Below are 114649 nucleotides of genomic sequence, written 5' to 3'. Positions count from 1 at the left end.
CATGACTTCGCCACGCTGTCGCTGTCGAACCTGCTGTGCCCGTGGTCATGGATCGAGCAGCGCGCCAGCCACATCGCCCAGGCCGACCTGGCCTGCGTGCTCTACAACGTGCAGAGCGCCGGACGGCAGGAGGGCGTCTATCGCATCCTGCAACTGATGCTGCAGCACAAGGCCCCGCACACCCTGTGCGGCGTGGTGCGCAACGCCTATCGTCCGGGCCAGCAGGTCTCCATTCATCGCCTGGATGAATTGCCGGGCCTGCAGTTCGACATGCTGACCTCAATCGTCATCGGCAACCGCTTTACCCAGCGCAAGCGTGACTGGATCGTTACGCCGCGCGGCTACAACGACTGGGGCGAAGAATCACAGGCCGCTGAAGTGGCGCAACTGCCGCCGCAGGCGGTGTGGGTCTTTGCCGGTACCAGCGATGGCAACCTGGTGGCACGCGAGCTGGCCGGGCAGGGCGAGCGGGTGGTGATCTCCACGGCGACCGCTTATGGCGGCGAACTGGCCAGCCAGGATTGTCCGGGGGCTCACGTCTGGTCCGGCCGCCAGGGCGTGGAAGCGCGCCGCCAGGCCTTGCGCGAGAGCCAGGCGCGCGTGCTGGTGGATGCCACGCATCCGTTTGCGGTGCAGATGTCGCAGCAACTCATGACGCTGGCCAAGGAGTTGGCCATTCCGTATCTGCGCTACGAACGCCCGAGCGAGCTGGCCGCCGACGATCCGCAGGCCTGCGCCGACATGGAAGAAGCCGCCACTCGCGCCATCGCCATGGGCGGCCGCATCTTCCTGGCCACCGGCTCCAAGGACCTGGGCAGCTTCCTGCAGGCGCCCGGTGCGGCCGCCAAGCAATGGTTCGCGCGCGTGACCGCCGATCCGGACTTCATCAAGCGCGCGCTGGAGCTGGGCTTGCCGCGCGCCCACCTGTGCGCCATGCAGGGACCGTTCTCGCAGGCCTTCAATGAAGCGCTGTGGCGGGACTGGGGCATCGACTGCGTGGTCACCAAGGATTCGGGCGAGGCCGGTGGCTATCGGGCCAAGGTCGAGGCGGCGCGCGCGCTGGGCATCCCGCTGCTGACGGTGCGCCGGCCAGCACTGGCCTATCCGCAGGTGGCCCATGATGTGCCGGCCCTGCAGGCGCAACTGGCGGCACTGGCCGGGGGCTGAAGATGGCCAGCGTCGTACCTTCCTTGCCGCCACCATTGCCGCCGATACCGGTAACGGTGGTGACCGGTTTCCTCGGTGCCGGCAAGACCACTTTGCTGCGCGGCCTGGTCCAGCGCCGCCAGTCGCGCCGCCTGGCCTTGCTCATCAATGAATTCGGCGAGGTCGCCATTGATGGCGACCTGCTGCGTGCCGAAGGCGATGCGCAGGGTCATGTACAGATCCAGGATTTCGCCCATGGCCTCATCGCCTATGGCGACGATGAACATTTCGTGCCCGCCATGCTGGCCCTGGCCGCACGGCGGGCGCAGATCGATCACGTGCTCATCGAGACGTCCGGCCTGGCCCTGCCCAGTGCCGTCATGGAAGTGCTGCAGTCGCCGGAACTGGCCCCGCACTTCGTCCTCGATGCCACGCTGGCCGTGGTCGATACGCCGCTGCTGCTGGAGGAAGCCTTCGCCAGCGGCGACGCCGTGCGCGATGCGACGGCGCAGCTGTTCCGCCAGCAGCTGGAATGCGCTGACGTGGTGGTGTTGAACAAGATCGATGGCATGGAAGAAGCGCCGCTGCTGCAGGCCGAGGAGACCGTGCGCGCATTGGCGCCGAACGTGCGTTTCCTGGAGCTGGCCTATGGAGCGAGGCTGGATATCCGTCTTGCACTGGGCCTGCGCCTGCACCAGGCGGGCAGCACCGTGCATCACCATTACACGCCGGTGGGCATGCCGGGCGAACGCGCCAGCGTGGCAGCGGACCAGTGGCGCTTCAATGGGCATGCGCACTCCGGGCTGGGCGCGCACAGCCATGGCTTGTCCACCCACAAGCATTTCCACGAGCAGGACCCCGGCTGGCAATCCTTCACGCTGCGCAGCCAGGCAGCGCAGGAGCCGGAGTCCCTGCGCCGTGCCGTGGTGGCCGTGGCGCTGGACCAGCCCATCCTGCGCACCAAGGGTTTCATCGCCACTGCCGAGGGCAGCACGCAATTGCTGCAAGCCGTGCGCGCGCGGGCCGTCGTGGCTGGCGCGCAGGGCGGCAAGAGCGCGGGACGTTCAGAACTGGTCTTCATTGGCTACCACCCCAGTCGCACGCGCGTGGCCCAGTTGCTGTCGTCCTTGACCGGCACCGAATGGATTTGATTTTGTTGCAGCATCAGGAAAATACCTCACCATGAAAACCGATCCCGAATCGCACAAGCGCATGACCCAGCGTCACAAGGAGGGCTTCGAGAAAAAGAAGGCCGCTGCCCAGAAGGAAAAGGGCCTCCTGATCGTTAACACCGGCACCGGCAAGGGCAAGTCCAGCGCCGCCTTCGGCATGGGCATGCGCATCCTCGGCCATGGCATGAAGCTGGGCGTGGTGCAGTTCATCAAGGGCGCGCTCTACAGCGCTGAGCGTGACTTTCTCGGCGGGCACGCCAACTGCGACTTCCACGTCGTCGGCGAAGGCTACACCTGGGATACCCAGGACCGCGCGGCCGACATGCGTACCGCCGCACGCGGCTGGGCCGAGGCGGTGCGCATGATTGAGGATCCGAGTTACGACATGGTGATCCTGGACGAACTCAACATCGTCCTGAAATACCAGTACCTCGATCTGGAGGAGGTGCTGCGCGTCTTCGCGGCACGCCGCGAGATGCTGCATATCGTCGTCACCGGCCGCCATGCGCCGGAGGCCTTGATCGAACAGGCCGACCTGGTCAGCGAGATGCGGCCCCTGAAACATCCCTACAAGGAACAGGGCGTGAAGGCGCAGAAGGGCGTGGAGTTCTGATGTCATCCCAGGCTCACCAGTGTCCGGCCCTGTTCATCTCGGCCCCGGCTTCCGGCCACGGCAAGACCACCATCACTGCGGCCCTGGCGCGCCTGTGCCGGCGCCAGGGCAAGCGGGTGCGCGTATTCAAGGCCGGCCCCGATTTCCTTGACCCGATGGTGCTGGAGCAGGCCAGCGGCCAGCCGGTGGTCAACCTCGACCTGTGGCTGGGCGGCGAGGATCACTGCCGCCGCCAAGTGGCGCTGGCGGCCGCCGAATCGGATGTGCTGCTGGTCGAAGGCGTGATGGGCCTCTTCGATGGGGAACCCAGCAGCGCCGATCTGGCGCAGTTGCTGGGCATTCCCATCGTGGCCGTCATCAATGCGCGCGGCATGGGGCAGACCATCGGCGCGCTGGCGCAAGGCCTGCTGGCCTATCGCCCCGAACTGCAGTTTGCCGGGGTGCTGGCCAATGGCGTGGCCAGTCCGCGCCACGCGCAGATGCTGCGCCAGGGCTTGCAGAATGCGCGGCCCTCGGTGCCGCTGTTGACCGGCCTGCAGCGCGACATGCAATTCGCCTTGCCGGAGCGCCATCTCGGCCTGGTGGCCGCGCCCGAGATTGCCGACCTGGATGCACGCCTGGATGCTGTGGCCGACAGAATGTCAGCCACTTCACTGGCCAATCTGCCTGCCGCAGTGGACTTCGGCACACCCCCGCCGGAACGCGCGTTCCCGCGCCTGCTGCAGGGCAAGACCATCGCCGTGGCGCGCGACCTGGCGTTTTCCTTCATCTACACCGCCAACCTCGACCTGCTGGCGCAGATGGGGGCTACCGTGGCCTTCTTCTCGCCGCTGGCCGACGAAGCGCTACCGGAGTGCGATGCGGTCTGGCTGCCCGGTGGCTATCCCGAACTGCACATGCCGACCCTGCAGGCTGCGCAGCGCACCCAGTCCAGCCTGCGCGCCCATGCCGAGGCGGGCAAGCCGCTTTACGCCGAATGCGGCGGCATGCTGTTCCTGCTGGAGACGGTCATTGCCGGTGACGGCAGCAGCGGCCAGCTGTGCGGCATCCTGCCCGGCCAGGCCACGGTGCAGCCGCGCCTGCAGGGACTGGGTTACCAGACCTTGCAGCTGAACCTGCCCGGCGCAGTCGGCGAGCATCTGCGCTGCCACACCTTCCACTATTCGCGGGCGGTGGTCGGGGCGGAGTTCATTGCGCGCGGCGAGCGTCTCTTCGATTCTTCCGAAGGGGAGGTCGTCTATCGCCGTGGCAAGGTCACTGCCAGCTATCTGCACGCCTATTTCCGTTCGGCGCCGCGCACGGTGGCGGCGCTGCTGGGAGGGGAGGCCTCATGAGCGAGGGCGCCTCTCATCGCTATCCGCAGGCGCAGATCGATGCCGTCTACCGCGTCATCCGCGAGCGGCGTGACATGCGCCATTTCCTGCCCGACCCGGTCGCACCCGAGCTCCTGGAACGGTTGCTGCAGGCGGCCCATCACGGCCCCAGCGTCGGCTTCATGCAGCCGTGGCGTTTCATCCGCATTCGCAGCCAGGCGCTGCGCCAGCAGATCCATGCGCTGGTGGAGCAGGAACGCATCGCCACTGCGCGCGCCCTGGCGCAGCGCGAAGACGAATTCATGCGCCTGAAGGTGGAAGGCATCCGCGAGTGTGGCGAAGTGCTGGTCGCAGCCCTGATGGACCAGCGCGAGGGCCACGTCTTCGGCCGCCGCACGCTGCCGCAGATGGACCTGGCTTCGCTGTCCTGCGCGCTGCAGAACATGTGGCTGGCCGCCCGTGCCGAGGGGCTCGGGATGGGCTGGGTGTCGCTCTTCGATCCGGTGGCACTGGCGCAATTGCTGCATCTGCCGGAAGGCGCCGAACCGGTGGCGGTGCTGTGCCTGGGCCATGTGCCCGCTTTCTATGACAAGCCCATGCTGGAGCAGGAGCAATGGGCCACCCGCCAACGTCTGCAAGACCTGGTCTTTGAAGACCGCTGGCCCGCGCAAGGAGCATCACAAACATGACTTCGCCAATCCCGACCCGACATCGCAGCCTCATCTTCGGCGGCGCCCGCAGCGGCAAGAGTGCGCACGCGGAACGCCTGGCCTTGGCGGCGGCGCAGTCCGGTCCCCAGGAGATCGTCTATCTGGCCACCGCCAATCGTGCGGCCAGCCGCGACGATGCCGAGATGCAGGAACGCATCGCCCATCACCAACAGCGCCGCCGCGCGCTGGGCGGCCACTGGAGCACCGTGGAAGAACCGCTGGCACTGGGACAGGCGCTGCGCAGCCTGAGTCGCCCCGGGTCCGTGGTGCTGGTGGACTGCCTCACCGTCTGGCTGGCCAACCTGCTCTTCGCCGAGGGCGTGGACTATCCGGAGGTCGGACCGATCACGCCGCCGCTGGCCTTCACACAGCAACGCGTGGACTTCCTGCGCGCCTTGCAGGAAGTGCAGGGCACCGTGATCCTGGTCTCCAATGAAGTGGGCATGGGCATCGTGCCGCAGGGGGCGATTTCGCGCTGGTTCGTCGATGAGGCAGGGCGCCTGAACCAGGCAGTGGCGGCGCTGTGCGAACGCGTGCAATGGGTGGCGGCCGGCCTGCCGCTGACCTTCAAGGACAATCCATGCTGAGCGGGCTGTCATGGCCCGCGCTGGCCGCACTGATGGCGCTGGGCATCGCACTGGACCTGCTGCTGGGCGAGGCGCGGCGCTGGCATCCGCTGGTCGGCTTCGGCAACCTGGCCAAGCGCATCGAGGGCGCACTCAATCAGGCGCCCGCGCTGCGTCTGCGCGGCGTGCTGGCCTGGTGCCTGGCGGTGTTGCCGCCGGTGCTGGCGTGCGCCTGGCTCATTGCCGTATTGCCGGGATGGCTGGCCGCGTTGGCGCACGCGGCGCTGCTGTATTTCTGCATCGGCCTGCGCAGCCTGCGCGAACATACGCTGCCGATTGCCCAGGCGCTGGCGCAAGGCGATCTGCCGCTGGCACGGCGGCTGACCTCGTATATCGTCAGCCGGGATACGCGTGAGTCCGGGGAGGGCGAGCTGGCCAAGGCGGGCGTGGAATCGCTGCTGGAGAATGGCAACGATGCCGTCTTCGGCACCTTGTTCTGGTTTCTGGTGGCGGGCGGTCCGGGGGCGTTGCTGTTCCGGCTGGCCAATACGCTGGACGCGATGTGGGGCTATCGCAATGCGCGTTTCCTTTATTTCGGCTGGTCTGCCGCCCGCATCGATGATGCCCTCAACTGGCTGCCCGCCCGCCTGACCGCGTTCTCCTATGCGTGGCTGGGCCAGCGCCGCCAGGCGCTGGATTGCTGGAAGGCGCAGGCACCCGCATGGAGCAGCCCTAACGCCGGCCCCGTGATGGCGGCCGGTGCCGGCGCACTGGGCCTGGCCCTGGGCGGGGCTGCCATCTACGACGGTGAAGTCGAAGAGCGCCCGCCGCTGGGACGCGGCCTGCCGCCGCAAGGGCCGGACATCGTGCGTGCCTGGCGTCTGGTGGCGATGAGCACGGCGCTGTGGGTGGCCGTGGTCTGCGCACTGGCGTTGCTGAGTCTGGCGATCGGAACGGGAGTGCAGCATGCTTGAACACGGCGGCAATCTCAACGACGCGGCCCGCTATTACGGCCGTGCGCGCAGCGACTGGCTGGACCTCTCCACCGGCATCAATCCGCGTCCTTACCTGGCCCCGGCCCCTGCGCCCGATGCGTGGCATCGCCTGCCCGAGCCCTCGCACGCGCTGGAGCAGGCCGCCTGCGCGTATTACGGCGCGCCCCGCCTGCTGGCCGTAGCGGGGACGCAGGCGGCGATCCAGGCCTTGCCGCAACTGCGCCTGCAACAGCAAGGCCGCCCGGTACAGGTGGTAGTCGCGGCCCCTATCTACGCTGAACACGCCCACTGCTGGCGGCGTGCCGGGCATATCGTGCGGGAAGTGCCGTATGACGATCTGGATGAGGCGGTGCGTGACTCGGATTGCGAGTTGCTGGTGCTGTGCAATCCCAACAACCCGACCGGTGCGATGGTGGCGCCGGAGGATGTATTACGCTGGTCGGCGCTGCTGGCCGCACGCGGTGGCTGGCTGGTGGTGGATGAGGCCTTTGGCGATACCGTGCAGGGCCACAGCGTGGCCGCCCACAGCGATCAGCCGGGCCTGATCGTGCTGCGGTCGGTCGGCAAGTTCTTTGGCCTGGCCGGTTTGCGGCTGGGTTTCGTGGGTGCTGCGCCCGCCGTGCTGGAGGCGCTGGCCGACTGGCTCGGTCCCTGGTCCATCAGCGGCCCCGCCCAGCAGATCGGCAGCGCCGCGCTGTGTGATCGACCGTGGCAGGCGGCCACGCTGCAGACCTTGCTGGCCGAAGGCGAACGCCTGCATGCGCTGCTGGCACAGCACGGCATTCGCGCCAGGGGCACGGCGCTGTTCCAGTGGTGGCCCGAGCCCAGGGCGCAGGCGTTTCATGAAGCGATGGCGCGTGCAGGCATCTGGGTGCGCCTCTTCACGCGCGGTGCCGGTGGCATCCGTCTCGGCCTGCCACCGGATGAAGCGGGCTGGTCGCGTCTGCAAGACGCCTTGAACACATGGAGCCAACGTGGCTGATTTTCCCTTCCACACCCTGATGATCCAGGGCACCACGTCGGATGCCGGCAAGAGCACCCTGGCCGCTGCGCTGTGCCGCCTGCTGAAAAAGGATGGCATCGGCGTCGCCCCCTTCAAGCCGCAGAACATGGCCTTGAACAGCGCCGTCACCAGCGACGGCGGCGAGATCGGACGGGCGCAGGCCCTGCAGGCCCAGGCCGCCGGCATCGCGCCTCACACCGATATGAACCCGGTACTGCTGAAACCCTCCAGCGATACCGGCGCCCAGGTCATCGTGCATGGCAAGGTGCGCGCCGACATGAACGCCCGCGACTACCACCGCTACAAGACCGAGGCCATGCAGGCTGTGCTGCAATCCTACGAGCGTCTGCGCACGCAATATGCCTGCGTCATCGTGGAAGGGGCGGGCAGTCCGGCCGAGATCAACCTGCGCGCGCGCGACATCGCCAACATGGGCTTTGCGGAGGCGGTCGATTGCCCGGTCATCATCGTGGCCGACATCGACCGGGGCGGCGTCTTCGCCCATCTGACCGGCACCCTCGATTGTCTTTCGGAGAGTGAGCGCGCGCGCGTGATTGGCTTCGTCATCAATCGTTTTCGCGGTGACATCAGTCTCTTGCAGGGCGGTCTTGATTGGCTCGAAGACCGCACCGGCAAGCCCGTGCTGGCGGTGCTGCCTTATCTGCACGGACTGCACCTGGATGCCGAGGATGCGGTGGCGGCCACGCAGGAGAGCAAGGGCGATTTCCGCATCGTGGTGCCGGTCTTCCCGCGCATCAGCAATCACACCGACTTCGACGCGCTGCGCGCCCATCCCGGCGTGGACCTGCGTTTCATCGGACCGGGGCAACCGGTGCCGCCCGCCGATCTCATCATCCTGCCCGGCAGCAAGAACACGCGCGGTGACCTGCGCTGGCTGCGGGAACATGGCTGGGACACGGCCATAGCGCGGCACCTGCGCTATGGCGGCAAGCTCATCGGCATCTGTGGCGGCTTCCAGATGCTGGGCAAGAGCGTGGACGATCCGTATGGCGTGGAAGGTGCGCCCGGCAGCAGTGCCGGCCTCGGCCTGCTGCCCATGCGTACCGAACTGAGGCGTGAGAAGACACTGCTTCAGGTCAGCGGCCAGTGTGCCTTCGGTGTGACGGCTGCAACGGTCAGCGGCTACGAAATCCACATGGGCGTATCTTCCGGCCCGGCGCTGGCGCATCCTGCGTTCGTGATCGAGGGGCGCGGCGAGGGCGCGCAATCGGAGGACGGGCAGATCCTGGGCAGCTACCTGCACGGCATGTTCGATACGCCGCAAGCCTTTGGCGCGCTGCTGGGCTGGGCCGGACTGGCGGGAACGGCGCCGGTGGACCTGGATGCGCTGCGCGAGGCCAGCCTGGAGCGGCTGGCCGAATCCTGCCGGCCCTTGTATGAGGCCTTGCAGCGGGTGCCGACGAGGTTTGCGCGCAAGTAATATTTCGTCAGGCCAAAGAAAATCCCGGCCTTGCGGGCCGGGATGCGGTTGGGGGAGTGGCGGAGGAGAATCAGGCCAGGGCTTCCTTGGCGGCTTCTTCCGGGGTGAGACCATCGTAGTAGAGGTCAGTGAACCATTCGACCTGTTCCTCGATGTGCTCTTGTGCCTGGTCCAGCGTGGCACCGCCCTTGACCAGGAACTGCTCGACTTCGGTACACCATTGGATCAGGGCTTCGGTTTCCGGGTCCAGTTTCTCTTTCTTGGGCATGTTGACTCCTTTGCTTCGGTAATGATGGGCGTGAGTGCCCTGTGCAAGGATAGGCCAAACCGGCCCTGCGTGCGCGCTTTTATTGGATCAGGTTCATTGCAGCAACTGGCTGCCGCTGGTGGCCGCCGCCAGGCTGCTGGCCAGCACCGCCGCCGCCGAGCGAGTCTCCACCCCCAGCTTCACGAAGATATGTTCCAGGTGCTTGTTGACCGTACGCGGGCTCATGCCGAGGATCTCGGCGATGTCGCGGTTGGTCTTGCCCTTGCCGAGCCACAGCAGGACGTCACTTTCGCGCGGCGTCAGGCGCGCGCTTTCGAGCGTGGGCGGCAGGGCCATGAGCTCATCGCCACGCTGTGCCGCGCCGGAGATTTTCTCCTCCAGCACCAGGCTCACGCCATGCCCCTGGCCCGGGCCGGAGAGCGTGATGTGCAGCTCATCCTGCTGCTGGCGCACGATCAATGGTGGCACATGATCCAGGCTCTCGCCCTGGCGCTGCCGTACCAGCTGCTCGTTGAGCCAGACCTGCAAGGGCCCCGGCAGCTTGTGACTGGCCGGGGCCGCCGGGCCATAGTATTTTTCCAGCCATTGTGAGGCCTTGGTGGTCTGCCACATCGGCAGGCCATTGCCCCCCAGCACGATGACCGCATGGGCCGCATGCTCCAGCATCCCGCGCGTCTGCGTCATCATGCGCGCAGTGCGGATATGCGCACCGATGCGCGCCACCACCTCCTGCGGACGGATCGGCTTGGTCACGTAGTCGATCCCGCCGACCTCGAAACCGCGCACCACATGTTCGGTCTCCGACAAGCCCGTCATGAACACCACCGGCACATGCGCCACCCGCTTGACCTGCTTGATGCGGCGACAGGTCTCGAAGCCGTCGATGCCGGGCATCATCGCATCGAGCAGGATCAGGTCGGGCGTGATGTGGTCCAGCCGCTCCAGTGCCGCCAGGCCGTCGGTGGCGACCAGCACGATGTGGCCGCTCTCATCGAGCGCGTCGGACAACATGGCCAGGTTGTCGGGCATGTCATCGACGATCAGCACCACGTGTCTATCGAACGTCGTTGAGATCATGTCGGATCAGCTCCTTGATGCGGGTGACGTATTCATTCAATCGGAATTGCTTGACCAGCTGCCGCAGCTCGGTGGTGAAGGGCAGGTAGGCCGGCTGCTGGCGCTCCATGGCGTCGAGCTGGCGCAGGATTTCCTTGGCGTAGCCGATGCTGCCCAGTTCGAGCAGGGCGGCCAGCTTGTCATGGGGCGGCACCAGCATCAGCGGTTGCGCCGTCGCTTGCGCGCTCGCGGGCGCAAGCGGTGGCTGTACCGCCGGTTTCGCCGGTGCTACCCAGTCCAGTTTCAGGTGCTGCCGGATCTTGGCCAGCAATTCGTTGTACGAGACCGGCTTGACCACGAAGTCATTGACCAGCGGCGGCTCGTTGCGCTCATGCAGGTTCTCGAAGGCATTGGCCGAGACCAGCAGGATCGGCAATTGCGCGAGCCCGCGTGCACGGATGGCGCGCGCCACCGTCCAGCCATCCATCTGCGGCATGGCGATGTCCAGCAGGATCAGGTCCGGCACTTCGCGCCCCAATCGCTCCATGCAGGCCAGGCCGCTGTCGGCTTCGCTCACCACGAATCCCAGGGGCATGAGCATGTCCCTGAGCAGCCGTCGCTGCGAGGCCTGGTCGTCCACCACCAGGATGTGGCGGGAAGGGCCGGCGTAGCCCGACATCTGGTCTTCCAGCTTCAGGCGCGGGCGCGGGACGTGCACTTCAGGCAGGTAGATCTTGAGATGGAAACTGCTGCCCTGGCCGACCCGGCTCTGCACGCTCAGTTCGCCACCCATGATGTGCACCAGCATGCGGCTGATGGCCAGGCCCAGGCCGGTGCCGATGTCTTCGCGCAGATTGGCTGCGCTGCTGCGCTCGAAGGGCAGGAAGATGCGTTCCAGGTCCTCGTCGGCGATGCCGATGCCGCTGTCGATCACATCGAAATACGCGATCTCTCGGGCGTAGCGCAACTTGAGCGTGACGCCGCCGTGATCGGTGAACTTCACCGCATTGCCCAGCAGGTTGATGAGGATCTGGCGCAGCCGTTTCTGGTCCGCGTGCACGATCTGCGGCAGGCGTCCGGATTTCTCGAAGCGGAAGTGCAGCCCCTTCTGTTCGGCCTGCGGCGCGAACATGCCCACGATCTGTTCCAGGAAAGCTTCCAGCGCCAGCTCATCCGAGGCCAGGCGCATCTTGCCGGCTTCGATCTTGGCGATATCGAGCAGGCCATCGATCAGACTCAACAGGTGTTCGCCACTGCGGCGGATGATGGCGATGGCTTCTTTGCGGGCCGGCGGGATGGTGGCGTCCACGTGCAGGATCTGGGCATAGCCGAGGATGCTGTTCAAGGGCGTGCGCAATTCGTGGCTCATGCCGGCCACGAAGCGGCTCTTGGCCAGGTTGGCTGATTCGGCGGCTTCCTTGGCACGCTGCAGTTCGGCATCGGTCTGCTTGTGGGCCTCGATTTCCTGCAGCAGCAGATTGGTCTGGCGTTCCGATTCTTCCTGGGCGACGGCGCGGCTCTCGTTGGTCAGCACCAGCCACCAGGCGCCGACGCCAACCACCACCAGCAGCAGGCAGAACAGCTTGATGAAGACGCCCCGCAATGAATCCGGTGCGGACAAGCTCAGCCCGGAAAGATCGGCCATTTGCTGGAAATACAGCATCCACAGCACGATGGCCAGTCCGCCGGCCAACAGCCCGAAGACACTCAGGTAATGGCCGATGCGCGTATTGAGCTTGAGTGCGAAGCGCGCCGGGATCAGTTGATGCAGCGTATGCAGGATCTGGTTGGGCAGGCGTGCGTGGGGCGTCTTGCAGCGGTCCTTGCAGCGGGCATCGAGTGAACAGCACAGCGAACAGATGGCCCCCTGGTAGGCGGGACAATGGGCCATGTCCGGCGTTTCGAATGCATTGCCACAGATTACGCAATCCAGTACCGAGTGCGCCTGTCCGGGCGTGACGGGCCGATAGTTCTGCTCGGACAGCGTATCGCGCCGAGCGATGTAGTAACGGCTGCCGGTGGCCAGCGCGATCAGGGGCGCCGTCACCATCGCCGACCCCAATGCGATGAAGGGGGCCATCGCGGCGATGGTCTTGCCCATCACGCCCGACATGGCCAGCGTGGAGAGCAGGGTGGCAATGACCATCGAACCGACGCCGACGGGGTTCACGTCATACAGGTGAGCGCGCTTGAATTCGATATGCGCGGGGCTCAGCCGCAACGGCTTGTTGATGACCAGGTCGGCGACCACGGCCCCGATCCAGGAGATGGCCACCAGGCTGTAGAGGGCCAGCACGTGTTCCAGCGCATTGAACACCCCCAGCTCCATGAGCAGCACCGCGATCAGCACATTGAAGACCAGCCACACCACGCGCCCCGGGTGGCTGTGCGTGAGACGTGCGAAGAAATTGGACCAGGCCAGCGAGCCGGCATAGGCATTGGTGACATTGATCTTGATCTGCGACACCACCACGAACAGCACCACCGCTCCCAGCGCAAAGGCCGGATTGCCGAACACGTACTGATAGCCGATCAGGTACATCTGGGTCGGTTCCACGGCACGTGCCATCGGCACTTCATGCTGGATGGCGAGGAATGCCAGCAGCGTGCCGCCCAGCATCTTGGCCCCGCCCAGCAGGATCCATCCGGGCCCGGCCAGCAGCAGGGCGCTCCACCAGCGGCCGCGATTGGCGGCGGTCTTTTGCGGCAGGAAGCGCAGGAAGTCCACCTGTTCCCCCACTTGCGCAATGAGCGAGAAGGCCACCGTGGCGGCCGCGCCGAAGAGCGTGAGGTTGAAGGAGCTGCCTTCTTCGGCGCGGCCGGCGAAGCTCATCAGGTTGGAGAGCGCCTCCGGTTCCTTGTACAGCACGCAGGCATAGGGCAGCACCAGCAGCACCAGCCACAGCGGCTGGGTCCACATCTGCAGCCGGTTGATGAGGGTGATGCCGTAGGCCACCATGGGAATGATGATGAGCGAACAGAGCACATAGCCATACACCAGCGGCAGGCCGAAATAAATCTCGATGGCCTGCGCCATGATGGCCGCTTCCAGCGCGAAGAAGATGAAGGTGAAGCTGGCGTAGATCAGCGAGGTGATGGTCGAGCCGATGTAGCCGAAGCCGGCGCCGCGCGTGAGCAGGTCCATGTCCACCCCGTAGCGCGCCGCGTAATAGCTGATGGGCAGGCCAGTGGCGAAAAACAGCACCATCACGCAGATGATGGCCCAGAAGGCATTGGTGAAGCCATAGCTCAGGGTGATGGCACCGCTGATGGCTTCCAGCGCCAGGAAGGAGGTGGCCCCCAGCGCCGTGTTGGCCAGCCGGAATTCGGACCAGCGGCGAAAGGACAGCGGCGTGTAGCGCAGCGCGTAGTCTTCCAGCGTCTCGTTGGCGACCCAGGTGTTGTAGTCGCGCCGGACCTTGACGATGCGTTGTGTGGCGGGATGGGTCACGTTGGCTCTTGGTCGGGTCGGAGGATGCGGTCGGTCATGTCCGTCAGCGCCTCGTCAGTGTGCTGCAGTGCAGACGGGCGGCCTGGCTCGTGTTTATGTCCAAGCAATTTTCAAACCATTCGAAGCAGGAGGGCATACGTCAAATGACGTAGATGCCTGTCTGCATGACATGAGAATTCGCCAAGAAAAGGCAGGCGGTATGGCCGTCGTCGCCGCATCCTGACGCCCCGCATGAAAAGTGCGCACCAACAGCAGGCAAGCCGTGGGCGAAAGCTGTGCAGGCCGCAAGGGCGCACCAGCAGGGGGCTTACGTCAAACAACGTATTGTTGCGCTGCACCTGCGAACCTATTCTGCGCCTCAGAACGAAGCGCCGGACCCGTGTGTCGGAAGGGGCTTTCCGAGTTGCGCCGCTGCCGGGGCAGTGACTTGTCCGGTCTTCGTTTCACCGCTTGCATGACGCCACGATGGCCCAGACCGAGTCCAACAACAACGCCCGAAAGGAGTACCGCATGTCGCATTCCTCGTCTTCCAATCCTCCCTCGCTCCCGCGCCGCAAGATCCTCATGGGCCTGGCCGCCGGGGCGGCAGCAGCGGCCCTGCCGGGCATGGCCTCGGCCCAGCAGTATCCGACCGCCAAGGTCAACACCACCAAGCTGGCCATCACCGATACCGAAGTCACGGTCGGCCAGCTGCACTCGGCCACCGGCACCATGGCCATCAGCGAGACCGGTTCGATCCAGGCCGAGCGCCTGGCCATCGACCAGATCAATGCCATGGGCGGCATTCTCGGCCGCAAGATCAAGATCATCCAGGAAGACGGTGCCAGCGACTGGCCAACCTTCGCCGAAAAGGCCAAGAAGCTGCTCGAAAATGACCGCGTGGCTGCCGTCTTCGGCTGCTGGACCTCGGCCTCCCGCAAGGCGGTGTTGCCGGTGTTCGAGAAGGACAACGGCCTCTTGTATTACCCGACCTTCTATGAAGGCCTGGAGCAATCCAAGAACGTGTTCTATACCGGGCAGGAGGCGACGCAACAGGTGCTGGCAGGCCTGAACTGGGTGGCCAAGGAAAAGAAGGCCAAGACCTTCTTCCTGGTCGGCTCGGATTACATCTGGCCGCGTACTTCCAACAAGATCGCCCGCAAGCACATCGAGAACGTGCTCAAGGGTTCGGTGGTGGGCGAGGAATACTACCCGCTGGGCAACACGCAATTCGGTTCGCTCATCAACAAGATCAAGTTGAAAAAGCCCGACGTGATCTTCGCCGACGTGGTCGGTGGCTCCAACGTCGCCTTCTACAAGCAGTTGAAGGCCGCGGGCGTCACCGCCAAGACCCAGAACCTGCTGACCATCTCGGTGACCGAGGATGAAATGCTGGGCATCGGCGGCGAGAACGTGGAAGGCTTCTTTGCCTCGATGAAGTATTTCCAGAGTCTCGACAACGCCAACAACAAGAAATTCGTGGCCGAATTCAAGGCCAAGTTCGGTGCCAATTCGGTCATCGGCGACGTCACACAAGCAGCCTATCTCGGCCCCTGGCTGTGGAAGGCCGCCGTGGAAAAGGCCGGCAGCTTTGATGTCGACAAGGTGGTGGCCGCCTCGCCCGGCATCGAACTCAAGACCGCGCCCGAAGGCTACGTCAAGGTCCACGAAAACCATCACCTCTGGAGCAAGACCCGCATCGGCGAGGCGCAGAAGGATGGCCAGTTCAAGGTGGTCTACGAGTCCGAGCTGATCGAACCGAATCCCTTCCCCAAGGGCTACCAGTAAGGCGGCCTGGCCGGTACCGCACCGGCCCTTCGTGCAGCAAAGCGGTGGCGCCTGTAGTGACATGCGGGCGCTGCCGCCCATTTCTCCAATCTGCAACTCTGCCCCGTCGGGAGTCATCATGGTTTCTCTATCCGAATTCGGCGCCATCTTCGCCATGCAGGGCTTCAATGGCCTCTCGGTTTTCTGCGTGCTGCTGCTGATGGCGCTGGGCCTAGCCATCATCTTCGGGCAGATGGGCGTGATCAACATGGCCCACGGTGAATTCCTCACCATCGGCGCCTACATCACCTACCTGCTGTCGCACCTGACCACCACCTATGCGCCGGCCTTGCAGCCGTTCTATTTCTTCGTGGCCATCGTGCTGTCCTTCGCCGTGGCCTATGGCGTGGGTTATCTCACCGAGCTGCTGCTCATCAGCCGCCTCTACAAGCGTCCGCTCGATACCTTGCTGGCGACCTGGGGCCTGTCGCTGGCGATGCAGCAGACCTTCCGTTCCATCTTCGGCGCCAAGGAAGTCAGCGCCACCTTGCCGGACTGGCTCATGGGGTCCTTCAAGCCGACCGATGCCATCGATATCCCCTTGAACGGTCTCTTCATGATGGGCCTGACGGTCTTGCTCACCGGGGCCATCTTCGTGTTGCTGTTCCGCTCCCGCTGGGGCTTGCAGGTGCGGGCCACGATGCAGAACCGCGTCATGAGCGGGGCCGTGGGCATCAATACCCGCAAGGTCGACCGCACCACCTTTGCACTCGGCTGCGGCGTGGCCGGCGTGGCGGGGGCGGCTTTCACCACCATCGGTTCCACCGGCCCGACCAGCGGATCGCTCTACATCGTCGATACCTTCCTGGTGGTGGTCTTCGGTGGCGCGCAAAGCCTGATCGGCACCATCGCCTCGGCCTTCTCGATTGCCCAGACGCAGTCCACGGCGGAATTCTTCCTGACCGGTTCCATGGCCAAGGTGCTGACCTTGTCGGCGGTGATCCTGATCCTGATGCTGCGTCCCCAAGGACTGTTCTCGGCGAAGGTACGCAAATGAACGTGAAAGATGGCCACTCCCGATCCAACTACATGAGCGAGGTCCGATGATGAATGCAGCCTATGAAAAACTGCTGGGCGGGCGCTCCGGTGCGCTTGGCCTGCTGGTGATGGCGGTACTGCTGCTGGTGGTGTTCCCGCTGACGATGGACATGTTCCGTCTCAACCTGGTGGGCAAATACCTGTCCTATGCCTTCGTGGCCGTGGGCCTGGTGCTGTGCTGGGGCTACGGCGGCATCCTCAGCCTGGGGCAGGGCGTGTTCTTCGGCCTGGGCGGCTATTGCATGGCCATGTTCCTCAAGCTCGAAGCCTCGGACCCCATCAGCACCAAGATCCAGTCCACGCCGGGCATCCCCGACTTCATGGACTGGAACCAGATCACCGCCTTGCCGGCCATGTGGGAGCCCTTTCACAGCTTTGCCTTCACCCTCTTTGCGGTACTGGCGGTGCCGACCGTACTGGCCATGCTGATCGGGCTGGCGATGTTCAAGCGGCGCGTGGGGGATGTGTATTTCTCCATCGTCACCCAGGCCATTGCCGCCATCCTGTCCATCCTCATCATCGGCCAGCAGGGGCTGACCGGCGGCGTCAACGGCATCACCGACCTCAAGAGCCTGATGGGCTGGGATATCCGCACCGACCATGCCAAGCTGGTGCTGTATTTCGTCAATGCGGGACTGCTGTTCGGCTGCATCCTGTTCGGCCGCTACGTGCTCGGTTCCAAGCTGGGCCGCCTGCTGGTGGCCATGCGCGACAAGGAAGAACGGGTGCGTTTCTCCGGCTATGACGTGGCCAGCTTCAAGGTCTTCGTCTTCTGTGCGGCGGCCATGTTCTCGGCCATCGGCGGGGCCATGTTCACGCTGCAGGTGGGCTTCATGTCGCCGTCCTTCGTCGGTATCGTGCCCTCCATCGAAATGGTGATCTTTGCTGCAGTGGGTGGCCGCATGTCGCTGCTGGGCGCGGTGTACGGAACGCTGCTGGTGAATTTTGGCAAAACCTACTTCTCCGAAACCTTCCCCGAATTGTGGCTGTTCCTGATGGGCGGTCTCTTCATTGCGGTAGTGATGTATTTCCCTAATGGCCTGGCCGGGCTCTGGCAGACCCAGGGCAAGCGCCTGATGGACAAGCTGCGCGGCCAATCCAAGCTGCCTACGGCACCCGTTGCTGCAGAAGCCGCCAAGCCGGTTTCCCGAGTATCCACCCCTGAACCCAAGCGCGATGGCATCGAGCCGGGCGCGACCCTGGAGGCCAGCAAATGAGCGAGAACGCCATCGGTTTCGAATCGGACGCCCATCCGGTCCTGGCCATCGAAGACCTGACCGTCTCTTTCGATGGGTTCAAGGCAGTCGACAAGCTCAATCTCTACGTGCAGCGCAATGAGGTGCGCGTGGTGATCGGCCCCAACGGTGCGGGCAAGACCACGGTGCTGGACCTGATCTGCGGCAAGACCCGCGCCACCTCCGGCAGCATCAAGTTCAACAACCACGAACTGACCAGGATGAGCGAACACGCCATCGTGCGGGTGGGTGTGGGGCGCAAGTTCCAGACCCCGTCCATCTATGAAAACCTCTCCGTATTCGAGAACCTGGAGATGTCCTTCCCGCGTGGCCGCAAGGTGTTCGGTGCACTGACCTTCAAGCGTTCGCCGGACGTGGTAGCGCGCGTGGAGGCGGTGGCCGCCGAGATCTTCCTGGACGAACAACTGCATACGCAAGCCGACCTGCTCTCGCACGGCCAGAAGCAGTGGCTGGAGATCGGCATGCTGCTGATGCAGGAGCCGGAGCTCTTGATGCTGGATGAACCGGTGGCCGGCATGAGCGTGTCCGAGCGCGAAAAGACGGCCGAGCTGCTGGGCCGTATCAGCCAGGGCCGCTCGGTGGTGGTGATCGAGCACGACATGGATTTCGTCAAGAGCATCGCCCACAAGGTCACCGTGCTGCACCAGGGAAAAATCCTGGCTGAAGGCAGCATGGAGAAGGTGCAGTCCGATCCCAAGGTAATCGACGTCTATCTCGGTCACTGAACTTTCCTCACCCTCGGAGCCTGCCATGTTCAAAGTCTCGCAACTCGCCTCCGGCTACGGCCAGAGCAAGGTCATCCACGATGTCGATCTGTCGGTGGCCAAGGAAGAAATCGTCGCCGTCATGGGCCGCAACGGCATGGGCAAGACCACGCTGTTCAAGACCCTGATGGGCATCCTGCCGCTGCGCGGCGGCAGCATCAGCATCGATGGCGTGGAACTCGGTGCCCTGGAAAGCCACCAGCGCGTCGAGCGCGGCGTGGCCTACGTGCCGCAGGGACGCATGATCTTTTCGCACATGACGGTGCTGGAAAACATCCAGACCGGCCTGCCCGCATCGGCCAAGGGCAAGGTGCCCGATGAACTGTATTCGCTGTTCCCGGTGCTCTATGACATGCGCACCCGCAAGGGCGGCAACCTCTCCGGGGGACAGCAGCAGCAACTGGCCATTGCCCGCGCACTGGCCACCAATCCGCGTGTGCTGCTGCTGGATGAACCGACCGAAGGGATACAGCCTTCCATCATCAAGGACATCGCCAAGAGCCTCAAGGAAATCCGCAAGATCCGTGCGCTGACCATCGTGGTGTCGGAGCAGGTGCTGAGCTTCACGCTGGAGATTGCGGACCGTTTCCTGGTCATCGACAAGGGCCGCTTCGTCTACGAGGACACGCGCGAGAACGTCGATGCGCCCACCATCAGCAAGTATCTGTCGGTCTGAGTCGACCGTCTTTTCAGAGGAGCAAGCCCATGCGACACGGAGACATTTCAGCCAGCCGCGACGCCGTCGGCGTGGCCGTGGTGAACTACAAGATGCCGCGCCTGCATACGCGCGGCGAGGTACTGGAGAATGCCAGGAAGATCGCCGCCATGCTGGTCGGCATGAAGCAGGGACTGCCGGGGCTGGACCTGGTGGTGTTCCCCGAGTATTCCACCCACGGCATCATGTATGACCGTGAAGAAATGTTCGAGACTGCCGCCACCATCCCCGGCGACGAGACTGCCATCTTTTCCGAAGCCTGCCGCATCGCCGGCGTGTGGGGCGTCTTTTCGCTCACCGGCGAGCGCCATGAGGAGCACCCGCGCAAGGTGCCCTACAACACGCTCATCCTCATCAACGACCAGGGCGAGATCGTGCAGAAGTATCGCAAGATCATGCCGTGGACGCCCATCGAGGGCTGGTATCCGGGCGATACCACCTACGTCTGCGACGGCCCCAAGGGCCTCAAGATCAGCCTCATCATCTGTGATGACGGCAACTATCCCGAGATCTGGCGCGACTGCGCCATGAAGGGCGCGGAACTGGTGGTGCGCTGCCAGGGCTACATGTATCCGGCCAAGGAACAGCAGATCATGGTTTCCAAGGCCATGGCCTGGATGAACAACCTGTATGTGGCCGTGGCCAATGCGGCCGGGTTCGATGGCGTCTATTCCTACTTCGGCCATTCGGCCATCGTCGGTTTCGATGGCCGCACGCTGGGCGAGTGCGGCACCGAGGAGATGGGCATCCAGTATGCCGAACTGTCGGTTTCGGCCATCCGCGATGCGCGCCGCAACTGGCAGTCGCAGAACCACCTCTACAAGCTGCTGCATCGCGGCTACACCGGCAAGATCAATTCGGGCGAATCGCCGGCCGGCGTGGCCGAGTGTCCCTTCGACTTTTATCGCACCTGGGTCAACGACCCGGCGGCTGCACGCGCCCAGGTCGAGGCATTGACGCGCAACAGTGCCGGTACGCCCGAATGCCCGATGCCGGGGATCCCCACCGAGCCGGCCGCCTGAGGCCGAAGGCGCAAGGCCTCATCACACACCCACCACCAAGGAGATCGCATGCAACACTTCAAGATCAAGCCCGGCGTCCCGCTGGCAGAGCAGGCTGAACTGGGTCACAACCGCTGGCACCCGGACCTGCCGTTCCTGGCCTCGGTCAAGCCGGGCGAATCCATCCTGATCGAGTCGCTGGACTTCCTCGATGCGCAGATCCAGGACACCGACGATGTCTCCGACGTCAAGAACGTCGACCTCACCCGCGCCCATCCGCTGACCGGTCCCTTCCACGTCGAGGGCGCCGAGCCGGGTGACCTGCTGGTGATCGACCTGCTGGACATCAAGCCGGTCACGCCGGTCGGTTTCTCGGGCGTGTTTGCCAAGGAGAATGGCGGCGGTTTCCTGGCCGACTATTTCCCCGAAGCCGACAAGGCCATCTGGGACCTGAAAGGCTTGTATGCCACCTCGCGCCATATTCCGGGCGTGCGCATCGCAGGCCTGACCCACCCTGGTCTGATGGGTTGCCTGCCTTCGCATGACCTGTTGGCCGAATGGAACCGCCGCGAAGCGCCGCTGGCCGCCAAGGGCTTGGCCCAGCCGCCCAACCCCAGCACCGCCGTGCTGCGCGGCCTGACTGGCGCCAAGTTCGACGAGATGGCCAAGGTCGCCGCCCGCACCGTGCCGCCGCGCGAGCATGGCGGCAACACCGACATCAAGGACCTGTCGGCGGGCACCCGCATCTTCTTCCCGGTGTACGTCAAGGGCGCAGGCTTCTCGATGGGAGATTTGCACTTCTCGCAGGGTGATGGCGAGATCGGCTTCTGCGGCGCCATCGAGATGGATGGCGTGAGCCACGTCGGCTTCGACCTCATCAAGGGCGGCATGGCCAAGTACAACATCACCTCGCCCATCTTCATGCCCAGCATCGTCAAGCCGCATTACGAGCAGTGGCTGACCTTCGAGGGCATCAGCGTGGAAAACGGCGTGAACTACTACCTCGATGCCACCGTCGCCTATCGCCAGGCCTGCCTGAAGGCCATCGACTACCTGACCCACTTCGGCTACACCGGCAGCCAGGCCTACATGCTGTTGACGGCTGCGCCCGTGGAAGGGCGCATCGGCGGCATCGTCGACATTCCCAACTGCGCCTGCACGGTGGCCTTGCCGACCTCCATCTTCGATCAGGACATCACGCCCAAGGGCATGCTCAACGACAAATCCTATTGGGGCCGCAAGGGCTAGCGAAGAACGCAGTGACGTGTGTGTTCCCGGCCGGGCGCAGGCCTGGCCGGGTTTTTTCGTGATAACGGATTGGTGAAGGAGTCCCCATGCCCTTGTATGACATTCGTTGCAGCCATTGCGAAGGCATCTTCGAACGCCTCATTCCCCTTCAGGGATTGCACGGCCAGACTTGCTGTCCCTATTGCAAAGAGGAGACGGCCGCCTCGCCCATGCCCACGGGCGGTCACGTGGGCTTGCAGGTCAAGCATCGCTGGCAGCCGCGCAACGGTGCCGAGCAGCTCGCCGGACAGGGTGCGACCGGGCCGGGGACGCACGCAGGCGCCGGCCGCAGCAGCGTGCTGCACAACTGCAAGGGCCACAGCTGCAGCATCTGCGCCACCTGAGAGATCAACTAGCGGTGGCAGGATCAGGCAAACAGGCGCGCCGCCAACACTAACAGGCCCACGCTGGCGAGGAAGCCGAACAAGGCGACCAGATCGACATCCTGCGCCTGTACGCGCCAGTGGCCTGCGCGCAGCGGCCGCCAGCGCGGATAGCGACCCAGTGTGATGAGCTTGAGCAGGCCGCAGCCGATCAGATAGAACACGATATTGAAGGCCAGGTGGCGCAGCAGGCCCAGCAGCAGGCTGATGAATGTGTCCAAGCGGGGCTCCTTACTCCAGCATGGCATCCAGCCCGGCAGAAAGTTCGCCCAACGAAGGCATGGCGCGCTCGGCCTTGTCCGGATCGTGCTTGACCAGCACCGGCATCCAGGCCGGGTCCACTCCCAGCTTCTTGCCAACGGCTGTCGGGTAGGTGGCCAGTGCGGCATCATCCTCCAGTGACAGCACGGTCACGCGTGCGGCCCACGCCCCCAGATGCACCCAGGCGGCCGCGCGTTCGAGGCGGCCTGCGCCCAGCGGATCGGGCACCGAGCGCAGCGCATTGACCAGCGTATCCGGAAAGTGCCAGATCGTCGCCAGTTCGGCTGATACGTCGGCGTAGTGGAAGCCCCAGGCCGCCTTTTCCTGTTCGGCACGGCCGGCGTCGAGCACGTTGCACTGCTTGTCCAGCGGGGCGACGGCGGACGCGGCCACGGCATGCAATTGCAGCTGGCCGATGCCATGCATCATGCCCACCGTGAAGACGGCGTCGCCATTGTCTTCGCCGTTGATGCCTGCATGCATGGCCAGCCAGCGCGCTGCCACGGCGCTGTAGAGGGTGTGCCGCCAGAACTGCTGCAGGTCCATGCCGCGGCTGTTCTTGAAGGCCGCCACCATGCCATTGCCCAGCACCAGGTTGCGCACCATGATGAAGCCCAGCATGCGCAGCGCATCGTCGACGGTCCCGATGGTGCGCGAGGCATGGAAGAACGCCGAGTTGGCCAGCCGCAGCACCTTGGCGGTGAGCGCCGGGTCGGCGGCGATCTGCTGGGCGATCTCGTGGGCGGAGACTTCCTCGCTGTTGAAGCTGGCCATCAGTTGCTGGACCACCTTGGGAATGGTCGGCAGCTTGCCGGGTTGGTCTACCAGGCTTTTGAGCTCCATGAAAGTTCCTCCGTGCAATGGTTTTAGTGGTTTTTACACCCAATTCCGCGAATTGCGGTTCCATTGTCGCAGAGATCGGACGATTTGCTGACGATCCAGGTCAGTATGATTGAAGTCTTACTTGACCGGAGTGCACCCATGGCAAGCCGCAAGACGTCCGACCTCCATCCCCCTCTTCAGCCTGCCACGCCCGCTGCGGCCTGGGGCGATGTCCCGAATTATGTACAGGATTGCGTACAGCGCAGTTTTCTCTTCCTCGATACCTTGCTCGACCGTGGCAACGACTATCTGGAGCATCTTGAGCAGGGCACGCCGCCGCTGTTGAAATTTGACCATGAGCTGGTGCTGGACGGCCACGACCTGCCCGAGCCCTGCAATTACGCCTTGCTTCGCCTGCAGCCGCCACCGGGGCTGCCGGTCGATCCGCAGGCGCGTCCCGTGGTGGTGGTTGATCCGCGCGCCGGACACGGTCCCGGCATTGGCGGCTTCAAGTTCGATTCGGAAGTGGGCATGGCGATGAAGGGCGGGCACACCGTGTATTTCGTCACCTTCCGCCCCGAGCCCGAGGATGGCCAGACGCTGGTCACGGTCATGGATGCCGAGGCGCGCTTCCTAGAAGAAGTCATGCGCCGTCATCCGCAATGCCCGGCCAAGCCGGTGGTGATCGGCAATTGCCAGGCCGGCTGGGCCATGATGACGCTCGATGCCGTGCGGCCGGAGCTGTTCGGTCCGCTCATGATGGTGGGTGCGCCGGCCTCCTACTGGGCCGGCAGCTCCACGCTGAACCCCATGCGCTACAGCGGCGCCAACCTCGGCGGGACCTGGCTGGCCTCGCTGGCCGCCGACCTGGGGGCCGACCGCTTCGATGGTGCCTACCTGGTCGAGAATTTCGAGAAACTCAATCCGGCCAACACCTTCTGGAGCAAGTATTACAACCTGTGGTCCGGGGTCGACCAGGAGGCGCCGCGCTTCCTGGAGTTCGAACGCTGGTGGGGCGGCTTCTTCCGCATGACCGGGGCCGAGATCGAGGCCATCACCGAGAATCTGTTCGTGGGCAACAAGCTGGCGCGCGGGGAGCTGGAGGTCAAGGGCAGGGCGGTCAATCTGCGCGACATCACGGCACCCATCGTGGTCTTCGCCTCCTGGGGCGACAACATCACGCCGCCGCCGCAGGCCCTGAACTGGATCATCGACGTGTGGGGCGACGAGCGCGCCATCGCGGCGGCCGGTCGTACCATCATCTACGTGCTGCACGAGAGCGTGGGCCACCTGGGCATCTTCGTGGGCGGCTCGGTGGCGCTGAAGGAACATGACCAGCTGGTGAGCTCGCTGGATGTCATCGAGAGCCTGCCACCGGGACTCTACGAGATGAAGCTGGAACGCAAGGACGGCCGCCCCACCCAGCGCTGGGATGCGCTGGAGCCGGGTGACTACACGGTGCACTACGAGCACCGCACCATGGAAGACCTGCGCAAGCTCAATCCCGAAGGCCGCGAGGAAGAGTCGCTCTTCTCGACCATCAGCCAGTGGTCGCAACTCAATGCCCAGTGGTACAAGACCTGGGTGCGCCCCTGGGTACGCATGGGCGCCACCCGCGAGAGTGCCAACGCGCTGATGCGCATGAATCCCTTGCGCATGCAGCGGCAACTATTCTCCGACAAGCATCCGGCTGCTGCCTTCATCCGCCAGCAGGCTGCTGCCGCGCGCGCCCACCGGGTACAGCTCGACCCCGACCATCCGCTGAAGCAGTATGAACGCCGCATGGCGCAGAAGATCACCGACGAACTCAACGCCTGGCGCGACCAGCGTGATGCCCGCACGGTGCGCATGACGCGCCGCCTGTTCGGCCCCAACGGCCTGGGTGCCTGGCTGCCGCCGCGCGAGCCCGATGCCGAGCTGGCCCAGCGCTGGGCCCAGCAGGAACTGGGGCGCTACCGCGATACCGTGATCGGCCAGATTGCCGAGGGCGGCTTTGCCGAGGCGGTATGCCGCATCGTCATTGCCGGCATGGTGTCCATCGGGGCCTTCGAACGGCGCAGCCTGCGCCTGGCGCGGCTGCTTGCACAGCTGCCGAACATGCATGCCAGCGTGTCGCCGCAGACCAACTGGGTGCAGTTGTTGAAGGAGCAGGCCCGCATCACGGCGGTGGCCCCGGTGGAAGCGCTCAATGCGCTGGGACAGATGTTGCCGGACCAGGCCAGCCGCGAGCGTGCCCTGGCCCTGGCGGCGGCCGTGATGATGATCGAACCGACGCTGGCCAATCCGCGCTCGGAAATCATCGAGCTGCTCATGGGCACGCTCGATGCCGACCCCGATCGCGTCATTGCGCTGGCGCGCAAGCTCACCACGGCCATTGGCGAAGACGGCGAGGTGCTGCCGGCGGCGCAGCCCGATGCAGCACCGGCGGCGGCACGCAAGCGTTCGCCCCGCAAAGCGGTTGCAGCCCCGGCGGCCGCCAAGCCAGCAGTCAAGCCAACAGCCAAGCCCAAGAAAGCTGCGGCTGCCGACCAGCCCGTGAAGGCCGCCAAGCCCCGAACTCGCCGCACCTGAGCGCAGGGTCAAGGCGCGCTCAGCGCACCCGCAGGCAGATTCCACAAGCGCTGCTCGCTGGTGGAAAGCGCGATCGCGCCTGCGGCCAATGCCGCGCGCGCATCCTTCTCATTGCAGACAAAGCCGGCCGCCACGATGGGCGGCAGCTGTTCGCGGTCGGCCGCCCCCAGGCGCGGCAGCATCGGTGCCGGCATCAGCTGCACCAGGTTCGGTCCGCTTTGTTCCAGCGCCTTGAGGCTGCGCGGCCAGGTGGTGCGATCGGTCACGAACACCTTCTGCATGGTGATCATTCCGGCACGGCTGGCGCGTAGCAGCGTGGCCACCCGGGTCGATACCAGCCCGGCTACGCCGATGCCGGCCAGGTAATCGATGGCGGCCTTGTCGTGGGCCAGTCCTTCACAGGTGTCCACGTTGAGGAGAATGAATTTGCCTGCGCTGTGCAGGGTAGCCATGACGGCCTGCAATTCCCGCAGCTCCACATGCGCCAGGATGCCGACTTCGGCGGCACTGTCGAGGAAGACAGGCAGATGCGTCACGCCATAGAGCGCGGCCATGACGGGGTGGCGCCTGAGCCTGGATTGCAGGGACAGATCGGGCGCCTGTGCAGAAGAAGCGACGCGGGAGAGGGAGGGTGCACGCATTGGAGTTCCTGGTGGATGAAAAAGGGAATGCAAGTGAGGTAAACGAAGAGTCCGGTGCAGCTATGTCAGGAGCCGTCAGTGTCCGTCCCCCGGCCCGCCGTGTTCCAGTTCGGCGCACAGGCGTGCCTGCCACAGGGCACGGCGGCGGGTGCGTTCTCCGGAGTCGATACGCGGCTTGAAGACGGCCTGCAGGCGGGTGCGGGCGCAGGCCTGGGGCAGGTCGTCCCACAGCAGGCCGTGGCTGCCGGCCAGGTAGGCGATGCCCCGCAGGCTGGCATGGGCGGCCTGCTGAGTGCGGCAGGCCGGCACGCCGGTCAGGTCGGCCTGCATCTGCAGCAGCAGGTCGCTGCTGGCCAGGGTGCCGCCGGTCATGATCTGCGACAGCCGCAGGCCTGCAGCCTCGGCATTGGCGCTCACGCAGGCCGCAACCATTTGGGCGATGCCATCCACCAGGGCGTGGGCCACTTCGGCACGGCCGGTGGCCAGCGACAGACCCTGCAGGGCGGCGCGGGCGGTGCTGCTGCGCTGGGGCGCCTGCAGCCCGGCCAGTGCCGGGACGAAGCTGACTCCGCCGGCCGACTTGACACTGGCGGCCAGGGCCAGCAAGCGCCGCGCATCGGGAAACCAGTGTTGGCGCTGGCAGGCCCAGGCCAGCACGGCGCCGGTGGTGGCACTGTAGCTTTCCAGGGCAAAGTGAGAGACATCGTTCTGGCGCCGCGCCGTCACCACCACACTGCCGCTGCAGGCAGCCTCCAGTGAGGCCGGAGCCGTCCGCGGGCCAACCAGCAGGTCGATGAAGCTGCCGGTGCCGTGCTGGCACAGGGCCTGTCCCGCTTCCAGGCAGCCCTGGCCGATGGCGGCGGCCAGCTGGTCGCCGGCGCAGGCTCGGATGGGCAGGACCGCACCCAGCACCCTGGCGTCGCTGCTGCCATAGTCATCGGCATCCTGGTAGAGCGCGGGCAGCAAAGCCGGCGGGAAGTCCAGCGCATCCAGCCAGTCCAGCGCATAGGCGTGGTGGTCCAATACATAGGCATTGCAGGCGGTGGCATTGGTGGCGCTGGTGGCCAGCAGGCGGCGGCCGCTGAGCTGCCACAGCAGCCAGGTATCGATGCTGCCAAAGCCCAGCCGTCCGCGGTCCCAGGCCTGAGCTACGGCAGGGTGGCTGCGCAGCAGGCGCGCGGCCCACAGGTAGGGGGAGCGGCTGCCGACCGGCCTGCCCAGGCGGGGGCGCAGGCGTGGGTCCCAGTGCGGGGCCAAGGCTGACAGGTCGGCCGCGTGGCGGCTGTCCTGCCAGGCCAGCGCGGGTGCCAGCGGGCGGCCGCTGGCGGTATCCCACAGCACGGCGCTGGCGCGCTGGTTGCACAGGCCGATGGCACGGATGCGCAGGCCTTTCTGGCGCGCCTGGTGCAGGGCGGCGCGGCAGACGGTCAAGGTCTGCTGCCAGATCAGCGCGGCATTCTGTTCCACCACGCCGCTGCACGGCGAGTGCGTGGGCAGCGGGCGCCGGTGCAGGCAGGAGACCAGGCCATTGGCGGTGACCACTGCGGCCCGCGTGCTGGTGGTGCCGGCGTCGATGGCCAGGACGGCCTCACGGGCGTTCATGGCGTCTTCTGTCGGTGGCGATGCCTTGTGCTACGGGCGCCGATACGTGCGGGCCCGTGTCTTCGAGATCCGGATGAAAACTCGTGCGCTGGGGATCCCAGCGCAGCCGCCAGCAGGTGAGGCAGGCCATGAGCGCCACCATGGCCACCAGCAGCAGGCAATAGGCCGTACCCAGCCAGGCTTGCAGCAGCGGGAAGGAGAACAGTCCCAGAGCCGCCCCGCCCGAACCCACCGTCCCGGTCACGCCATTGGCGCGCGCCCGCAGTTCGCTGGGGAACGACAGGGCCGACAGGCTCTTGCCATTGCCTCCTGGTCCGGCCGCATGGCATAGCAGGAACAGGGCGGGCAGCAGCAGCGCTTGCCAATGCGGCACATGTGGCCACGCGTCCGCCAGCGCCAGCAGCACCAGGCAGGTCGCGCCGAAACCCCAGGCGCAGGCCTGCCGCAGGCCGAGCCAGCGTGCCAGTGATGGCGCCAGCAGGCCGCCGCACAGGCCTGCCAGGTTGAACAGGAGCGTGCCCCAGGTGGCCTGGCGCAGGTTGTGGCCAAACAGGTCTGCACTGAGCAGGGGCAGGTACCAGCCGACGGCGAAGTACTGCACGGCCTGCCCGGCTTGCACGGTGGCGGCCAAGGCCATGCGCAGATGGTAGGGCGGGCGCATTACCTGGGCCAGGCCCGGTGCGGGCGCCGCGCGTGCCGATGGGATGGGAGCCACGGGCTGGTGTAGCAGCGCGTCCTGCGGCGTGAACCGGTGGCCGTGATAGAGCTGTCCCATGGCGTCGGCCGCGTCCTGCCAGCGCTGGCGGCGTGCCAGCCAGCAGGGACTCTCAACCAGGAACAGCATCTGCAGGTTCAGCAGCAGCAGGGCTGCCGCAGCCGTGGCGGCGACCGGATAGCGCCAAAGGCTGTCGCCGGGCGCCCATTGATCGGCCACCAGCGTGAGCAGGAGGTTGCCGCAGACGGCCAGGTACCACAGGGCCTGCCACAGGTTCAGGCGGTGCCGCAGGCGCGCCGGGGTGAGCTCGGCCAGCATCGCAATGGCGACTGCGAAGTCGAGCCCGAAGGCCAGGCCGGTCAGGATGCGTCCGGTCACGATGTCCGCAACATCCTGGCCGCAGGCCACCAGCACGGCGCCTGCCAGGGCCAGCACCTTGGCCAGCAGCAAGGGCCGCACCCGGCCCCAGCGATCGGCCAGCCAGCCGCCCAAGGGCTGGGCCAGCAAGGCGGCCAGGGCGGCGACGGCAGCCAGCAGCCCGATCTCGGGCGGACCCAGGCCGAGCTGGCGGCTCATCGGCGCCAGACCTACGCTGATGGCCGAGTGCGACAGAGCTTCCAGGAACAGGCCGCCCAGCAGCAGCCACCACACCAGGCCGGCATGGCCAGAAAGGACGGAACGGGAATCGATGAAGGCGACGACATCGTCGATGTCGCGCAGGGGGACTGCAGTTTGCACATGGCTCTCCTGAAGATGTCTGTAAGAGGCCGTGGCAAAGTGCGCGCGTGGTGAGACCATCCTACAGATGGTCTCTTATCTAAAAATCTGCCGGGCAATTCTATGAGCCCGGCGCCGGGCTTGTCAACGACTGGCAGGCCGCAACCGGCCGCCCTTGCGGGCAGTGCTCAGGGGCGTTCGCCGCTGGCCAGCAGTGCGCGCACGTGGGCGACCACTTGCGGCAGGTCGGCCACCGTATCGATGACGTAATGCGCACCAGCCTCGCGCAGGCGGGCTTCGGCCTGCGCCTTCAGGCGGGTGATGTCTTCTGCCGGAAGTGCGTCCAGTTCTGCGCGGGTCAGTCCGACTTCATTGCCGGACAAGGATATGCCGACGCTCCACATGCCGGCGCGTATGCCTTCCTCGATGCCGGGGACGGTGTCGTCGACCTTGATGCAGCCGGCCACGTCATCGATCTTCAGCGCCAGCATGTTGGCCAGTGCCATGTAAGGACCGGGGCGTCCGCCGGCGGACAGCTCGTCGCCCGCGACCACGTGATCGGGACGGATGCCCTCGTCGGCCGCCATGGGCAGCAGCACGTCCAGCACCTGGCGCGGATAGCCGGAGCAGGAACCGACCTTCAGGCCCTGTCCACGCAGCCAGGCCAGCACCTGTGCGGCGCCCTCGATGGGCTGCGAATACTGGCCGACCTTGGCGATCTGCATCGGCATGAAGCGGGCATAGAGGGCATCGACATCCGCATCGGTAGGCGCTTGGCCGTTCTGCTGCTGCCACTGCGCCGCGATGGCCGTATCGTCCAGCAGCACGCGGATGTGCTGCCACTTGGACAGGCCCATGGGACCGCGGGCCTGTTGCAGGGTGAGGTCGATGCCGAAGCTCTTGAAGGCATCGACGAAGATTTGCGTGGGCGCCAGCGAACCGAAGTCGACCAGTGTGCCGGCCCAGTCGAAGATGACGGCTTGCAGGTTGCGCGGACGGGCGAGAGTTGGGTGCATGGGATTTTCCTTGAAAGTGAGTCAGCAGAAGTCAATGGATGGCGGCGATGAAGTTGCGTCCGCGCGGCCCGCACAGCGCTGCCTGCAGGGCCGCTTCCCAGCGGTCTTGCAGGCCATAGTGGGCCGGGTCGGTGGACACGCCCAGCGATTCGAGCAAACCGGCCAGGCGCGCGACGGCCTGCTCGGTACTGGTGGCATCGAAGATCTGCAGCAACAGGGCATCGACCGCGCTGTCGCGCCCCATCGCCAGGCGCAGGATGTGCGGTAGCGAGAAGGAACAGGCGATGCCGTGCGGGACACCGCGCTGCAGCGTGATGTCATAGGACAAGGAATGCGCCAGCGCAGTCCGGGTATTGGAAAAGGACAGGCCGGCCTGGAGCGCAGCCAATGCCATCTGTTCGCGCAGGGCCAGGTCGTGAGGCTGGCGGACGAGCGCCGGCAGCGTGGCCACGATGGCGCGGGCGGCGCTGCTGGCCAGGGTCGAGGAGACCGGGTTGCGATGCACGTTCCAGATTGCCTCCAGCGCGTGGGAGAGCGCATCCAGGCCGCTGGCCAGCGTTGCCGGCGCAGGCAGGCTCAGCATCAGGCTGGCATCGATGATGGCGGCCTGCGGCCAGGTCCAGGGGCGATGCAGTGAATACTTGCGCCCGCCCTGCGCATCCCACAGCGTGGCCCAGGGCGTGACTTCGCTGCCGGTGCCGGCCGTGGTGGGGATGGCAATGAGCGATTTCAGATGCGCCGGGTCGGGTTCAAAGGGGGTGTCTTCGCGCAGATGTGCGAGCAGTTCGTCGAACTGCCCCGACGGCGTGGGCGCCAGCATGGCCTTGGCGCAATCGATGACGCTGCCGCCCCCGAGGGCGATCAGGCAGGGGACATCGGCGTGGCGCTGCCACAGGCGCTGGTACATGCCGGTCAACCAGCGCACGTCAGGATTGGGCAGGACGCTGTTGTCGATGCCAACCAGTTGCGGGCCCAGCAGGTCGGCGACCTGCTGTTGCAGACCCAGGGCAGCGGCCTCGGGAAAGGTGATCAGCAATGCGGGCCGGCCGCCCAGCAGCTGCGGCAATTGTGCGAGGCTGCCGACGCCTGCATGGAGATCGACAGGATTATGGAAATGCCACATGGTTTTTTTCTCTTCTTGCATCAAAACGGGGAGGGGCGAAGTCAATGGGAATGGCCGTCCTGGATCATGCGCCGCAGCCGGCTCGACAGGGCATCGGCAGCCACCACCATCAAGGTCACCACGACGATGCAGGTGGCCGTGTCCTGGTACTTGAACAGCTTGAGGCTGTTGACCAGTTCAAAGCCCAGTCCGCCGGCGCCGACCATGCCCAGCACGGTGGCCTGGCGCAGGTTGACCTCGAAACGGTAGAGCACGGTGGCGATCCAGGCCGTGGCCACCTGGGGCAGCACCCCGAAGACAATCACCTGCAGCGGCCGGGCTCCGGTGGCACGCAAGGCTTCCAGCGGGCCCTGGTCGATTTCCTCGATGCTCTCGGCAAAGAACTTGCCGATCATGCCCACGCCGTGTACTGCCAGCGCCAGCACCCCGGGGAAGGGCCCCAGGCCCACTGCCGAGACGAATACCAGCGCCAGGATCAGTTCATTGATGCTGCGGGTGACGTTGAGGCCCTGGCGTACCAGCGCATGCAGGGTGCGGTTGGCATTGAGATTGCGCGCGGCCAGCAAGGCCACCGGTACGGCGCCCAGCACCCCCAGCAAGGTCCCCCAGAGGGCGATCTGCAAGGTTTCGATGGCAGGGGCCAGCAGTGAGGGCAGCAAGCCCCAGTTGGGCGGGAAGGAGCGCGCCAGGAAGTCGCCGATCTGCGGCAGGCCATTGGCCAGTTCGCGCCACGACAGTTGCGTGCCGGCCGCACTCCAGGCCAGGATCCAGGCCGCCAGCAGCACAATCGCCATGAAGCCCAGCCAGCCGCGCAGCGTTGCCGGACGCGGACCGGTCCACAGGTAGCCGCGCTGTCCAGAAGGGGCGGCGGCCGGGGAAGAAAAATTCATGTCAGTGCTCCTGTTGCTGCCTGCAGGGCCGATGCCATCAGGGGCGATTCAGCCTCGTTCATTTCGGGCTTGCCGGCGTAGATGGCGTCGAGATGGTGTTCGTTGAGCGTTTCACCGGTGCCATCGAAGACCAGACGTCCTCCGGCCAGGCCGATGATGCGGTCGCCGAACTCGCGGGCGTAGTCCACCTGGTGCAGGTTGCAGAGCACGGTAATGCCCAGCTCCCGCGAGGCGGTGCGCAGGTAATGCAGCACCAGCCGCGCGGTCTTGGGATCCAGGCTGGCAATGGGCTCGTCGGCCAGGATCACCTGCGGCTGCTGGGCCAGGGCGCGGGCGATGCCGACCCGCTGGCGCTGGCCGCCGGAGAGCGCATCGGTGCGTTGATGCGCTTTGTGTTCCAGTTCCACCCGGCGCAGGCAGTCCAGGGCCAGGGCAATGTCCTGGCGCGAGAACAGTTGCAGGATCGAGGCCAGGGTGGAGGCCTGGCCGAGGCGGCCGGTCAGGGTGTTCTTGAGCACCGACAGGCGCGGCACCACATTGTGATGCTGGAAGATCATCGCCACCTGGCGCCGCAACTGGCGTACCTGACGGGCGCGGGTGTCGGTCGCATCGAAGCCGGCCACCCGGAGTTCTCCCGAGCTGGGCTGGACCAGCCCGTTCAGGCAGCGCAAAAGGGTCGATTTGCCCGCCCCGGACGGGCCCAGCACCACCATGAACTGGCCGGCCGGCACGTCCAGGTCGATCCCGCGCAATACGGCATAGCTGCCGTATTGCTTGGCCAGGCCTCGGATGTGGATCATTTCATGGCCTTCAGGTCCAGGTTCAGGATCTTGGCGGTCTCGCGCACCACGTCGTAAGCACCGTCGGTAGTGGGCACGAAACCGTTGAGGACGCCCTGGTCACCCCATTTCACGTCCTTGATGCTGGCGAAGGCGGCGGCGATCTTCTGCTTCAGGGCCGGGTCCAGATCCTTGCGCCAGACCATGGGCGACTCGGGAATGTCCGGCGAGGTCCACACCACGTTCAGTTCCGACTGCTGCACCACGCCCTTGGCCACGGCCGCAGCCAGGATGCGGTCGGCCACGGCGGCTGCGTCGACCTTCTTGTTGGCCACGGCCAGGATGCTGGCGTCGTGCGAGCCCGAGAAGATCACCCGCGAAAAATACTTGTTGGGATCGATGTTGAGTTTCTGCAGGCCGGCGCTGGGGAACAGGTGCCCGGAGGCCGACGAGGGATCAACAAACGCCATGGTGCGGCCCTTCAGCTGTTCCAGGCACTGCAGCCCGCTCTCCTTGCGGGTGATGATGAGGCTCTTGTAGAAGCTGCGGCCGCTCTTCTTGGTCTCGGCCACGGCGAAGGCTTCCACGTTGGCCACCGAACTGGCCAGCACGTAGGAGAAGGGCCCGAGATAAGCCACATCCAGCTTGCGCGAGCGCAGCGCTTCGATGATGCCGTTGTAGTCGGTGGCGATGAAGGGCTTGACCGGCATGCCCAGTTGCTGCTGCAGGCTGTCGATGACGGCCTTGCTGTTTTCCAGCATGGCCTGCGAATCTTCGGCCGGGATCAGGCCGACGGTCAGTGGCGGCACTGCGGCGGCAGGCGCGGCCAGCAAGACGGAGGTGAGGGCGCCCAGGCACAGGGCGAAGAAGCTGCGTCGCTGCATGATTGCATCCTTGTTGAGGGCGTCCCGGGGACGGGACGCGGTGAGCGGGGCGTCAGCGGGCCGATGGTTCGGCCATGGCGCTCGTCAGGAGCCGTTGCTGTTGGTGCGGCGCCGACAGGACAGAAGCTTAAAGAGACATTGTGACGCCCCTGTTATCGATATAATCGTGAAAATCGGATAAAGCTATTGATAGGATCTATAGATGACCCCTTCACAGTTGCGCGCATTCCTGGCCGTCGCACGCCATCGCGGCTTTTCGGCCGCTGCCCGGGCGCTGGGCGTGAGCCAGCCCACGCTGACCACCCAGGTGCAATCGCTGGAGCGGGAGCACAACGTGGAGCTGTTCTTCCGGCGCGGGCGACGTGTCGATCTTTCCGAGACCGCCCAGCGCCTGCTGCCGATTGCCCAGAACATCGCCGAGCTGGAGCTCGATGCCCTGAACCTGCTGGTCAATTCGGGCGCGCTGCACGTGGGCCATCTGCGCATTGGCGCGGTCGGCCCGTTTCACGTGATCGAGATGGTCGATGCCTATCGCGCCCGTTATCCGCAGGTGGAGTTGTCCATCAAACTGGGCAACTCCGCGCAATCCCTGGCTGACCTGGAAAACTACGTGACCGACGTGGCGGTGCTGGCCAGTTTCACCGATGACGCGCGCTTTCATGCGCTGCCCTACGCCGACCATGCGGTGGTGCTGTTTGCCCATCGCAGTCATCCTTTCTACCAGCGCGATGCGGTCTCCCTGGCCGAGCTGGACCAGCAGCCCATGCTCATGCGCGAGCAGGGATCCACCACCCGCCTGGCGCTGGAGAAAGCCATGCAGCAGGCCGGCGCAAGCCCACGGGTCGTGATGGAAATCGGCAGTCGTGAAGCCTTGCGCGAGGCGGTGGCGCGGGGCCTGGGCCTGGGGGCGGTTTCTGAGGCGGAGTTCATTGCCGATGAACGTTTTCGTATGGTGCGCATCGAGGGTGATCCGGTCAGCACCCACACCTACGTCTATTGCCTGGCCGAACGCAGGGAAGGGCGGCTGGTCGGCTCTTTCATGAAGATCGCCCAGCGCAACGCTGGCAACTGACGAAACTGAGGCAACTGAGGCAACTGGCACTTTGGCTTATCATTACGGATTGTTCATTTCTGACCAGGAAGCCCTACCGTGATCAAGCATATCGTCATGTGGAAACTGAAGGACCATGCAGAAGGCGCCGACAAGGCCACCAACCTCCTCAAGATGAAGGCCCTGCTGGACAGCTGTGCCAACGTGGTACCCGGCATCCTGAAATTCGAAGCCGTGCTGGCCCAGCCGGGCCTGGAAGCGACCTACGATGTGGTGCTCTATTCCGAGTTTGCCTCGCGTGAAGCGCTGGACGCCTACCAGGAGCATCCGGACCACGTGGCCATCAAGCCCTTCATCGGTGCCGTGCGCGAAGCGCGCCAGTGCATGGATTACGAAATCTGAGGCGGGCATGAGTCTGCCCATCACCGAGGTGTTCCCGCAGGGCAATCCTTATCTGGAAGCGCTGGGCGTGCAAGTGCTGGAGTACGGCGATGACCGTGCCGTCATGGCGCTCACGCTCAAGCCCGAGTTCATGAACAGCTGGCACGTGGCCCAGGGCGGCATCAGCATGACCCTGCTGGACGTGGCCATGGGCCTGGCGGCGCGCTCGGGTGCGCCGGATGCGAAATCCTCGGCTACCGTCGAGATGAGTACCAGCTTCCTGCAGCCGGCCGGCCATGCCGGCGAAACCATCATCGCGCGCGGGCATACCTATCACCGCTCCACGACCATGTGCTTCTGCCAGGCTGAACTGTTCAACGGCGATCGCCTGGTGGCCAAGGCCATGGGCACCTTCAAACTGATCCGCCGGCTGGACATCTCGCGCAAGCTGGATCACGAGTGAGCCACGGCCGGCGTTCTTTCTCAATTTTGCTGGGATACCCCACATGAACATCATCACAGGCAGCTGGGACGAGCTGCGCGCGCACGCCCAGCCTATCCGTTTCGAGGTCTTCGTCGACGAACAGAAAGTGCCGGCCGACATCGAGCTTGACGACATGGATCCGCATTGCGTGCACGCGGTGGCCTATGACGAAGCCGGCCAGCCGCTGGCGACCGGCCGCCTGCTGCCGGATGGCCACATCGGCCGCATGGCCGTGCGCAAGGCCGGGCGCGGCCAGGGCGTAGGCGGGGCGGTGCTGCAGGCCTTGATCGCGGCGGCCCGGGCGCGCGGCGATGCCGAGGTCATCCTCAATGCGCAGATACACGCCGAGGGCTTCTACCAACGCTATGGCTTTGCCAGGGAGGGAGAACCCTTCATGGAAGCCGGCATCCCCCACATCACCATGCGGGCCCGCCTGCAAGGGGCGGCCGGCTAGGGCCTTCAGGCCGGCGATGCGGACGTTGCTGCCGGCCGGGTCTCATGTAGCTTGAAGTAGCACAATTGGGCGCTCAGATCGCGCGCCCGCTCGGCCACTACTTCGGCGGTGGTGGCCAGTTCCTCGGAGGCGGCGGCATTGCGCTGGGTGGTGTCATTGAGCTGCATCACCGCTGAACCGATCTCTTGCACCCCTTCTTCCTGCATGCGGGCCGACAGCGTGATCTTGTTGATCTGCTGCGAGGCCTGGCGAATCCCGTTGAGCGTACCGGCAGCCAGGCGCTGGCTGGTCGCTTCGGCCAGTTCCACGCTTTGCTGGGCAATCACGCTGATCTCCTGCGCGCTGCCCTGGCTGCGCTCGGCCAGTTTGCGGATTTCAGCGGCGACCACCGAGAAGCCGCGGCCATGTTCACCGGCGCGCGCCGCTTCGATGGCCGCATTCAGGGCCAGCAGATTGGTCTGGTAGGCGATGTCGTCGATCACGCCAACCTGGCGCGCGATGCCGCGCATGGCCGCCACCGTGCTTTGCACGGCGGCGCCGCTCTGGTCGGCATCGGCCGCTGCGGTCAGCGCGATCTGGTCGGTGCGGCGCGCATGTTCCCCGGTCTGCTGGATGGCCAGGCTGATGCTGCTGATGGCGCTGTGCACTTCCTCCACGGCAGCGGCTTGCTCGCTGGAGGCGCTGGCCAGCGCTTGTGCGGTGGCATTGAGCTGGCGCGCGGAGTCGCCCAGGGACTGGGTGAGCAGGGTGACGCTGCGCATGATGTCGGTGAGCCGGTCGCGCATGCCGTGCATCGCATAGAGCAGGCTGCCGCGGTCGCCCCGGCGCAAGCTCACGGGTACACCGAGATTGCCCTCGGCGATCTGGTGCACGATGTGGGCGGCGTAATCGGGCTCGCCGCCCAGCTGGCGACGCAGGCTGAGGATGATCCAGAGCGCGATGGCCACGCCAATGGCCAGGGCCAGCCCGGCCATTTGCAGGTTGTGGATGCGCAGTTGCCGGTAGTCGGCCAGGGCGGCTTCATAGGAGCTGCGCGTAAAGCTTTCCTGCAGCTGGCCCAGCTTGGCCAGCTGGGTCGCCAGGCCCGCCAGTTCGCCGGTCAGTTCGGTCCAGCGCCGATTGGCGCGCAGCGGCTCGTTGCTGCGCAGCAGGTCCAGCACCTCGGCGCGTTGGGCGACGTAGCGCCGCCAACTCTGCTCGAAGCGCTCTGCCTCGGTCTGTTCCTCCGGTTCCAGCCGGGTCGCGCGATACGCCTGCCAGCCTTGCTCGAAGGTGGCGTCCAGCGCCGGAACGCGTTCCAGCAGGGGCTGGATGCGCTCGCTGCCGCTGCTGTCGTCACCGGCAGGAGCGGGAAGGTTGGCCATCATCAGGGAACGGCCCATGACGTCGCGATTGAGGTAGAGGGCGTCGCGCACCCGGGCGATGTGGATCAGCGCCATGGTGCGGTCTTCATAGACATAGCGCAGCTTGTCATTGCTCGACGCCATGCCCTGCATGTCGCGCCAGGCCAGCAGCAGCACGCTGCCACACAGTACCGCCACCAGGATGGCCAAGCGGGCGGTGACCGTCAGTTTTCGTTGCACGATGTTTTCCTTGTGAGTGCCGACCGGGTCCGGAGCAAGAATTTCCGTTCAGTCCTGCACAGAATATAGCGAATCTTGTTGCTATGCAGAATGAAGAATAAAGCAGTTTGCGTACCTCTTTAGTGACGCTATGTGGTTTCCCACAATACCCGCCCGGAAATGACTGCGAGATACTTGCGGCCGAACCGGGGAGGGGGAGTTCTCCCGGACAAACAATAAGTACCCGCCAGAACGGACGACGATCCGACAACGGCAGGCGGCAGGTCTCCACGGACCCGCCGGTCATCCATGTTTCAAGGAGAAAGCACTATGTCGGCGCAAAAACCGCCCCTTTACAAATCCCTGTATTTCCAGGTCCTGTGTGCCATCGTAATCGGTATCGCGCTGGGCCACTTCTATCCGTCTACCGGTGAAGCCATGAAGCCGCTGGGCGATGGCTTCGTCAAGTTGATCAAGATGATCATCGCGCCGGTCATCTTCTGTACCGTCGTCATCGGCATTGCCGGCATGGAAGACATGAAGAAGGTCGGCAAGACCGGCGGCCTGGCCCTGCTGTATTTCGAAGTCGTCAGCACTGTGGCGCTGGTCATCGGCCTGTTGCTGGTGAACTTCCTGCAACCGGGCGTGGGCATGAACGTCGATCCGGCTTCGCTGGATACCAAGAGCATCGCCGCCTACACCGCCCCCGGCAAGATGGGTTCGGTAACCGACTTCGTGCTGGGCATCATCCCCACCAGCATGGTGGACGCCTTCGCCAAGGGTGACGTGCTGCAGGTGCTGCTGGTGGCCGTTCTGTTCGGCTTCGCGCTGCACAAGTTCGGCGGCCGCGGCACGCTGGTGTTCGATTTCATCGAAAAGATCTCGCACGTGCTGTTCTCGGTGGTGGGTGCGATCATGAAGGTGGCCCCGATCGGTGCCTTCGGTGCGATGTCCTTCACCATCGGCAAGTATGGTGTGGGTTCGCTGTTCTCGCTGGCCAAGCTGATGGGTACGTTCTACCTGACCTGCTTGCTGTTCATCTTCGTGGTGCTGGGCATCATCACCCGCCTGCATGGTTTCTCGATCTGGAAGTTCGTCAAGTACATCAAGGAAGAACTGCTGATCGTGCTGGGCACTTCGTCCTCGGAATCGGTGCTGCCGCGCATGCTGGCCAAGATGGAAAACGCCGGTGCCAAGAAGACCGTGGTCGGCCTGGTGATCCCGACGGGTTACTCCTTCAACCTGGACGGCACCGCGATCTACCTGACCATGGCAGCCGTGTTCATCGCCCAGGCGACCAACACCCCCATGACCTTCGTGCAGGAACTGACGCTCCTGGGCGTGCTGCTGCTGACCTCCAAGGGTGCAGCCGGTATTACGGGTTCGGGCTTCATCGTGCTGGCGGCAACGCTGTCGGCTGTGGGCCACGTGCCGGTGGCCGGTCTGGCGCTGATCCTGGGCATCGACCGCTTCATGTCGGAAGCCCGCGCCCTGACCAATACCATCGGCAACGGCGTGGCCACCCTGGTGGTTGCCAAGTGGAGCGGTGAACTGGACAGCGAGCGCCTGACCAAGGTCTTGAACAACGAGACCGTGGAAGACGCGCAAGCACCGGAAGCGATCCTGGATCGTACCGAAGCCAAGATGCATCACTAAGCAGGCAGGCGGGGAGCCTCCCCGCACGCATTGCCTCATCGGCCCCATCCTCGCGTCCTGGTTGACGTGGCGATGGGGCCGATGTTTTTGGGAGCGGCTTGTTGATGGACAATACGCGGCGGACAATGAGGGAGCCAGCCACTTGGTTTCAGAGGACGGCGCGATAGGCCCAGAGCGCCTTGACGGTCTGCACCAGCCCTTGGCGCAACAGGATATCGAGATAGGTCTCCACTTCGATCGGTGGATTTTTCAATCTGGCTCGCTGTTGTTGCGCGGCTGTCGTGACTGCTGCGGCATCCAGGTCCATGAGGTTATGGACGAATTCGTCGGGATGTTGCGGTTCGATGCCGTAGGGGGCGAGTGCCTTGGGCGGAAAGTCGCGCGCGTTGAACGTCACGATCACGCTTGCTCCGCATCGGATGGCTGCCGCCAGTACGTGTCGGTCATCGGCATCGGGGAGGGACAGGCCTGGTATCAAGTCTTCATATCCTTCCACCAGGCTGTCTGGAATAGCGCGGTCCATCAGGTCGGACGTCCGGTCCAACTGGGCTTTTGCCAGGTCGGGACGATTGATCAGCAGATTTCGCTTCCATTCGTCGTGAATGGCCCGGCTCCAGCGCGCACGAAAGCACCCTGAAAGCCCGAGGCACATGAGGAAGTCCCGCAAGGCGGCAGGATAGAGAACGCATGCATCGTAGAGGGCTGTAAAGGGGGAATGCCTCATTCGTATCCCATTCCCAATTCCTGGGCCTGCTGCGCGAGTTCGTCCAGGGCTTCTGTGCTGATTCGTTGGCGCTCTTGCTTGTAGCGCATCAGGTCGGCAAATTTTACGCGCCGATGCTTGCCTGCGCGATGGAATGGGACCAGGCCATCTTCCAGCAGCTTGACCAAATGTGGGCGCGAGACGTTGAGCAGGTCCGCTGCTTCTTGTGTGGTCAGCTCGGCGTGTACCGGGACCACGTTGACCGCATTTCCGTCAGCCAGCTCGGCAAGGATCTGCACCAGCAGGCGCAAGGCCGACGTGGGCAGTTCGACGGCGTGCGGGCGGTTGTGTTCATCGAAGATCTGGATGCGCTGGCTATCGAGCTTTGTGCTCAGATAGGCGGCCAGTGCACGCTGGCCCTTGACGGCGATCTCGACTTCCTTGGCGGCGGGGAGTGACATGGTGGAGGCAGCGGACATGGTCATGAAGGGTCTCGGCGGAAAGATGATCTGGACTGGTCCGAGCATCTTATTCGAAACATTCGAAAATCGCAATAAACGAAAAACTGATCCTTGCGACCATCTTGTCCGTCCGGATCTTCAAGGCCGCACCGCCTGCATCACGAAATCCACAAATGCCCGCACCCGCGCCGACAGATGGCGATTGTGCGGATAGAGGATGGAGAAGCGCCGGGTACGATGCCCGGCTGACTGCAGCACTTCCACCAGTTCGCCGCGCTGCACGGCGGCTTGCGCGATGAAGTGATAGATCTGGAACAGGCCCCCGCCCGCAATGGCCCAGTTGACGCAGCCCAGCACGTCGTCATGGATGCGCTGCCGGCTCTGGAAATGAAAATCCATGTCGCGTCCCTGGGCATCCTTGAAGATCCAAGGCATCGCGCGCCCGGTGCTGGGCAGGATGAACTGGATGCAGTCATGCTCCCTCAGCGCCTCCACGCTCTCGGGCGTGCCACGCCGGGCGAGATAGGAGGGCGATGCAAAGACGCCCAGGGTCGCTTCCTCCAGCGTATGCGCAATCAGCCTTGAATCCTGCGGTACGCCCAGGCGGATGGCCAGGTCGTAGCCCTCTTCGACGAAGTCGATGACGCGGTTGGCGATGCTCAGTTCCACGTCGATCTGCGGATAAGCCGCTTGGAAACGGGGCAGCAGCGGCAGCAGCCGGTAGTGCGCGTAAGGCGTGCCGACGCTGATGCGCAGCGGGCCGCTGGGCACTTTCTGCTGGCCGGTGAGGATGCGTTCGGCCTCGGCGATCTGTTCCAGCGCCTGGCGGCATTGTTCGTGATACAGCTCGCCCTCGCGGGTGAGCCGGATCTGGCGCGTGGTACGGGCAAACAGCCGCACTCCCAACCGGGCCTCCAGCCGACTGATGGAGCGGCTTACCGAGGCCGGCGTCACCCCCAGTGCCTCGGCGGCGGCCGTGAAACTGCCCAGTTCCGCAGCTTTGCAGAACAGTTCGATGCTGCCTAGCTGGACGGGGTCGAAGTGGCGCATTTGTTCAATGAGGTAATGAATAAATTGATGGAGAGGCAGTTTATCTTCGATATTGAAGGTAATAAAGTGGCGGTCAGCTTGGTAATGCTGCTTTTATGCAGATGCCATCCCTCCCTCGTGAAGAAAGGAACAACATGCAAAAGCCCAACATTCTGATGATCGTCACCTCCAGCAGCCGCATGGGCGACACCGACAAGCCCACCGGCCTGTGGACCGAAGAGCTGGCTGCGCCCTACTACGCGCTGGTGGACGCCGGTGCCTCGGTGGTCATCGCCTCTACCGCCGGTGGCCGGGCGCCGATCGATCCGGGCAGCGTCAAGCCGCAAGGCCAGAACGATGCCATCGTCGAGCGCATGCTGGCCGATACCGAGCTGCAGCAGCGCATCGCCGCCACGCGCCCCTTGGGCGAGATCGAAGTCGCCGCCTTTGACGCCGTGTTCTTCCCCGGTGGCCATGGCACCATGTGGGACCTGCCCACCGATGCCAACGTCAAGAAGACCGTCGAAGGCGCCTATGCCGCCGGCAAGTTCATTGCTTCAGTCTGCCACGGTGCCGCTGGCCTGGTCTCGGCCGTGAACCCCGATGGCAAGCCGATGGTCGCTGGCAAGCGTGTCAATTCCTTCACCGATGCCGAAGAGCGCGAAGTGGGACTGGCCGAGGTCGTGCCCTTCCTGCTGGAAAGCCGCCTGCGTGAACTGGGGGGTGTCTTTGAAGGGACCGACAACTGGCAGGTGTTTGCCATCCGTGACGGCCAGCTCATCACGGGCCAGAATCCGCAATCCTCTGAGCGTGTGGCAGAGATCCTGCTGGGGGCGCTGGAACTGGCGGCCTGATCGGCTAGGTTGCTGCGAAAGATCAAAGGCTGCCCCAAGTGGTCAGCCTTTGGCTTTTTTGACCTGATTCGGGCGGCGGCAACCTGGTTTGTTGTGGCGAATTGTGTGGGCGAAAAAAAAGCCCACGACCTTGCGGTGTGGGCTTCAATCCAATTCTTTAGGAGGAAATTGGAGGAGACAGGTGTAACTTTACTGCTCCGCACCAAATTCATCCAATTTATCTTTCGTATATCAGATATTCGTTTTGGTTATTTCACGCGGGCTATCGTGAAGCCGGATAGTCAGACCGGGTGGGCGGTTCCGTCCTGCTCACCCTCGGCAGATGAAGTTTCCTGCACACGCGGTTTGCACGGAATCTTGCATGCCTTGTCCGTGGCCGGCTCGGCACTATATTGCATCGCCATAGGATCGACTACGTGCTCAGTCAACACCGGTTGGCCGACGATGGGCACGCGCAGGACCGTCGAGCAGCGCGTGCCGTAGTCCGGGGAGCGGATAAAGATGGGCGAGAGCATGCGCTCCTTCTCCAACCCCACCCCGGTATCGGGCAAGCGGCAATCATTGGCGCGGGTGCCATCGGTGAGCATCTCGAAGAAGGTCTCTTCGGGGGCCCCCTGGCACAGCAGGCTGGCGAATTGCGCCTTGGCACGGGTGAGCTTGGGCCAGGGGGTGTCCAGCAAGGCGTTCGACACCCCATAGACGCCGTACTCCAGGGGCTGCCCGTTGCGCGGATCGTCCTGGCCCCGGTTCGAATACCACACCATCGTTTCCCGGTTGCCCAGCAGCAGGTTGAAGCCGTTGTAGCGCTGTGCCTGTGGTTCGATCTGTCGCAAGTAGGCTTGCGGGTCGAGGTCGCCGGCCAGATAGTCGGCCACCAGTTGCCCACGGGTGGGCGCATCGGCGCGTCGCTCCGAAGGCGCGCGCACATTGGTGAGCGCCGCAAACCGTCCGTCCCGGGTCACGCCCAGCCAGGTACCTCCTCCTTGCAGATCGCGCCCGGCGTAGATCTGGGGATGGTCGTTCCACCAGCCGGCATCGGCGGCGGGGCGGGCATAGAATTCGTCCCGGTTGGCCGCCAGGATGAGGGGCATGCCGGGGATGACTTTCCAGGCGAAGATGATCAGGCACATGGCGCAACATCCTCGAACTGTTCAACGTGACGTTCGCCGCTGATGAGGGCCGCTGCACCGCAATCTGCCAGCGCGCGGTCCAGGGTCTGCGTGAAGTCTTCAGCGGAAGGGGGCAGGATGCCCTGGTAGATTTCCATCCAGGTCTGCAGGCCATCCTGTTCGCCGGGACGCCGCTTGAGCGCGCCGGCGATGCCCAGCCGCGCTTGCAGCATGGCTTGTACGCCTTTGATCTTGCCGAACAGGGCCGTCGCGTGAGCGCTGTCGACCCGATAGTAAATGTAGAGATCCATGGATGCGTCCCTATGGCTGCACTATAGCGAAGGCGCTCCGCTTACTGCGGATCGGCCAGCTCATAGGGAAGGGCGTGGAAATGCAGGGCCGGGCCATCGGCTGCCCCAAGATGCACTGCATCCTCGGCGGCGGCCAGCTTCATTTCCACCAGCGCCAGTGCGTGTTCCGCATCCAGCGCCTCGGCGTTGACCACCATGCCGCAGGGTTGCCCCGGATCGGCGGCAGCAAAGACTTCCTGCCCGGCGCGCGCCCCGGCGCTGGCAATGGTGGCCAGCATGGTACGGCGCTTGAGCTTGCCCAGGTACTGGCTGCGCGCCACGATTTCCTGGCCGGGATAGCAGCCCTTCTTGAAGTTGACGCCCCCGATCAGCTCGAAATTGACCATCTGCGGCACAAACTGCTCTTGCGTGGCTTGCACGATCCCCGGCACGCCTGCGCGGATGTCCGAGAGCCGCCAGGCAAGGCTGGCCGTTGGCGTCAGGTGCTGGGTCAGTTTGGGCCAGGCCGCAGTGAGGGTGTCGACCGCTGCGATCCACTGATAGCGCGCGCTGCCGCTGGCATCGGCCAGGCGGATCAAGGTGCCGTGGCTGTTGTCGATCTTGTCGTAGGGGGCTGCCGGCAAGACCGGGAACCATTGCGCCAGTGCATTGCTGGCAGCCGGTCCAACCAGCCCCAGCACCGCACGTTCGTCGCTGGCATCGGCCAGTTTGGCCTTGGCCCGCATGACAAACATCTGCAGGCGCTTCTGGATCGCCGGCTGCAGGCTGCGCGGCAGTTGCAGCCAGATGGACTGTTCGTCGCGCCACATCAGGAAGGTCGCCAGCAGGCGGCCCTTGGGGGAGCAATAGCCGGCCAGGCGCGCTGCGCTGCTGTCGAGCAGTTGCACATCATTGGTGAGCTGGCCATGCAGGAAGCTGGCGGCGTCCTCGCCGGTGGCGGCGATCAGGCCCAGGCTGGTGAGCGGGGCCATGAAGCTTTCCAGGCTTTGCGGTGCCGGGGCCGTGGGGCCGAAGCCCGTTACGTCGGCACTCTCGGCGTCGAACTGGGCGCCTTGTTGCGCCAGGAAGTCACGCCAGCCGGAGTGCGATGAGGTCATTTCTGTCATAGGAAATCTTTTACGGATTACGTCTTGCCAGGTCGGTGTGTCCGGCAAATTAGGCAACTGTCGTGCCAGCGATTATCATTGATGCCTCGATTATAGTGATCTCCGAAAAATCGCGTCGGAGCAACAAGGATTTTGCCTCTGGTATGAAGAAGTTATTTGTGACATTGCTGGTGCTGGCGGCCCTGGTAGCCGGGGCGGGGGTCTATTGGTCCAAGCAGCCCATCGTCGATCCCAGCGGCCAGGTCATTGCCTTCACGATCACGCCGGGCGCTGGCGTCAACGGCGCTGCCCAGCAAATTGCCGCCGCCGGCGTGCCGGTCAACCCGGACCTGTTTGCGCTGTATGCGCGCCTGTCCGGCGAAGGCGGCCGCATCAAGGCCGGCAGCTATGAAATCAAGCCCGGCTACACGCCGCAGCGCCTGCTGCTGCAACTGGTGCGCGGTGAATTCGCCCAGGAAGCGCTGACCGTCATCGAAGGCTGGACCTTCAAGCAGATGCGCAAAGCCATCGCCGACCAGCCCGCCTTGAAGCACGACACCGCCACCTGGACCGACCAGCAGATCCTGGCCAAGCTGACCAACGAATACACCTATCCGGAAGGCCTGTTCTTCCCCGATACCTATCTCTTCGCCAAGGGGGCCAGCGATATGCAGGTCTACAAGCAGGCCTTCGCCCTCATGAGCAAGAAGCTCAACGAGGCCTGGGCGCGGCGCGACCTGTCGCTGCCGTACCGCACGCCCTATGAGGCGCTGACCATGGCCTCCATCGTCGAGAAGGAGACCGGGCAGAAATCCGAGCGCGGCATGGTGGCCGGGGTTTTCGTCAACCGCCTGCGCACCGGCATGCTGCTGCAGACCGATCCGACCGTGATCTATGGCATGGGCGAGCGTTACCAGGGCAAGATCCGCAAGGTCGACCTGCTCACCGATACCCCCTACAACACCTATACCCGTGCCGGGCTGCCGCCCACGCCGATTGCCTTGCCCGGCGCGGCCTCTTTGGCGGCCGCCCTGAACCCGGACAAGACCGAGGCCTTATACTTCGTGGCGCGCGGGGATGGCACCAGCCATTTCTCCAGCAACCTGAACGAACACAACCAGGCCGTCAACCGCTACCAGCGTTGAGCCAGTCTTTCTTTTACCGTTTCATTCATTGAGTAGCGATACCTTCATGGCATCAGGCAAATTCATCACCTTCGAAGGCATCGACGGCGCCGGCAAGTCGACCCATATTCCTTTCGTCACCGAGCTGCTGCGCGCGCGCGGCCTGTCGGTAGTGGCCACCCGCGAGCCCGGCGGCACCGACCTGGGCGAACGCCTGCGCGAACTGGTCCTGCATCACAAGATGCATCTGGAAACCGAAGCCCTGCTGATGTTCGCCTCGCGCCGCGAGCACCTGGCCCAGGTCATCGAGCCGGCGCTGGCGCGTGGCGACTGGGTCATCTCGGATCGGTTTACCGATGCCACCTTCGCCTACCAGGGCGGCGGCCGCAAGCTGGCGCTGGACAAGCTGGACAGCCTCGAACAGTGGGTCCATCCCCATCTGCAACCGGATCTGACGCTGCTCTTCGATGTGCCGCTGGAAGTGGCGCGGGCGCGGCTGGATGCCGAACGCACGCTGGACAAGTTCGAGCAGGAAAAGGCCGATTTCTTCGCCAACACCCGCGCCGAATACCTGCGCCGCGCCGCGCAGTTCCCGCAGCGCTTCCGCCTGATCGATTCCACGCGTTCCATCCCGGTGATCCAGGAAGAACTGCGCGCCATCGTGGCAGCGCTGTGAGGGAGGCCGCATGTCCGTGACTTCTTCCGACGGTTTGCTGCCCTGGCAGGGCGAAAGCTGGCGCCAGTTGCAGCAACTGCGCAAACGCCTGCCGCATGCGCTGCTGTTCTATGGCGCGGCCGGTACCGGCAAGACGCAGTTCGTCGAAGCCTTCGCCAAGTCCCTGCTGTGCGAATCGCCCACGCCCGAGGCCCATGCCTGCGGCGTATGCGCCTCCTGCAACTGGTTCTCGCAATCCAATCATCCTGACTACCGGCGCGTGCGTCCCGAAGTCCTGGACGATGAGAGCGCCGAAGACGAGGCAGGTGAAGAAAAAAAATCCACCAAGGCCAGCAAGGCCCCCTCCAAGGACATCAAGATCGACCAGATCCGTGCGCTGGCCGATTTCATGAACGTTTCCACCCACCGCGCGGGCTTGCGGGTGGTGATGCTGTATCCGGCCGAAGCGCTCAACACTGCCGCCGCCAATGCCTTGCTCAAGACGCTGGAAGAGCCGCCGCCGGGCACCATGTTCCTGCTGTTGTCCAATCGCCTGGATCGCCTGCTGCCGACCATCCTGTCGCGCTGCCGCAAGTTTGCCCTGGCCGCACCCGGCCATGACGAAGCACTGGCCTGGCTCAAGCAGCAGGGCGTCAAGGATGCCGATGTGTGGCTGGCCGAGCAGGGCGGGGCACCGCTGGCCGCGCTGGAAGCCGCCCAGGGCGAGGGCCGTGATGCCCTGGATGAATTGCTGCGCCACCTGGCCCAGCCCGGCGTGGACGGCGCCTTGCGCGCTGCCGACAAGCTGCAGAAAACGCCGGCCGCCGACCTGGTCGGCTGGGTGCAGCGCTGGCTGTATGATTTGCTGTCGCTGAAGTCGGCCGGGGTGGTGCGCTACTATCCGCGTCATGGCAAGGAACTGGGGCGTCTGGCCGAGCGGGTCGATGCGTTGGCCGTGTCCAAGGCCTTGCGCGGCATGGGCGATCGCCGCGCCATTGCCGATCACCCCTTGTCGGCCAAGCTGTTCATCGAAGAAATGCTGATCGATTACGCACGCTTGTTCGATTGACTGCGCGCTGACCAGGCCGCCCCTGCGGCAAATCGCCGCGCCTGGGGGGCAGCGGCGTGCCGGACCGTATAATTCCGGCATGATGCCGCTGACCTCCTACTTCATTCCCGTCTCCGAGCAAATGAACCAGCCCCAGCACCTGTTGCTGTCGCGGCTGTTCTGGCTGCGCTGGGCCATGGTGGCGGGCGAGCTGCTGGTGCTGGCCGGGGCGCATGCCTGGCTGCATATTGCCTTGCCCTTGCCGGCGCTGCTGGCCCTGATCGGCCTGCAGGCCCTCATCAACGCTGCCACCTGGCTGCGCATGCGCTGGGCGCGGCCAGCCGAGCAGGCCGAACTGTTCATCCAATTGCTGCTGGATGTGGCGGTATTGACGGCGCTGCTGTATTTCTCGGGCGGCTCGACCAACCCCTTCGTCTCCTTCTACCTGCCGGCGCTGGCGGCAGGCGCTGCCACGCTGGCCTGGCCCTACGCCTTGCTGCTGGCCCTGTGTGCGCTGGGATGCTATTCAGGGCTGGTGTACTTCTACCAGCCGCTGCACATCCACGACCACGGGCAGGCGATGGCCTATCACCTGGCCGGGATGTGGATCAATTTCTCGATCTCGGCCTTGCTCATCACCTGGTTCGTCAGCCGTATCGCGGCGGCCGTGCGCTTGCGCGACGGGCAGCTGGCGCAGGCGCGCGAGCGGCAGTTGCAGAGCCATCGTATCGTCGCCCTTGGCACGCAGGCCGCCGGCGCCGCCCATGCGCTCAATACGCCGCTGTCGACGGTGGCCGTGATCGCCGGCGAATTGCGCCGCGACATGGCCACCAATCCCGCGCTGGCGGCCTATGAGGAAGACGTGCGCGTGGTCGAGGAACAGATCGCCGTCTGCAAGGCCGCATTGGAGAACATGCGGCTCGACGCCGATGCCCAGTTGCGCAATGAAGACAGCGCGCCCATCACGCCCTGGCTCACCAGCCTGCTGGAAGGCTGGCGCCTGCGCCATCCGGCCGTGTTGCTGGCGGCAGAGGTACATCAGCCGGGCTGGCGGGCCAGCCAGTTGCAGGACTTGTCGCAGATCCTGCTGACCTTGCTGGACAATGCAGCCCATGCCGTGCGCGGCCTCGGCCATCAGGGCGAAATCCGCATCCGCCTGGCTGCGGCCGAGGAGGGTGAGGGCGGATCTGCCGCCTCCGGCAAGCCGGGGCGCAACATGGCCATCATCGAGGTCTCCGACAATGGCGCAGGCATCAGCCCGGAACTGTTGCAGCGTCTGGGCCACGGGCCGGTGGCCAGCAGTTCGGGCGGTTCCGGCATCGGCCTGATGCTGGCCACTGCCAGTGCCACCCACCTGGGCGGCAAGCTGAAGCTGCGCTCGTCGCTCGGGCAGGGCACGGTTGCGCAGTTGCGCTTCCCCCTGGTATGAACCGCCATCCTTCATTTTTCTGGTTTTACGGATATACCCATGAGTGCCGCCTTCCTGATCCTCGATGACAATGACGTCTTTGCCAGCACGCTGGCACGGTCGCTGGCGCGGCGCGGCTTTCGTGCCGTCGTCGCCCACAACGGCGAAGAGGCGCTGGAAGCCGCACGCCGCGAGCGTTTCGACTACGTCACCATCGATTTGCAGCTGGAAAAGGATTCCGGCCTGCAATGGGTCGCGCCGCTGCGCCAGGCGCTGCCGCAGGCGCGCCTGCTGGTGCTGACCGGCTATGCCAGCATCGCCACCACGGTGCAGGCCATCAAGTCCGGAGCGGATAACTACCTGGCCAAGCCGGCCAATGTGGATTCCATCCTCTCGGCGCTGTCGTACGTGGCCGAAGGCGAGGCAGCCGAGGAGCCCGTACTGCCTGTGGAAGAGGCCTCGCCGCTGTCGCTGGAACGCCTGGAATGGGAGCACATCCAGCGCGTGCTGGCCGAGCATGAAGGCAATATCTCCTCCACCGCGCGGGCGCTGAACATGCACCGCCGCACCTTGCAGCGCAAGCTGGCCAAGCGGCCCGTGGCGCGCTGAGCGGTCGTCACCGGACCCTGTAACGAAAGGTAAGCGCCCGGCAAGCAGGGGCGACAGCCTGTCGGCATGGCTTTACAATAGCGGCCATGTATATCGATTCCCATTGCCACATCAATTTTCCCGACCTGGCGGCGCGCTTGCCCGAGATCTTCGGCAAGATGGCCGACAACCAGGTCAGCCATGCCCTGTGTGTCTCGGTGGACCTGCCGGATTTCCCGCAGGTGCTGGCCCTGGCCGAACAATATCCCAACGTCTACGCCTCGGTCGGCGTGCATCCGGACTACGAAGACACCCCCGAGCCGACGCTCGACGAGCTGATCCGCCTGGCGGACCATCCGCGCATCGTCGCCATCGGTGAAACCGGGCTGGATTACTACCGCCTGCAGGGCGACCTGGAATGGCAGCGCGAGCGCTTCCGCACTCATATCCGCGCCTCGCGGGCCACTGGCAAGCCGCTCATCATCCATACCCGCTCGGCCTCGGAAGACACCATCCGCATCCTGCAGGAAGAGGGCGCCAGCCCACAGGCGGGCGGTGTGGCCGGGGTCATGCATTGCTTCACGGAATCACAGGCGGTGGCCGATGCGGCCATTGAACTGGGCTTCTACATCTCCTTCTCCGGCATCGTCACCTTCAAGTCGGCCAAGGATTTGCAGCAGGTCGCCCGCACCATTCCGCTGGAGCGCATGCTGATCGAAACCGATTCCCCCTACCTGGCGCCAGTCCCTTTTCGGGGCAAGACCAACGAGCCGGGTTACGTGCGCCATGTCGGTGAATTCATCGCCGACCTGCGCGGCATCAGCGCGGCCGAAGTGGCGCGCCAGACCTCTGACAATTTCTTCAAGCTGTTCGGAATCAAGCCATGACCTTGCTGGAAAAGCTGCGCGCCCGCTTCGGCGGCATCGGCCGTATCGTCCTCTATACCTCGCTGCTGTTGCCGGGAGCCGCCCGGGCGGGGGCGTATGAAGATTATTTCCAGGCCATCCGCATGGACAATGTCTATTTCCTCAAGCAGCTGATGCAGCGCGGCATGGGGCCCAACCTGATCGAGCCCAAGCGCGGCTATACCGGCCTGATGCTGGCCATCCGTGAAGATTCGATGAAGGCCTTCGACGTGCTGGTCAATGCGCCCGATGTGAACCTGGAAGCCCAGGCCACCAACGGTGATACGCCGCTGATGCTGGCGTCCTTCTACGGCAATATCCCGGTGGTGAAGCTGTTGCTGGGCCGCGAGGTGGAGGTCAATCGCCCCGGCTGGACCGCCCTGCATTACGCCGCCATCAATGGCAGCTCCGAGATCGTCAAGCTGCTGCTGGATGCCTCGGCCTATGTCGATGCCGAGTCCCCCGATGACAAGATGACGCCCGTCATGCTGGCCGCCATGCGCGGCCGTGTCGCGGCAGTGGAAGTGCTGCGCGACAACGGCGCCGACCTCACGCTCAAGAACAAGGACGGGTTGACCGCCATGGACCTGGCCCGGCGCTACGGGCAGGAAGGCGTGATCGAGGTGCTCAACGTCAAACCGCGCCAGTAAGCCGCGCATTCGGTCTCGCAAAAGTAAACGTCCCGGCCACCTCACGGTGGACCGGGACGTTTTACATGGAACTGCCGCTTCAGCGCACCAGGATCTGCGGACCGACGTCCTTGATGTCCTTGGTGCCGGTCAGGGCCATGCTGACGTCGAGTTCCTTGCGCATGATCTCCAGCATCTGCGACACGCCATCGCCGCCCATGGCGCCGAGGCTGTAGAGGAAGGCGCGGCCGATCATGGTGCCGCGTGCACCCAGGGCGACTGCCTTCAACACATCCTGGCCGGAGCGGATGCCGCCGTCGAACCAGACTTCGATCTGGTCGCCCACGGCTTCGGCGATGGCGGGCAGGGCTTCGATGGAGGACATGGCGCCATCGAGCTGGCGGCCACCGTGGTTGGAGACCACGATGGCATCGGCACCGCTTTGCACGGCCAGTTTGGCATCTTCCACATCGAGGATGCCCTTCAAAATCAGCTTGCCGCCCCATTGCTGCTTGATCCAGGCGACATCGTCCCAGTTCAGGGTCGGGTCGAACTGGCTGGCGGTCCACTTCGACAAGGTTTGCACACCACCGGCCCCTTCGCCGCCCTTGATGTGGCCGGCCAGGTTGCCGAAGGTCTTGCGGCCACCCAGTGCACGCAGCGCCCAGCCGGGCTTGCTGGCCAGGTCGAGCAGGGTTTCCAGGGTCAGCTTGGGGGGCACGGACATCCCGTTTTTCAGATCCTTGTGGCGCTGGCCGAGGATCTGCAGGTCCAGCGTCAGTACCAGGGCCGAGCACTTGGCGGCCTTGGCGCGGTCGATCAGGGACTGCACGAAGCCGCGGTCGCGCATCACGTAGAGCTGGAACCAGAAGGGTTTCGTGGTCACGCTGGCCACGTCCTCGATGGAGCAGATGCTCATCGTGGAGAGGGTGAAGGGAATGCCGAACTTCTCGGCGGCGATGGCGCCCAGCATCTCGCCGTTGGCCCATTGCATGCCGGTCAGGCCGGTCGGGGCGATGGCCACCGGCATGGTCACGTCATGGCCGATCATGGTGCTGCGGGTGCTGCGTTCGTCGACGTTGATGGCCACGCGCTGGCGCAGCTTCAAAGAGGCCAGGTCGCGGGTGTTGGCGCGATAGGTGCTCTCGGTGTAGGAGCCGCTGTCGGCGTAATCGTAGAACGCCTTGGGAACGCGCTTCTTGGCCAGCAGGCGGAAGTCTTCGACACAGGTCATGACCGGCATGGTGTTTTTTCTCCGTTTTTTTGGGGTGCGGCCGGGGCCGCCGTGTGTTGGGATTGCAGGCACGAACCGGAATCGGACTGCGGACAAGGGATTGCTCAATGCCCGTTATGCTAGTGCATACCTGCCGGGCTTGGGGTGAATCCCTTTGCCGCCATCCATGAAAATTTTACGGTCAGGCCGCCAGCCGCCGCGCCGCTGCCATCCCGCTGCGCACCGCGCCTTCCAGGGTGGCAGGGTAGGCGCCCGCCACATAATCCCCGGCCAGTGCCAGTCCGGCGGGCATGCCGGCATTGTCGGGCCGCTGCAGGCCGGGCGTGCAGGCGAAGGTGGCGCGCTTTTCAGTGATGACGCGGCTCCACCCGGGCGTGGCCAGGGCTGTATCGCCGAAGTCGTTCGCCAGTTGGCGCGTGATGCCGGCAGTCAGTGCCGCGTGGCCCTCGGCGACGGCCTGGCCGGCAGCGCTGACGACGACCGCCAGCAAGCCTGCCTCGCCGCCCAATTGCCCGCGATCAAAGACGAACTGGCCCCAGGCCTGGCGCTGCGGGTCATCGGCCAGCGCCAGGAAGGCGCCTGGCAGCCGCACGGCAGACGAATATTGCAAATAGCAGGTGGTGATCGGTTCATGTTCCAGCGCCTGCAGCAGCGTCGTGTCATGCAGGCCTGCCAGCAGCTGCGCGGCGGCGTCGGGGCCGGTGGCCAGCACCACCCCGGCGAATTCGCCCAGGCTTTCAGCGGCGCGGTCTTCCAGTCGCCAGCTGCCTTCATCATTGCCCGGAAGCAGGCGCGCCACGGCTACGCCCGGCTGTACCAGCCCGCCGCGCTTGCCCAGATAGGTGGCCGCCGCATCGGGCAGCAATGCGCCCAGGTCAACGCGGGGAATCAGCATGTCGGAGGCAGCGCGGCGCGCGCCCAGGCTGTCGCGCAAGACGTTCAGGAAGACTTGCGCCGAAGCCCGCTCCGGCGGGGTATTGAGCGCCGCGATGCACAGCGGATGCCACATCAGGCGAATCAGCCGCGGCGTCTGCTCATGGCGCTCCAGCAGTTCGGCCACGCTGCAATCCTGATGCAGCTGCCAGCCCATCCAGCGCGCCGTGGTGGAAAAGCGCGCCAGCGCCATCTTGTCTTCGCGCGCCAGCCCTTTGGCGCGCAGCAGCGCCACGGCCACGTGCCAAGGTGCCGGCAGGCGGGGTGCCACGAAATCCATGCCTTCCGCCCCCGTGGCCAGCGGATAGCGCATCTGCAAAGGCAGGCGCAGCAAGGCGCTGGCCGGATCGACGCCGACCTGCTTCATCAGCGCCAGCGTGGAACGATAGGCCCCCAGCAGGATGTGCTGGCCATTGTCCAGCGTACGTTCGTCCAGTTCTACCCGCCGTGCGCGGCCGCCCAGCGTACGGGCCGCTTCGAACAGGCTCACACGATGGCCGCCGGCGGCCAGCGCCACGGCAGCGGCGCAGCCGGCCCAGCCGGCGCCGATGACGGCGTAATGGCGCGGTGCGCTCATCGGCAGAGCACCCGGTCAGCCGAAGACATAGGTCTTCCAGGCCAGCCAGAGCTTGCGGATGGGGGTGAGCGAGATGCGCTGGTTGAGCACGTGGTAGCCGTCGCGGGTGATCTCGTCGAGCAGGGTGCGATAGATGGCAGCCATCATCAGGCCGGGGCGCTGGGCACGGCGGTCTTCCTTGGGCAGCAGGGCGAAGGCTTCGTCATAGACTGCCTGGGCGCGCTCGACCTGGAACTTCATCAGTGCCTCGAAACGCTCGCTGTGGCGGGCGTTGAGGATGTCGGCAGCGGTGACATTGAATTGCTGCAGTTCATTGACGGGCAGGTAGATGCGGCCCTTGCGGCCATCTTCGCCGACGTCGCGGATGATGTTGGTGAGCTGGAAGGCCAGCCCCAGCTTTTCGGCAAAGAGCAGGGTGCCGGGCTGGGTATGGCCGAAGATGCTGGCCGAGAGCACCCCGACCACCCCGGCCACATGCCAGCAGTAGCGCTGCAGGCCCTGATAGTCCAGGTAGCGGGTCTGGTCCAGGTCCATTTCCATGCCATCGATGATGGCTTGCAGGTGTTCGCCCTTCAACTGGTAAGTGGCTACGTGCGGATGCAGGGCCTTGGTGACCGGGTGCGTGGGCTGGCCTTCCAGCATGGCGGCGATTTCCTTGCGCCACCACATGAGCTTGGTGCGGGCCACCATGGCGTCTTCAATTTCATCGACGGTGTCGTCGACCTCGCGGCAAAAGGCGTACAGCGCTGTAATTGCCAGCCGTCGCTGCGGCGGCAGGAACAGGAAACTGTAATAAAAACTGGAACCGCTGGCGGCGGCCTTCTGCTGGCAGTATTCGTCTGGAGACATGGATGCGTGGCGGGCGGTTGAAGCATGGGGGCAGGCAGCCTGGCGGCCCCTGCGGCAAAGGCGCTATGCTAGCCGAGTGCGCCCGGCAGGGCAAATGCCGGCTGCGGGTGACCCGCTGTTGAAACGGGGCTTCCAAGCGTCTATTGCGGGGCCCGGCGTTGTCCATTAAGCTCGGGACAAGCGCATTCCGGAAAAACAAATTCACATGACATCAAATCCGGATGAATTCTGCCGTTAATCGAAGCAGACGTGGCGCAGCACGGGACAAACCCCGTGCAAGCGCGGCATATCGGCAACCCCGGCCATCGACGATGGCCCCCTGGAGGCTGGAGACACTATGGACAGACTGGAAATCTTTCGCAACATCGCCTCGCAGGCTGGCCGCGGCGAGCTGGTATTCCCGGCCAACGTCAGCGCCTCGCTGAAGCTGCAAAAGGCCCTGGCCGACCCGGAATGCCACCTGGAGCTGGCGGCCAAGCTGGTGATGGCCGAGCCGCTGGTGTCAGCGCGTACGGTCGCCATTGCCAATTCGGCGGCCTACAACCGTTCCGGCGGGGAGATCAACAACGTGCGGGCGGCCGTGATGCGGCTGGGCTTCCGTACCCTCAATACCATCACCACCTCGGTGATCGTGCGCCAGCTGGGCCGTACCATCAACAATCCCGGCATGCGCATCAAGTCGGCCCAGCTGTGGGAACACTGCGCCCACGTGGCGGCCACCGCCTACGTGCTCACTTCCAAGCTGACCAAGGCCGATCCGGAGACGGCGATGTTTGCCGGCATCGTGCACGAAGTGGGTGGCTTCTACCTGCTTTCGCGCACGGATGACTTCCCGGGGTTGCTCGACGGCGGCACCGAGGACTGGATGGAATACGGCGAAAAGATGATCGGCCGCGCCGTGCTCAAGAAGCTGGGCGTGCCCCAGCCGGTGATCGATGCCATCGAATCGCTGTGGCATGGCGTGCGGGTGCTGCCGCCCCAGACCATCGGCGACGTGCTGCTGCTGGCCAAGGAACTCTCGCCGGTACCTTCGCCCCTGGCGCGCACTGCGGTGGCCGAAGCCGGTATCGGGGGCGAGAACCTCGTGGATGACTATATCGGGGACCGTTCGCTGCGCGAGATGCTGGATGATTCCGAAGAACAGATCCGCACCCTGACTGCCGCCTTGCTGGTCTGACACTGCGCGCGGCCGTTTCTTCCTGAAGCCCCGCCTGGCCAATGCGCCGGGCGGGGTTTTGTCATTGCGGCTGCGGCCTAACGGGTCAGGCCGCGCCAGCCCACGATGAGCCAGTCCGGCTTGCCCAGCTTGGGGCGCTGGCCGAAGACATCCCCTTGCACCGCCTCGATGCGTTCCAGGATGCGTAGCCCGCCTTGCACCACCATGCGCAGTTCCAGCCCGATGCGGCCGGGCAGGCGCCGCGCCAGGGGGGCGCCGGAAAGCATCAGTGCCCGCGCCCGCTCGACCTCGAACTGCATCAGCTGTTGCCAGCGCTGGTCGTTGCAGGCTTGGGCGATGTCGTTTTCACTGACCCCGAAGCGTTCCAGGTCTTCCAGCGGCAGGTAGATACGCGCCTTTTGCCAGTCGATGGCCACGTCTTGCCAGAAGTTGATGAGTTGCAAGGCGCTGCAGATGGCATCCGAATCCCGGAGGTTTTCTTCATTCGCCGCACCGTACAGGTGAAGCATCAGGGTTCCTACCGGGTTCGCAGACCGGCGGCAGTAGTCCAGCAGGTCCGGATAGCGGGGGTAACGGGTGGTCACCACATCCTGGCGGAAGGCCGAGAGCAGGTCCCGGAAGGGTTGCAGCGGCAGGGCGTGATCGGCGATGGTCTGCTGCAGACGGGTGAAGATGGGATGCGTGCAGGGCAACTGCTGCTCGATCAGGTCGAGCTGCGCGTCGTAGGCATGCAGCGCAGCCAGTCGTTCTTCAGGGCGGGCGTCGCCTTCATCGGCGATGTCGTCGGCGCTGCGGGCAAAGGCGTAGATGGCGGTTACGGCCGGGCGCAGGCGCGCCGGCAGCAGCAGCGAGGCCACGGGGAAGTTCTCGTAGTGATCGACGGCCATGGGGCGCGCGACTCAGTCGAACTTGTCCTTGAGCAGCGCCTCGATGGTGGCGATGCGGGTTTCGACCGTCTCCAGCAGGGCCTTGGGCATGGTGCCGCCGGCATTCAACTGCGCGGCCAGCGAGCGGGCAATGCCCATGGCGCCTTCGGTGAACTGCTTGCCATCCTTGGACAGCACGGCCGCGGCCGTGAAGAGGGTGGAGAACAGGATCTGGTCGGCGGTATTGTTCTCGATGAACTTGTTGAGCAAGGCGGTGTGGCTTTGCTTGAGTGCGTCGAATTCTTCCTGGGTAGGCATGGCGGGTCCTCGCTTGATGGCGCGGCCGGCGCAGGAAAAGCTCCCGCTCCAGCCAGCAAAGGCGCGGATTGTAGCAGTTCGGTACGCCGCTGCGCGCAGGCGGGCTGCAATCGGCCCGGTGTGCGTGGATTGCAGCAAAAAAGCCGGGAGATGAAGTTTTCTCCGGCAGACCCTTGCCATAGCCCGCCGGGGCCAGCAGCCTCGGAAGCAGGTGAAGCATTTTGCAAAAAAACGGAAGCCGGTAGCGAGGTCTGATTCGCTACCGGCTTGCTTGGGGTAAGCCACTCAATGCGCAGTGGCCCCAATCGGTCCCTCCATCAATGGCTGACCGCCAGCAAGACCTTGCCGTCGCCTCCTTGCGCCTGTGCCCAGGTGGTCTGTGTCGCCTTAGGCGGGGCGAAGCTGGCCATGGCTTGCACCAGCTTCTCGACATCAGTGTCCAGCAAGGATTTGCCGTCGGCAGTCTTGATGCGCTCGATGTGGTTGTCGGTCGTCCCGGCAGCGCCGGCATACCAGTCCTTCACCGTCACCTGGTCCGTTGTTCCCAGTACCTTGATGCGCAGGTCCTGGCCGGCCTTGCTGAACCACAGGTTGTCCTGCCGGGCGTCGGTGAAGCTGAGCGTGTCGACATTGCCCTGGGTGGCATCGTGGTCGTAAACCGTATCCTGGCCGTCGCCCTTGGCGAAGCGATAGCTGTCGTTGCCGGTTCCGCCGATGAGCAGGTCGTTGCCCTTGCCGCCTGTCAAGACATTGGCTCCGCCATTGCCGGCCAGGATGTTGTCGAGGTCGTTGCCGGTGGCATTCACGTTCTGCCCCGAGAGCTTGACCGCCTGGTCGGTGGTCAGGGTGTCGGCCGAGGTGACATCGGTGGCGTAGCGCAATTGCCGCAGCGTGACGTAACGGCTCATGTCGTCCGCTCTGCCGCGTCCGGAGTCGGCAATGTAGAAGCCGGTAATCTGCTCGGTATCGACCGAGTAGGCCACCCCGGTGACCGTGACGCAGTGGTTGCTGCGGTTGTTGCTGGCCATGGGCATGTCCCAGAGGCGGCTGGCATTGACGCTCAGGCCGACCGCCTTGCCCTCCTTGATGCTCCGGGCGACTGCCATTTCATCGAAGCCATGCGTGATGGTAGCGTCAATACCGAAATCCTTGAGCAGGGCTTGCTGGCCCTCCGGGTAGGTGCCGCCCCGGTGCTCCGGCAAGGGGTCGATGACGTCGCAGAGCATTTCGTCGATGGCGCGGGTGACCACTTCCTTTTCCGTGAGGGGCCGGCCGGCCAGCACGCCCATGTTGGCCACGACCGTCTCGCCGCAGGTGCCCAGGAAATCGGGGACGGCATCGCCCTGCGCGTAGTCCAGCAGGTAGGACTTCGGCATGCCGTACACCAGCACGTTGACGCCATTGATCACCGCGCTCTGCGGCTTGGTGGCATCGATCAGGACCAGGTTCTCGACATTGTCGGCAAGCGTGGTGCTGACCGTCGCATAGACCGTATCGGTGCCTTCGCCCGCCTTCTCGACCACGCGGTCGCCGCTGTTGTCGACGTAATAGCTGTCGTCGCCCTTGCCGCCGGTCATGGTGTCGGCACCGCCCAGGCCATCGAGGATGTTGTTGCGGTCGTTGCCGGTGAGCCGGTTGTTTTGCACATTGCCGGTGGCATCGAGGTTGTCGGCTTCCAGTGCCAGGTCCTGTTTGTCGCTGGCCAGGGCGATGTGCTTCCTGACCTTCACGCCGGGCAGCTTGTGTTGCGAGCCTTCATCGTCGCCGAACGGGGCGGGGGCGGTGAAGCTGTCCAGGTAGTGCGCTGCCAGTGCATTGCCGCCGGATGCGGCAGGCTTTGCCGGTGCGGTCAGCCCGGTCTGGGCGGACAGTTTGCCATCGGCTGCGGCGTGATCCAGGGCGGCGCCGGCCCCGCCATTGGCCCTGTTGAAGGGCTTGATGGCGTCGTTGGTGGTGATGGTGACGGAGCCGCTGGCGTTGGTGCAATCGCGCAACGTCTGCAAACTGACGTAGCGGCAGGTGTCGGTATCGCGCCCCCGGCCGGAATCGGTGATGTAGAAACCGTCCACCGCGCCGGTTTGCGCGCCGTAGCCCACGCCGATGATGGCGATCATGTGATCGGTCATGCCGACGTTTTCCGGAATGTTCTTGGCCCAGAGCTTGCTGCCATTGACCGTGACGATGACGCCTTTGCCCGCGAGGATGTCGCGTGCTACAGCGTTTTCGTCGAAGCCCTGGGTCAATGTCGAGGCCAGGCCAAATTCCTTGAGCAGGATCAGTTCGTTTTCCGCACTGATGGTGCCGCGCTTGGTGGTGGATTTGCTGGTGGTATCGCACAGTTTTTCGGCGATGGCCTTGTTGACCACGTCCTTTTCCGTTACGGACATGCCGGCGATGGTGGCCAGGTTGGCGATGCAGACCTCGCCTGACGTGCCTTCATAGCGGGCGACCGCATCCCCCTGGTTGTAGTCGAGATCATTGGAGAAGGCAAAGGGATTGCCATAGGTCAGTACGTCCGGGCCGGTGATGAGCTTGTGTTGCGGTTTGGCCGGGTCGGCCATCCTCGGATCCTCGGGCAGCGCCAGCTTCTTGATCGGATCGACAGTATAGAAACCCGAGCAACCGGACTGGAAATGCGCGGCCTTGTCCAGTTCGCTCAGTGAAACGTAGCGTGCAGCATCGCCGGACCGTCCGCGTCCCGAGTCGACAATATAGAAGCCTTGCAGGGCACCGGTGTCGGCCGCATAGACAGCGCCGGTCAGGTTGATCATGTGATTGACGTTGATCAGTTCCAGCAAATTCTTGTCCAGATCGCCACCCCACAGCTCATAGCCGTTCACGCCCATGAGCACACCTCTGCCCTCCTTGATGAGGGCGGCCAGCTTGTTGGGATCGTAATCCGTGATGGCCTCGACGGGCATGCCAAAGCTTTCCAGCAGCAGGCGTTGCATCCCGAAGACGGTGCCGCCGCGCTGGCTGGGATTGGAGCTGACGGTGTCGCACCAGCCGTTGTCGATGGCTCTCTGGACTACGTCTTTTTCGGTCACATCCCGACCGGCGATCATGAGCAGGTTGGCGATGCTGGTTTCTGAACAGGTGCCCATGTAGCCCGAGACGGCATCGCCCTGGCAATAGTCCAGATCTTGGTAGGACTTCGGGTTGCCGTAGACCAGCACGTCCTTGCCATCGATCTTGTCGCGCTGGGCTGGCATGGTCGTGGGGGCCGGCTGTTTTTCCGGGGTGGCTGGCTTGAGGCTGGAGGGCTGCACGGGTGCTGGTGCCGGCCTTGGCGCTGCAGCGGCAGGCTTGTTGCTGACGGCTGCAGGAGGGCTCGCGTGGGCGCTGGGTGGGGTGATAACCGGCGTCGGCGGCGAGACCGGGGTCAATGTTGGGGTAACGGCAGGTTTGGCGGGGCTGACCGTGTGGATGCTGGTCGGCTTGTCGACGCTGGCGGGCTTGTCGGGAGTCGCCGGCTTGTCGAGGCTGGCGGGCGTGTCGAGGCTGCCGGGCTTGTTGCTTGCGGGCTTAATGGTGATCGGGGACGGTTCGATGTGCGGCTTGACGTTGACGGGGGTTTTGATGGGCGACGGCTTGGCTGGCGGCGGTTTGGTGGGGCTGGCCACAGGCGGCTTGATGACGGGCTTGCTTGCGATGGCTGGCGGCTTGGTGGCTAACGGTGTGGCAGCGGGTTTTTCCGGTGGGTCGAAGAGCTTGATGTCGGGCGAGACCGGCGCAAAGATGATTTTGGTGACGCTGCCGGTCTTGATCTGGACGAAGCGTTTGTCGATGCGGGTGATGACCGGATCCGGGAGCGGGGCTGCGGCGGCGCGTGGTGCTTGCGTGGCGGAATGGGTGGACATGGTTTCCCTTTGAAGTACGCCGGTGAAGGCGAAGGCGTTCGAGGAAAGTCTGCGCAGGCTGCGTCTTTCCCCGGGGACGTGTGGCCTGCGGTGCCGCTGGGTGCGTACGGAGGCCGGATTGCGCCTCTGACGGACCCGGGCCGGTGCCGCAAGCTTGCTATATGAATTTTGTTGTCCCGGGGCGATTCAATCGGATTGAAATGCTTCGGTAAATCGCACAAAAGTGCCGTTGGCCGCTTGACAAGAATTGACCGCAAGGGAAATGCCAACGTGAGGGGACTGATGGTCGTTCAAAGCGGTGGCAATGAGGACTGGAAGCGGGGGAGGCGGGGAGGGGGCATGATATTTTTTTTATGCCGGAGTGGCCACGGTTTTGCTGGATGGGGAAGAGGAGCCTGTTGCAGAAATCAGAACAGTGCGACCAGGCCGGGCTGGATGTGATTCGTGCGCAGGTAGCGTGCGCCGGGATCATGCAGTCAATGGCAGCTGCGATGGCAAAGCCGGGGGCAGAACGGATTGTCTGGTGCGAGGAGGGGGACTCGAACCCCCACACCATTGCTGGCGTCAGGACCTAAACCTGGTGCGTCTACCAATTTCGCCATCCTCGCTGAAGGGGGTCGGGCACCGGTGCGATAGCAGTCTGGCAGGGCTTGCGCCGCAGACTTGCCGCTACCGATGCAGGTAGCAATTTGTCAAAGCGCGCCATTGTACTGCAAGGTCTTGTCACTGTGGGCGTTTTTCTGTGCGGACATTTTTGTGCCGCCGCTGATCGGTAGTACCATGCCGCTTCTTCTTCCAGCCAGCAGGATTGCCATGACACGCTATCGTCACTACAAGGGCGGCATCTATGACTATATCGACGAGGCCATCCTCGAAGCCGACCTCACGCCCATGATCATCTACCGCGCCGCCGATGGCCGCCTTTGGCTGCGTCCGCGCGATGTTTTCTTCGAAACAGTGGACCTCGATGGCAAGCAAGTGCCGCGTTTCGAAAAGATCGAAGATTGAGCTTCACTTGCCCTCGTCGGGACGTTTAGCCCGATGCAAAGCGGCGTCAAGGGTGGGCACAAGCTGAACAATATGCCTGCAAGGCGGTCTACCGCCTCTCTACGAAGGTTTCATTCACTTTATCCGGGCATCTCCATGAATCATCAAGCACGCGCCCTGGCCGGGGCGATCTTTTCCGTCTTCGCACTTGCCGCCACCGTTCCCCAGGCCTCGGCCGAAGAACTGGCCGACGTCAGCACCGCCTTCCGCTGGCTGGGCAAGAACGACCGCGTGGTCATCGAAGCCTATGATGACCCCAAGGTGCAGGGCGTGACCTGTTACGTCTCGCGTGCCCGCACCGGCGGCGTCAAGGGCACGGTCGGCCTGGCCGAGGACAAGTCCGAAGCCTCCATCGCCTGCCGCCAGGTGGCGCCGACCCTGCAATTCCAGGACAAGCTGCCGGTGCAGGAAGATGTCTTCAGCGAGCGCATGTCCATTCTCTTCAAGCGCCTGCACGTGGTGCGGGTGGTCGATACCAAGCGCAATACGCTGGTCTACCTGACCTATTCGGACAAGCTCATCGATGGCAGCCCGATGAATGCCGTCACCGCCGTACCGGTGGCACCTTCCACGCCGATCCCGGTGAAATGAGGAAAATTCTCTAAATTCTTTACCGCGGACTTTGCTGGCAGGCAATCCGCCGGCAGCAGCTGCGCGTTGGCGGGCCGCGCCGGGGCTGGCTCGGGGGGCTTCGGAGGGGATTTGCGGCTGTTTGCAGCGCGGCAAGCCCATTTTTGGACTATCGGCGCTTTTTGCGTATAAAATAGCGAGCTTTAGCGCGGCCGGGCAGGGCGCTTTTCGTCTGCAGTCTGATGATCGGGATGAAAGACAGCATGCTCCGGCTTACGGAATTCTTAACATTTGGACGATTTAAATGGCAACTGCAGTCGAAACCCTGAGCAAACTCGAACGTCGTATGACCCTGTCTTTCCCGCTGGCCGATGTTCAGGCTGAAGTGGAAAAGCGCCTGAAGGTGCGCGCCCGTACCGCCAAGGCACCGGGTTTCCGTCCGGGTAAAGTGCCGATGAAGATGGTTGCCGCCCAGTTCGGCTACCAGGTCGAAACCGAAGTCCTGAACGACAAGGTCGGCCGCGCATTCAACGACGCCGCCGTCGAAAACAACCTGCGCGTGGCAGGTTTCCCGCGCATCGAACCCAAGACCAGCGAAGAAGCCGGCGAAGGCAAGCTGGCCTTCGACGCCACCTTCGAAGTCTATCCCGAAGTCACCCTGGGCGACCTGTCCGGCGCTGAAGTCGAGAAGACCACCGCGGCCGTCTCCGACGCCGAAATCGACAAGACCATCGACATCCTGCGCAAGCAGCGCGTGCACTACCACGTCAAGGGCGAGCAAGGCGCGCACGGCGACGGCGGTGCCGACCAGTCGGCCCAGAACGGCGACCGCGTGACCGTGGACTTCGTTGGCAAGATCGACGGCGTCGAATTCCAGGGCGGCAAGGCCGATGCCTTCCCGTTCGTGCTGGGCGAAGGCCGCATGCTGCCGGAATTCGAAGCAGCCACCATCGGCCTGAAGGTCGGCGAGTCGAAGTCCTTCCCGCTGGCTTTCCCCGAGGACTATCACGGCAAGGACGTGGCCGGCAAGACCGCTGAATTCACCATCACCGTCAAGAAGATCGAATGGGCGCACATGCCTGAAGTCGATGCAGTCTTCGCTCAATCCCTGGGCATCGAAGACGGCGACCTGACCAAGATGCGCGAAGACATCAAGAAGAACCTGGAGCGCGAAGTCACCGCCCGCACCAAGGCCAAGACCAAGGACAGCGTCATGAACGCCCTGATCAAGGCCTCGGAGCTGGATGTGCCCCAGGCCCTGATTGACCAGGACGTCGAGCGCCTGTCCGAAATGGCCCGTCAGGACATGGCCCAGCGCGGCATGGACCCGAAGGTCATGCAACTGCCCAAGGAACTGTTCACCGCCCAGGCCGAGCGCCGCGTGCGCCTGGGCCTGATCCTGGCTGAAGTGGTCAAGCAGAACAAGCTGGAAGCCACCGAAGAGCAGGTCAAGGCCCAGATCGAAGACTTCGCTCAGAGCTACGAAGATCCGCAACAAGTGCTGAAGTACTACTTCTCCGACCGTCGCCGCCTGGCCGAAGTCGAAGCTCTTGTTTTGGAAGAAAACGTCGTCAACTACGTTCTCGGCAAGGCCAAGGTCTCGGAAAAGCCGGTTTCGTTCGACGAACTGATGGGTAATCAGGCGCAAGCGTAATCCGGTTTTCTCTAGTAGTATCAGAAAACTCTTACGCTTAAGGATGCATACATGACAGGTCTGATGAAGCAATCTGCACTGGACACCCAAATGCTCGGCATGGTGCCGATGGTGATCGAACAGAGTGGCCGTGGCGAACGCGCTTACGACATCTATTCGCGCCTGCTGAAGGAACGCATCATTTTCCTGGTCGGACCGGTCAATGATGCGATGGCCAACCTGATCGTGGCCCAGCTGCTGTTCCTGGAAAGCGAAAACCCGGACAAGGACATTTCCCTGTACATCAATTCGCCTGGCGGTTCGGTATCGGCCGGCATGGCGATCTTCGACACGATGCAGTTCATCAAGCCGCAAGTGTCGACGCTGTGCACGGGTCTGGCCGCCTCCATGGGTGCTTTCCTGCTGGCTGCTGGCGCCAAGGGCAAGCGTTTCTCGCTGCCGAACTCGCGCATCATGATTCACCAGCCTCTGGGCGGCGCCCAGGGCCAGGCATCGGATATCGAGATCCAGGCACGTGAAATCCTGTACCTGCGTGAACGTCTGAACACCATCCTCGCTGAGAAGACCGGCCGTAGCGTCGAGCAGATCAGCAAGGATACCGATCGCGACAATTTCATGTCGGCCGAGGCCGCCGCGGAATATGGTCTGATCGACCAGGTGCTGACCCAGCGCGCTTGAGTTTGCGTCATCGCATTGGCGACGATCCAACGCGAAAAATGCCCGAACGTAATACGGTTCGGGCATTTTTTTTGGCCCAATTTTGACGAAATTGGCACAGAGCGGCTTTTCGGGTTCTATTTGCTTGATAAATGGCACCTGGGCTGACATATAACGGTCATACGGCAGTCCCGTGAAGCAATTTGGGACAGCAAAAATGACCAAGCCGTGACGAATCCGGATTTCGCGGGTATGATCGGGTCGTAACTTTTACTCTAGTAGCTCTATGTCCGAGAAAAAATCTTCCAGCGGCGAAAAACTGCTTTATTGCTCCTTCTGCGGCAAAAGCCAGCATGAAGTGAAGAAGCTCATCGCCGGTCCTTCGGTCTTCATCTGCGACGAATGCATCGACCTGTGCAACGACATCATCCGTGATGAAGCCGCCAGCGTGGAAAGCGTCACCGGCACCAAGTCGGATCTGCCGACCCCGCAGGAAATCACCGACCTGCTGGACCAGTACGTGATCGGACAGGCTACTGCCAAGCGCATCCTGTCGGTGGCGGTCTACAACCACTACAAGCGCCTGAAGCATCTCGGCAAGAAGGATGATGTCGAGCTGGCCAAGAGCAACATCCTGCTGGTGGGCCCGACTGGTTCCGGCAAGACCTTGCTGGCACAGACTCTGGCACGCATGCTCAACGTCCCGTTCGTGATCGCGGATGCGACCACCCTGACCGAAGCCGGCTATGTCGGCGAGGACGTCGAGAACATCATCCAGAAGCTGCTGCAGAACTGCAATTACGAAGTCGAGAAAGCTCAGAAGGGCATCGTCTACATCGACGAAATCGACAAGATCTCGCGCAAGTCGGATAACCCGTCCATCACCCGCGACGTCTCCGGTGAAGGCGTGCAGCAAGCCCTGCTGAAGCTGATCGAAGGCACCATGGCCTCGGTGCCGCCGCAGGGTGGCCGCAAGCATCCGAACCAGGACTTCGTGCAGATCGACACGACCAACATCATGTTCATCTGCGGCGGCGCCTTCGATGGCCTGGCCAAGATCATTTCCGACCGTTCCGAAAAGAGCGGCATCGGTTTCTCGGCCAGCGTGAAGAGCCAGACCCAGAAGAGCAATTCGGAAGTGCTGTTGAACGCCGAACCGGAAGACCTGGTCAAGTTCGGCCTGATCCCGGAACTGGTGGGCCGTCTGCCGGTGATCGCGACCTTGAACGAGCTGGATGAAGAAGCCCTGATCCAGATCCTGGTCGAGCCCAAGAACGCGCTCATCAAGCAGTACGCCAAGCTGTTGCAGATGGAAGGCGCGGAACTGGAAATCCGTCCGGCCGCCATGCACGCCATCGCCAAGAAGGCGCTGGCGCGCAAGACCGGCGCACGTGGCCTGCGTTCCATTCTGGAGCACGCCCTGCTGGATGTGATGTATGAGCTTCCGAGCGAGCAGAACGTGGCCAAGGTCGTGGTCGACGAGAACACCATCACCAATGGTGCCAAGCCGCTGTTGATCTATCACGACCAACCGAAGGTCTCGGGCGGCTGATAGCCCGGCAAGTGAAGTAAAGAGCAGGAAAGGAAGGCCCCCAAGCGGGGCCTTCCGGAAGCAAGAAGCCACCACGAAGTCCGGTCACCGCAAACACGGTAAAATAAACCGGCGCACATAACTGGCTTCCATCGAAAAGCCACCCGGAGCTAGCTTCGCGTGTGGCTTTTTTATTTTGTTGCGATCATGACAACGCGCAGCTGGTGAATATTTCTTCCACCGGACTTGTGTTTTGGTCACTCGTGCCAACATCATTCACAGTACTTATTGATAAGGCCCGCCATGACGACTCCTATACTCACAGAACAATCGCAATTGCCGCTGTTGCCCTTACGGGATGTGGTTGTCTTCCCGCATATGGTGATTCCGCTCTTCGTCGGCCGCCCGAAGTCGATCAAGGCGCTGGAAGCGGCCATGGAGCAGGGCAAGAGCATCATGCTGGCAGCCCAGAAGGCCGCCGCCAAGGACGAGCCTTCGGCCGAAGACATTTACGAAATCGGCTGCGTGGCCAATATCCTGCAGATGCTGAAGCTGCCTGACGGTACCGTGAAGGTGCTGGTCGAAGGCGCGCAGCGTGCCCGCATCCATCACATCAGCGAACTGGAAACCCACTTCGTCGCCGACCTGACCCCTGTGGAATCCGAGCAGGGCGACGAGGCTGAAGTCGAAGCCATGCGCCGTACCATCGTGCAGCAGTTCGACCAGTACGTGAAGCTGAACAAGAAGATCCCTCCCGAGATCCTGACCTCGCTGGCCGGTATCGACGACGCCGGCCGATTGGCCGACACCATCGCCGCGCATCTGCCGCTGAAGCTGGAGCAGAAGCAGGTGATCCTGGAGATCTTCAACGTCACCAAGCGCTACGAGCATCTGCTGGGCCAGCTGGAAGGCGAACTCGATATCCTGCAGGTGGAAAAGCGCATCCGTGGGCGCGTCAAGCGCCAGATGGAAAAGTCGCAGCGCGAGTACTACCTGAACGAACAGGTCAAGGCCATCCAGAAGGAACTGGGCGAAGGCGAAGACGGTGCCGATCTGGAAGAGCTGGAAAAGAAGATCGCCGCCGCCAAGATGCCCAAGGAAGCCCTGGAAAAGGCGCAATCCGAGCTCAAGAAGTTGAAGCTGATGTCGCCCATGTCGGCTGAAGCGACGGTGGTGCGCAACTACATCGACACCCTGGTGGCGCTGCCCTGGAAGAAGAAGTCCAAGGTTAACAACGACCTCACCAATGCCGAGAAAGTGCTGGAAGGCGATCACTATGGCCTGGAGAAGGTCAAGGAACGCATCCTGGAATACCTCGCCGTGCAACAGCGCGTGGACAAGCTGAAGGCACCGATCCTGTGCTTCGTCGGTCCCCCGGGCGTGGGCAAGACCTCGCTGGGCCAATCCATCGCCCGTGCAACGAACCGCAAGTTCGTCCGCATGGCCCTGGGTGGCGTGCGTGACGAAGCCGAGATCCGTGGCCACCGCCGCACCTACATCGGTTCCATGCCGGGCAAGATCCTGCAGAGCCTGTCCAAGGTCGGCGTGCGCAACCCGCTGTTCCTGCTGGATGAAATCGACAAGCTGGGCATGGATTTCCGTGGCGATCCGTCGTCGGCCTTGCTGGAAGTGCTGGATCCGGAGCAGAACCACACCTTCTCCGACCATTACATCGAAGTCGATTTCGACCTCTCGGATGTGATGTTCGTGGCGACCTCGAACTCGTTCAACATCCCGCCGGCACTGCTGGACCGGATGGAAGTGATCCGCCTGTCGGGTTACACCGAGGATGAAAAGACCAGCATTGCGCAGCGATACCTGCTGCCCAAGCAGATCAAGAACAACGGCTTGAAGGAAGGCGAGATCAGCGTGGCCGAGTCGGCCATCCGCGACATCATCCGCTACTACACCCGTGAAGCCGGTGTGCGTTCGCTGGAACGCGAAGTCTCGAAGATCTGCCGCAAGGTGGTGAAGCTGCTGCTGCTGAAGAAGCAGGAGAAGAAGGTCACGGTCACCTCGCGCAACCTGGACAAGTTCCTGGGCGTGCGTCGTTATGACTTCGGCATCGCCGAGAAGGAAAACCAGATCGGCCAGGTGGTCGGCCTGGCCTGGACCGAAGTCGGTGGCGACCTGCTGACCATCGAAGCGGTGAACATGCCCGGCAAGGGCCAGATCATCCGCACCGGTACCTTGGGCGATGTGATGAAGGAATCGATCGAGGCTGCACGTACGGTGGTTCGCAGCCGTGCCCGCAAGCTGGGCATCAAGAACGAGGTGTTCGAGAAGAGCGACATCCACATTCACGTGCCGGAAGGTGCGACGCCCAAGGACGGTCCGTCCGCCGGTATCGCAATGACCACGGCGCTGGTGTCCATCTTCAGCGGCATTCCGGTGCGGGCTGATGTGGCGATGACGGGTGAAATCACGCTGCGCGGCGAAGTGCTGCCTATCGGCGGTCTGAAGGAAAAGCTGCTGGCGGCGCATCGCGGCGGTATCAAGACCGTGTTGATTCCTGAGCAGAATGTGAAGGATCTGGCCGAGATCCCGGACAACGTCAAGAACAAGCTGGAGATCATCCCGGTGCGCTGGATCGACAAGGTCCTGGAAGTGGCGCTGGAACGCCAGCCGGTCCCGCTGACCGAAGATGAAGCTATCGTCGAAGCGGCCGTCAAGCCGAAGGAAGGTGCGACGGACCCGGTTGTGAAGCATTGATCCTGCGGGAGTCCTCCGCTTTGAAAGGCGCCTCAGTTGAGGCGCCTTTTTTATGTACCCAAAGGCTTCATGTATCGGCCTGCGGGAATGTGTGTGAAAATCTCACTGAAAATCGCGTCAAGCCTGCGCCTTGGCTTGACAGCGCTGCAGATGGGCTTGTTTAATAGCCGCTGCGGAAAATTTCCGTCAGGCAAGCGATGGTGTGGAGGGCTCTGTCGCGATGTGTTCGAGCCGAGGCACTGTCGTTTGAAATCAAACAACCAGAAACTTGTTCGAGGGGCGTAAGTGAATAAAGGCGAACTGATTGAGCACATTGCCGGCGAGGCCGACATTTCCAAGGCAGCAGCGGGACGTGCAGTAGACGCATTCATTGGTGCAGTGAAGAACACGCTGAAGAAGAACGGCACGGTCACCCTGGTAGGTTTCGGGACCTTTGCCGTCGGCAAGCGTGCTGCGCGTACGGGCCGCAATCCCCAGACCGGCGCTGCCCTGAAGATCAAGGCGTCGAAGGTTCCCAAATTTAAAGCTGGCAAAGCTTTAAAAGATGCTATAAAATAATGTTCTTTCGTTGCTGAGGTAACAAAGCAACGAGACTGTGAAGTTTGCCGGGGCGCTTAGCTCAGTTGGTAGAGCGGAGCCCTTACAAGGCTTAGGTCGGGAGTTCGAGCCTCTCAGCGCCCACCAGCATCTTGCAGTCAGCACCAGTTTAGGAGCGGTAGTTCAGTTGGTTAGAATACCGGCCTGTCACGCCGGGGGTCGCGGGTTCGAGCCCCGTCCGCTCCGCCAAATAAAATGCCTCGTTCGCAAGAACGGGGCATTTTTGTTTTTGCGCAGCAAAAACCTGCGGAGCGGAGGGAGCCGCCTGCGCGGCTCCCGGCGGGGCGAGAAGGGAATCGCTTGCAAGCGATTCCGCGGCCTGCGCTTGTGTAGGAGAGCCCCTGCCGCTGCGCCAATTAAAACGCCTCGTTCGCAAGAACGGGGCGCTTTTTTTTGTTTTTTGCGTATGAATTCTCGCGTACTGGCTTCGTGAATTTCATCTGACCAAATTACGCCACAAGTCTCAAATAAATGTGAGTTTCAAGTACTTTTTCCATGTGGAAATGCTTAAACTAGTCCTGAATTTGCAGTTTCTCAAAAAACAGGAGACCGGCATTGCCGGGGCAGACCATGTTTTTGAAGGGACCCGGCCGGCTGCATGCGGGCCGAGGAAGAAGGGCAAGAGCCGCTCCCCAAAGATGTGAAGAGAACCCAGGAAACGCATTGCGGATTCGCAAAGTGGTGCAGTGTCATGGGCAAGCAGGGCAATGAGCGACGACGCGGGGCAAAGTCGTCCAGCCAAGGCCTGCACGTGGACATCAAATGGGATCAACAAGGGGTAGCGATGAAGCTCGCCAATTTCAACATCGGCGTCCGCCTGGGCGCCGCATTTGCAGTAGTCTTGCTGCTGATCGTGGTGACGGCCATGGTGGGCGTGAGGAACCAGTCTTCCAACAACGCTGAAATCAACAGCATCGTCAACGAGAAATACCAGCTCATCGCCTTGAGCAACCAGATCAAGAACAATGGCTACAAGGCCAATGCGGTCCTGTCCAACATCCTGCTGGCGACCACGCCCGAGGCATCGGCAAAGTACATGGATGACTACGCCGGCCTGCGCAAGGCCAACACCGAGGCCTACCAGAAGCTGGAAGGCATGCTCGATTCCGACAAGACCAAAGCGCTCTACGCCGAACAGACCACCGCCCGCTCGGCCTATGGCGTGGCCGTGCGCAAGTTCTTCGAACTGATGAAGAACGGCGAACGTACTGAGGCAACCACGCTCTACCAGGGCGACATGTCGCGCCTGCAGGTGGAGTACTTCGTCATGGTCGACAAGATGGTCAATTCGCTGGCCCAGGAAATGGTGGAAGACTCCCACCAGGTCGCGGAAGACGGCCACCTGGCCGTGATCCAGATGATCGTGCTGGCCGCTGTGGCTGTGGTGCTGGCGTCGGTGATCGGCGTGCTCATCACGCGCTCCATTACCGCCCCGGTGCGCCACGCCGTGGTGCTGGCCGAAGCCGTGGCCCAGGGCGACTTGTCCTATCGCCTCAATGCCGCCGGCAAGGATGAAATCAGCCGCCTGCTGCAGGCGCTGCAGCACATGAGCGATAACCTGCACGACACCGTCTCCAACGTGCGCAACGGCACCTCCGCCATCGACATGGCCGCACGTGAGCTGGCGCAGGGCAACCTGAGCCTGTCGGACCGTACCGAACAGCAAGCCAGTTCGCTGGAGGAAACCGCCTCGGCCATGGAACAGCTCACCTCGGCCGTGCGCCAGAACGCCGACAATGCCCGTCAAGCCAGCGAGCTGGCCCTCTCCGCTTCCGATGTGGCCGTGCGCGGCGGTGCTTCGGTGGAGCAGGTGGTCAACATCATGTCGGCCATCAGCACCTCCTCCGGCAAGATCGCCGACATCATCACGGTCATCGATGGCATCGCCTTCCAGACCAACCTGCTGGCGCTGAACGCGGCCGTGGAAGCGGCCCGCGCCGGCGAACACGGACGCGGCTTTGCGGTGGTGGCCAGCGAAGTACGCGGCCTGGCCCAGCGCAGCGCCGTGGCGGCCAAGGAAATCAAGTCGCTCATCGAGGGCTCGGTCGGGCATGTAAAGGCCGGCAGCACCATCGTCGAACAGACCGTCTCCACCATCGATGAAGTCATCGCCAGCATCAAGCTCGCCACCGACCTCATCACCGATATCAGCGCTTCCAGCAAGGAGCAGAGCGAGGGCATCGAGCAGATCAACCAGGCCATCAGCCAGATGGACCAGATGACCCAGGAAAACTCGGCCCTGGTGGAACAGAACGCAGCCGCCTCCCAGGCCCTGCAATCGCAGGCCGAGCAGCTCTCGGCGCTGATGGGCCGCTTCCGCCTCAGCGAGTTGCTGGCCAACGGCCATGCCGGCGGCTACGCCGCTTCCCCGCGCAATGGTCCGCGCGAAAAGATCATCCAGCCCGAGCTGTCCCTGATCCAGGGCTGATGCTTCATCCGGGCGGCGTGCCTGCCGCCTGAACCCGTATCTGCGAGGAGACCGCGCCCGTCGCATCACTGAGGGCGCGACAACAACAAAGTGTCCCCCTGCAAGCTGCTGCCGCACCAGGCCTGAAGAGGCCTGGCAGCCGGCTGGCAGGAGCGGACACGTCCGTTGCGTGCATCGCCGTGGCTCCAAGGTGCTGCGCGCAGCCCGCCCCCGTCCCTGCCCAGAAAGGTTAGCCATGACGCTCCACCACGCCCACGCCAGCAGTACCGAGAAGATGACCGATGTGCGCCAGGCCCTGGCCCACGCCCGCATCCAATCTTTCATCGAGGCCTATCGCCACGAAGGCTACCGCATCGCCGACATCGATCCCCTGGGTACGCTCTCGGTACCGGAGATCCCCGCTTTGCTGCCGCAAAGCCATGATCTGAAGGATGAGGACCTGGCCCTTGGCCAGCACCCCTTTCTGGAGGGGTTGGGCCTGACCAATGTGAAGGAATTGACGCATTTCCTGAGCCGCCTCTATTGCGGCCCGCTCGCGCTCGATGCCAGCGGCGTGCGCGACGAAGCCCGCCGCCAGTGGCTCTTCGGGCGCCTGGCTGCGCGCGACCACAGTGGCGAAGCGGCCTTGGGCGAACGTGCTGCCGTCCTGGCCCGGCTGGCCGCCGCCGAGCAATGGGAACACTACCTGCAACAAGACTATCCGCAGGCCAAGCGCTTTTCGCTGGAGGGTTGCGAAGCACTGCTGGTGCTCATGGATGCGTTGGTCGAGCGCAGCAGTTTCCATCAGCTGGAGCAACTGTTCCTGGCCATGCCGCATCGCGGCCGCCTGAACCTGCTGGTGAACCTGATGCAGATGCCGGCGGCCGAGATCGTCGCATATTTCGATGCGAAACGCACCACCGAGGCCGCCGCAGGCGCGGTGGACCTGCCTTACCACCTGGGCGCCGAGACCGTGCGCAGCACTGCCCACGGCAAGCTGGGCTTGTTCATGGCCCACAATCCCTCGCACCTGGAAAGCGCCTACCCCGTGCTGCTGGGCATGGTGCGCGGCTATCGCAGCGCGCATCCGCAATCGCCCGTGCCGGCCTCGGTGGTGATCCATGGCGATGCCGCCTTCTGCGGCCAGGGCGTGGTGATGGAGTCGCTCAAGCTGGCCCAGCACGCCGGCTATGGCGTGGGCGGCACGGTGCACGTGATCGTCAACAACCAGATCGGCTTTACTACTCCCAATCCGCTCGACCCGCTCAATCACGGCTACTGCACCGACATCGCCCGCATCGTCGGCGCGCCCGTGCTGCACGTCAATGCCGACCAGCCGGAGGCCGTGTTGCGGGCGGCGCGCATCGCCCTGGACTACCGCATGCAGTTCGGTGCCGATGTGGTGATCGACCTGGTCGGCTATCGCCGCTGGGGGCATGCCGAACAGGATACGGCGAGCGTCACCCAGCCGCTGCTGCACGGCTTCATCGACAAGCATCCGCCGGTCACTGAGCTCTATGCGCAAGCTGGCTGGCCCGGTTCGCAGGAGGGGGCGGCGCTGCTGGCGGCCAGCAGCCAGGCGGCCCTGGCGGCTTTCCGCGCCACCCGCCCGGCGCCACCCGCTGCGCCCAAGCCCACGGCGATGGCCCCCGTCGCGCCTGCGGCACCCGACCTGCAGCGCCTGCGCCAGTTCGTCGAACGCATGACACGCCTGCCCGAAGGCTTCGATGCCCATCCGGCCATCACCCGCCTGATCGCGCAATGGCAGGACAGCGTCAGCGCTCCCGATCATCCCTGCAGCTGGACCTTCGCCGAGAACATGGCCTATGCCAGCCTGCTCTCGGAAGGGTGGGGTCTGCGACTCTCGGGCATGGATGTGCAGCGTGGTACCTTCATGCAGCGCCATGCGGTCTGGCATGCGGTCGATACCGCACAGGGCGTGCAGCAGGCCTTCTGGCCGCTGCGCCAGGTCGCCGCAGCGGGGGCGGCGCTGGAGATCATCAATTCGCCGCTGAGCGAAGAGGCCGTGGTGGGTTTCGAATACGGGTTCAGCGTCCAGGCGGGTCCCGGTGCCATGGTGATCTGGGAGGCCCAGTTCGGCGACTTCGTCAACGGCGCGCAGATCATGATTGACCAGTACATCAGCTCAGGGCGCGGCAAATGGGGCTATCCATCGGCCCTGACGGTGCTGCTGCCGCACGGCTATGAAGGCGTGGGGCCGGAGCATTCAACCGGCTACCTGAGCCGCATGCTGCTGTTGTGCGCGCAGCAGAACATGCGCGTGGCCGTTCCGTCCAGCTCGGCGCAGTGGTTCCACCTCTTGCGTCAGCAGGCGCTGCAGGGCGATCGTCCGCTGGTGGTCTTCACGCCCAAGTCGGTGCTGCATGGCCAAGTGCGGTCCCAGTCACCGCTGTCGGCCCTGTTGCAAGGAGGCTTCCAGCCGCTGCTGCCAGACCAGGAAGCGCTGCCCGCCGCCCAGGTGCGGCGAGCCGTCCTGTGCAGTGGCAAGGTCTGCCATGACCTGGCCGATGCACGCAGCAAGGCGGGCGATACCGTGACCGCATTGCTGGCGGTGGAGCAGCTGCATCCCTTCCCGGTGGAAAAGCTGGGCGAGGTGCTGCGCAGCTATCCGCAGCTGGAAGAGGTGATCTGGGTGCAGGAGGAAGAACGCAAGCAGGGCGCGTGGCTGTGCGTGCGGGACGCCATCGAAGCGGCCTTGCCGGTGCAGGCGCGGCTGCGGGCGGTGACGCGCCCCGATACCGACTCGGGCCCGACCGCCTCCAAGACTACTCACTATGCGCAGCAGGCCGCACTGGTGCAGGCCGTCTTCCCGAGCTAAACGAAGGGCCCGGCAAAACGGTGGCGAAAAAAAACGGTGTACTTCATCCTGAAGTACACCGTCCACCCCCTCCGGTTGCCCCGGTATTCATCGCAGCTGATGTTGTAGTCCGCGCCTTGCCGGATCGTCAAGCTGCAGCGCAATGCGAGCAGCGTGATCCCTGTGTCAAAAGCGCGTCATCCAGGCTCGCCAGCTCTTCCATGGAGCATGATTCAATAGGTCAGTGTCACGGTCACGGTATCCGAGTAGGCGCCGGCCAGCGGTGTCTGGGCCGCAGGAATCTGGCCATACACGGTCAGCGTCTGGGTCAGGCCCGAACCGGTGCCGGTCTGGGTGTCGGTGCCGATGGTGGAGCCCCAGTTGTTGCTGCGGGCCGAATCGCGGTACAGCGCATAATTCAGGGTGCCGCCGCCGGCCGCGCTCATCTTGCGGTTGCTCACCGATGCGCCGGTGCCGGTGCCGGCATCCAGGCCGACGTTGTAGGCGGTGCCGTTGGTGCAGAGCACGGTGATGGTGCCGCTCTGGTTCACCACGCTCTGGGTGTAGGCGCCGAAGGCGATGGCCGAGCCGACCACGGTGCAGGCGGCGACCACCGAAGCGCTGATGGTCAGGGTGCCGCTGGCGGTCGCCGCGAAGGACGCCGGTGTGCTGGAGGCCAGCACGACAGCAGCGATGGAAGCAGCGATGAAGCGATTTTTCTTGATGAAGAACATGTGTTTCTCCTGGTCTGGCTGCCCCGTCCTCGCCCCTTGCAAGAACTTCCCTGTGCAGCGTTGGTATGGAGATACTTTAAATTCTGAAGCCCGCATCCGGCATCCGGGGATTCCCTATCAACCTGTCAATTCGCGTCAGGGAAAACCTGAATCGCAACGAGAAGCCTTCTCAAGCTCATCCGCTAGTAGGTGATGAGCACCGTGAGAGTGTCCAGATAGCTGCCGGCCTTCACGTTCTGGCCGCCCGGCACGCGCCCATAGACGGTATAGGTCTTGCTGACCGGGGTCAGGATCTGCAGCAGGTAGCCATCGGCGACAAAACCGGTGCTGGAAGACCCGTCGCCCCATATCGAAGTGCGTGCAGCGTCAACATAGGCCTGGTAATTCAGGCTGTTGGCACCGCTGAGCATCTTGCGCTGCGCGTAGGCGCCGCTGCTGCCGGCACTGAGCTTGACGGTATAGCCAATGAGCAGCGACACGGTGGCCTGGCAGGTCACGGTGATGCTGCCGGTGTTGTCGAGGTGGCCGCTCGATTGCGGGTCGTACAGGCCGAAGGACACCGGATTGGAGCTGGCCGAGCAGAGATGCTGAGCCTGGGCCGGCTGGCAGCCCAGCGTGATGGCCAGCGCCAGCAGCAGCGTGGCCAAGGGCGGGGGACGGACATTGTTCTTCATGTGCTCTCCATGATGCGGGCCATTTCCTTCCGACACTAGCGGCAGATCACAACTTCGTTGCGCATGCCGCCATCCCCGCCGGCCTCTGGCGTCAGGGTGGCCTGGCAGCGCGCGCCCGAGGGCAGCAGCACGTCCAGGGTATTGACCGGCCCCAGTTCCTGCAGATAGCTCACGCCGTCATAGCCGACCGGTGCCTGCAGGCCGCTTTCCCGTACGCGGATCGACGCGCCCAGGGGGATGAATTGGCCGGCGGCATCCTTGAGGATGATGGTCACATCCGAGGCGCGCCGGGCATTGAAGTGCACCACCACGCCGGAGCGATCGCGCGGCTTCACGTACTGGTCCGACTGGTCCAGCTGCAATGTCAGCGGCAGGTCCAGCACGTCCACCGAGATCTTGTTGACGTCATAGGCGCGCAGGTCCGTCAGCAGCAACTGGCCGTTGTCATCGGTGCGGCCGGCATAGCGGTTTTCGTTGTAGATGCCGACATTCTTGACCCCGCTGGCATTGACCACCGCAAAGCTGTCGTCGATCCAGTCGGTGGCAAAGGCGCTGCCATCCATGAAGGCCAGCGCACCACGCGCACCCAGGCGCTGGCTGGTGGCGTTGGCCGACTGCGAAGCGGCCGCGCTGAGGCTGCCGTAGCGGCTCTTGTAGTTGAGCTGGCCGATGCGCTGGCGATAGCTGCCCTCGGTATCCTGCAATTGCCAGCCGAGGTCGCCGATGGCCACCGTCGAGCGGCTGGCCTGCAGGGTGCTGGTGCGCTGGCCGTTGTTGTTGCTCACGCTGGCGCCGGCCACGTCGCGCCCGCCGAAGGGGATGATCAAGCCGATGGTGGCGCCGTAGCCGCTGCTGCGAAAATCGCGGTAAGCCGTGAGATAGAAGTTGGAACTGCTGCCCACCGACTTGAACCAGGTCAGGGTGACGGTCTCGCTGTCGGCCAGGCTGCTGGTGCCCAGTCCGGTGAAGAGCAGCGGGCTCTTGCTGCGCGCATAGGCCATGCTCAGCGAGCCGTATTGCCCCAGGTTCAGGCCCAGCGTGGCCAGCGTAGCGCTGCGCGAGACGGGAGCCCCCTGCAGCGCGCCGATGTCCTGGTAGCCCCGGGTGGATTGGGTGCGCGACAGCGACAGGCTCACCGGGTCGGCATTGCGCTCGATGGCCAGCGCGATTTGCTGGCCGGAATTGCCCTCGCTGCTGCTGGCGGCCAGCGAGCTGGCCAGCACCGCGCGGTTGCCCAGGTTGAAAACCGCGCCACCGCCGGCCAGCTTGAGGCTGCGCATGGCTTCGGCGTGGCCTTCCAGCGTGAGCCAGTCGCTCATGCCATGGCGCGCCGTACCGGATAGTGCGAACTGCCCATAGTCATTGCTGCGCAGCCCATAATTGCGCCGCACCCAGCCGCCCTCGGCGGAATAGGAAGACAGGCCCGGCTTCAACAGCCGGTCGGTGGCGTAGAAGTTGATGGTGCGGAAGGTCTGGCGGCCCAGTTCATCGGTTACGGCCACGGCGATCTGGCCGGCGCCGCTGGCGATGGGCGGCTGGCGGATCTCGAAGGGGCCCGGCGGCACCGGCTGGGAGAGCTGGCGCACGCCATTGACGAACAGGTCCACGGTGGACGGCACTACCGTTTCCCCGCCCAGGGACGGTGTGGGAAAGCGCACCAGGTCCGGGCGCAGGTTGAAGTCGGAGGCGTACTGGAACCCGCCCAGACGCACCGAGCGGCTCCACGCCAGGCTGCCGTTGATGACGTCGCCGAGGCGATAGCGGGTCAGGGTGGCCGGTTCCGAATAGGTATAGGTCGATTCCAGCCGGGCCGACACGCCGCTGCTGTTGCCGGTATAGCCCAGTCCGCTGGAACTGAAGACACTGCTGCCGGAGAACCAGCGCGCATCGAACAGCCCGCCCAGCGCATGCTGGCTCTGGCTGCTGGAGGCCAGCAGGTCGTAATTGAGCACCAGTCCGCTGGCCGCTGGTGACAGGGGTACTTTGCTGGCAATGCTGGCGGCGTCGATGTCGGTGGTGTTCATGAAACGGGCCGGGACCATCAGGTTGATCTTGGCGCCGGCCTCGTCGAGGTCGACGGCGGTGGCCAGCGCGCGCAAGGCGATCAGGTCTTCGTCAGCGCCATCGACCCGCAGCTTGAGGCTGCGCAACTCCGCCGCAGTGACGTAAAGCACTTGCTGGCGCCGCGTGAACTGTGCCACCAGGTTGGTGCCGCGCCCGTTGATGGAGACTTCCAGCAGCAGGATCTCGTCGCCCGGCTCAGCAGTGGCGGCCTGCGCCAGCGCGGCCGTAGCCAGGAGCGCAGCCACGATGAGGGACAGCAGCCAGTGTGCCTTGCGAATCAAGGCGCCACGGTGAGTTCGGCATCAATCGGCCCGGCATCGCTGTTGGCAGTCAGCTTGACTCTGCTGCCCACGGCAAGCGGGGTATCGCTCTCGATCAGGTATTGCCTGGAGATGCCGGCCAGGGTGTAGGGATTGCCGCCGGCCGGTGCACTGAGCTTCTTGCCGTTGGGCAGGGTCAGGGCCAGGTCCAGCAGCCGGGCACGCCGGTTGCCGCTGTTTTCCACCAGCAGACGCAGCGGCTTGCCGGCGCGCAGCTGGTATTCCAGCTGGGCCTTGGGCGAGCCGACCGGCGCAATGAAGACCGGCATGGAAATGCGGAATTTGAAGTTGATCGTGGCGCCTTCGGTGGCCGAGGGAATTTCGTCGATCAGCAGGCGGTAAGCGATCTCGCTGCTGGCGGCGGGCTGTCTGGCCACCACCCGGATCACCTGCGAAGCGCCGGGCGCGAGGTTGAATACCGGCGGGCTCAGGATCAGGTTCTGCGTGGGCTGCAGCTCGTCCTTGCTGTCGGCCTGGGTCCAGTCGTAGGCGCGCAGTTGCAGGGAAACGTTGTGATTGTCGTTGTTGACGATCTTGATCACGCCGGCCGTGCGCGACGACGACAGCTCCAATACCACCGGGGCGATCTCGAAATTGGACGCCTGGGCCGCCTGCCATGCGCCCCCCGTCATCAGGCCGGCCAACGCCAACATGCGTAGCCGCCGTCTCCATCTGGATGCTGATCTCGTCACGCTACGACATCTCCACTCTGGTTGTCAGGTCGCCGTCAGTTTCTTGCTAGATTAAAACGAAACAGGACAACATGTGTGAAGAGACGTACATTTCGGTCACGCAATGTGACTAATAATCAACAAATTATTTTCTGGAAGGTAACTCTCTGGCAGGTAATAGGCGCAGGCACAAAAAATGGCGTGGCTTCGTCAAGAGGCCACGCCATGCATTTGCTGGACCAACAGTGTCGCGCGCGGGAGCGCTGCCCAATCAACGACGGTCGATCAGTAGGAGAGGGTGATGGCGACCACGTCGCTGTAGCTGCCCGCGCGCGCTGTCTGGCCGCCCGGGATGTAGCCGTAGACCGGAATGCTCTGGCTGTTGCCGTTGCCAACGCCTGAGACCGTATCGCTGCCATTGCTGTTGCCCCAGGCGCGGGTGCGGCCGGCATCCTGGTAGAGACCGTAGTTGAGGGTACTGACGCCATCGGCGGTGCTGAGCTTGCGGCTGGTCACGCTGGCGCCGCTGCCGGTACCGGCATCCAGGCTCACGGTGTAGCTGGTGCCATTGGAACAGCTCACGCCGATCTGGGCATTCTGTTGCACCGCTCCGGCAGCGTAGGTGCCGAAGGGCAGGGCGGCACTCTGCACCACGCATTGCGAGGGCACGACGGCAGAAATATCGAGGTTGCCGGTCGACGACGCAGCCTGGGTCTGCAGGTTGACGCAGCACAGGAGACTGGCGGCCAGCAGCAGGGAATGTGAATGTTTCATCGGAATAGGCGCCGGCAGGACCCAGGCCAAGGGCCTGAAAAAACGGGTGAATGCTGAAATCTATTATAGAATTAATTCGAATAAACAATCGGAAAATGCCGGAAGCCAGCGTTTGAAGCGCCTAACTTGGCGCATTCCCGCAACAGCTTTCCACGAATTCGAAGAACTTGGTTCCATTTGCTGACAGAAAGAAAACAGTTGATATCGGTCAGACCTCCTTCCGATATCGGGACAGGCAGCAAGGAGACACTTCAGCAGCGCCTTCGATACCCTGGCGCAGACAGGGTGGCAGGGCGGCTGCGGGGGAGACGGCGGGGCCGCAGTGCGGTGCTTCGTCGTGCGCAATTCCCTGACATGCATCATGTGAAGACCCAGTGCAGCCTTGCTTCATGCACGCCGCTTCCGGGCGGGTGGCCGGGTAACCGGCAAGTAAGCCGGGAGCGTGACTGGCAGACCAATGAAACGTGAACCATGCCGATAACTAGACAAAGCGGACTGGCCCGCGCCAGCACCGGCATCTTCTTCCTGCTGGCCCTGCTGCTCTCGTTGGGAGTGGCGGCGTTTTCGTACCACAGCGTGCGCGACTTCGAACGTCGCGCCGTGTGGCTGCAGCACAGCTACACGGTGCTCAACAAGCTGGAAGAAGCCAATTCCACCCTGCGTGACGCGGTGAGCACTTCGCGCGGCTATGCGCTGTCGGGACAGGACGAATACCGCGGCAATTTCGAGGCTGGCGTGCGCCATCTCAACGCGCTGCTGCAGGACCTGCGGCGCCTGCTGAGCGACAACCCGCAGCAGCGCGAACTGCTAAGCCAGACCGAAGACCTGGTGATGCAGCGCCTGACGATGTCGCGCCAGCTGATCGAACTCAGTCCCGAAGAAGGCCGCACCCGCGTGCTCGAGGGAAAGGAGCTGGGCGAGCGTATCCGTGCGGGCTTTGAGCAGATGAAGGGTAACGAGAATGCCCTGCTGGCCACCCGTTCGCATGACACTGCCGTGAGCGCCAACCTGACCATCTTCATGGTGATTTCCGGCAGCCTGCTCAGCATTGCCCTGCTGCTGCTGGTCTACCGCAAGCTGCGCAAGGAAATGGCGCGCCGGGTAGAAGCCCAGCAGCGCGCGCAGGCCTATTCGGATGAAATCGAAGACCTCTACAACAACGCTCCCTGCGGCTATCACTCGGTCGACGAGAGCGACAAGTGCATCATCAAGATCAACGATACCGAGCTCAAGTGGCTGGGCTACACGCGTGAACAAGTGGTGGGCCGCATGACCCAGGCTGACCTGCTGGCACCGTCCAGCGCCGAGCGCTATACGCGCGAGCTGCATCCGCAGTTCCTCATGAAGCGCGAGATCAACGGCATCGACCTCAATTTCCGCCGCGCCGATGGCAGTCAATTCACGGCCCTGGTCAACGCCACCGCCATCCCCAGCCGTGACCGCAGCAAGCTCATCAGCCGCACCGTGATCTACGACATCTCCGAACGCAAGCGCGCCGAAGAGGAGATCGAAGCCCTCAATGCCGACCTGGAACGCCAGGCCCAGCACCTGCACAACGTGAACAAGGAACTGGAGAGCTTTTCCTATTCGGTCTCGCACGACTTGCGCGCGCCCCTGCGCGCCATCTCCGGTTATGCCATGATCCTGGAGGAAGACTACGCCCACGCCATCGACGAGAAGGGCCGCGAGCAGTTGCAGGTGATCCGGCGCAACGTGCGCAAGATGGACGCGCTCATCAATGACTTGCTCAAGCTGGCCAAGTCCACCACGGGCGAGCTGACCCTGCAGCGCTTCTCGATGGAAGAACTGGTGGGCCAGGTGGTGGCCGGCCTGCAGCAGGAAAACCCGGCCGTGGCATTCGAGGTGCCGCGCCTGGAAGGGGCCGTGGCCAATCGCGGCCTGATCGCCCAGGTGTGGGAAAACCTGCTCTCCAATGCCGTGAAGTTCAGCAGCAAGAGCGAGCAGCCGCGCGTGCGGGTGACCATGCAGGCTACGGCCGACGAATATGTTTATGGCGTGCACGACAATGGGGTTGGATTCGACATGCGCTATGCCCACAAGCTCTTTGGCACCTTCCAGCGCCTGCATCGCCAGGAAGAATACGCCGGCACCGGCATCGGCCTGGCCCTGGTGCAGCGCATCGTGGTACGCCATACCGGCCGCGTCTGGGCCGAGAGCAAACCGAAGGAGGGTGCCAGCTTCTACTTTGCGCTGCCGCGCAAGGGCGTGGTGCCCAGCCTGGGCGAGTCGCGCCGCTCGTCCGACGACAACTGAACCGGCACACTGAACCCGAAGGAGAACAAGGTCCCATGAGCATTCCGCTGCGCGTACTGTTCGTCGAAGACATGGAAGAAGACGCCGTGCTGATGGTGCGCGAGTTGAAGCGCGGCGGCTTCGAGCCGACCTGGGAGCGCGTCGACGACGAACAGGCCCTGTTGGCGGCGTTGCAGGCGCAGCGCTGGGATATCGTCATTTCGGATTACTCCATGCCCATGTTTTCCGGTGTGGAGGCCCTGAAGCTGGTCAAGGCCGACAATGACCAGACACCCTTCATCATCGTCTCCGGCGTGATCGGCGAGCAGACGGCGGTGGAAGTCATGAAGGCCGGCGCCCAGGACTATTTCCTCAAAAGCGCCATCGCCCGCCTGCCCCATGCGGTGGACCGCGAGCTGCGCGATGCCCAGGCGCGGCGCAAGCAGCGCGCTAGCGCCCAGGCCCTGCGCGAGATGCAGGCACGCTTCAATGCCTTCATGAACGCCGCGCCCATGCCCACCTGGATCAAGGACGCCCAACTGCGCTACAACTACGTCAACCCGGCGCAGTCGGCGTTCTATGGCATGACCCCGCACGACATGGATGGCATGACCGATGCCGAGCTGATGACCTCGGGCGGCGCTGAAGCCTCGCGTGAATACGACCGCAAGGTGCTGGAAGAAAAGTGCGAGCTGCACACCCAGGAAACCGTGTTCGACCACAACCACAATGCGCGCATCCTCGATGTGGTGCGTTTTCCCATCAGTGGTGAAGGCAAGGGCGACATGGTGGCCGGTCTTGCCATCGATGTGACCGAGCGCGAACAGTCGCGGCGCGAGCTGGAAATGGCGATCCAGCGCCAGCAGATCCTGTCCTCGCGCGTGATCGAGGTGCAGGAGCGCGAGCGCCAGCACCTGGCGCGGGGCTTGCATGATGACGTGGGCCAGTCGTTGACGGCCCTGAAGATCAACCTGGAAACCATCAAGAAGACCGGTTCCCTGGAAGGCCCGTCGCTGCAGAACGGCATCGACATCGTCACCGCCGTGCTGGCCCAGGTACGCAGCCTGTCGCTGGACCTGCGCCCGCCGCAATTGGACAACCTGGGCCTGATCGCCGCCCTGCGTTCCTACGTGGAGCAGAAGTCCAAGCTGGCCAACGTGAACGGCTGGTTCGAGAGCAGCGGGCATGATGAACAATTGCACCACGACATCGAGAACACCGCCTTTCGCATCGTGCAGGAAGCCGTCACCAATATCCTGCGCCATGCGAAGTGCCAGAACATCTGGGTCAAGATCGACCGGCAGCAGGACCAGGTGTACCTGAGCATCCGCGATGACGGCAAAGGTTTCGACATCGAACGTGCGCGCAGCAATGCCATTTCCGGCACCAGTTTCGGCCTGCTCAACATGGAAGAGCGGGCGGTGCTGGTGGGCGGTTCCATGGAGATCACTTCGGCGCCCGGCGCAGGGACGGAAATCGTCATGCACCTGCCGGTCGCCCCTATCGTGAGGAGAATGTAAATGCTGACCCGAATCATGCTGGCCGACGACCACGCGCTGGTGCGCAGCGGCATCAAGGCACTGCTGACCGCCATGCCGGGCGTGGAGGTGGTGGGCGAGGCGTCCGACGGCGCCGAAGTCATCGAAATGATCCCCCAGCTGAAACCCGACCTGGTGCTGCTGGACATCGCCATGAAGGGCATGAACGGCCTGGAAGCGCTGCGCCGCCTGCGTGGCGAGTATCCGACCATCCGCTTCCTGATGCTGTCCATGTACGGCAGCGAGGAATACGTCATGCAGGCCTTGAATGCCGGCGCCAATGGCTATCTCTTCAAGGATTCGGCCGCCACCGAGCTGGAAAAAGCCCTGTATGAAGTCAAACATGGGCGCCAGTACCTGGATTCGCACATCTCGCGCGAGGCGCTCGACAACTATATGAAGCGTGTTGCACAAAACGGGACGCCCGTCGAAGTGCTCACCCCGCGCCAGCGCGAAATCCTGCAGTTGATTGCCGAAGGCAACAATACCAAGGAGATCGCCTACCAGTTGAACGTCAGCGCCAAGACCATCGAGACCCACCGGGCGCAGCTCATGGAGCGGCTGGACATCCGCGACGTACCCGGCCTGGTGCGCTATGCGATCCGGACGGGAATTGCCACGCCGGACAAGTGACAAGGGATCTCAATGAAGAGATATTCACATTCAGGAAATTTCTGATTTTTTTTGAAAATGCCTGTGCAATAATCCCCTGACAGTGCGGAGATCGGCGTCCGTAGTGGTATTTCAAGCAGACCGCCGATGCTGGAACGAGGCCGCAGGGCAGTCGCAGCAGTGAAGCTCACTGCCGGGCGCTGTCCGGGGGATGGACCGGACAGGCGGCAGTGGTGCGATACAGGGTGGCCAGGAGATGGTCATTCAGACAATAAGTGTTCCAGCTTGAAATTAATTGAAGAAAGCGATCCATCCATGGATATCGAGCAATATGACATCATCCTCGTCGACGACAGCCCGGAAGTGGCCGAGTTGACTCGCCTGGCGCTGGGCAGCCGCAAGCTGGCTGACAAGCTGACCTGGTTTGCCGATGCGGAGCTGGCCGAGGAATTCTTCTTCCAGGGCGACTATGCGAGCCGCAAGGACCTGCATCCCTACCTGATCCTGCTGGACCTGAACCTGCCGCTGATGAGCGGCCACGATTTCCTGAAGATCATCAAGTCCAACGCCGCCACTTCGCATATTCCGGTGGTGATGTTCTCTTCTTCCGACGACCAGCGCGACATCAACCAGAGCTACGAACTCGGTGCCAATGGTTACGTGGTCAAATCCACGGATCCCAAGGAATTCATGGGCACGGTGGCCGATACCGGCATCTACTGGCGCAACCGCAATCGTCCGGCGCGCGGCGATGCACCGGCCACGCCCGCGCCCACGCCCTGAGCGGCGCGGTTAGCCAACGACAAAGCGCGGCCAGGCCGCGCTTTTTTCATGTCTTCATGTCTTCACGTCTTCACGTCTTCATGCCGCGTGAGAGCGGCTGCGTTTCATCCTGGAAATTGCCGCAGGCCTTCCAAGTCATTGATGGTAATGCTGCCGTAGTCCACCTTGAGCAGGCCGGCCTTTTCCAGCACCTGCAAGGCCTGGTTGGCGCGCTGGCGCGAGGTGCCGGAGAGGTTGCCGACTTCTTCCTGCGAGATCTGCAGGTTCAGCCCGATGCCGGGATTGAGATAGGGATTGAAGAGCGCCGCCAGGCAGCGCGCCACGCGGGCATCCGGCTCCAGCATGCGGTCGTATTCCACCAGTGAAATGAACAGCCCCAGGCGCTCGTTCAATTGCGTCACCAGGAAGCGGTTGAAGGGGATGCTGTTGTCCAGCAGCCAGAGGTAGGTGGCCTTGGGCATGTAGAGCAATTCACTCTCGCGCAGGGCCACCACGTCGTACTTGCGCGGTTCGTCCTTGAGCAGCGAGCCTTCGCCCAGCCAGCCGCCATTGGCCATGCCGGCGAAGGAGACGGTCTTGCCTTCGGGCGAGACGCTGCTCATCTTCAGCAAGCCCTCGTGCACACCGATCCAGTGCGCCACCGGGTCGCCCTTGCGGCAGACGTAACCGCCAGCCGGGATCTTGCGGCTGACCACCTCGGCCTCTACCCGGGCCAGTTGTTCTTCGGTCAGCGCCTGCGCCCAGATGCTCTTGGACAGCATGCGTCGAATTGATGTCTCCATGATGATGCGTCGCAATATCGAAAGTTTTGTCAATTGTCGGTGAGATGACATCCACTGGCAACCACTGCCTCTACTATCATCGCAAAAAAGGCCCAGGCAATAGCCTGGCCAATCATAGAGACAGGACAGCTGGCATGCCCGACACAATGACTGCTGCAGTAAGAGCAGCGTAAGCCTGGCGGCACAGACTGATCCGACACCGGGTTCGTTTCCTCATGCAATCGCATGAAGGAAACGAATCTTTCGAACCTGCACAAGAAGGTGGGAAATGGTGGAGACGAGACAAGACAAGGAAGCCGCGACCTTTCCGCGGCTGCTGCTGGCGCATGCCCAACGACGTCCGGAACGGGCGGCCTTCCGCGAGAAGGACCTGGGCATCTGGCAAAGCACGACCTGGCGCCAGGTGGCTGACGAGGTGCGCAGCTTTGCCTGTGGCCTGGCGGCACTGGGATTCAAGCGCGGCATGAGCCTGGCCATCATCGGCAACAACTGCCCGCGCCTGTACTGGGCCATGAGCGCGGCCCAGGCGCTGGGCGGCATGCCGGTGCCGCTGTACCAGGATGCCCCTGCGGCCGACATGGCCTACGTGCTGGCCGACGCCAATGTCGACTTCGTCATGGCCGAAGACCAGGAGCAGGTCGACAAGGTCTTCGAGATCAAGGAAAACCTGCCCCGCATCGCCCACGTCATCTATGACGATGAACGCGGCATGCGCAACTACCACCAGCCCGAGCTGCTGTCCTTTGCCCGCGTGCAGGAACTGGGGCGTGCTTACGAGCATGCGCATCCGGGTTTCTTCGAGCAGCAGGTGGCGGCGTGTTCGCCCGATGACGTGGCCATCATCCTCTACACCTCCGGCACCACCGGCAAGCCCAAGGGTGTTTGCCACTCGCACCGCGCGATGATCACCACGGCCACCACGCTGGTGGAGTTCGATCATCTCGATGAGAACGACGACATCCTCTGCTATCTGCCGCTGGCCTGGGTCGGTGACTTCCTGTACTCCTTCGCCCAGCAGCACGTGGCGGGCTTCTGCCTCAATTGCCCGGAGTCGCCCAATACGGTGATGACGGACCTGCGCGAGATCGGCCCGACGTATTACTTTGCGCCTCCGCGCGTGTACGAAAACATCCTCACGCAAGTGATGATCCGCATCGAGGACGCCGGCTGGATCAAGCGCAAGATGTTCCATGGTTTCATGAAGGTGGCGCGCCGGGTCGGCATGCGCATCCTCGATGGCAAGCCGGGCGTGTCGCTGGTGGATCGCCTGCAATACGCCATCGGCGACCTGCTGGTGTATGGGCCGCTGAAGAACGTGCTGGGCATGTCGCGCCTGCGCGTGGCCTATACCGGCGGCGAGGCCATCGGGCCGGACCTGTTCGACTTCTATCGTTCGCTGGGCATCAACTTGAAGCAGCTCTATGGCATGACCGAGACCTGCGTGACGGTGTGCATGCAGCCCTCGGGCGACGTCAAGCTCGATAGCGTGGGCCGCCCCATGAAGGGCGTGGAAGTGCGCATCGATGCCAATGGCGAAGTACTGGTGCGCTCTCCGGGCCTGATGAAGGAATATTTCAAGCGGCCCGATGCCACCGCCGAAGCCATCGACCAGGAAGGTTATTTCCACACGGGAGATGCAGGTTTCTTCGACAGCGACGGCCACCTGAAAATCATCGACCGCGCCAAGGATGTCGGCAAGATGGCCTGCGGCAGCATGTTCGCGCCCAAGTACATCGAGAACAAGCTGAAGTTCTTCCCCTTCATCAAGGAAGCGGTGACCTTCGGCAATGGCCGCGAACAATGCATGGCCTTCATCAACATCGACATGGATGCCGTGGGCAACTGGGCCGAGCGCCGCAATCTTCCCTACAGCGGCTATACCGACCTGGCCGCCAATCCGGCGGTCTACGACCTGGTGCGTGAATGCGTGGAAAAGGTCAATGCCGACCTGGTGGCCGATCCGCTGTTGGCTGATTCGCAGATCCATCGCTTCCTGATCCTGCACAAGGAACTCGATCCCGATGACGAGGAGCTGACCCGCACCCGCAAGGTCCGGCGCGGCTTCATCGCCGAAAAATATGCGGTCCTGATCGAGGCGCTCTATGCGGGCCATGCGTCGCAGTACATCGAGACCCAGGTCAAGTTCGAGGATGGCCGCCAGGGCATGATCTCGGCCGACCTCAGGATTGCCGACGCCAAGACCTTCAAGACGCTGCAAAGCGCCGCCTGAGCAGCACGCAGTCCCGTCCCGGCGGCCTCGATGCCGCCGGCTTGCAGCGTAGCCCGACCAGACCACTGCTGAATGAATCCGACCATGAAACGACACCTGTCTTCCGAAATCCTGCCCGCGGGACTGCCGCCGGTGACCAGCCCCGATGACGAAGCCCCGGCGGTGGCCGCCAATGGCCGTCGCATCGGCGAGGTCATCCTCGACCTGCAGAACATTTCGCTGTCCTTCGGCGGGGTGAAGGCGCTCACCGATATTTCCTTCGATGTGCGCGAGCATGAGATCCGCGCCATCATCGGACCCAACGGCGCCGGCAAGAGCTCGATGATCAACGTCATCAACGGCGTCTACCATCCGCAGAAGGGCAGCATCCTCTATCGCGGCCAGCCGCGCCTGGGCATGCATCCCAGCAGCATCGCGCGCCAGGGCATTGCCCGTACCTTCCAGAACATCGCGCTCTTCAAGGGCATGACCGTGCTGGACAACATCATGACCGGTCGCAACACCAAGATGCGCTCGGGCCTGTTTTCCAATGCGCTGTGGTGGGGCGCGGCCCGCAACGAGGAAATCGAACATCGGCGCAAAGTCGAAGAAGTGATCGATTTCCTTGAAATTCAGCACATCCGCAAAACCCCGGTGGGACGCCTGCCGTATGGCCTGCAAAAGCGCGTGGAACTGGCGCGCGCATTGGCGGCCGAGCCGCACATGCTGCTGCTGGATGAACCCATGGCCGGCATGAACGTGGAAGAAAAACAGGATATGTGCCGCTTCATCCTCGACGTCAACGATCAGTTCGGTACCACCATCGTGCTGATCGAACACGACATGGGCGTGGTCATGGATATCTCCGACCGCGTCGTGGTGCTGGACTACGGCAAGAAGATCGGCGACGGCACGCCCGATGAGGTGATGAGCAATCCGGAAGTCATCAAGGCCTATCTCGGGACTTCCCACTGAATGTGAAAACAATATAAATAATAAAAACAATATGGACATGGCAGGCAAGGAGACGACATGCAATTCTTCCTCGAAGTCACCCTGAGCGGTTTGCTCTCGGGGCTGATGTATTCCCTGGTGGCGCTGGGTTTCGTACTGATCTACAAGGCCTCCGGCGTCTTCAATTTCGCCCAGGGCGCGATGGTGTATTTCGCCGCGCTGGCGGTGGTGGGCCTGATGGAGAAGGGCATGCCGATGTGGGCGGCCATCATCGGTGCCTTCGTGGTGATGATCCTGGTGGGTCTGGCCACCGAGCGCTTCGTCTTGCGCAAGCTGGTCAACCAGCCGCCCATCACGCTCTTCATGGCCACCATCGGGCTGACCTTCTTCCTCGAAGGACTGGGCCCCTTGCTGTTCGGCAGCGAAGTGCGGCCCATCGACCTGGGCATCGTCGATGAACCGATCCAGTCGGTGATGGACAGCATCGGCATCGGCATTTCCAAGTTCGACCTCTTCGCCTCGGGCATGGTGGTGGCGCTGGTGGCGGCGCTGGCGCTGTTCTTCCAGAAGACCAAGGTCGGCCGCGCCCTGCGGGCGGTGGCCGACGATCACCAGGCGGCGCTGTCGCTGGGCATCCCGCTGCAGCACATCTGGGCCGTGGTGTGGGGCGTGGCCGGTTTCGTGGCGCTGATTGCAGGCCTGCTGTGGGGCTCGCGCAATGGCGTGCAGTTCGCGCTGACCATGACGGCCCTGAAGGCACTGCCGGTGCTGATCCTCGGGGGCTTCACCTCGATTCCCGGGGCGATCGTGGGCGGGCTCATCATCGGTGCTTCCGAGAAACTGGCCGAGATCTATATCCCGCCGGTCATGCAGGATGCCTTCGGCGGCAACTTCGGTGGCATCGAAGGCTGGTTCCCTTACGTGTTCGCGCTGCTGTTCCTGCTGGTGCGACCGGAGGGACTGTTTGGCGAGCGCCATATCGACCGCGTATGACAATCTGCTGATTCCAATGTTGGCGATATGTCGCCACGGGTGTCATGCAGGAACAAGGAGAACGCAATGCTGTACCGTGAAGCAGGACAATTCAAGACAAGCTACATCGCCGACAGCCAGATCTTCCCGATCCGCCAGGATCGCATCATCTTCACGCTCTTCATGGTGTTCGCCTTCGTGGGCGTGCCACTGTTGGGCAGTGAGTACTGGTTCTCGGCCATCCTGGTGCCGTTCCTGGTGTTTGCGCTGGCCGCACTGGGCCTGAACGTGCTGACCGGTTATGCCGGCCAGCTCTCGCTGGGGTCGGCGGCCTTCATGGCCGTGGGCGCCTATGCGGCCTACAACTTCCAGCTGCGCGTGGAGGGCATTCCCATCGTTGCCACGCTGCTGCTCTCGGGCGCCTGTGCGGCCATGGTGGGCGTGCTCTTCGGGCTGCCCTCGCTGCGCATCAAGGGCTTCTACCTGGCCGTGGCCACGCTGGCGGCGCAGTTCTTCGTGGTGTGGGCACTGACCAAGTTTCCCTGGTTCTCCAACAATTCTTCGTCGGGCGTGATCAGCACGCCCAAGATCGATTTCTTCGGCATCGCCATCGACACCCCGGTGCGCAAATACCTCTTCGTGCTGGCCGTGGTGAGCGTGCTGGCGCTGGTGGCCAAGAACCTGGTGCGCTCCTCCACCGGACGCGCCTGGATGGCCGTGCGCGACATGGACGTGGCCGCCGAAGTGATCGGCATTCCCTTGATGCGCACCAAGCTGACCGCCTTTGCCGTGAGTTCCTTCTATTGCGGCGTGGCCGGTGCCCTGTATGCCTTCTGCTACCTGGGCTCGGTGGAGCCGGACGGTTTCTCGCTGGACCTGTCCTTCCGCATCCTCTTCATGATCATCATCGGCGGCGTGGGCAGCATCCTCGGTTCCTTCCTGGGCTCGGCCTTCATCCTGCTGCTGCCGATCTTCCTGGACAACGCATTGCCGCCGCTGGCGTCGCTATTGCACCTGCCCTTCACCAATGCGACGGTCTCGCACATCCAGATGATGGTGTTCGGTGCCCTGATCATCTTCTTCCTGATCGCCGAGCCGCACGGCCTGGCGCGGCTGTGGCAGATCGCCAAGGAAAAACTGCGCCTGTGGCCGTTCCCGCACTGAGCGCCGCAATACCGTATTGAGGTAGGCGGAGGCCGGAACACCGGCCTCCGATCAAAGTCGGCAACGACAACAACAAGGAGACGAGACCATGAAAACCATGAAGCATCTGCGGCAGTGGCTGCTGGCCACCGCCTGCGCCGCCAGCCTGCTGGCACCGGCGGCGCCGGTCCTGGCGCAGGCCAGCGACCAGTTCATCGCCATCCCCAGCTACCGGGTCGGGCCCTATGGCACCAACGGCCAGTCGTATTACGGCGGCTATGTCGATTACCTCAACTACATCAACCTGAAGGAAGGCGGCGTCAACGGCGTCAAGCTGTCCTGGGAAGAGTGCGAGACCGAGTACAACAACGCCAAGGGCGTGGAGTGCTACGAGCGCATGAAGAACAAGAACCAGGTCACGCGCGGCACCGCCATCAACCCCATGGCCACCGGCATCTCCTATGCGCTCATCGACAAGACCGCCGAGGACAAGGTGCCCCTGGTGATGATCGGCTATGGCCGTACCGATGCGGTGGATGGCTCGGTGTTCCCGTATGCCTTCCCGTTGGTGACGACCTATCAGATGCAGGTCTCGGCCATCGTCAAGTACCTCACCGGCAAGAACAATGGTTCGCTGGCGGGCAAGAAGATCGTGTTCCTGTATCACGACTCGGCCTATGGCAAGGAACCCATCGTGGCGCTGCAGGCGGAGTCCTCCATCGGCAAGTTCAAGCTGGTGGAAATCCCGGTGGCCCACCCCGGCAACGAGCAAGGCGCACAGTGGCTGCGTATCCGCCAGGAGAACCCGGACTACGTGATCTTCTGGGGCTGGGGCGTGATGAACCAGACCGCATTGAAGGCCGCGCAGAAGGTCGGCTATCCGCGTGACAAGATCGTCGGTTCCTGGTGGGCCGGTTCGGAAGAGGACACCATCCCCGCCGGTGACGCTGCCAAGGGTTACCTGTCGGCCACCTGGAACGTGGCCGGCAAGGATGTGCCCGTGATCGCCGACATCGACAAGGTGGTCTATGGCGCGGGCAAGGGCAACATGCAGGACAAGAACAAGCTCGGCTCCATCCTCTACAACCGTGGCGTCTCGGCAGCCATTGCCACCGTGGAAGCGGTGCGCACCGCCCAGGACAAATACGGCAAGGGCAAGGTCATGAGCGGCGAGCAGGTGCGCTGGGGCTTCGAAAACCTCAACATCACCGATGCCCGTCTGAAGGCCTTGGGGGCGACCGGCCTGCTGCCTGAAATCAAGACCTCGTGCGACAACCATGAAGGCTCGGGCAAGGTCAAGATCCAGCAATGGGATGGCACGAAGTGGGTGCTGGTGTCGGACTGGATCGAGGGCAACAAGAACCTGATCCACCCGCTCTTCAAGGCCTCGGCTGCGAAATACGCAAAAGAAAAAGGCATCACTCCTGCCTGCATGAAGTAGGCGCTTGCGCCGGCGGCTTTGCACGTCTCCCACGGCCGCCGGTGCTTTTTTGGGAATGCGAACGACCATGAATGCCACACCGATCCAGACCAGTGCCGCGCCTTCCGCCGCTACGGCAGCGGTGGCCAAGGCGCTGGCCATCAACAACATCGAAGTGATCTATGACCACGTGATCCTGGTCCTGAAGGGCGTCTCGCTGGACGTGCCCGAAGGCAAGATCGTGGCGCTGCTTGGGGCCAACGGCGCCGGCAAGAGCACCACCCTCAAGGCCATCTCCAACCTGCTGCATGCCGAGCGCGGCGACGTCACCAAGGGCAGCATCGAATTCCGTGGCGAGCGCGTGGACCGCATGACGCCCAATGACCTGGTCAAGCGCGGGGTGATCCAGGTGATGGAAGGACGGCATTGCTTCGGTCACCTGACGGTGGAAGAGAACCTGCTGACCGGCGCCTACACGCGCGGCATCAGCAACGCCGAAGTGAAACACGAACTGGAAAAGATTTACGATTATTTCCCGCGCCTGAAGGTACGCCGCAAATCGCAGTCCGGCTATACCTCGGGCGGCGAGCAGCAGATGACGGCCATTGGCCGCGCCATGATGGCCAAGCCCTCCATGATCCTGCTCGATGAACCCTCGATGGGGCTGGCCCCGCAGATCGTCGAAGAGATCTTCGAGATCGTCAAGGACTTGAACAGCAAGGAGAAAGTCTCCTTCCTGCTGGCCGAGCAGAACACCATGGTGGCGCTGCGCTATGCCGACTTCGGCTACATCCTCGAAAACGGCCGCGTGGTGATGGAAGGTGCGGCCGGCGAACTGGCCGATAACGAAGATGTGAAGGAATTTTATCTGGGCGTCTCCGGTGGCGGCCGCAAGAATTTCCGCGACATGAAGTTTTACCGCCGCCGCAAGCGCTGGCTGGCGTAAGGGGAGGGCACCATGTCCGATCCGACACAGGTACTGGCCGAACTGGATGCGCTGGAGCGGCGCGATCCGCAACAGCGCGAGCAAGCCCTGATGCGCGCCTTGCCGCAACTGGTGGCGCGCGCGCAGGGTGCGCCGGGCTGGGCACGCATTCTGCAGGGCGTGGACGCGGCGGCGATCACTTCGCGCGCGGCGCTGGCGCATCTGCCGGTCACGCGCAAGTCTGACCTGAAGGAACTGCAGACCCGCGAGAGCCCCTTCGGCGGCTTGAACACGACCCCGGCGCGGCAGTTGCGGCGGCTCTTCGTGTCGCCCGGCCCGATCTTCGATCCCGAGGGGCAGGGCGCGGACTGGTGGCGTTTTGCCAGTCCCATGAAGGCGCTGGGATTGCAGGGCGGGCACATCCTGCAGAACTGCTTCGCCTATCACTTCACGCCGGCGGCCTTCATGGTCGAGGGCGCGGCGGCGCGGCTGGGCTGTGCGGTGATCCCGGCCGGTATCGGCCAGACCGAATTGCAGGTCAATGCGATGGCAGCGCTGAAGCCGGATGCCTATGTCGGCACCCCCTCGTTCCTGAAGATCATCATCGAGAAGGCGCGCGAGATGGGCGCCGATATCAGCAGCGTGCAGCGCGCCCTGGTCAGTGCCGAAGCACTGCCGCCTTCGCTGCGCAGCTGGTTCCATGAACATGGCGTGCCGCAGGTGCTGCAGCTGTATGCCTCGGCCGACATCGGCAACATCGCCTACGAGACCATGAGCGAGGGCGCGGTGCATTCCGGCATGGTGCTGGATGAATCCCTGATCCTGGAAATCGTGCGGCCCGGCACCGGCGATCCGGTAGCCGAGGGCGAGGTCGGCGAGGTGGTGGTGACGTCCTTCAATCCCGACTATCCGCTCATCCGCTTCGGGACCGGGGATCTGTCGGCGGTGGTGCAGGGCATTTCTCCCTGCGGGCGCACCAATACCCGCATCAAGGGCTGGATGGGACGTGCCGACCAGACCACCAAGGTGCGCGGCATGTTCGTCCATCCCTCGCAGGTGGCTGACGTATTGCGCCGCCATGGCGATGTCTTGCGTGCGCGGCTGGTGGTGTCGGGCGAGATGGCCAATGACATCATGACCCTGCATTGCGAAGTGGGTGACCCGGAAGATCCGGCCATTGATGTCAGCGCGCTGGCCGGTAGCCTGCGCGAGGTGACCAAGCTGCGGGGGGATGTGTTGCTGGTGGCAGCGGGCAGCCTGCCCAATGATGGCAAGGTCATCGAGGATGCCCGGAAATACGAATAAGTGAAGTAGCGGGCGAGGGATCGAAGCTGCCGGGCCACTTGCGCTTGTGCAGGTGAATTTTCGCGCATAAAATCATTGGCGGAACATCAGTTCCAACGTCGCTCGGACGGTTCCGGGCGCTTACGTGAAAGACACCCATGACGCAATCCGCCGATTCGCGCGATCCCTCGCGCACGCCTGCAGTATCCGCTTCTCCTGCTACTTCCCCGGACGCCTTCCCGGTCAGCTTCCCGCGCATCGAACGGCTGCCGCCCTACGTCTTCAACATCACCGCCGAACTCAAGATGGCCGCGCGCCGCCGGGGCGAGGACATCATCGACATGTCCATGGGCAACCCGGATGGCCCCACGCCGCCGCACATCGTCGAGAAGCTGGTGGAAGTGGCGCAGCGGCCCGATACCCACGGCTATTCCTCCTCCAAGGGCATTCCGCGCCTGCGCCGCGCCATTGCGCACTGGTATCGCAGCCGCTACGAGGTCGACTTCGATCCCGACAGCGAAGCCATCGTCACCATCGGTTCCAAGGAAGGCCTGGCGCACCTGATGCTGGCCACCCTCGACAAGGGCGATACCGTGCTGGTACCCAATCCCAGCTACCCCATCCACATCTATGGTGCGGTGATTGCCGGGGCCAACATCCGCGCGGTGCGCATGCGCCCGGGCGTGGACTTCTTCGATGAACTCGAACGCGCAGTGCGGGAGAGCTATCCCAAGCCCAAGATGATGATCCTGGGCTTTCCCTCCAATCCGACCGCCCAATGCGTGGAGCTGGAATTCTTCGAGCGGGTGGTCAAGCTGGCGCGCGAACACCAGATCCTGGTGGTGCATGACCTGGCCTATGCCGACATCACCTTCGATGGCTGGAAAGCGCCATCCATCATGCAGGTGCCGGGAGCAAGGGAGGTCGCGGTGGAATTCTTCACGCTCTCCAAGAGCTACAACATGGCCGGCTGGCGCATCGGCTTCATGGTCGGCAATGCGCGCCTGGTGGCGGCGCTGGCGCGCATCAAGAGCTATCACGACTATGGCAGCTTCACCCCGGTGCAGGTGGCGGCCATTGCGGCGCTGGAAGGCGACCAGTCCTGCGTGGAGGAGATCCGCGCCAATTACGAAAAGCGCCGCAATGTGCTGGTCAAGGGCCTGCATGAGGCGGGCTGGATGGTCGATGTGCCCAAGGCCTCGATGTATATCTGGGCGCGCATCCCGGAGCCGTATCGCCAGTTCGGTTCGCTCGAATTCTCGCGCATCCTGCTGGAGCAGGCCAAGGTCTGCGTCTCGCCCGGCATCGGCTTCGGCGAATATGGCGACGAGTACGTGCGCTTTGCCCTGATCGAGAATGAATCGCGCATCCGCCAGGCCATCCGTGGCATCAAGACCATGTTCAAGAACGCCAAGGGCGGCTGAAGGGCGCGCGCCGGGCCGGTGTAAAGGCTGGAACTGCATCGGCCCGGCGCAAGTCATACAACAGTCTTCACCCACTGACTGTTTTATATGATGAAAAAAATAATATTCGCCTGCCTTCTGGCGCTGGGCGCGTCGGCGGCCGTGCTGCCGGATGCCCAGGCGCAAGTATCCGTGAACATCAACATCGGCGCACCGCCCCCGCCGCGCGCCGAACCGCTGCCACCCCCGCGTCATGGCTATGTGTGGGCGCCGGGTTTCTGGGATTGGGATGGCTACCGCCACATCTGGCGCGAAGGCCACTGGGTGCGAGCGCGTCCCGGTTACGTCTACGCGCAGCCGGTCTGGCGCCAGGGACCGCGCGGCTGGGAGCTGGATCGCGGTGGCTGGCGCGGTGGACCGCCGCCGGGACATGGCCCGCGTCATGATGACTTTGATGACGACCATCACGGCCATCGTGGTCCGGGAGGCGGGCGCGATTGCCCGCCGGGCCATGCGCGCAAGGGTGAGTGCTGAAGCTCGCCGGCTTTGATCTGAATTGAAGTGATGAAACGAAACGGCCGCAACGTGAAGACGTTGCGGCCGTTTTCGCTGGCGGGTCGCGGGGATGGCGTCAGGTCTTGTCCATGAGCGCGGAGACAGCGAAGGAGACGATGCCGGCCGTGATGCAGATGACCGCCAGGCGGTAATGGGGAATGAGCTTGCCAATCCACGGCAGCAGGAAGTACAGGACGATGGCGATCAGGATGCTGGTCAGGAGTCTTTTCATTGTCGTAGCGGGAGGGTTGAACGCTGGGGCCTATGATAGTGCGAATCGTGTTGCGATGGCAGCGTCAGCCAGGGGCCAGTCCCTTCATGCCGGGGCGCGTGGGAGCCGGTGCGGCAGGCACGGGCGGCTTCACGGGCAAGGAGGGGGCCGGCGTGGCGGTCGGCGCGGGCAGCGGTGTGGCGCCGGGCGGGAGATTTTCGTCAGCCTGCTCGTTCTGGCGGCCGCCGCCATGGGCATTGAAGAAGTTGATGACGGTGCGTGAGGCATCGAGGTTCTGCGACGACTTGCCGCCATTGACGATGGGCACCACGCCGCCCGGCCAGGCGTGGCCGCCGCCCTTGACCTCGTAGAGCACCACGGCCTGCGGGTCGCTCTTGCTGGCATAGGTGTACTGGCGGATGGTGGTGCCGTCGTTGGCGCTATCGGGAATGTCGGCCACCGTCGGGCGGGCATTGGCGCCATCGGCCTTGACGAAGGCTTCGATGCTGCGTGCCACCGACAGGCGCGGCAGCTGTGAGACTTCCTGCTTGCCGATGCCGCCCAGGAAGGGAATGAAGGGATCATCGCTGCCATGGATGTGCAGCAGCGGCATGGAGGCCTTGACGCTCTCGGGCGGCAAGTCCAGCACTGCACTCACTACCGCCACCGCCTTGAACAGTTCAGGCGCCTCGGCGGCCATGCGATAGGCCATCATGCCGCCATTGGACACGCCCACCAGGTAGACGCGCTGCGGATCGGCCAGGCCATCCTTGACCAGCTTGTCGATCAGCGCGCGCAGGAAGGCCACGTCATCGACCTTGTGCATCTGCGCGTAACCGCAGCATCCGCCGGAATTCCAGGTGCGGGCATCGATGGCCAGGCCGGTGCCGTTGGGGTAGACGATCATGTAGCCGGCCGCCTCGGCCATCTCGGTCAGCCCGGTGGCGCGCGCCATCAGCGAGCCACTGGAGCCGCTGGCATGCAGCGCCACGATCAGCGGCTGCGCTTCACCGACGGCATTGCGTTCGGAAAAATAGGCGCGCGAGAGATTGCCCACGCGGATCGTCTTCAAGGAAAGATCGACCGCTTGCGTCGGCGCGCTGGCCAGCAGCGGCAGCGCGCACAGCGCAGCCAGCAGGCTGCGGCGCAAGAGGCGGGCGCAAACAGGAGGGCGAAACGGAAAACGGTTCGTCATGGCAGGCAGGATGCGTTCGCAAGGATGGGCGCCATGTTAACGCGCGGGACCGGGCGGCGCAAAATGATTTACACCTTGCGCCGTGGGCCCCGGCTGGCAGCGGCCGGGGATCAGCCGCGCGCCGGGATGCTGAGACCGCGCACCACGGCCGGACGCGCCACGAAGGCTTCCAGCGCGCGGGCCACATGGGGGAAGTCCTGGAACCCGACCAGCTCGGCGGCCTCATAGAAACCGATCAGGTTGCGGATCCAGGGGAAGGTGGCGATATCGGCGATGGAATACGTATCGCCACCCAGCCAGTGGCTCTGGGCCAGGCGTTTGTCCATCACGCCCAGGAGGCGTTTGGATTCGTTGACGTAACGGTCGCGCGGACGCTTGTCTTCGTATTCCTTGCCGGCAAAGCGGTGGAAGAAGCCGAGCTGGCCGAACATCGGGCCCACACCACCCATCTGGAACATCACCCACTGGATCACCTGGTAACGCGCGGCGGGATCGGCCGGCAGGAACTGGCCGGTCTTCTCGGCCAGGTAGAGCAGGATGGCACCGGACTCGAACAGCGGCAGCGGCGCGCCATTGGGGCCGTTGGGGTCGATGATGGCGGGGATCTTGTTGTTCGGATTGAGCGACAGGAATTCCGGCGACATCTGGTCATTGGTCTCGAAGCTCACCAGGTGGGCTTCGTAGGGCAGGCCGGTTTCTTCCAGCATGATGGAGACCTTCACGCCATTGGGCGTGGGCAGCGAATACAGCTGGATGCGGTCGGGATGTTGCGCCGGCCATTTTTGATGGATGGCGAAGGCGGACAAAGCGTGACTCATGAGATCGGACTCCTAGGCAGCAGAGATGAGGAGGTCGCGGTCCTGGGCGAATTTCTCGAAGGCCTCGACGGTCACCGGCCGGCAGAAGTAGTAGCCCTGGTAGGCATGGCAGCCGGCATCGGCCAGGAAGCAACGCTGGGCATCGGTTTCCACGCCCTCGGCGATCACCCCCAGCCCCAGGCTCTGGGCCAGGTTGACGATGGTCTTGGCAATCGAGGCGTCGTTGGGATCGATCAGGACATCGCGCACGAAAGACTGGTCGATTTTAAGCTGATTCAGCGGCAGCCGCTTGAGGTAGGACAATGAGGAATAGCCGGTGCCGAAATCGTCCAGCGAAAACTCCACGCCATAGGCCTTCAAGGCAAACATTTTCTGGATGATGTCTTCGACGTTGTCCACCAGCAGGCTCTCGGTGAGCTCCAGCTTCAGGCGGCGCGGGTTGGCACCGGTGCGCTCGATGATGTCCAGCACGGTCTGCACGAAATCATGCTCGCGCAATTGCGGCGCGCTGACGTTGACGGCAATGCTGAGCTCGGCCATGCGCGGCCGCTTGGCCCAGGTGGCCAGCTGCGTGCAGGCGGTTTCCAGCACCCAGTTGCCCAGCGAAAGAATCAATCCGGTTTCTTCAGCCAGGGGGATGAAGTCGCCCGGCGGCACCATGCCGCGCTGCGGATGCTGCCAGCGCACCAGCACTTCGGCACCGGTCACGCGGCCGCCTTCGACCACCTGCGGCTGGTAATGCAGCAGCAGCTGATTGCCCTCGATGGCCTTGCGCAGGCCGGCTTCCAGCGTGGCGCGTTCGAGCACGGCGGTCTGCATGGCCGGATCGAAGAAGCGCAGGGCGTTGCGACCGGTCTCCTTGGCCTTGTACATGGCCAGGTCGGCCTGCTTCATGAGTTCATCCACCGAAGTCGCGCGGCCCAGGAAGACAGTGGCGCCGATGCTGGCGGTGGTGCGGTATTCCACTTCATCGAGCTGGTAGGTCTCGCCCAGGGCGGCCAGGATTTTCTCGCCGATGGCGCGGGTCTGGGTGGCGGCTTCCTGCTGGGTGTCATTGAGCCCTTCGAGCACCACCACGAATTCGTCGCCGCCCACGCGCGCCACCGTATCGTTTTCACGCACGTTGGCCAGCAGGCGCTGGGCCACTTGCTTCAAGAGCGTATCGCCCTTTTCATGGCCGACCGTATCGTTCAAGGTCTTGAAGTGGTCCAGGTCGATGAAGAGCAGGGCGCCGCAGGTGCGCGTGCGCAGCGACAGCGCGATGGCCTGCTTGAGACGGTCCAGCAGGAGGGTGCGGTTGGGCAGCCGGGTCAGGGCATCGAAGAAGGCCAGTTCGCGGATGCGCTCCTCGGCCAGCTTGCGGTCGCTGATGTCGTGATGGGTGCTGACGTAATGGGTGACCTGGTTGTCCTTGTTCTTGACGGCCGAGATGGTCAGCCATTCGGGATAGACCTCGCCATTCTTGCGGCGGTCCCAGATTTCACCTTGCCATTTGCCGAAGCGGCGGACGCTCTCGCGCATCTCCTGGAAGAAGGCCGGGCCATGGCGATCCGAGCGCAGCAGCTTGGGATGCTTGCCGACGATTTCCTCGGCGGTATAGCCGGTGATCTCGGTGAAGGCCTTGTTCACGCGCAGGATCTTGCTGTTGGCGTCGGTGATGAGCATGCCCTCGCGCGAATCGAAGGCCACGGCCGAAATGCGCAGCTCGGCTTCGATCTGCTTGCGGTCGGTGATGTCGCGCGCACTGGTGCGGAATCCCGTGAAGTTGCCGTGGGCGTCGGCAATCGGCGCCGACGACAGCGAGAGCCAGAACACCGTGCCATCCTTGCGTACACAGCGGAACTCGACGTCTTCCCGCTTCTGGCCATCCATGCAGCGCGCCAGTTCGGCGCGGATGCGGCGCTCATCGTCGGGATGCACGATGGTGCCGATGAAGTCCGGCATCGACAGGCATTGCTCCACCGTATAGCCGGTGTAGTCGCGCACCGCGTGATTGATCCAGCGCGGCCGGCCATCCAGGCCCCACCAGACTTCCCAGTTGACGGTGCAATCGGCGATGGCGCGGAATTGTTCTTCGCTGGCGCGCAGTTCGGCGGTCATCTTCTCGGCGAGGCGCACGGCACGCTTGCGGCTGGACATCATCAGCCAGGCCAGCAAGGCCAGCGTGAGGCTGGCGCCGATGCCGGTGGCGGCGATGAGATGCTCGGCATTGCGGCCGAACTGGGCGGTGAAGGCATCGGTGGTGCTGATGGACAGCGTCCAGTTGTGGTTGGCCACCACCAGGTATTCATCGGCCTGCAGACGCGGCTTGTGCAGGGGGCCGCTGGCCAGGGGCGAGCGATAGAGCAGGGCCTGCGGTTGCTGGGTCACGCCGTCGTAGAGGGTGAAGGCAATGGTGCGGCTGCTCTCGCCATAGAGGCTGGCGATCACGTCGCTCATGCGGAAGACCGCATGCACCCAGCCAATCAGGCTGGCGCGGCGCTCGGTGATGGTGGACTGCGGCTTGCCGCGCTCATAGAGCGGCAGGTACATCATGAAGGCCGGCGCTGCCGGGCCCTCACTTGCCAGATCGATCTTGCCGGAAACGGTCGCCATGCCGGAGTCGCGCGCCTTCTCCATGGCCGCGCGGCGCACCGGGTCGGACCACTGGTCGTTGCCAAAGGCGACACGGTTGCGCCCCACATAGGGTTCGCGCAGGATGGTCGGGGCATAGGCCATGCGTGCGCCCGGCGGACGGATCTTGTAGTCGGCCAGGCCCTGGCGGGTCATGCGTGCTACGTGCGCATCCAGTTGCGATGCCGGCACCCACTCCTCGATGCTGATGGCCTGGATGCCCGAGAAATTGGCGTCCAGGTTGAGCGCCTCGACATAGTCACGGAACTGGTTGCGGTCGATGTTGCCGGTGGCCGAGACCAGGCCCTGCACGCCATGCAGCATCTGTTCGTAGGACGCCATGCGCTGCTCGATGCGACTGACCGTCTCGCGCAGGACCGAGGCGAACTGGGTGTGGACTTCCTTGGCGGCCGCTTCGCGCTCGTGGTCCCAGGCGGTCCAGGTCACGCCCAATCCTGTGGCCAGGACGATGACGGGTACCAGGATCGGGCGGATCCAGTTCACGGCTTGCTCTGGAATTCGACCATGGCCGCCGCCAGTTCCGCATTGAAGTACTTGCGGAAGATGCGCAGCACCGTGCCATCGGCCAGCATGCCATTGACCAGCGTACGCCATTTGTCCAGTTCGGCCGGCGAGAGCGCCTTGCGCGACATGATCAGGCCGTGTGGTACCGAGGGGTCCTCGAAGCCGATGATGTCGGTGGCATCACGAATGCGTTTTTCTTCCACCACCGGATAATCGAAGGGCTCCATGATCATGCCCTGGATGCGGTTTTGCAGCAGGGCTTCATAGAGCGGTTCCAGGCCGCCTGCCAGGGTGACGCGGTTGGCGGCGGTGAGCTGGTCCACCATGCGGTTGGCATTGCTGCTGTAGCGGAAGCTGCGGATGACGCCAAGCTGGAAGCGTTCGCTGCGGGCCACATCGGCCAGCTGCTTGATGCCTGCATCCTTGCGCACCAGCAGGTAGTACTTGTTGCTGAAGTACCAGGCGAAGGCAGCGAACTTGTCGCGGTCCGGATTGGTGATGCCCGAGAGGCTGAAGTCCAGCGCGCCCGATTCGATCAGCTGCCAGATGCGCGCGCGCGACATCAGGCTGACATTGACCTTGCAGCCGCTGCGGCGGATCAGCTCATCGGCGAAATCCTTGTCGATGCCGGTGTCGGTGGCGGCCGAGTAGAGCAGGCCGTGGTCGTGCAGCGCCAGCGTGTAAGGCCGCGAACAATCCGGACCGCCCGGGACGGCAGGACCAGCAGCGTGGGAATGCGGGGAAGCCAGCAGTGCAGTGAAAAGCGTGGCCGCGCTCGCACAGGCACGTACTGCGCGATTGCGAAAGAGTCGACTGAAAATACTACCCCCTATGAATACGCCACTGTGTGGACGCCCGCCAGCACCTCATGCGCAATCCTGCGCCGGGCCAATGGCGTGTCGTCCTTCCCTGAAATCACCGTACCAGGACGGTGTACTGACTTGTTGCTGTAGTTGTGTATCTGCCGCCCGTGGGGGTGGTGTGATGACCTGCTCTGCTGGCATGCGTGCCATGGCTGCATGAACGGTCCTTCACCAGATGCCGAGCGATGTTACCCGAGCAGATTCCAATGCGCAACATAATGCGTCATTGGCTGCAGCGTCAGGCTGCACGCGGCTGCGCGGGGCGTGCGCGGGAGCGTGGAAAAGCATGGATGAGCTGTTGCCGAAGTGAATAATGATGCACAAAAAAACCGGTATTTCCTCGACGGAAACACCGGTCTTCTGGTCGTGCCCACAATCAGGCCGCAGGGGCCTGGATGGCTCAGATGGAGAAGCCGCCCGAGACCTCCACGCGCTGGGCGTTGATCCAGCCATTGTCTTCACGCAGCAGCGAGGCGATCGCGGCGCCGATGTCGTCCGGCAAGCCGACGCGGCCCAGTGCGGTCTGGCCGGCGATGAGGGCATTGAGCTCGGCATTGTCGCGCACGCGGCCACCGCCGAAATCGGTCTCGATGGCACCCGGTGCCACGGTGTTGACGGCAATGCCGCGTGCACCGAATTCCTTGGCCATGTAGCGCGTCATCACTTCCACGCCGCCCTTCATGGCCGCATAGGCGCCATAGCCCGGCAGCGTGAAACGCGCCAGCCCGCTGGAGATGTTGATGATGCGGCCACCATCGGCCAGCAGCGGCAGCAGCGCCTGGGTCAGGAAGAAGGGACCCTTCAGATGGACTTTGTAGAGCGCATCGAAGTCAGCTTCGCTGGTCTCGGCAATGGCGCCATAGATGCCCATGCCGCCGTTGTTGACCAGGTAGCTGAATTGGCGGACCTGCCAGTGCCGGTACAGTGCATCGGACACTTGTGCTGCGAAGGCCGTAAAGCTTGCGCTGTCAGCCAGGTCCAGTTGCAGGGCCTCCACCGTTACACCCAGGGCTTCGATTTCTGACACCGTGGCCTCGGCAGCAGTACGGTTGCCGACATAGGTGAAGAGGATGCCCACGCCTTGGCGGGCCAGGTGCAGGGCCGCGTTCTTGCCCAGGCCACGGCTGCCGCCGGTGATCAGGGCGATGCGGGGAGAGGAATTGTTGGAAGAGGTTGCTGCGTTCATGTGAGGCTCCTGAAGTCGTTGAGAAAAGCAATTCAAGGGATGTTGCAAGACCACGGAGCCCAGTATATTGAGAAGAAAATGGCGAATAAATTTCGGATTTGCTATTAGACTTTTCAAGATTCCATAATAATCGGGACGATCGCATGAACCAGTTGGACACCCTCAAAATCTTCCAGCGCGTGGCCGAACTGGCCAGTTTCAGCGGTGCGGCGCGCCAGCTGGGGCTGCCCAACGCCAGCGTTTCGCTGGCCGTGCAGCAGCTCGAACAGATGCTGGGTACGCGCCTGCTCCAGCGCACCACGCGGCGCGTGCAGCTGACCGCCGATGGCGAAGCCTTCTACCGGCGCAGCCAGGATCTGCTGGATGAATTCGAGTCCCTGCGCGGCATGTTCCGTGCGGGTGGGCAGCCCTTGAGCGGCAAGCTGCGGGTCGACATGTCCAGCGCCATGGCGCGCGAAGTGGTGCTGCCGGCCTTGCCGACATTCCTGGCGCGGCATCCGCACCTGGAGATCGAGCTGTCGGCCAGTGACCGTCGCGTCGACCTGGTGGCCGAAGGCTTCGATTGCGTGCTGCGGACCGGCACGCTGGATGATTCCTCGCTGGTGGCGCGGCCCATCGGGCATCTGGCCCAGATCAACTGCGCCAGCGCGGCTTACCTGAAACGGCATGGCACGCCGCGCACCCTGGAGGACCTGGCCCATCACCAGCTGGTGCATTACCGCCAGGTGCTGGGCGGACGTTCACCCGGATGGGAGTGGTTCGACGGCACCCAGACCCGCACGCTGCCCATGGCCGGCAGTGTCACCGTCAACAGTACGGAGACCTATTACGCCGCCTGCCAGGCCGGCCTGGGCCTGATCCAGCTGCCGCTGGTGGGCGCGCAGAAACGCAAGATGCTCGATGGCGGCAAGCTGGTGGAAGTGTTGCCGCAATATCGTCCGGCGCCCATGCCCATCAATCTGCTCTATGCCAGCCGGCGCCATGTGCCGGCACGGCTGGCGGAGTTCATGGACTGGCTGCATGCGCTGATCTTTCCGCTCACGCAGGAAGGTGGCCTGATGCGTTGAACGATGAGGCCCGCGCTGGCGCATCGATTCAGGCGAGCATGGTTTGTCCGGCCGGATCGATGGTGACGGCCCCGCGCCCGATCTCGATGACGCGGCCGCCGACCTGGATGGCGCCATCGCTGCCGACGGTCAGGCGCAGGCGCGATGGACGATCGACAGCTGCGCCCTGGTCGATGGCGTAGCGCGCCGGCAGGCTTGCGCCGGTGGCCACGAGCCAGCCGCCCAGGTTGGCGCAGGCCGAGCCGGTGCCCGGATCTTCAGCCACACCGCCGCCCTGCTTGGTGAAGAAGTAGCGCGCCAGCACCTGGCCAGGGGCCTCTTCATCGAAGGCGAACACATAGGCTGTCTTGCGCCCCAGGCTGCTGGCCGGCCAGCGGTCCAGCAGGCCGCTGTCGGGCTGGGCGCGGCGTACTGCCTCGGGCGAACGCAGGGCAATGAGGAACTGGTCGGCACCGGTATCGACCCACATCGGATCGGCGGCCAGGTCGCTTGCGTCCAGGCCCAGCAGGGCGGCCACTTCGGGGCGCGACAGGGGCGAAGGCGCCGTGCGCGGGCCGCCGGGGCAGGGGGCGGTGAAGGTCCAGACGTCGCCCTCAGCTTGCACCGGCACTACCCCGGCCTTGAATTCCAGGCGCAGCGCATCGCCCGTTCCCAGCAGATCACGCACCACCTGCGCCGTGCCCAGCGTGGGATGGCCCGCGAAGGGCATTTCGTAGCCGGTGGTGAAGATGCGCACCCGCGCATCGGCGACGGCCGAGGGCAGGATGAAGGTGGTTTCCGAGAGATTGAATTGCAGGGCCAGCGCCAGCATGGTGGCCTCATCGAGGCCGCGCGCATCCTCGAACACGCACAGGGGATTGCCGCCGAAGGTCGATTCGGCGAAGACGTTGAGCAGGCGGTAGGCGTAGGTGGCAGGCATGAAGGTCTCGCAGCAGAGTCAGGAAACTTCCGCAAAAGCGGAAGCAGGAAGGCCGATTGTAGCGACGGCCTCTGCTGCGAGACAGGTACAGTTCACTCGTCCACGGCAATACAGTCACGGCCCAACTGTTTGGCGCGGTACAGGCGGCGGTCGGCCTGTTCCAGGAAGGCGATGCGCTGGTCCATGGGCGAGGGCACGATGGTGGCCACGCCCAGGCTGATGGTGACATGCTCGGCGATCTGCGACTTGGCGTGCGGGAGGGCGGCCTCGTTGATGATCGCACGGCAGCGCTGGGCTACCTGCAGGGCGGCCTTTTCATCGCAATCGGGCAGGATCAGCACGAATTCCTCGCCGCCATAGCGGGCAAAGAAATCGCGGCTGCGGGTAGCGCTCTGGCTGAGCAGCTGGGCCACCTGCTTGAGGCATTCGTCACCCCGGATGTGGCCGTAATGGTCGTTGTACTGCTTGAAGTAATCGATGTCGAGCATGATCAGCGACAACGGTGCGCGGGTATTGACCGCATTGGCCCATTCCACTTCCAGCGCCGAATCGAACATGCGGCGGTTGGCTACGTTGGTCAGGCCGTCACGATAGGACAGCGCCTCCAGCTCCTTCTGCAGCTCGGCCAGGCGTGCCTCGGTCTTCTTGCGTTCGGTGATGTCGAACATGAAGCCGATCAGCGCATTGGGGCTGCCATCAGGATTGCGCACCACGTGCACCACGTCGCGGATCCAGATGTGCTCGCCATCACGGGTCAGGGCGCGGTAGTCGGCTTCGTGATCGGCGCCGGCCTTGGATTGCGAGATGCAGAAGTTGACCACGGCCTCGCGGTCTTCGGCGTGGATGCGCATGGCCCAGTCCTCGGCCGTTTTCCAGCTCTCCGGGGTCCAGCCTAGCAGCTGCTCGATCTGCGGGCCGATGTAGGCGAACTGCATGGTGCTCCAGTCGATCTTCCAGGGAATCGCCTTGGTCGATTCCAGCAGGGTTTTGTAGACGGCGCTGTCGGGTTCCATCTGTTCTTGGATCGGATTGCTCATGATTCTGCGTGGCGGCGTGGGGTTGGTAGGTTGTCGTCGGGAAATGCTGCCGCAAGGCAGCACAAAATTTGCCGGCAAGCATAACCCGTCTTGCTGTCAGGACGATGAAAAAATGTGGCAATCCTTGCGCAAGCGCTACTTAAATTTCTGCAAGGCAATGCCGGAGGTCGTTGCTCAGCGTGGAATGCAGGGCTATCGTTTTTCCTTATACCCCTATCCTCATTCGGTATTTCCGCATGACTGGCCCGTGCGGATAGACTTCAGTCACAGCAGTTTTCGAGACGGAGATTGTTGTGTGGACCGCTACCACGGTCGATGTGTCTGGCAGTGATGCGCCGTACCCGGTGCAGTAATGGCAGACGCTATCTGAAACAAAAATTTTGGAGACAAGCAATGCAATTCCGTTCGGCAGCTGAGCCTGCCGCAGCGGCGACGCCAACCGTAGAAGGCGTTCGCGACTGCGCACAGGCTGTGACCCCAGTGAGCGCTCACTCGCCGGTCCTCGACCAGAGACCCGGCACCCCCGCGACAGACGGCTTGCATACCGTCTCCGCACACTTGACTGACCGTACTGCAAACCGTACCGGACCAGTTCCTGACACTTCCGGATTGGCCCCTGTCAGTCTGGGCGACAAATACACCGCCACCGAAGGCGCCATCTATCTCTCCGGCATCCAGGCGCTGGTGCGCCTGCCGATGCTGCAGCAGATCCGCGACCGTGCGGCGGGCCTCAATACGGCCGGTTTCATTTCCGGCTATCGCGGTTCGCCCCTGGGCGGACTGGACGAAGCCCTCTGGCATGCCCAGCCGCACCTGGCCGCGCACCGCGTGAAGTTCCAGCCTGGCGTGAACGAAGACATGGCCGCCACCGCTGTCTGGGGCACGCAGCAGGTCAGGCTGATCGGTCCTTCCGACTATGACGGCGTCTATGCCATGTGGTACGGCAAGGGTCCCGGCGTGGACCGCTGCGGCGATGTGTTGAAGCACATGAACCATGCCGGCACCTCCGCCCAGGGCGGCGTGCTGCTGGTGGCCGGGGACGACCATGGCGCCTATTCCTCGACCCTGCCGCACCAGTCGGACCACATCTTCTCGGCATCGATGATCCCGATGCTCTATCCCTGCAACGTGCAGGAATACCTGGACCTGGGCCTGCATGGCTGGGCCATGTCGCGCTATTCCGGCTGCGTGGTCGGGTTCAAGGCGTTGGCCGATACGGTGGAGTCCAGTGCCTCGGTGGATGCCGATCCCTTCCGCGTCGACATCCGTCTGCCGACCGATTTCGTGATGCCCCAGGGCGGCCTCAATGCACGGCTGTCCACCGATACCCTGGGCGTGCAGGCACGCAAGCAGGAAGCGCTGATGCAGGATTACAAGATCTATGCCGCGCTGGCCTACGCCCGGGCCAACAAACTGAACCGCGTGATGATCGACAGCCCCCGTGCGCGGCTGGGCATCATTGCCTCGGGCAAGTCCTATCTCGATGTGCTGGAAGCCTTGTCAGAACTGGGCATCGATGAAGCCTTTGCGGCCGAGATCAAGCTGCGGGTCTTCAAGGTCTCCATGCCCTGGCCGCTGGAACCGGACGGCGTGCGCGAATTCGCACAGGGCCTCGATGAAATCCTGGTGGTGGAAGAAAAGCGCCAGATGGTCGAATACCAGTTGAAGGAACAGCTCTACAACTGGCGCGACGATGTTCGTCCGCGCGTGATCGGCAAGTTCGACGAAAAGGGTGAATGGGTGGCTCCGCGCGGCGAATGGCTGCTGACCTCCAAGGCCGATTTCTCGGTGGCGCAGATCGCCCGCGTGATCGCCGCGCGCATCGCGCGTTTCCACACCAGTGACCTGATCAAGGCGCGCCTGGCCTTCCTCGATGCCAAGGATGCGGTGCTGACCAAGGCCGTCAATACGCCCCCGCGTCCGGCTTACTATTGCTCGGGCTGTCCGCACAACACCTCCACGCGCGTGCCCGAGGGCAGTTTCGCGCTGGCCGGGATCGGTTGTCACGTGATGGCCACCGCCATCTATCCGGAATACAACAAGCTGACCACCCACATGGGCGGCGAGGGCGCGCCCTGGATCGGGCAGGCGCCCTTCTCCAAGGTGCCGCACGTATTTGCCAACCTGGGCGATGGCACCTATTTCCATTCGGGCTATCTCGCCATTCGCGCCGCCGTGGCCGCGCGGGTCAACATGACCTACAAGATCCTGTACAACGATGCCGTGGCCATGACGGGCGGGCAGCCTGTGGATGGCACGGTCTCGGTGCCGATGATCGCGCAGCAGATGGCCGCTGAAGGCGTGCAGCGCATCGCGCTGGTCTCGGAGGACATCGGCCGTTACGCCGACCGCAACGGGTTGCCGGCGGCGGTGAGCCTGCATGACCGCAAGGAAATGGATGCCGTGCAGCGCGCGCTGCGCGAGGTTCCCGGTGTGAGCGTCATCATCTACGACCAGACCTGCGCCGCCGAAAAGCGCCGCCGCCGCAAGAAGGGAGAATTTCCCGACCCCAACGAACGGCTCTTCATCAATGCGGCCGTATGCGAAGGCTGCGGCGATTGTGGCGTGCAGTCCAACTGCACCTCGATCCTGCCCCTGGAGACGGAACTGGGCCGCAAGCGCGTCATCGACCAGTCTTCCTGCAACAAGGATTACTCCTGCGTGAAGGGCTTCTGCCCCAGCTTCGTCACCGTGACAGGCGGGCAGTTGAAGAAGTCGCGTACCGGCGTCCACAAGAAAGGCGCGGCCGACGATTTCGGCGCGCTGCCGGCACCGGCCATCCCTTCCTGCGAGACGCCGTTCAACATCCTAATCAACGGCATCGGCGGCACCGGGGTCATCACCATCGGCGCACTCATGGGCATGGCCGCGCATCTGGAAGGCAAGGGCGCGTCGGTGCTGGACATGACCGGCATGTCGCAGAAGAATGGTTCCGTGACCTCGCACGTGCGCATTGCGGAACGGCGCGACACCATCCGCGCGCAGCGCATCGCCACCGGGGAAGCTGACCTGGTGCTGGGATGCGACATGCTGACGGCGGGCGCTTTCGATGCCATTTCCAAGATGCGCCCCGGCCGCACGCGGGCGGTTGTCAACCTGCATCAGCAGCCGCCGGGCCAGTTCGCCAAAAATCCTGACTGGCAGTTTCCGTTCGAGGAGGTCAAGGCGCTGATCCTGGAATCGGTCGACCAGCAGGCCGACTTCATCGATGCCACACGCCTGGCCACGGCCCTGATGGGCGACGCCATCGCCACCAATCTCTTCATGCTGGGCTATGCCTGGCAGCGCGGTGAACTGCCTCTGAGCGAAGCTGCGCTGCTGCGCGCGATTGAACTCAATGGCGTGGCGGTCGAGGCCAACCAGAGCGCCTTCCGCTGGGGCCGCCGTGCCGCAGTCGACCTGCGCCGCGTGGAGCAGATCGCAGTACCGGCCCAGCCGGTGGTGGTGCATCTGCCGCAGTCGCTGGACCAGCTGCTCAAGCGCCGGGTGGCCTTGCTGACCGAGTATCAGGATGCCTCCTATGCTGCCCAATTCGCCGAAGTGGTCGCGGCCGTGCGTGCCGCCGAAGCGCCGCTGGGCAGCGACAAACTGACCCTGGCCGTCGCGCGCAATCTCTCGCGCCTGATGGCTTACAAGGATGAATACGAGGTGGCGCGGCTCTACACCAACGGCCAGTTCCAGAAGGACCTGGCGCAGCAGTTCGAGGGCTATTTCACGCTCAGCTTCAACCTGGCACCGCCGATCTTTGCGCGCAAGGATGGACAGGGGCGATTGGTGAAGGCGCGCTATGGCAGCTGGATGATGACGGCCTTCAAGCTGCTGGCGCGCTGCAAGGGGCTGCGCGGCGGTGTCTTCGATTTCTTCGGGCGTACCGCAGAACGGCGCATGGAGCGTGCGCTCATCGTGCAATATCGCCAGATGGTGCTGGCGTTGCTGCCCGCATTGACGGCGGACAACCTGGCCGAGGCCATCGCCCTGGCGCAGTTGCCGGAGCAGGTACGCGGCTTCGGCCATGTCAAGGAGCAGGCGGTACAGGCCATGCAGGGGCGACAGGCCGAGTTGATGGCGGCGTTTGCGCAAGCAGGCAAGAAGGCTGCCCCGAGTGCAACGCCTGCAGCGGCCTGACCGGTCCTGACGGCTTTGGCATCTGGATCCGCCAATGTCGTGCCGGTGACAACTGTCCGACGCGAATTCCATTAAGCTAGGCGCCAAAGCGGGAAGCCAAGCGCCCAACCCGCATTGCCTGGCAAGAACAACGAACAGGAGACAAGCATGGATTTTGAACTCAACGAAGACCAGCTGGCCTTCCAGCAAAGCGCCCGCGATTTCGCAGCGCGCGCCATGGCCCCCTTCGCCGCCAAATGGGATGAGGAGGCGCACTTCCCGCTGGACGTGATCGCCAAGGCCGGCGAGCTGGGCTTCTGCGGCCTCTACACCCCGGAAGAGGTGGGCGGCCTGGGCCTCTCGCGCCTGGATGCCACGGTGGTCTTCGAGGAACTGGCACGTGCCTGTACCTCCACGGCGGCCTATCTCACCATCCACAACATGGTCAGCTGGATGGTCGCCACCTGGGGCCATGCCGAACTGAAGGAAGAATGGTGCGAGCAACTGGCCGCCGGCCAGAAGATCGGCTCTTACTGCCTCACCGAGCCGGGCTCGGGATCGGATGCCGCTTCGCTCAAGACCACGGCGCGCCGGGTGGATGACTTTTATCTCATCAACGGCTCCAAGGCCTTCATCTCGGGCGCGGGCAGCACCGACCTGCTGGTGGTGATGGCGCGCACCGGCGGCCCCGGTGCGCGCGGCGTCTCGGCCATCGCAGTGCCCGGCGACACGCCCGGCATCAGCTACGGCAAGAAGGAAAGCAAGATGGGCTGGAACAGCCAGCCCACGCGCACCATCAGCTTCGACAACGTCAAGGTGCCGGTGGGCAACCTGCTGGGCGAGGAGGGCGAGGGCTTCGTCTTCGCCATGAAGGGACTCGATGGCGGCCGCATCAACATCGCCACCTGCTCGGTGGGGGCGGCGCAGGCGGCGCTGGATGCGGCGCACGCCTACATGAAGGAACGCAAGCAGTTCGGCCGTCCGATTGCCGACTTCCAGGCCCTGCAATTCAAGCTGGCCGACATGCAGACCGAACTGGTGGCCGCACGCCAGATGGTGCGGCTGGCAGCGGCCAAGCTGGATGCCGGCTCGCCCGAAGCCACCACCTATTGCGCCATGGCCAAGCGGCTGGCGACCGATCTGGGTTTCCGGGTCTGCAACGAGGCGCTGCAATTGCATGGCGGCTATGGCTACATTCGCGAATATCCGCTGGAACGCTATTTCCGCGACGTGCGGGTGCACCAGATCCTGGAAGGCACCAATGAAATCATGCGCGTCATCATCTCGCGCAACCTGCTCGGCCGCGACACGCTGGACGATATCCGCTGAACCCTCACGAGGAAACGCATGAGCACCTACACCAACCTGAAGCTGGAAAAATGCGGCCACACCGCCGTGCTGACCCTGTCCAATCCTCCGGCCAACACCTGGACCCGCGAAGCCTTGTCCGACCTCACGCGCCTGGTCAAGGACCTCAACGCCGACCGTGAGATCTACACCCTGGTCGTGACCGGCGAGGGCGAGAAATTCTTTTCCGCCGGCGCCGACCTCAAGCTCTTCGCCGATGGCGACAAGGCCATGGCGCGCGAGATGGCGCGCCGCTTCGGGGAAGCCTTCGAGACCTTGTCGGGCTTCCGGGGCGTCTCGATTGCGGCCATCAATGGCTACGCCATGGGCGGTGGCCTCGAGTGCGCCCTGGCCTGCGACATCCGCATCGCCGAAGAACAGGCCCAGATGGCCTTGCCGGAGGCCGCCGTGGGCTTGCTGCCCTGCGCGGGCGGCACGCAGAACCTGCCGTGGCTGGTCGGTGAAGGCTGGGCCAAGCGCATGATCCTGTGCGGCGAACGCGTCAATGCCGAGACCGCCCTGCGCATCGGCCTGGTGGAGGAAGTGGTCCCCAAGGGCCAGGCGCGCGAACGTGCGCTGGCGCTGGCCTTGCAGGCCGAGAAGCAGAGCCCGTCCTCTGTTGCGGCCAGCAAGCAGCTGATCCAGGGGGCGCGTCACAATCCGCTTGGCACAATCCTTCAAACCGAACGCGAACTCTTCGTCGATCTCTTCGATACCCAGGACCAGAAGGAGGGCGTCAATGCCTTCCTCGAAAAGCGCGCACCGAGCTGGAAAAACGCCTGAACGTTTCGGCACGGGGCCTGACGTTTTCTGCACCATGACCTGTTTTTGACGCGGCAAATGCGGCGTCGGAGCCGGCGTGGTGCGATGGCCTTGGGCTAGACTGGCAGCCTTGATCCACGTGATCCATTTGATCCAACCGATCCCGTCGAGGCTTTCCATGTCATCACGTATTGCCGCTTTTTTGTTTTCCCTTCTGGCGCTGTCATGCCTGCCCGTCGCGGCCGGTGCCTCCGACCTGTCGGACAAATTGTCCCAGCCCGATCATGTCCTGATCATGCGTCACGCACGTGCGCCGGGCGTCGGCGACCCCGCAGGCTTCACGCTCAATGACTGTGCCACGCAGCGCAACCTGAATGAAGAGGGCCGTGAACAGGCGCGCAAGATCGGCAACTGGCTGCGCCAGCAGGGCATCAGCCGCGCCATCGTGGCCAGCAGCCCATGGTGCCGCACCAAGGAAACCGCCAGCTTGCTGGGCTTCGGTACACCCGAGGTGCAGGATGGCCTGGCCTCTTTCTTCAACGATGCCGCCCAGGGCGAGACCGCCAATCAGCGGCTGGAGCAATATCTGCGCACGGTCTTGCCAAGCAAGGGCAGCCGGGCGC

The 114649-nt window shown here is 63.8% G+C and carries 101 protein-coding genes and 3 tRNA genes (2 of these 104 cut by a window edge); 62 read left to right on the top strand and 42 right to left on the bottom strand.

The window, feature by feature from the left end; all coding sequences use genetic code 11:
* The 9 genes in view from cobJ to ACLRDN_RS14360 are tightly spaced (at most 31 nt apart) and all read left to right on the top strand, a layout consistent with a single transcriptional unit that may run on beyond the window.
* Positions 1-1167: the 3' portion of a precorrin-3B C(17)-methyltransferase gene (cobJ, locus tag ACLRDN_RS14400; RefSeq protein WP_413456825.1), read on the top strand. 393 nt of this gene lie to the left of the window's left edge; only the last 1167 of its 1560 coding nucleotides appear in the window; its start codon lies off the left edge, out of view; the stop codon is at positions 1165-1167.
* Positions 1168-1169: 2 nt separating this feature from the next.
* Positions 1170-2297: a CobW family GTP-binding protein gene (locus tag ACLRDN_RS14395; protein ID WP_413456824.1), complete on the top strand. Its 1128-nt coding sequence runs from the start codon at positions 1170-1172 to the stop codon at positions 2295-2297.
* A 31-nt stretch (positions 2298-2328) separates the two neighbouring features.
* Positions 2329-2931 (top strand): cob(I)yrinic acid a,c-diamide adenosyltransferase, encoded by a 603-nt coding sequence (cobO, locus tag ACLRDN_RS14390; RefSeq protein ID WP_413456823.1) that lies wholly within the window; start codon positions 2329-2331, stop codon positions 2929-2931.
* Entirely contained in the window at positions 2931-4265 is a 1335-nt protein-coding gene (locus tag ACLRDN_RS14385; RefSeq protein ID WP_413456822.1) for a cobyrinate a,c-diamide synthase, read from the top strand. Before cobO ends, ACLRDN_RS14385 begins: the two co-directional genes overlap by 1 nt.
* Positions 4262-4933 carry a 5,6-dimethylbenzimidazole synthase gene (bluB, locus tag ACLRDN_RS14380; RefSeq protein WP_413456821.1) on the top strand — a complete coding sequence of 224 codons (672 nt, stop codon included), beginning with the start codon at positions 4262-4264 and terminating at the stop codon, positions 4931-4933. Before ACLRDN_RS14385 ends, bluB begins: the two co-directional genes overlap by 4 nt.
* The gene (gene cobU, locus ACLRDN_RS14375) at positions 4930-5541 is read left to right on the top strand and encodes a bifunctional adenosylcobinamide kinase/adenosylcobinamide-phosphate guanylyltransferase (RefSeq protein ID WP_413456820.1); all 612 of its coding nucleotides are present in this window, start codon (positions 4930-4932) and stop codon (positions 5539-5541) included. Before bluB ends, cobU begins: the two co-directional genes overlap by 4 nt.
* Positions 5535-6494 (top strand): adenosylcobinamide-phosphate synthase CbiB, encoded by a 960-nt coding sequence (gene cbiB, locus ACLRDN_RS14370; protein ID WP_413456819.1) that lies wholly within the window; start codon positions 5535-5537, stop codon positions 6492-6494. The genes cobU and cbiB overlap by 7 nt, the downstream gene beginning before the upstream one ends.
* Complete coding sequence (gene cobD / locus ACLRDN_RS14365; RefSeq protein ID WP_413456818.1) at positions 6487-7497, top strand: threonine-phosphate decarboxylase CobD; 1011 nt, start codon at positions 6487-6489, stop codon at positions 7495-7497. Before cbiB ends, cobD begins: the two co-directional genes overlap by 8 nt.
* On the top strand, positions 7490-8959 hold the full coding sequence (locus ACLRDN_RS14360) for a cobyric acid synthase (protein WP_413456817.1): 1470 nt from the start codon (positions 7490-7492) through the stop codon (positions 8957-8959). The genes cobD and ACLRDN_RS14360 overlap by 8 nt, the downstream gene beginning before the upstream one ends.
* 70 nt (positions 8960-9029) lie before the next feature.
* Here the strand turns inward: ACLRDN_RS14360 and ACLRDN_RS14355 are convergent, their stop codons facing one another.
* The 3 genes from ACLRDN_RS14355 to ACLRDN_RS14345 all read right to left on the bottom strand — a co-directional run bounded on the left by ACLRDN_RS14355 (position 9030) and on the right by ACLRDN_RS14345 (position 13734).
* Positions 9030-9227, bottom strand: a complete 198-nt coding sequence (locus tag ACLRDN_RS14355) for a hypothetical protein (protein ID WP_008329502.1) — start codon at positions 9225-9227, stop codon at positions 9030-9032.
* Between the two features lie 93 nt (positions 9228-9320).
* Complete coding sequence (locus ACLRDN_RS14350) at positions 9321-10304, bottom strand: response regulator (protein WP_413456816.1); 984 nt, start codon at positions 10302-10304, stop codon at positions 9321-9323.
* Positions 10282-13734: an ATP-binding protein gene (locus tag ACLRDN_RS14345; RefSeq protein ID WP_413456815.1), complete on the bottom strand. Its 3453-nt coding sequence runs from the start codon at positions 13732-13734 to the stop codon at positions 10282-10284. Before ACLRDN_RS14345 ends, ACLRDN_RS14350 begins: the two co-directional genes overlap by 23 nt.
* A gap of 510 nt (positions 13735-14244) precedes the next feature.
* On the opposite strand from ACLRDN_RS14345, the gene urtA reads away from it, so the two are divergent.
* From urtA to ACLRDN_RS14305, 8 genes are all read left to right on the top strand, one after another.
* Positions 14245-15501: an urea ABC transporter substrate-binding protein gene (urtA, locus tag ACLRDN_RS14340; protein WP_039788032.1), complete on the top strand. Its 1257-nt coding sequence runs from the start codon at positions 14245-14247 to the stop codon at positions 15499-15501.
* 118 nt (positions 15502-15619) lie between these two features.
* Positions 15620-16537, top strand: a complete 918-nt coding sequence (urtB, locus tag ACLRDN_RS14335; protein WP_039787923.1) for an urea ABC transporter permease subunit UrtB — start codon at positions 15620-15622, stop codon at positions 16535-16537.
* 49 nt (positions 16538-16586) lie between these two features.
* Complete coding sequence (gene urtC / locus ACLRDN_RS14330) at positions 16587-17795, top strand: urea ABC transporter permease subunit UrtC (protein ID WP_413460402.1); 1209 nt, start codon at positions 16587-16589, stop codon at positions 17793-17795.
* Entirely contained in the window at positions 17792-18559 is a 768-nt protein-coding gene (urtD, locus tag ACLRDN_RS14325; protein WP_209581642.1) for an urea ABC transporter ATP-binding protein UrtD, read from the top strand. Before urtC ends, urtD begins: the two co-directional genes overlap by 4 nt.
* A 25-nt stretch (positions 18560-18584) precedes the next feature.
* Positions 18585-19274, top strand: a complete 690-nt coding sequence (gene urtE, locus ACLRDN_RS14320; RefSeq protein ID WP_288064624.1) for an urea ABC transporter ATP-binding subunit UrtE — start codon at positions 18585-18587, stop codon at positions 19272-19274.
* A 29-nt stretch (positions 19275-19303) separates the two neighbouring features.
* On the top strand, positions 19304-20335 hold the full coding sequence (locus tag ACLRDN_RS14315) for an aliphatic amidase (protein WP_204726532.1): 1032 nt from the start codon (positions 19304-19306) through the stop codon (positions 20333-20335).
* Positions 20336-20383: 48 nt separating this feature from the next.
* Complete coding sequence (gene fmdA / locus ACLRDN_RS14310; protein ID WP_013234603.1) at positions 20384-21562, top strand: formamidase; 1179 nt, start codon at positions 20384-20386, stop codon at positions 21560-21562.
* A gap of 86 nt (positions 21563-21648) precedes the next feature.
* Entirely contained in the window at positions 21649-21945 is a 297-nt protein-coding gene (locus ACLRDN_RS14305) for a zinc ribbon domain-containing protein (protein ID WP_034333572.1), read from the top strand.
* A gap of 23 nt (positions 21946-21968) precedes the next feature.
* Here the strand turns inward: ACLRDN_RS14305 and ACLRDN_RS14300 are convergent, their stop codons facing one another.
* Positions 21969-22205 carry a hypothetical protein gene (locus ACLRDN_RS14300; protein ID WP_413456814.1) on the bottom strand — a complete coding sequence of 79 codons (237 nt, stop codon included), beginning with the start codon at positions 22203-22205 and terminating at the stop codon, positions 21969-21971.
* A gap of 10 nt (positions 22206-22215) precedes the next feature.
* On the bottom strand, positions 22216-23088 hold the full coding sequence (locus ACLRDN_RS14295; protein WP_413456813.1) for an HDOD domain-containing protein: 873 nt from the start codon (positions 23086-23088) through the stop codon (positions 22216-22218).
* A 138-nt stretch (positions 23089-23226) separates the two neighbouring features.
* On the opposite strand from ACLRDN_RS14295, the gene ACLRDN_RS14290 reads away from it, so the two are divergent.
* On the top strand, positions 23227-25638 hold the full coding sequence (locus ACLRDN_RS14290; RefSeq protein WP_413456812.1) for a DUF3141 domain-containing protein: 2412 nt from the start codon (positions 23227-23229) through the stop codon (positions 25636-25638).
* Positions 25639-25646: 8 nt separating this feature from the next.
* Here ACLRDN_RS14290 and ACLRDN_RS14285 read toward each other — a convergent pair whose 3' ends face one another.
* The 8 genes from ACLRDN_RS14285 to phnD all read right to left on the bottom strand — a co-directional run bounded on the left by ACLRDN_RS14285 (position 25647) and on the right by phnD (position 34005).
* Positions 25647-26192 carry a glycerol-3-phosphate responsive antiterminator gene (locus ACLRDN_RS14285; protein ID WP_413460401.1) on the bottom strand — a complete coding sequence of 182 codons (546 nt, stop codon included), beginning with the start codon at positions 26190-26192 and terminating at the stop codon, positions 25647-25649.
* 162 nt (positions 26193-26354) lie between these two features.
* On the bottom strand, positions 26355-27881 hold the full coding sequence (locus ACLRDN_RS14280) for an FGGY family carbohydrate kinase (protein WP_413456811.1): 1527 nt from the start codon (positions 27879-27881) through the stop codon (positions 26355-26357).
* The gene (locus tag ACLRDN_RS14275; protein WP_413456810.1) at positions 27868-29334 is read right to left on the bottom strand and encodes an MFS transporter; all 1467 of its coding nucleotides are present in this window, start codon (positions 29332-29334) and stop codon (positions 27868-27870) included. Before ACLRDN_RS14275 ends, ACLRDN_RS14280 begins: the two co-directional genes overlap by 14 nt.
* 167 nt (positions 29335-29501) lie before the next feature.
* Positions 29502-30329, bottom strand: coding sequence for a phosphonoacetaldehyde hydrolase (gene phnX / locus ACLRDN_RS14270; RefSeq protein WP_413456809.1), 828 nt, complete (start codon positions 30327-30329; stop codon positions 29502-29504).
* 31 nt (positions 30330-30360) lie between these two features.
* Entirely contained in the window at positions 30361-31452 is a 1092-nt protein-coding gene (psrA, locus tag ACLRDN_RS14265; protein WP_413456808.1) for an iron-containing alcohol dehydrogenase PsrA, read from the bottom strand.
* A gap of 41 nt (positions 31453-31493) precedes the next feature.
* Positions 31494-32342, bottom strand: coding sequence for a phosphonate ABC transporter, permease protein PhnE (gene phnE, locus ACLRDN_RS14260; protein WP_413456807.1), 849 nt, complete (start codon positions 32340-32342; stop codon positions 31494-31496).
* Positions 32339-33142: a phosphonate ABC transporter ATP-binding protein gene (phnC, locus tag ACLRDN_RS14255; protein ID WP_413456806.1), complete on the bottom strand. Its 804-nt coding sequence runs from the start codon at positions 33140-33142 to the stop codon at positions 32339-32341. The genes phnE and phnC overlap by 4 nt, the downstream gene beginning before the upstream one ends.
* Complete coding sequence (gene phnD / locus ACLRDN_RS14250) at positions 33139-34005, bottom strand: phosphonate ABC transporter substrate-binding protein (RefSeq protein ID WP_413456805.1); 867 nt, start codon at positions 34003-34005, stop codon at positions 33139-33141. The genes phnC and phnD overlap by 4 nt, the downstream gene beginning before the upstream one ends.
* 202 nt (positions 34006-34207) lie before the next feature.
* Between phnD and ACLRDN_RS14245 the strand changes: the two genes are divergently transcribed.
* From ACLRDN_RS14245 to ACLRDN_RS14230, 4 genes are all read left to right on the top strand, one after another.
* Entirely contained in the window at positions 34208-35077 is an 870-nt protein-coding gene (locus ACLRDN_RS14245; protein ID WP_252695881.1) for a LysR substrate-binding domain-containing protein, read from the top strand.
* A 78-nt stretch (positions 35078-35155) separates the two neighbouring features.
* Positions 35156-35458 carry a Dabb family protein gene (locus tag ACLRDN_RS14240; protein ID WP_088753589.1) on the top strand — a complete coding sequence of 101 codons (303 nt, stop codon included), beginning with the start codon at positions 35156-35158 and terminating at the stop codon, positions 35456-35458.
* Between the two features lie 7 nt (positions 35459-35465).
* Positions 35466-35900, top strand: a complete 435-nt coding sequence (locus ACLRDN_RS14235) for a PaaI family thioesterase (protein WP_154135492.1) — start codon at positions 35466-35468, stop codon at positions 35898-35900.
* A gap of 43 nt (positions 35901-35943) precedes the next feature.
* A complete protein-coding gene (locus tag ACLRDN_RS14230; protein ID WP_413456804.1) occupies positions 35944-36375 on the top strand; it encodes a GNAT family N-acetyltransferase in 432 nt (143 codons plus the stop codon).
* A gap of 5 nt (positions 36376-36380) precedes the next feature.
* On the opposite strand, the gene ACLRDN_RS14225 is transcribed toward ACLRDN_RS14230, so the two are convergent.
* The gene (locus tag ACLRDN_RS14225) at positions 36381-37958 is read right to left on the bottom strand and encodes a methyl-accepting chemotaxis protein (protein ID WP_413456803.1); all 1578 of its coding nucleotides are present in this window, start codon (positions 37956-37958) and stop codon (positions 36381-36383) included.
* Positions 37959-38267: 309 nt separating this feature from the next.
* Between ACLRDN_RS14225 and ACLRDN_RS14220 the strand changes: the two genes are divergently transcribed.
* Positions 38268-39593, top strand: a complete 1326-nt coding sequence (locus tag ACLRDN_RS14220; protein WP_413456802.1) for a dicarboxylate/amino acid:cation symporter — start codon at positions 38268-38270, stop codon at positions 39591-39593.
* Between the two features lie 148 nt (positions 39594-39741).
* Here the strand turns inward: ACLRDN_RS14220 and ACLRDN_RS14215 are convergent, their stop codons facing one another.
* The 3 genes from ACLRDN_RS14215 to ACLRDN_RS14205 all read right to left on the bottom strand — a co-directional run bounded on the left by ACLRDN_RS14215 (position 39742) and on the right by ACLRDN_RS14205 (position 41807).
* Entirely contained in the window at positions 39742-40317 is a 576-nt protein-coding gene (locus tag ACLRDN_RS14215) for a PIN domain-containing protein (protein ID WP_134222601.1), read from the bottom strand.
* Positions 40314-40781, bottom strand: coding sequence for a helix-turn-helix domain-containing protein (locus ACLRDN_RS14210; protein WP_413456801.1), 468 nt, complete (start codon positions 40779-40781; stop codon positions 40314-40316). Before ACLRDN_RS14210 ends, ACLRDN_RS14215 begins: the two co-directional genes overlap by 4 nt.
* 114 nt (positions 40782-40895) lie before the next feature.
* Positions 40896-41807 (bottom strand): LysR family transcriptional regulator, encoded by a 912-nt coding sequence (locus tag ACLRDN_RS14205; RefSeq protein ID WP_413456800.1) that lies wholly within the window; start codon positions 41805-41807, stop codon positions 40896-40898.
* Between the two features lie 134 nt (positions 41808-41941).
* Between ACLRDN_RS14205 and ACLRDN_RS14200 the strand changes: the two genes are divergently transcribed.
* Positions 41942-42640 carry a type 1 glutamine amidotransferase domain-containing protein gene (locus ACLRDN_RS14200; RefSeq protein ID WP_413456799.1) on the top strand — a complete coding sequence of 233 codons (699 nt, stop codon included), beginning with the start codon at positions 41942-41944 and terminating at the stop codon, positions 42638-42640.
* A gap of 281 nt (positions 42641-42921) precedes the next feature.
* Here ACLRDN_RS14200 and ACLRDN_RS14195 read toward each other — a convergent pair whose 3' ends face one another.
* From ACLRDN_RS14195 to ACLRDN_RS14185, 3 genes are read right to left on the bottom strand one after another with little or no spacing between them, the layout of a single operon-like run.
* Positions 42922-43770, bottom strand: a complete 849-nt coding sequence (locus ACLRDN_RS14195) for an NRDE family protein (RefSeq protein ID WP_413456798.1) — start codon at positions 43768-43770, stop codon at positions 42922-42924.
* On the bottom strand, positions 43761-44060 hold the full coding sequence (locus ACLRDN_RS14190; protein WP_413456797.1) for a DUF4936 family protein: 300 nt from the start codon (positions 44058-44060) through the stop codon (positions 43761-43763). The genes ACLRDN_RS14195 and ACLRDN_RS14190 overlap by 10 nt, the downstream gene beginning before the upstream one ends.
* Positions 44061-44101: 41 nt before the next feature.
* Entirely contained in the window at positions 44102-45166 is a 1065-nt protein-coding gene (locus ACLRDN_RS14185; RefSeq protein ID WP_413456796.1) for a YgfZ/GcvT domain-containing protein, read from the bottom strand.
* 143 nt (positions 45167-45309) lie between these two features.
* Between ACLRDN_RS14185 and mltG the strand changes: the two genes are divergently transcribed.
* The 7 genes from mltG (at position 45310) to ACLRDN_RS14150 (ending at position 51523) form a co-directional block, all read left to right on the top strand.
* Positions 45310-46290, top strand: coding sequence for an endolytic transglycosylase MltG (mltG, locus tag ACLRDN_RS14180; RefSeq protein WP_413456795.1), 981 nt, complete (start codon positions 45310-45312; stop codon positions 46288-46290).
* A 46-nt stretch (positions 46291-46336) separates the two neighbouring features.
* Complete coding sequence (tmk, locus tag ACLRDN_RS14175) at positions 46337-46945, top strand: dTMP kinase (protein WP_413456794.1); 609 nt, start codon at positions 46337-46339, stop codon at positions 46943-46945.
* A 10-nt stretch (positions 46946-46955) separates the two neighbouring features.
* On the top strand, positions 46956-47993 hold the full coding sequence (locus ACLRDN_RS14170; protein WP_413456793.1) for a DNA polymerase III subunit delta': 1038 nt from the start codon (positions 46956-46958) through the stop codon (positions 47991-47993).
* A 79-nt stretch (positions 47994-48072) separates the two neighbouring features.
* The gene (locus tag ACLRDN_RS14165) at positions 48073-49401 is read left to right on the top strand and encodes an ATP-binding protein (RefSeq protein WP_413456792.1); all 1329 of its coding nucleotides are present in this window, start codon (positions 48073-48075) and stop codon (positions 49399-49401) included.
* Between the two features lie 39 nt (positions 49402-49440).
* The gene (locus tag ACLRDN_RS14160; protein WP_413456791.1) at positions 49441-49989 is read left to right on the top strand and encodes a response regulator transcription factor; all 549 of its coding nucleotides are present in this window, start codon (positions 49441-49443) and stop codon (positions 49987-49989) included.
* Positions 49990-50075: 86 nt separating this feature from the next.
* Positions 50076-50855, top strand: coding sequence for a TatD family hydrolase (locus tag ACLRDN_RS14155; RefSeq protein WP_034331577.1), 780 nt, complete (start codon positions 50076-50078; stop codon positions 50853-50855).
* Positions 50852-51523, top strand: coding sequence for an ankyrin repeat domain-containing protein (locus ACLRDN_RS14150; protein WP_413456790.1), 672 nt, complete (start codon positions 50852-50854; stop codon positions 51521-51523). Before ACLRDN_RS14155 ends, ACLRDN_RS14150 begins: the two co-directional genes overlap by 4 nt.
* Positions 51524-51602: 79 nt before the next feature.
* On the opposite strand, the gene ACLRDN_RS14145 is transcribed toward ACLRDN_RS14150, so the two are convergent.
* The 3 genes from ACLRDN_RS14145 to hpnD form a co-directional block, all read right to left on the bottom strand.
* Positions 51603-52745 carry an L-lactate dehydrogenase gene (locus ACLRDN_RS14145; protein WP_413456789.1) on the bottom strand — a complete coding sequence of 381 codons (1143 nt, stop codon included), beginning with the start codon at positions 52743-52745 and terminating at the stop codon, positions 51603-51605.
* Between the two features lie 172 nt (positions 52746-52917).
* Positions 52918-54246 carry a hydroxysqualene dehydroxylase HpnE gene (gene hpnE / locus ACLRDN_RS14140; protein WP_413456788.1) on the bottom strand — a complete coding sequence of 443 codons (1329 nt, stop codon included), beginning with the start codon at positions 54244-54246 and terminating at the stop codon, positions 52918-52920.
* A gap of 15 nt (positions 54247-54261) precedes the next feature.
* The gene (gene hpnD / locus ACLRDN_RS14135) at positions 54262-55095 is read right to left on the bottom strand and encodes a presqualene diphosphate synthase HpnD (protein ID WP_413456787.1); all 834 of its coding nucleotides are present in this window, start codon (positions 55093-55095) and stop codon (positions 54262-54264) included.
* Between the two features lie 337 nt (positions 55096-55432).
* Between hpnD and ACLRDN_RS14130 the strand changes: the two genes are divergently transcribed.
* Positions 55433-56272, top strand: coding sequence for an HDOD domain-containing protein (locus ACLRDN_RS14130; RefSeq protein ID WP_413456786.1), 840 nt, complete (start codon positions 55433-55435; stop codon positions 56270-56272).
* Positions 56273-56349: 77 nt separating this feature from the next.
* Here ACLRDN_RS14130 and hpnC read toward each other — a convergent pair whose 3' ends face one another.
* From hpnC to ACLRDN_RS14105, 5 genes are all read right to left on the bottom strand, one after another.
* The gene (gene hpnC / locus ACLRDN_RS14125) at positions 56350-57159 is read right to left on the bottom strand and encodes a squalene synthase HpnC (RefSeq protein ID WP_413456785.1); all 810 of its coding nucleotides are present in this window, start codon (positions 57157-57159) and stop codon (positions 56350-56352) included.
* Positions 57160-57171: 12 nt separating this feature from the next.
* The gene (locus ACLRDN_RS14120; RefSeq protein WP_288064562.1) at positions 57172-57456 is read right to left on the bottom strand and encodes a hypothetical protein; all 285 of its coding nucleotides are present in this window, start codon (positions 57454-57456) and stop codon (positions 57172-57174) included.
* Between the two features lie 317 nt (positions 57457-57773).
* Positions 57774-61316: a calcium-binding protein gene (locus ACLRDN_RS14115; RefSeq protein ID WP_413456784.1), complete on the bottom strand. Its 3543-nt coding sequence runs from the start codon at positions 61314-61316 to the stop codon at positions 57774-57776.
* Between the two features lie 521 nt (positions 61317-61837).
* Positions 61838-61924 (bottom strand) — tRNA-Leu (locus ACLRDN_RS14110).
* 84 nt (positions 61925-62008) lie between these two features.
* Positions 62009-62131, bottom strand: coding sequence for a hypothetical protein (locus tag ACLRDN_RS14105; protein WP_259432396.1), 123 nt, complete (start codon positions 62129-62131; stop codon positions 62009-62011).
* Between ACLRDN_RS14105 and ACLRDN_RS14100 the strand changes: the two genes are divergently transcribed.
* The 11 genes from ACLRDN_RS14100 (at position 62130) to ACLRDN_RS14050 (ending at position 75330) form a co-directional block, all read left to right on the top strand.
* Positions 62130-62324, top strand: coding sequence for a DUF1653 domain-containing protein (locus ACLRDN_RS14100; protein WP_413456783.1), 195 nt, complete (start codon positions 62130-62132; stop codon positions 62322-62324). The genes ACLRDN_RS14105 and ACLRDN_RS14100 overlap by 2 nt on opposite strands.
* Positions 62325-62459: 135 nt before the next feature.
* Positions 62460-62954, top strand: a complete 495-nt coding sequence (locus tag ACLRDN_RS14095; RefSeq protein ID WP_413456782.1) for a CreA family protein — start codon at positions 62460-62462, stop codon at positions 62952-62954.
* A gap of 283 nt (positions 62955-63237) precedes the next feature.
* On the top strand, positions 63238-64587 hold the full coding sequence (tig, locus tag ACLRDN_RS14090; protein ID WP_039787217.1) for a trigger factor: 1350 nt from the start codon (positions 63238-63240) through the stop codon (positions 64585-64587).
* 51 nt (positions 64588-64638) lie between these two features.
* Positions 64639-65265 carry an ATP-dependent Clp endopeptidase proteolytic subunit ClpP gene (gene clpP, locus ACLRDN_RS14085; protein WP_034341328.1) on the top strand — a complete coding sequence of 209 codons (627 nt, stop codon included), beginning with the start codon at positions 64639-64641 and terminating at the stop codon, positions 65263-65265.
* Between the two features lie 265 nt (positions 65266-65530).
* Positions 65531-66796, top strand: coding sequence for an ATP-dependent Clp protease ATP-binding subunit ClpX (gene clpX / locus ACLRDN_RS14080; protein WP_039787216.1), 1266 nt, complete (start codon positions 65531-65533; stop codon positions 66794-66796).
* A gap of 282 nt (positions 66797-67078) precedes the next feature.
* Positions 67079-69487, top strand: a complete 2409-nt coding sequence (lon, locus tag ACLRDN_RS14075; protein ID WP_145601899.1) for an endopeptidase La — start codon at positions 67079-67081, stop codon at positions 69485-69487.
* A gap of 285 nt (positions 69488-69772) precedes the next feature.
* A complete protein-coding gene (locus tag ACLRDN_RS14070; RefSeq protein ID WP_145601900.1) occupies positions 69773-70045 on the top strand; it encodes an HU family DNA-binding protein in 273 nt (90 codons plus the stop codon).
* A gap of 50 nt (positions 70046-70095) precedes the next feature.
* A tRNA-Val gene (locus tag ACLRDN_RS14065) sits at positions 70096-70171 on the top strand.
* Positions 70172-70196: 25 nt separating this feature from the next.
* A tRNA-Asp gene (locus ACLRDN_RS14060) sits at positions 70197-70273 on the top strand.
* 595 nt (positions 70274-70868) lie between these two features.
* The gene (locus ACLRDN_RS14055) at positions 70869-72512 is read left to right on the top strand and encodes a methyl-accepting chemotaxis protein (protein WP_413456781.1); all 1644 of its coding nucleotides are present in this window, start codon (positions 70869-70871) and stop codon (positions 72510-72512) included.
* Between the two features lie 235 nt (positions 72513-72747).
* Positions 72748-75330 (top strand): 2-oxoglutarate dehydrogenase E1 component, encoded by a 2583-nt coding sequence (locus ACLRDN_RS14050; protein WP_413456780.1) that lies wholly within the window; start codon positions 72748-72750, stop codon positions 75328-75330.
* A 212-nt stretch (positions 75331-75542) separates the two neighbouring features.
* Here ACLRDN_RS14050 and ACLRDN_RS14045 read toward each other — a convergent pair whose 3' ends face one another.
* The 5 genes from ACLRDN_RS14045 to ACLRDN_RS14025 all read right to left on the bottom strand — a co-directional run bounded on the left by ACLRDN_RS14045 (position 75543) and on the right by ACLRDN_RS14025 (position 80546).
* Positions 75543-76043 (bottom strand): spore coat U domain-containing protein, encoded by a 501-nt coding sequence (locus ACLRDN_RS14045; RefSeq protein WP_413456779.1) that lies wholly within the window; start codon positions 76041-76043, stop codon positions 75543-75545.
* A gap of 182 nt (positions 76044-76225) precedes the next feature.
* Positions 76226-76717: a spore coat U domain-containing protein gene (locus tag ACLRDN_RS14040; RefSeq protein WP_413456778.1), complete on the bottom strand. Its 492-nt coding sequence runs from the start codon at positions 76715-76717 to the stop codon at positions 76226-76228.
* A gap of 35 nt (positions 76718-76752) precedes the next feature.
* Positions 76753-79062: a fimbria/pilus outer membrane usher protein gene (locus ACLRDN_RS14035; RefSeq protein ID WP_413456777.1), complete on the bottom strand. Its 2310-nt coding sequence runs from the start codon at positions 79060-79062 to the stop codon at positions 76753-76755.
* Positions 79059-79754: a molecular chaperone gene (locus ACLRDN_RS14030; RefSeq protein ID WP_413456776.1), complete on the bottom strand. Its 696-nt coding sequence runs from the start codon at positions 79752-79754 to the stop codon at positions 79059-79061. The genes ACLRDN_RS14035 and ACLRDN_RS14030 overlap by 4 nt, the downstream gene beginning before the upstream one ends.
* A 303-nt stretch (positions 79755-80057) precedes the next feature.
* A complete protein-coding gene (locus ACLRDN_RS14025) occupies positions 80058-80546 on the bottom strand; it encodes a spore coat U domain-containing protein (protein ID WP_413456775.1) in 489 nt (162 codons plus the stop codon).
* A gap of 471 nt (positions 80547-81017) precedes the next feature.
* On the opposite strand from ACLRDN_RS14025, the gene ACLRDN_RS14020 reads away from it, so the two are divergent.
* The 4 genes from ACLRDN_RS14020 to ACLRDN_RS14005 all read left to right on the top strand — a co-directional run bounded on the left by ACLRDN_RS14020 (position 81018) and on the right by ACLRDN_RS14005 (position 85732).
* Positions 81018-82820 carry a sensor histidine kinase gene (locus ACLRDN_RS14020; protein WP_413456774.1) on the top strand — a complete coding sequence of 601 codons (1803 nt, stop codon included), beginning with the start codon at positions 81018-81020 and terminating at the stop codon, positions 82818-82820.
* Between the two features lie 35 nt (positions 82821-82855).
* Positions 82856-84319, top strand: a complete 1464-nt coding sequence (locus tag ACLRDN_RS14015; RefSeq protein ID WP_413456773.1) for an ATP-binding protein — start codon at positions 82856-82858, stop codon at positions 84317-84319.
* Positions 84320-84970 (top strand): response regulator, encoded by a 651-nt coding sequence (locus ACLRDN_RS14010; RefSeq protein WP_008329401.1) that lies wholly within the window; start codon positions 84320-84322, stop codon positions 84968-84970.
* Between the two features lie 294 nt (positions 84971-85264).
* A complete protein-coding gene (locus tag ACLRDN_RS14005) occupies positions 85265-85732 on the top strand; it encodes a response regulator (protein ID WP_413456772.1) in 468 nt (155 codons plus the stop codon).
* 104 nt (positions 85733-85836) lie between these two features.
* On the opposite strand, the gene ACLRDN_RS14000 is transcribed toward ACLRDN_RS14005, so the two are convergent.
* Positions 85837-86493, bottom strand: coding sequence for a Crp/Fnr family transcriptional regulator (locus tag ACLRDN_RS14000; RefSeq protein WP_413456771.1), 657 nt, complete (start codon positions 86491-86493; stop codon positions 85837-85839).
* Between the two features lie 289 nt (positions 86494-86782).
* Between ACLRDN_RS14000 and ACLRDN_RS13995 the strand changes: the two genes are divergently transcribed.
* The 9 genes from ACLRDN_RS13995 (at position 86783) to ACLRDN_RS13955 (ending at position 97358) form a co-directional block, all read left to right on the top strand.
* Positions 86783-88744: an AMP-dependent synthetase/ligase gene (locus tag ACLRDN_RS13995; RefSeq protein WP_413456770.1), complete on the top strand. Its 1962-nt coding sequence runs from the start codon at positions 86783-86785 to the stop codon at positions 88742-88744.
* Positions 88745-88816: 72 nt separating this feature from the next.
* The gene (locus tag ACLRDN_RS13990; protein WP_034334319.1) at positions 88817-89698 is read left to right on the top strand and encodes an ABC transporter ATP-binding protein; all 882 of its coding nucleotides are present in this window, start codon (positions 88817-88819) and stop codon (positions 89696-89698) included.
* A 57-nt stretch (positions 89699-89755) separates the two neighbouring features.
* Complete coding sequence (locus tag ACLRDN_RS13985) at positions 89756-90670, top strand: branched-chain amino acid ABC transporter permease (RefSeq protein WP_013234543.1); 915 nt, start codon at positions 89756-89758, stop codon at positions 90668-90670.
* Positions 90671-90736: 66 nt separating this feature from the next.
* Entirely contained in the window at positions 90737-91813 is a 1077-nt protein-coding gene (locus ACLRDN_RS13980; RefSeq protein WP_039787190.1) for a branched-chain amino acid ABC transporter permease, read from the top strand.
* 88 nt (positions 91814-91901) lie between these two features.
* The gene (locus tag ACLRDN_RS13975) at positions 91902-93233 is read left to right on the top strand and encodes an ABC transporter substrate-binding protein (RefSeq protein WP_413456769.1); all 1332 of its coding nucleotides are present in this window, start codon (positions 91902-91904) and stop codon (positions 93231-93233) included.
* 67 nt (positions 93234-93300) lie between these two features.
* Positions 93301-94158 (top strand): ABC transporter ATP-binding protein, encoded by an 858-nt coding sequence (locus ACLRDN_RS13970; RefSeq protein WP_154133386.1) that lies wholly within the window; start codon positions 93301-93303, stop codon positions 94156-94158.
* 12 nt (positions 94159-94170) lie between these two features.
* Positions 94171-95442, top strand: a complete 1272-nt coding sequence (locus ACLRDN_RS13965) for a phenylacetate--CoA ligase family protein (protein ID WP_413456768.1) — start codon at positions 94171-94173, stop codon at positions 95440-95442.
* 137 nt (positions 95443-95579) lie between these two features.
* The gene (gene alaC / locus ACLRDN_RS13960; RefSeq protein ID WP_413456767.1) at positions 95580-96845 is read left to right on the top strand and encodes an alanine transaminase; all 1266 of its coding nucleotides are present in this window, start codon (positions 95580-95582) and stop codon (positions 96843-96845) included.
* A 90-nt stretch (positions 96846-96935) separates the two neighbouring features.
* Entirely contained in the window at positions 96936-97358 is a 423-nt protein-coding gene (locus ACLRDN_RS13955) for a YXWGXW repeat-containing protein (RefSeq protein WP_413456766.1), read from the top strand.
* 97 nt (positions 97359-97455) lie between these two features.
* Here the strand turns inward: ACLRDN_RS13955 and ACLRDN_RS13950 are convergent, their stop codons facing one another.
* The 6 genes from ACLRDN_RS13950 to ACLRDN_RS13925 all read right to left on the bottom strand — a co-directional run bounded on the left by ACLRDN_RS13950 (position 97456) and on the right by ACLRDN_RS13925 (position 104790).
* A complete protein-coding gene (locus ACLRDN_RS13950) occupies positions 97456-97611 on the bottom strand; it encodes a hypothetical protein (protein WP_008329375.1) in 156 nt (51 codons plus the stop codon).
* 64 nt (positions 97612-97675) lie between these two features.
* Positions 97676-98785: an alpha/beta hydrolase family esterase gene (locus ACLRDN_RS13945; RefSeq protein WP_413456765.1), complete on the bottom strand. Its 1110-nt coding sequence runs from the start codon at positions 98783-98785 to the stop codon at positions 97676-97678.
* 110 nt (positions 98786-98895) lie between these two features.
* Positions 98896-99603 carry a glutathione S-transferase N-terminal domain-containing protein gene (locus ACLRDN_RS13940; RefSeq protein ID WP_413456764.1) on the bottom strand — a complete coding sequence of 236 codons (708 nt, stop codon included), beginning with the start codon at positions 99601-99603 and terminating at the stop codon, positions 98896-98898.
* Between the two features lie 12 nt (positions 99604-99615).
* A complete protein-coding gene (locus tag ACLRDN_RS13935) occupies positions 99616-102720 on the bottom strand; it encodes an EAL domain-containing protein (protein WP_413456763.1) in 3105 nt (1034 codons plus the stop codon).
* Positions 102717-103574 carry a substrate-binding periplasmic protein gene (locus ACLRDN_RS13930; RefSeq protein WP_413460400.1) on the bottom strand — a complete coding sequence of 286 codons (858 nt, stop codon included), beginning with the start codon at positions 103572-103574 and terminating at the stop codon, positions 102717-102719. The genes ACLRDN_RS13935 and ACLRDN_RS13930 overlap by 4 nt, the downstream gene beginning before the upstream one ends.
* 430 nt (positions 103575-104004) lie before the next feature.
* Positions 104005-104790, bottom strand: coding sequence for an SDR family NAD(P)-dependent oxidoreductase (locus ACLRDN_RS13925; protein WP_413456762.1), 786 nt, complete (start codon positions 104788-104790; stop codon positions 104005-104007).
* A gap of 143 nt (positions 104791-104933) precedes the next feature.
* Between ACLRDN_RS13925 and ACLRDN_RS13920 the strand changes: the two genes are divergently transcribed.
* The gene (locus ACLRDN_RS13920) at positions 104934-105857 is read left to right on the top strand and encodes a LysR family transcriptional regulator (protein ID WP_413456761.1); all 924 of its coding nucleotides are present in this window, start codon (positions 104934-104936) and stop codon (positions 105855-105857) included.
* Positions 105858-105885: 28 nt separating this feature from the next.
* Here ACLRDN_RS13920 and ACLRDN_RS13915 read toward each other — a convergent pair whose 3' ends face one another.
* Together ACLRDN_RS13915 and ACLRDN_RS13910 are read right to left on the bottom strand one after the other, a co-directional pair.
* Positions 105886-106776, bottom strand: coding sequence for a PhzF family phenazine biosynthesis protein (locus ACLRDN_RS13915; RefSeq protein WP_413456760.1), 891 nt, complete (start codon positions 106774-106776; stop codon positions 105886-105888).
* 92 nt (positions 106777-106868) lie between these two features.
* Complete coding sequence (locus ACLRDN_RS13910; protein ID WP_413460399.1) at positions 106869-107789, bottom strand: sensor domain-containing diguanylate cyclase; 921 nt, start codon at positions 107787-107789, stop codon at positions 106869-106871.
* A gap of 22 nt (positions 107790-107811) precedes the next feature.
* Here ACLRDN_RS13910 and ACLRDN_RS13905 point away from each other — a divergent pair, with 22 nt between their 5' ends.
* The 5 genes from ACLRDN_RS13905 to ACLRDN_RS13885 all read left to right on the top strand — a co-directional run.
* The gene (locus ACLRDN_RS13905; RefSeq protein WP_413456759.1) at positions 107812-108144 is read left to right on the top strand and encodes a hypothetical protein; all 333 of its coding nucleotides are present in this window, start codon (positions 107812-107814) and stop codon (positions 108142-108144) included.
* Positions 108145-108350: 206 nt separating this feature from the next.
* On the top strand, positions 108351-111938 hold the full coding sequence (locus tag ACLRDN_RS13900; protein ID WP_413456758.1) for an indolepyruvate ferredoxin oxidoreductase family protein: 3588 nt from the start codon (positions 108351-108353) through the stop codon (positions 111936-111938).
* Positions 111939-112085: 147 nt separating this feature from the next.
* A complete protein-coding gene (locus tag ACLRDN_RS13895) occupies positions 112086-113246 on the top strand; it encodes an acyl-CoA dehydrogenase family protein (protein WP_121045654.1) in 1161 nt (386 codons plus the stop codon).
* Positions 113247-113264: 18 nt separating this feature from the next.
* Positions 113265-114047 (top strand): enoyl-CoA hydratase, encoded by a 783-nt coding sequence (locus ACLRDN_RS13890; RefSeq protein ID WP_204726484.1) that lies wholly within the window; start codon positions 113265-113267, stop codon positions 114045-114047.
* 157 nt (positions 114048-114204) lie between these two features.
* Positions 114205-114649, top strand: partial view of a histidine phosphatase family protein gene (locus tag ACLRDN_RS13885; RefSeq protein ID WP_413456757.1) — the 5' portion only. The gene runs 134 nt beyond the window's last position; only the first 445 of its 579 coding nucleotides appear in the window; its start codon is at positions 114205-114207; its stop codon lies off the right edge, out of view.

The organism is Herbaspirillum huttiense, from assembly GCF_047300815.1.
GTDB classification, from domain to species: domain Bacteria; phylum Pseudomonadota; class Gammaproteobacteria; order Burkholderiales; family Burkholderiaceae_D; genus Herbaspirillum; species Herbaspirillum huttiense_A.
This window is presented reverse-complemented; position numbering and strand designations above follow the sequence as displayed.

Bases quoted from the DNA above. Each gene is read 5' to 3' on its own strand.
- ACLRDN_RS14395 (WP_413456824.1), top strand. From the start codon at position 1,170: ATGGCCAGCGTCGTACCTTCCTTGCCGCCACCATTGCCGCCGATACCG.
- cobO (WP_413456823.1), top strand. From the start codon at position 2,329: ATGAAAACCGATCCCGAATCGCACAAGCGCATGACCCAGCGTCACAAG.
- ACLRDN_RS14385 (WP_413456822.1), top strand. From the start codon at position 2,931: ATGTCATCCCAGGCTCACCAGTGTCCGGCCCTGTTCATCTCGGCCCCG.
- bluB (WP_413456821.1), top strand. From the start codon at position 4,262: ATGAGCGAGGGCGCCTCTCATCGCTATCCGCAGGCGCAGATCGATGCC.
- cobU (WP_413456820.1), top strand. From the start codon at position 4,930: ATGACTTCGCCAATCCCGACCCGACATCGCAGCCTCATCTTCGGCGGC.
- cbiB (WP_413456819.1), top strand. From the start codon at position 5,535: ATGCTGAGCGGGCTGTCATGGCCCGCGCTGGCCGCACTGATGGCGCTG.
- cobD (WP_413456818.1), top strand. From the start codon at position 6,487: ATGCTTGAACACGGCGGCAATCTCAACGACGCGGCCCGCTATTACGGC.
- ACLRDN_RS14355 (WP_008329502.1), bottom strand. From the start codon at position 9,227: ATGCCCAAGAAAGAGAAACTGGACCCGGAAACCGAAGCCCTGATCCAA.
- ACLRDN_RS14350 (WP_413456816.1), bottom strand. From the start codon at position 10,304: ATGATCTCAACGACGTTCGATAGACACGTGGTGCTGATCGTCGATGAC.
- urtA (WP_039788032.1), top strand. From the start codon at position 14,245: ATGTCGCATTCCTCGTCTTCCAATCCTCCCTCGCTCCCGCGCCGCAAG.
- urtB (WP_039787923.1), top strand. From the start codon at position 15,620: ATGGTTTCTCTATCCGAATTCGGCGCCATCTTCGCCATGCAGGGCTTC.
- urtC (WP_413460402.1), top strand. From the start codon at position 16,587: ATGAATGCAGCCTATGAAAAACTGCTGGGCGGGCGCTCCGGTGCGCTT.
- urtD (WP_209581642.1), top strand. From the start codon at position 17,792: ATGAGCGAGAACGCCATCGGTTTCGAATCGGACGCCCATCCGGTCCTG.
- urtE (WP_288064624.1), top strand. From the start codon at position 18,585: ATGTTCAAAGTCTCGCAACTCGCCTCCGGCTACGGCCAGAGCAAGGTC.
- ACLRDN_RS14315 (WP_204726532.1), top strand. From the start codon at position 19,304: ATGCGACACGGAGACATTTCAGCCAGCCGCGACGCCGTCGGCGTGGCC.
- fmdA (WP_013234603.1), top strand. From the start codon at position 20,384: ATGCAACACTTCAAGATCAAGCCCGGCGTCCCGCTGGCAGAGCAGGCT.
- ACLRDN_RS14305 (WP_034333572.1), top strand. From the start codon at position 21,649: ATGCCCTTGTATGACATTCGTTGCAGCCATTGCGAAGGCATCTTCGAA.
- ACLRDN_RS14295 (WP_413456813.1), bottom strand. From the start codon at position 23,088: ATGGAGCTCAAAAGCCTGGTAGACCAACCCGGCAAGCTGCCGACCATT.
- ACLRDN_RS14290 (WP_413456812.1), top strand. From the start codon at position 23,227: ATGGCAAGCCGCAAGACGTCCGACCTCCATCCCCCTCTTCAGCCTGCC.
- ACLRDN_RS14285 (WP_413460401.1), bottom strand. From the start codon at position 26,192: ATGGCCGCGCTCTATGGCGTGACGCATCTGCCTGTCTTCCTCGACAGT.
- ACLRDN_RS14280 (WP_413456811.1), bottom strand. From the start codon at position 27,881: ATGAACGCCCGTGAGGCCGTCCTGGCCATCGACGCCGGCACCACCAGC.
- phnX (WP_413456809.1), bottom strand. From the start codon at position 30,329: ATGCACCCAACTCTCGCCCGTCCGCGCAACCTGCAAGCCGTCATCTTC.
- psrA (WP_413456808.1), bottom strand. From the start codon at position 31,452: ATGTGGCATTTCCATAATCCTGTCGATCTCCATGCAGGCGTCGGCAGC.
- phnE (WP_413456807.1), bottom strand. From the start codon at position 32,342: ATGAATTTTTCTTCCCCGGCCGCCGCCCCTTCTGGACAGCGCGGCTAC.
- phnC (WP_413456806.1), bottom strand. From the start codon at position 33,142: ATGATCCACATCCGAGGCCTGGCCAAGCAATACGGCAGCTATGCCGTA.
- phnD (WP_413456805.1), bottom strand. From the start codon at position 34,005: ATGCAGCGACGCAGCTTCTTCGCCCTGTGCCTGGGCGCCCTCACCTCC.
- ACLRDN_RS14245 (WP_252695881.1), top strand. From the start codon at position 34,208: ATGACCCCTTCACAGTTGCGCGCATTCCTGGCCGTCGCACGCCATCGC.
- ACLRDN_RS14235 (WP_154135492.1), top strand. From the start codon at position 35,466: ATGAGTCTGCCCATCACCGAGGTGTTCCCGCAGGGCAATCCTTATCTG.
- ACLRDN_RS14230 (WP_413456804.1), top strand. From the start codon at position 35,944: ATGAACATCATCACAGGCAGCTGGGACGAGCTGCGCGCGCACGCCCAG.
- ACLRDN_RS14220 (WP_413456802.1), top strand. From the start codon at position 38,268: ATGTCGGCGCAAAAACCGCCCCTTTACAAATCCCTGTATTTCCAGGTC.
- ACLRDN_RS14215 (WP_134222601.1), bottom strand. From the start codon at position 40,317: ATGAGGCATTCCCCCTTTACAGCCCTCTACGATGCATGCGTTCTCTAT.
- ACLRDN_RS14210 (WP_413456801.1), bottom strand. From the start codon at position 40,781: ATGACCATGTCCGCTGCCTCCACCATGTCACTCCCCGCCGCCAAGGAA.
- ACLRDN_RS14205 (WP_413456800.1), bottom strand. From the start codon at position 41,807: ATGCGCCACTTCGACCCCGTCCAGCTAGGCAGCATCGAACTGTTCTGC.
- ACLRDN_RS14200 (WP_413456799.1), top strand. From the start codon at position 41,942: ATGCAAAAGCCCAACATTCTGATGATCGTCACCTCCAGCAGCCGCATG.
- ACLRDN_RS14195 (WP_413456798.1), bottom strand. From the start codon at position 43,770: ATGTGCCTGATCATCTTCGCCTGGAAAGTCATCCCCGGCATGCCCCTC.
- ACLRDN_RS14190 (WP_413456797.1), bottom strand. From the start codon at position 44,060: ATGGATCTCTACATTTACTATCGGGTCGACAGCGCTCACGCGACGGCC.
- ACLRDN_RS14185 (WP_413456796.1), bottom strand. From the start codon at position 45,166: ATGACAGAAATGACCTCATCGCACTCCGGCTGGCGTGACTTCCTGGCG.
- mltG (WP_413456795.1), top strand. From the start codon at position 45,310: ATGAAGAAGTTATTTGTGACATTGCTGGTGCTGGCGGCCCTGGTAGCC.
- tmk (WP_413456794.1), top strand. From the start codon at position 46,337: ATGGCATCAGGCAAATTCATCACCTTCGAAGGCATCGACGGCGCCGGC.
- ACLRDN_RS14170 (WP_413456793.1), top strand. From the start codon at position 46,956: ATGTCCGTGACTTCTTCCGACGGTTTGCTGCCCTGGCAGGGCGAAAGC.
- ACLRDN_RS14165 (WP_413456792.1), top strand. From the start codon at position 48,073: ATGATGCCGCTGACCTCCTACTTCATTCCCGTCTCCGAGCAAATGAAC.
- ACLRDN_RS14160 (WP_413456791.1), top strand. From the start codon at position 49,441: ATGAGTGCCGCCTTCCTGATCCTCGATGACAATGACGTCTTTGCCAGC.
- ACLRDN_RS14155 (WP_034331577.1), top strand. From the start codon at position 50,076: ATGTATATCGATTCCCATTGCCACATCAATTTTCCCGACCTGGCGGCG.
- ACLRDN_RS14150 (WP_413456790.1), top strand. From the start codon at position 50,852: ATGACCTTGCTGGAAAAGCTGCGCGCCCGCTTCGGCGGCATCGGCCGT.
- ACLRDN_RS14145 (WP_413456789.1), bottom strand. From the start codon at position 52,745: ATGCCGGTCATGACCTGTGTCGAAGACTTCCGCCTGCTGGCCAAGAAG.
- hpnE (WP_413456788.1), bottom strand. From the start codon at position 54,246: ATGAGCGCACCGCGCCATTACGCCGTCATCGGCGCCGGCTGGGCCGGC.
- hpnD (WP_413456787.1), bottom strand. From the start codon at position 55,095: ATGTCTCCAGACGAATACTGCCAGCAGAAGGCCGCCGCCAGCGGTTCC.
- ACLRDN_RS14130 (WP_413456786.1), top strand. From the start codon at position 55,433: ATGGACAGACTGGAAATCTTTCGCAACATCGCCTCGCAGGCTGGCCGC.
- hpnC (WP_413456785.1), bottom strand. From the start codon at position 57,159: ATGGCCGTCGATCACTACGAGAACTTCCCCGTGGCCTCGCTGCTGCTG.
- ACLRDN_RS14120 (WP_288064562.1), bottom strand. From the start codon at position 57,456: ATGCCTACCCAGGAAGAATTCGACGCACTCAAGCAAAGCCACACCGCC.
- ACLRDN_RS14115 (WP_413456784.1), bottom strand. From the start codon at position 61,316: ATGTCCACCCATTCCGCCACGCAAGCACCACGCGCCGCCGCAGCCCCG.
- ACLRDN_RS14100 (WP_413456783.1), top strand. From the start codon at position 62,130: ATGACACGCTATCGTCACTACAAGGGCGGCATCTATGACTATATCGAC.
- ACLRDN_RS14105 (WP_259432396.1), bottom strand. From the start codon at position 62,131: ATGGCAATCCTGCTGGCTGGAAGAAGAAGCGGCATGGTACTACCGATC.
- ACLRDN_RS14095 (WP_413456782.1), top strand. From the start codon at position 62,460: ATGAATCATCAAGCACGCGCCCTGGCCGGGGCGATCTTTTCCGTCTTC.
- tig (WP_039787217.1), top strand. From the start codon at position 63,238: ATGGCAACTGCAGTCGAAACCCTGAGCAAACTCGAACGTCGTATGACC.
- clpP (WP_034341328.1), top strand. From the start codon at position 64,639: ATGACAGGTCTGATGAAGCAATCTGCACTGGACACCCAAATGCTCGGC.
- clpX (WP_039787216.1), top strand. From the start codon at position 65,531: ATGTCCGAGAAAAAATCTTCCAGCGGCGAAAAACTGCTTTATTGCTCC.
- lon (WP_145601899.1), top strand. From the start codon at position 67,079: ATGACGACTCCTATACTCACAGAACAATCGCAATTGCCGCTGTTGCCC.
- ACLRDN_RS14055 (WP_413456781.1), top strand. From the start codon at position 70,869: ATGAAGCTCGCCAATTTCAACATCGGCGTCCGCCTGGGCGCCGCATTT.
- ACLRDN_RS14050 (WP_413456780.1), top strand. From the start codon at position 72,748: ATGACGCTCCACCACGCCCACGCCAGCAGTACCGAGAAGATGACCGAT.
- ACLRDN_RS14045 (WP_413456779.1), bottom strand. From the start codon at position 76,043: ATGTTCTTCATCAAGAAAAATCGCTTCATCGCTGCTTCCATCGCTGCT.
- ACLRDN_RS14040 (WP_413456778.1), bottom strand. From the start codon at position 76,717: ATGAAGAACAATGTCCGTCCCCCGCCCTTGGCCACGCTGCTGCTGGCG.
- ACLRDN_RS14030 (WP_413456776.1), bottom strand. From the start codon at position 79,754: ATGTTGGCGTTGGCCGGCCTGATGACGGGGGGCGCATGGCAGGCGGCC.
- ACLRDN_RS14025 (WP_413456775.1), bottom strand. From the start codon at position 80,546: ATGAAACATTCACATTCCCTGCTGCTGGCCGCCAGTCTCCTGTGCTGC.
- ACLRDN_RS14020 (WP_413456774.1), top strand. From the start codon at position 81,018: ATGCCGATAACTAGACAAAGCGGACTGGCCCGCGCCAGCACCGGCATC.
- ACLRDN_RS14015 (WP_413456773.1), top strand. From the start codon at position 82,856: ATGAGCATTCCGCTGCGCGTACTGTTCGTCGAAGACATGGAAGAAGAC.
- ACLRDN_RS14010 (WP_008329401.1), top strand. From the start codon at position 84,320: ATGCTGACCCGAATCATGCTGGCCGACGACCACGCGCTGGTGCGCAGC.
- ACLRDN_RS14005 (WP_413456772.1), top strand. From the start codon at position 85,265: ATGGATATCGAGCAATATGACATCATCCTCGTCGACGACAGCCCGGAA.
- ACLRDN_RS14000 (WP_413456771.1), bottom strand. From the start codon at position 86,493: ATGCTGTCCAAGAGCATCTGGGCGCAGGCGCTGACCGAAGAACAACTG.
- ACLRDN_RS13995 (WP_413456770.1), top strand. From the start codon at position 86,783: ATGGTGGAGACGAGACAAGACAAGGAAGCCGCGACCTTTCCGCGGCTG.
- ACLRDN_RS13990 (WP_034334319.1), top strand. From the start codon at position 88,817: ATGAATCCGACCATGAAACGACACCTGTCTTCCGAAATCCTGCCCGCG.
- ACLRDN_RS13985 (WP_013234543.1), top strand. From the start codon at position 89,756: ATGCAATTCTTCCTCGAAGTCACCCTGAGCGGTTTGCTCTCGGGGCTG.
- ACLRDN_RS13980 (WP_039787190.1), top strand. From the start codon at position 90,737: ATGCTGTACCGTGAAGCAGGACAATTCAAGACAAGCTACATCGCCGAC.
- ACLRDN_RS13975 (WP_413456769.1), top strand. From the start codon at position 91,902: ATGAAAACCATGAAGCATCTGCGGCAGTGGCTGCTGGCCACCGCCTGC.
- ACLRDN_RS13970 (WP_154133386.1), top strand. From the start codon at position 93,301: ATGAATGCCACACCGATCCAGACCAGTGCCGCGCCTTCCGCCGCTACG.
- ACLRDN_RS13965 (WP_413456768.1), top strand. From the start codon at position 94,171: ATGTCCGATCCGACACAGGTACTGGCCGAACTGGATGCGCTGGAGCGG.
- alaC (WP_413456767.1), top strand. From the start codon at position 95,580: ATGACGCAATCCGCCGATTCGCGCGATCCCTCGCGCACGCCTGCAGTA.
- ACLRDN_RS13955 (WP_413456766.1), top strand. From the start codon at position 96,936: ATGAAAAAAATAATATTCGCCTGCCTTCTGGCGCTGGGCGCGTCGGCG.
- ACLRDN_RS13950 (WP_008329375.1), bottom strand. From the start codon at position 97,611: ATGAAAAGACTCCTGACCAGCATCCTGATCGCCATCGTCCTGTACTTC.
- ACLRDN_RS13945 (WP_413456765.1), bottom strand. From the start codon at position 98,785: ATGACGAACCGTTTTCCGTTTCGCCCTCCTGTTTGCGCCCGCCTCTTG.
- ACLRDN_RS13940 (WP_413456764.1), bottom strand. From the start codon at position 99,603: ATGAGTCACGCTTTGTCCGCCTTCGCCATCCATCAAAAATGGCCGGCG.
- ACLRDN_RS13925 (WP_413456762.1), bottom strand. From the start codon at position 104,790: ATGAACGCAGCAACCTCTTCCAACAATTCCTCTCCCCGCATCGCCCTG.
- ACLRDN_RS13920 (WP_413456761.1), top strand. From the start codon at position 104,934: ATGAACCAGTTGGACACCCTCAAAATCTTCCAGCGCGTGGCCGAACTG.
- ACLRDN_RS13915 (WP_413456760.1), bottom strand. From the start codon at position 106,776: ATGCCTGCCACCTACGCCTACCGCCTGCTCAACGTCTTCGCCGAATCG.
- ACLRDN_RS13910 (WP_413460399.1), bottom strand. From the start codon at position 107,789: ATGGAACCCGACAGCGCCGTCTACAAAACCCTGCTGGAATCGACCAAG.
- ACLRDN_RS13905 (WP_413456759.1), top strand. From the start codon at position 107,812: ATGATTCTGCGTGGCGGCGTGGGGTTGGTAGGTTGTCGTCGGGAAATG.
- ACLRDN_RS13895 (WP_121045654.1), top strand. From the start codon at position 112,086: ATGGATTTTGAACTCAACGAAGACCAGCTGGCCTTCCAGCAAAGCGCC.
- ACLRDN_RS13890 (WP_204726484.1), top strand. From the start codon at position 113,265: ATGAGCACCTACACCAACCTGAAGCTGGAAAAATGCGGCCACACCGCC.